The organism is Streptomyces sp. NPDC056169, assembly GCF_042268445.1.
GTDB lineage: Bacteria > Actinomycetota > Actinomycetes > Streptomycetales > Streptomycetaceae > Streptomyces.
The window spans coordinates 228,858-340,979 of the sequence record NZ_JBHJUO010000010.1 but is presented as its reverse complement, the minus strand read 5'-3'; the positions used below and the strand labels follow the sequence as shown (position 1 = coordinate 340,979).

The following is a 112,122-nucleotide window of genomic DNA, read 5'->3' as shown; positions in this document are numbered from 1 at the left end:
CTCGTGCAGGTCCAGGGCGTAGGCGGCGGTGACGTGATGGGCGAGGACCGCCTCGTGCGCGTGGACCGCGCCCTTGGGGGTGCCTGTCGTGCCGCTGGTGAAGTGCAGCAGTGCCGGCTCGGCAGCATCGGTCGGGCCCACCGTGTACGTGTCCGGCGCGGCGGCCGTGAGAGCGGGGAAGGAGAGGGTGTCCGGGGGCGGGTCGGCCCCGGGGTCGAGAAGCAGGACGTGCCGCAGGTGGGGAAGACGGGACCGTACCGGGGCCACCTCGCGTTCGTACAGCTCCCGGGTCGTGACCAGCGCCCGGGCGTTGCCCAGCCCCATGCGCAGTGCGACGGGTTCGGGCCCGAAGGCGCTGAACAGGGGACACACGACTAGGCCGGCCCGCAGCGTTCCGAGAACGGTGCTGTACAGCTCGAACCGGCGGCCCAGGAGGGTGAACACCCGCTCGCCGCGTTCCAGGCCGAGCGTCTCCAGAACGTGCGCGAAGCGGGAGCTCTCGGCTGCGAGCCCGGCGAAGCTGACCGTCCGGACGGATCCGTCGCGGGCGATGCAGCGCAACGCGACCTGCTCGCCGTGGCCCTCGCGCAGGTGCCGGTCGACCGCCTCGTACCCGATGTTCATGCCGCCGTCCGGCAGCCCGGCGAGCCGGGACCGCTCCCATCGCCAGGAGAAGACGGCCCGGGCGCTGTCGTAGTCGGGCATGACCGGTGCCACCCACAGGGCGTTCATCGCGGTGGCTCCACGTCGAGCGCGAGGTTGTCATAGGCGTACTCGATCGATTCGTGCAGGGCGACGACTCCGTCGACCGAACGGCAGAGCCGCACGATCACGCGGATGTCGGCCCGCTCGTCGACCCGGCCCGTCAGCCTGACGACTCCGTCGCCGACGCTCACACGGATCGTGTCGAGGGCCAGGCGCAGCGTGTCGGTCAGGACGTCGTGCTCGATCTCGTCACGGATCGCGGTGTCACTGCGCAGGAAGGGCCGCAGCAGGTCGCTGCGGCTGATGATCCCGACGAGTCGACCGGTCTCGTCGGTCACGGGCAGCCTCTTCACAGCCTTGCGCTGCATCGTCCGGGCCGTCTCGACGAGATTCCAGTTCGCCTGTGCCGTGACGGCCGGCGAGGTCATCAGCTGGGCGGCCGTCTCCGCATCGGGCATCCCTCGTTCCTGGGACAGCAGCCGGACACCCGCCCAACGGCCCTCCAGGTCGGGGAGCTCGGCGGTGGAACGCAGCAGGTCGGCCTCCGAGACCACACCGAGCAGGCGCCGGTCGGCGTCGACGACAGGGACCGCCGAGACGTCATGGTCGGCGAGGAGCCGGGCGATCTCCTTGAACGGGGTCTCTGGGGCTGCGGTGACCACATCGTGGGTCATCACCTCGACAACCGTGCGGTGCTGCATGACGGTACTCCTTCAGGGGACGCGGCCGCCCCAGTTCTCACTCTGCTGCGCGCAGCTCGCCCGGGGCAGTGCCGAATGGTCCCCTTCCGGGACTTTCGGCCCCTATGGCGGCCGGCCGGCCGGGACGCACAGTGGAGAAGGCGAGGGAGCCCGTCCCGGGAGGACCGCGGCCGGGCGCTCGTGCCGGGAGGCGAGAACCATGGCTGGAACCGGAGAACGGGACGGTCAGGAGAAGCCCCGCGCCGAGTTGTGGGCTCGCGTCGGCGACCGGCTGATCGTGGGCGGTGCCACGGTCGGGGACGAGGGGCGTGACGGTGAGATCGTCGGGCTCCACCATCCGGACGGCACTCCGCCCTTCGACGTCCGATGGTCGGACACGGGCAGGGTCACCGAGGTGTTCCCGGGCCCGGACGCGCGCGTCCAGCACCTTCCGCCGCACGGCACGACAGAGGCCGGACCCGGGAAGGCCGCTACGCGGTCGTGAACTCCCCGTCGCAGCCACCGCCTGGTCCGGGCGGTCCGCGCCCGGGACCGACCGGCCCTATCCGGTCACTTCCGCCCGGTGCGAGCGTGGCAGCAGGCCACCTCACGAACCGGAAAGGCGGTGGGCACGATGGAAGCGCCCCTGGTGGTAGGAGTAGACGGGTCCGACGCCAGTCTCACGGCCTTGGACTGGGCCGTCGACGAAGCGGTACGGCAGGCGCTTCCCCTGCACATCGTCCATGCCTCCCTGTGGGAACGGTACGAGGGGGTCGCGCCGGCCGGGACCACGGACCGACCCTCGGGCCAGGTCCTCGCCGAGAACATCGCCGGCGCCGCAGCCGAACGCGCCCGCCGTCGTGCACCCGACCTGCCGCTCACCACGGCCGTCCTCGCCGAGGACGCGTCCAGCGCCCTGCTCAGGGAGGGGCGGGAGGGCACGATCCTCGTCGTCGGGTCACGTGGGCGCGGCGAGCTCTCCGACCTTCTGCTCGGATCCGTCAGCCTCATCGTGGCCGCCCGAGCCCACTGTCCGGTCATCGTCGTCCGCGGGGACCGGCAGGCCCTGGAAGCGCGCCACGGGCGCGTCCTGCTCGGCGTCGGCGAGCAGGACGTGGACTCGCCGGCCGTGCGGTTCGCCTTCCGCGAGGCGGCCGTCCGGGACGCGGAACTCGACGTCGTCCGCACCTGGCGCCGGGAGGCCCATGGACCGGCCGACCACCTGCTGATGAGGCGCGCCGGGGCGGCCTACTTCACGGAAGGGGCTTCCGAACTGCTCGACAAGGCCCTTGAGGCCACTGCGTCCGAACATCCCCAGGTGCGCCTGCGCAGGAGCACGGTCGAGGGCCCCGCCCACAAGATACTGACCGAGCGCTCAGCCGCCGCCGACCTGCTGGTCGTCGGCTCCAGGCGCCGGGACGGGCTCGTCGGCCTGGAGCTCGGCAGGGTCGCCCACCGAGCCCTGCACCACGCCTCGTGTCCGGTCGCCGTCGTACCCCAGCGGCGCCCCGTGACCACGGAAGGAGACCAGTGATGAACATTCCTCGTGAGCCGCATTCCTCGCACGGTGAGCCGCATTCCTCGCACGCCGGCGACCTCGGCCGCCGCGTCGCATCGAGGCGCACCCGACTCGGCCTGTCCTGGGAGGACGTGGCCGAACGGGCCGGCTCCACGCCCGGCTTCATCGCCTACGTGGAGGAGCAGATGGCCACCCCCGGGATCGAGTTCCTGGTCCGGCTTGCGAACGCTCTGGAGACCACTGTCCAGGATCTCACCGGGTACACGGCGGACCTCGCGCCCGGAGGAGCCCGCGCCGGGTACCGGGCACGGATGGAGGACATCGGCGAGGCCGAGTGCTGGGAGCTGCTCGACGGCCACGGTGTCGGCAGGGTTGCCGTCGAAGGACGGGACGGGCTGATGGTGATTCCCGTGAACTACCAGGTCGTCGACGGGGACATCGTCTTCATGACCGCCGCGGACTCGACCCTCGCGCGCGCCTCGACGTCCGGCGTGGAGGTCGCGTTCGAGGAGGACCACCTGGACGAAGCCTTCAGCCAGGGCTGGAGCGTCCTCCTCGTCGGCCCGGCACGCACGGTGTCGGAGGAGACGGAAGTGCGGAGGATCAAGGACGCCGTCCATTCGGCGCCGTGGGCGGGGGACGGGCGGGACACCGTGGTGACCCTCTCACCGCGCCGAGTGACCGGACGGCGCATTCAGGTGCCCGGCGCGCCGTCGGGAACCGCTGACCCAGGGCTGTCCCGTGAGTGATCTGTGAGAGTGGTGCGCAGGCTCTCACGCCAAGGGGACGACGGCGACCGGCGCGGGACTGTGGTGGATCACGGCGTGGGCGACATGGCCCAGATGCGGGCCCAAGGGGACGTTCCGACTCCGGCGTCCCACGATGACGAGCTGCGCGGTCTGTGACGCCTCGACCAGCTGGTACGCGGGCGAGCCCACCACCGACTCGGCCTCCACTTCCACGCCCGCGAAACGCTTCCGCCACGGCTCCAGCAGGCCGTTCAGCCCCCCGAGGAGGTGGCTGCCCAGCTCCTCGCCGATCCCCGGGTCCACGGTGGCCGCGTAGCCGTACGAGGCGGGAAGCGTCCAGCTGTGGAGGAACCGCAGCGGCGTGCCCTTCCGGGCGGCTTCGGAGAAGGAGAACGCGAGCAGGGCTTCGCACGGGTGGTGGATGTCGACGCCCGCCACGATGCCCCCTTCGGGAGCTGCCCGGTCGTCCACCGCGCGTACGAGGACGACCGGCTGTCGGGCCGCGCCGACGACGGCGAGGGAGACCGAGCCGACGAGGAAGCCGCGGACGCCGCCGAGTCCGCGCGCACCCAGTACCGTCAGATCCGCCTTGTTCGCGGCGGCCGTCAGTTCCTCGGCTGCCCGGCCACGCGCGTACTCCGTGACGACCTCGAGGTCGGGATGGTTCTTCCGCGATCGGTCCGTCTGCTCTCGCATCAACCTCTCGGTCTGCTCGTCATGGGCGAGTGTGCGGGCGTACGCAACGGGTACGTCCGGCATGCTCGGCCATTCCTCCACGTGCACCAGTCTGAGGGGCACTTCGCGCAGTACCGCTTGCGTCGCGGCCCAACGGGCGGCGGCGAGGCTTTCCTCAGAGCCGTCCAGACCGACGGTGACCTGGGCTGTCATGGCGTGCCTCCCTCGTCGAGTCCTTTCTGACCCGTCCCGACTCCGGACCGGACAGGACATCTCACATTTCAGGTTGGTGCCCCGTCGCCTCCGGCAGCAGGGCCGGGCAGGCCTCGATCGGGGCCGAACGGCCCATCCCGAGGAGGCCCACCACGATGCCACTCTGGGAGATGTCGCCCCTCGGGACGCGCTCCCGAGCCTCGGGTGTACCCCGGAGGAGGAGCCATGACCAGCGAGACCCCCGCCCGACCGGAGCTTGGCAACGTCGTCGTGGGAGTCGACGGGTCCCCCTCCGGGCGCGCGGCCGTGTTCTGGGCCGCCGACGAGGCGGACCGACGGGGAAGGCCCCTGCATCTCGTCCATGCCGCGGACACCGACCGCCGGGCGATCTTCTCCAACGCCGAGACGATCCAGGCGGTACGTGAAACAGGTCGCGACCTGCTGAACGAGACCGCGAGCGCGGTCCGAGACCGCTTTCCGGACCTTGCCGTCACGAAGGAGCTGGGCCGCCAGGAGCCGGTCGCCGGTCTCCGGGCGGCCGCCGGCCACCGGGGCACGATCGTGGTGGGCAACCGGGGGCTCGGTGGCTTCTCCGCGCTCATGCTCGGATCCGTCGGTCTGGGCGTGGCGGCCCGCGCCGAGGTTCCCGTGATCGTGGTCCGTGGTGACGGTGACCGTCCCGCGTCGGGCTCGGTGACAGCAGCCGTGCACGGTGCTTCGGATCTGGGCTGGCTGCTTGTCGCGGCCGCCGAGGCCGACGCCCGCAAGGCGGCGTTGCGGCTGGTGAGCGTCTGGAACGTGCTCACCCACGTCGGCAGTGTCGCGACCATGCTGGACGATCTCGACGGGATCGCGCGACAACGCGTGCACGAGATCAAGTCGCTCGCCGATCTCGCGCATGAGTTCTATCCCCAGTTGATCGTCAGCCATCACGTCGAGACGGGCACGAGCACGCCCGGGATCCTGGTGGAGGCGAGTGCCCACACCGATCTGCTGGTGATGGGCAGAGAACACCGCGCCCTGGGCGTAGGCCCCTCCCTGGGCCGAGTCGCCCACGTCCTGCTCCACCACGCCCACTGCCCGGTGGAGATCGTTCCACCTGCCTTCGCCACCCGGGTCGAGGAGACGTGAACGACATACTGCTCGGTGTCGACCCCCGGGAGCAGTCGGTTCCCGCTCTCGTCTGGGCCGCCGACGAGGCCGAACGAAGAGGACTGGTGCTCAGGCTGGTCGTCGCCGTACCGCCTGCCCACGACGGGCTCCGGTACGACGCGCTCGCCCATCAGAGCGCCCTGCGCTTCCGCGCGGAGTCGGCGATCGCCGACGCGGAGGACCTCGTCCGGGAACTGCACGGCGGTCTGCGGATCGTGACGGAACGCGTGAACGGTGTGCCGGCGACCGTGTTGCTCGACATGGCGCAGCACGCCGCGCTCGTCGTCCTGGGCTCTCGCCGTCTCGGCAGGCCCGCCGAGATGTTCAGCGAGAGCTCCGTGGTCGTCCCCCTCACGGCACGGGCCGACTGTCCCGTCGTCGTGGTCCGCGCACCTGAGCACACCGCCGTGCACCCACCGACCCTCGTCGTGGGCGTGGACGGAAGCGAGTCCTCACAGGCCGCGGTCGCCTTCGCCGTCGAGGAGGCGAGCCTGCGCGAGGCACGGCTGCGGGCCGTCTGGGTCTGGCCCCGTTCCCTCCTCGCTCACGACGACGGCCAAGAGGGGCTGGCCGAGCGGTGTCGGTTCCTCGCCGAGTCGGTGGCGGGCTGGGCGGAGAAGTATCCGGACGTCGCCGTCTCCCAAGAGGTCCTGCGGGGACACCCGGTCGAACAACTTGCCCTGGCGTCCCAGGAATCCCTCTCTCTCGTGGTCGGTCGCCGAGGCCGTGGCGGCTACTCCGGCATGCGCTTGGGCTCGACCGTTCACGGCCTGCTGCACCGTGCCCCGTGTCCGGTGATCACCGTCCCCTTCCGCACCGCGAGCACCGGACCGGCGACCCGGCACGGGCCGACCGGTCCCGTTCCGGTACGACCGACCGGCCCGTACCCGTGACCCCGCTCGGCACGGCGTCGGCCGAGCGGGTGCCCAGGAACCACCAGCTGCCCACGGAAGGGCGATGGGGCGTCCCTGGCGCCCGGTTCACACCGTCAGGGTGTCGGCGCTCTTCCTCTGAACCCATGGGGAATCGGCTGGATCGTGAGCAGGGGGGCCGGAAAGGAGGACGCGGCCATGACGACCGCAAGAGAGATCATGCACTCCGGTGCGAGCTGTGTGCAGGAGAACGAGAACCTCATGGACGCCGCGCGCCGCATGAGCGAACTGGATGTCGGCGCGCTGCCCATCTGCGGGCCGGACGACCGGCTGCACGGCATCATCACCGATCGGGACATCGTGGTGAAGTGCCTCGCCAAGGGCAAGGACCCCCACCGGATGACGGCCGGGGACCTCGCCCAGGGCAAGCCGGTCACCGTGGACGCGGGAGCCGACAGCGAAGTGGTGCTCCGCACGATGCAGGACCACCGTGTCCGCCGCGTGCCCGTGATCGACGACCACCGCCTGGTCGGCATGATCAGTGAGGCGGACCTGGCGCGGCACCTGCCGGAGGAACGGGTGGGGCATTTCGTCGAGAAGGTCTGCTGCTGACAGCACTGGAGCCGTGGCGCCATGGGCCGGTCGGTCCAGGTGTGGCCCGTTCGGCCCCGTCGGACAGCCCCCTTGGACGCTGCGCCACGTGACCTCGCGGGCGGAGGATTGGGCTACGGAGTGAGACCGGCCCCGGTAACCCGGTCGACCGCCCGTCCGTACCGACTCGGGTCCACGGCGACCGCCCTGGGCCCCCGGGAACGAGGAGCAGAACAATGGCCGGAGGCAAGGTGGAACGCAGGCACAGCCTCTTCCCCGACTTCAACGACTGGTTCAACCGGGAGTTTCCGGGGCTGCCCGGGTGGCGACCCGCGACGGCTGCTCACTCCATTCCCGTGGAGGTGACCAGCGGTGACGGCGTGTACGTGCTGCGGGCCGAGCTGCCGGGGATGGACCCGGACGACGACATCGGCATCACCGTCGACGACAACCTCATCACGGTGAGTGCGGAGCACATCGAGAGCACGGAGGACAAGGAGCATTCGGAGTTCCGCTACGGATCGTTCCGCAGGACCGTGCGCCTCCCGGGCGCGATCCCCGCCGACGACGTCGAGGCGTCGTACGCGGACGGCATCCTCACCATCCGCATCCCGATGCCCGACGAGGAGACCACGTCCGTTCGGACCGTTCCGGTGAAGCGGGGCGACAAGCCGGCCGAGGGCGCGGAATCATGAACGCCAAGCGTGTCCTGGTCGCCTATGGCAGCAAGGCGGGCGCGACCGCCGGAATCGCCGAAGAGATCGGCCGGACGCTCCGGGACGACGGCTTCTACGCCGTCGTTCTTCCGGCCGACACCGTCACCGACGTCAGCGGCTACGACGGAGTCGTCCTCGGCGGAGCCCTCTACGCAGGCCACTGGACCGGCAAGGCGCGACGGTGCGCCCGGCGCAACGCCGAACAGCTCAGGCACCGGCCTCTCTGGCTGTTCAGCAGCGGTCCCGTCGACAGTTCCGCGGAGCAGCACGACATCCCGCCCGTACGAGGAGTCGCCCGACGGATGAAGAAGCTCGGTGCTCGCGAGCACATGACCTTCGGCGGCGCCGTGACCGCCGGGACGTCGGACCCGATCGCACGCGCGATGGTGCGCCGGGGCAAGGGCGGCGACTTCCGCAATCCGGAACGCATCCGGGCATGGGCCCACCACATCGGAACGGAACTCGACGACACCCACTGAATCGGGCCTCTGACAGATGGGCGAGCTCACCCCGACGGGAGGTTCGGCATGCTCCACCACGAGCCGTCGGGGAGCGGGACCACACCGCCCAGGAGACTCGCAAGGCGCGCCGCCCTGGTCGTCGTGCTGATGATCGCTCTGATCTGCGGTGCCGTGGCCGCCGGGAGCCTTTGGGTGGCCGGAGCCAAGGCCGACCGGGAACTCGCCGTCCACCGTCATCGGGTGACCGCGACGACCACCGGGCCGGCCAAGGAACCACCCGTCGCCACCCGGTACGGCTCCAAGGCGCAGGCCGTCGCGCCGGCTGTGTGGGAGCAGCCCGAGCACGTCCGTCGGTCCGGCACCATTCACGTCCCGCTACGGACACCCCAGGGGCGCGCCGTGACGATCTGGGTGGACGACGCAGGGGCCCCCGCCCGGCCCCCGGGCAGGACTGCGGACCGCGCTCTCACCTCGCTCTCGGGCGGTATGGGGGCGGCGGGTGTGGTCGGGGTGACGGGCGCCGCCGTGGTCTTCCTCGTAGGGCAGCGGACCCGAGGTCACCGGCTCGCGGCCTGGGAACGCGAGTGGGAGCAGGTGGAACCCGTATGGTCCGGCCGACTCCGCCGCGGCAGCGGTGCAGGGGACGACGATGACTGACCGTGCCGACAGCCGTGCCACCCCGGAGCGGACCGCCGCCTCCACCGAGGCGCCGCCCTTCGACCCCAGCGAACCGCTGCCCCGGCTGCGTCGAGAACTCGCCACGGGGCCGGATGGTCTCTCGGCCCGCGAGGCCGCCCGGCGCCTCGCCGTCCACGGACCGAACGAAGTACGGCGCAAGGTGCGCTCCTCCTTCGTGCGCGAGCTGGTCGGGCAGCTGATCCACCCCCTGGCCCTGCTGCTGTGGGCTGCCGCCGCCCTCGCCTTCGTCGCGGACCTGGCGGTCCTCGGTTGGGCGATCATCGCGGTCATCGCCGTCAACGCGGCTTTCGCCCTGCTCCAGGAGCGTCAGGCGGAGCGGGCGGTGGAGACACTCGCCCGCTATCTGCCCGAGCACGCCCTCGCCGTACGCGACGGGCAGCCCCGCGTCGTGGAGGCCCGTGACCTCGTACCGGGCGACCTGATCCTCCTGGACGAGGGCGACAAGGTCCCCGCCGACGCGCACGTCACCGAGGGTGGTGTCGAGGTCGACCTGTCGATGCTCACGGGCGAGTCCGTGCCGGTGGAACGGATCGCCTCGGCCGGGATCCTCGGCGCCCCGCTACTCGAGGAGCCGAACCTCGTCTTCAGCGGGACGACCTGTGTCGGGGGCCAGGCGCGTGCCATCGTGTTCGCCACCGGAAACCACACCGAACTCGGTCGGATCGCCGCCCTCAGCCAGCGGACCCGACGCGAGGCGAGCCCTCTGGAACGGCAGGTCAAGCGGGTCGCGTGGCTCATCGCCGGCGTCGCGACCGGCATGGGCGTCGTGTTTCTCGTCCTGGGGGTGGCGGTCGGGCTTCCGGTCACCGACTCCCTGACGTTCGCCATCGGGCTGCTCGTCGCCAACGTCCCGGAGGGACTCCTTCCGACCATCACACTGGCGCTGGCCGTCGGCGTCCGCGCCCTGGCCCGCCGGGGTGCCCTGGTCAAACGGCTCAGTGCCGTGGAGACCCTGGGTTCCACGAGCGTCATCTGCACGGACAAGACCGGCACACTCACCCGCAACAGCATGCGTCTCAGGACGCTGTGGACGGTCGACCACGGGTCGGAGCCGGGCCCCTGGGCGGAGGAGTTGGCGAGGGCGGGCGCCCTGTGCACCACGGTCACGCGAGAAGCCGACGGCGAACTGCACGGCGACCCCACCGAGGCCGCCCTGGTCGTCGGCGCCGCCGACCACGGGGCTCCGCTCGACCTGGGGCGGCGCGACGCGGGACGGCGGGCGCTGTTCCGCTTCGACCCGCGGCTGCGCCTGATGTCGGTCGTGCAGGGCGGGGAGAGGCGGGAGGGGGAGAAGCCGGACGGGGAGATGCAGGGCCCCACGCGGATCGTGGTCAAGGGTGCGCCCGAGGCGGTGCTGGACCGCCTCCTGCCCGGAACCGCGGCGGAATCGGCCCGCGTCGCGGCCGAGGACCTGGCCGGTGGCGGCATGCGGGTCCTGGCCGTCGCCGTACGCGACGTGCCGAGTGGCGCGGAGCTGCCGTCACGCCGTGAGGACGCGGAGTCGGGGTTGACCCTGCTCGGGCTCGTCGGGCTGTACGACCCGCCGCGCCCCGAGGTGGCGGAGGCCGTACGCCGCTGCCACGAGGCCGGGATCCGGGTACACGTCGTGACGGGCGACAACGGCGCCACCGCCGCGGCCGTCGCCCGGGAGGTCGGCATCGGAGTACCCCGCCTGCACGTGGTCGCGGCGTCGGAGTCACTGGGCGACGACGAACTGGACCGGCTCCTCGTGGAAGGCGACGACGAGATCGTCTTCGCCCGCTCCTCGCCGGAGACGAAGCTCAAGGTGGCCGACACCCTGCGGGAGCACGGCCGGATCGTCGCCATGACCGGTGACGGCGTCAACGACGCCCCCGCACTGCACCGCGCCCACATCGGGGTGGCCATGGGACGCTCCGGCACCGACGTGGCCCGAGAGGCCGCCACCATGGTGCTCACCGACGACGACTTCGCCACCATCGTGACCGCGGTCGAAGCCGGGCGCCGCGTCTACGACAACGTACGCAAGTTCATCGTCTACATCTTCGCCCACGCGACCCCGGAGATCGTGCCCTTCCTCGTCTTCGCGCTCTCCGCCGGCACGGTACCGCTCCCGCTCACCGTCCTCCAGATCCTCGCCATCGACCTCGGCACCGAGACCCTGCCCGCCCTCGCCCTGGGCCGGGAACGCTCCGAGCCCGGCATCATGCAGCGGCCCCCGCGACCGCGGCACCAGGGCGTGATCTCCCGCGACATGCTCATACGGAGCTGGGGGTACCTGGGCCTCATGTCTGCGGTGCTCGTCATGGCGGGCTACTTCTACGTGCTGTGGCGCGCGGGCTGGCAGCCGGGCGACCCCACGGGGACCGGCAGCCCCTTGCACCACGCCTACGTGACGGCCACCACGGCCACCTTCGCCGGCATCGTCACCTGCCAGGTCGGCACGGCGTTCGCGGCCCGCACCGATCACGCGGCGCTGCGCGACATCGGGGTGTTCTCGAATCCGCTGCTGCTCGCCGGCATCGCCTTCGAACTCGCGTTCACGGCCGCCCTGGTCTACGCGCCCCCGCTCCAGCACCTCTTCGGCACAGCCGCGCTGCCCTTGGACGTCGTCCTGCTCATCGCGACCTTCCCGGTCCTGGTGTGGGGCACGGACGAGCTGCGGCGCGCCAGGCGGCGCCGCCGTCGGCCGCCGTCCACCGTCCCTGGTTCGTGACCGCCCTGGTCGAGACGGAAGGGCGGGTAGGCCGCGATGAGCGCCAGCAGGGTGATCAGGCCGCTGCTCCACCATCCCGCGTGCACGCCGCTGGTGAAGAAGGCGATCACGAGGTACTGGGGGATGGCGAGCAGGGGCAGGAGCCGTCACCTTCGCCGACGAGAGCTCCGTGACGGGCCGGCCGTCGTACTCGACCAGCTTGTACGCCGCGTCCAGATACGTGCGCGGCGGCCCCGTGACCTGTACCGGAACGGCCGGACATGGCTATGTCCGCCCCTGGGCGGTGAGCTCGCATCGTACGTCCACCACGCCTTCGACGGCGCGGGCCAGGCGGGCTGCGAGCGGGATGAGCGCGCTGTCGCGGACCTGGCCGGACAGCGTCACGACTCCGGCGTCGACGCGGACGTCGACCCCGCGCTGAGAGAGCGGGAAAAGGTGCTCGACGACGTCGCGGCGCACCTCGGCGGCGAGATCCTCGTCGGGGCGGAGGAACACCTTGAGGAGGTCGGACCGGCTCACGATGCCCTGGATGACGCCGCTCGCGTCGACGACCGGCAGCCGCTTCACGCGATGGGCGGCCATGAGGCGGGCGGCCCTGGGCAGGGATGCCTCGGGAGCGACGGTGACCGGGGGCGAGGTCATCAGGTCCTCGGCCCGGCGATATCCGGCCTTGGCGGTGGCGTCGAGCCGTCGCATCTGTTCGACGAGGCCGAGGCGGTGGTCGTGGAACTCCTCCTTGAGGAGCAGGTCGGCCTCGGAGACCACCCCGACGACGCGGCCCTCGCCCTCGATGACCGGTACGGCCGTCACCTTCCACCGCTCCATGGCGGTGACGATCTCCTTGAAGTCCGCGCCGGGCTTGATGGCGACGACCTTCTTGGTCATCACGTCGGCGACGGTGAACGGCTGAGGTGACATCGCACTTTCCTTACCTGAGGGATCGGCGGGCGGGGGTTGTCGCGACGGCTGCGGTCCTGCCCAGGTAGGGCCGGGCAGGTCACAGCCCGGGGACCGTTGGGCCCGGGTCAGCGGACCAGGACGGCCTCCCCGGAGCGGGGTACGACGGCCGTCCAGCCCAGTTCGCGGTCGATGCGATCGCGCAGCGCCTCGGAAGCGGTCGGCTCGCCGTGGACGAGGTAGGTGGTGTGCGGGGGAGGAGCGTCGCGCAGCCAGTCCACGATCTGGCCCGCGTCGGCGTGGGCCGAGAAGTGGGGCACGTCGGCGACCTCGGCCCGTACGGGCACGTACTCGCCGAACATCTTGAGCGTCCGGACCCCGTCCACGAGGTCCCGGGCCCGGGTCCCCGCGGCGGCGAAGCCGACCACGACCACGGCGTTGCGCGGGTCGGGCAGCAGCCGGTGGAGGTGGTGCAGGACCCGGCCGCCGGTGGCCATGCCGGCCGAGGAGACGATCACTGCGGGCCCGTGCGTGCTGTTGATGTCGATGGACTCCTGCACCGTGCGCGCCGCGAGGAACGGTTCCGGGCTCAGCGCGCCCTCTCCCCGGGCGAGGATCTCGGGCCGCAGCTCGGCGGAGCGCTCGCGTACGGCGTCCTGGTAGACGTCCAGCGCGGCGAGGGCCATGGGGCTGTCCACGTACACGGGTACCGAGCGGGGCAGGACGCCCGTGTCGCGCAGGCGGCCCAGTTCGTGCAGGACGACCTCGGTCCGGTCGATCGCGAAGGCCGGGATGACGACGGTGCCGTTCCGTGCGAGGGCGCGTGCGATGACGGAGGCGAACTCCGACCGGGCGGACTCCTGGTCGTGGTGGCGGTCGCCGTAGGTGGACTCCATGAGGAGTACGTCGGCGCCCGAGAACGGCTCGGGCGGCAGCAGCAGCGGATGGCCTGGCCGGCCCAGGTCACCGGAGGTGGCCAGGGTGTGGCCGTCCTCCAGCGTGAGGCGGGCCCATGCCGAGCCGAGGATGTGTCCGCCGTGGTGGAGTGTGAGCCGGGTGCCGGCCATGATCTCCACGTCCTCGCCGACGGCCACGGTGTCGAAGAACGCGAGGGTCTTCTCGACGTCCGAGTCGTCGTAGAGCGGCTTGGCCGGGCGGTGCTTGGACCAGCCGTGTGCGTTGGCATGCCGGGCTGCCTCCATCTGGAGGCGGGCGCTGTCGCGCAGCACGATCCCGGCGAGCCGGGCGGTGTGGGCGCTGGTCAGGATCGGTCCCCGGAAGCCCTGCCGCACCAGGCGGGGCAGATAGCCGCAGTGGTCCAGGTGGGCATGGGTGACGACCACGGCGTCCACGTCCGCGGCGTCGCGGGCGAACCGCTCCCAGTTGCGGTGCCGCAGCTTCGCGAAACCCTGGAAGAGACCGCAGTCGAGGAGGATCCGCGCATGGTCGCTCTCGACCAGGAACTTGCTGCCGGTGACCGTCCCCACGCCACCCAGGAAACTGAGCAGGGCCGGCCGCGGGGGCGTGGGAGCGGGGTTCGGGGCTGCCTCGGACATGGCCGTCCCTCCTTCGGAACGTGTACCGGTCTCCACCCTCGCATCCTGAACCGGCCCGCCCCGAGAGTCCGTACGGGCACATCGGGGGGCCGACCGGCCCATGCGCCGCCCGGGTACCGGATGCAGCCTGGTGGACGAGGACCGCAGCGACGTGCGACAGGAAGTGGGTGGGCGCCATGAAGGCACTCGTCTTCCAGGGGCCGGGGCGTATCGCCTGGCAGAACATGCCCGACCCGGTCGTCGAGGATCCCGCCGACGCGGTCGTCCGCGTCGACGCCGTCACCATCTGCGGCACGGACCTGCACATCCTGAAGGGCGACGTCCCCGAGGTGACGCCCGGCCGGGTCCTCGGACACGAGGCGGTCGGCACGGTGGTGGAGACCGGAGGCGACGTCCGTACCGTACGGCCGGGCGACCGCGTCCTGGTCTCCTGCATCACGGCCTGCGGAAGGTGCCGGTTCTGCCGTGAGAGCCGCTACGGACAGTGCCGGGGCGGAGGCGGCTGGATCCTCGGCCACACCGTCGACGGCACCCAGGCCGAGTACGTCCGGGTGCCCTTCGCCGACTTGTCGGTCCACCCGCTACCGGACTCGATCGACGACTTCGACGCCGTCCTGCTTGCCGACATCTTCCCCACCGCCTACGAGGTCGGGGTCCTGAACGGCGCGGTGAGCCCCGCCGACACGGTGGTCGTGGTCGGTGCGGGCCCCATCGGCCTTGCCGCCGTCATCACGGCGGGCTTCTACAGTCCCGGCCGTATCGTCGCCGTCGACCTGGCCGAGTCGCGGCTGAGCGCCGCCCGCGCCCTCGGCGCGGACGCCACCGTGAACGCCGAGGAAGGCCCCGAGCAGCTCGTCGCGGATCTGACCGACGGCCTCGGCGCCGACGTCGTCATGGAGGCCGTCGGTGTCCCTGAGGCGTTCGAGATGTGCACGCGCATGGTCCGACCAGGTGGCAGGGTCGCGAACATCGGAGTCCACGGCAAGCCGGCGACCCTTCACCTCGAAGACCTGTGGATCAAGGACGTCACGATCACCACCGGCCTGGTGGACACCTCGTCCACCCCCATGCTGCTGCGCATGATGGCCGCGGGGCGGCTGCCGTCGGCAGCACTGCTCACCCACCGGTTCGAGCTGGGGGAGATGGAGGAGGCGTACGACGTCTTCGGCCGCGCGGCCGAGACAGGCGCCATCAAGGTCGCGCTGGGCGGCCCGCAGCACACGGTCGTGAGCGTCCCCGACACGTCGGCGGCCTGATGACCCGACACGTCGGCGGCCTGATGAACGGCCGAGGCCCGGGATCTCGGCCGCCGGAGAGTGTCGTCCTCGACACCGACGGCGTACTGCTCGACTCCGCCGTCGTGCACGCGGCGGCGTGGAAGATCGCCTTCGACGCCTGCCTCGACCGACTGGCGCCCGACAACGGGACACAGCCTCCCTTCGACGCGGACGCCGAGTACCGCCGACTCGTCGACGGAAGATCCCGGTACGACGGCGCCGCGGCCTTCCTCACCGCCCGCGGCCTCCACCTCCCCCCGGGAGAGCCCCACGACGTCCCCGGCCACGGCACGGTATGGGCCGTCGCGGCACACAAGGAACGGGCGTTCGTCGATCTGCTTCGTACGAAAGGTGTCATGGCCTTCGCCGACGTACGGCCCGCCCTCACGGATCTGCGCACGGCGGGCGTGCCGTGCGCAGCCGTCTCCGCCTCCCGGCACGCCCGGACACTGATCCGTGCCGCCGGGCTCGCCGGTCTCCTCACGGTGATCGTGGACGGCGAGGACGCCGCCGGGCTCGGCCTCGCCGGCAAGCCGGATCCCGCGCTTTTCCTGTGGGCGGCCGCTCTCCTGGGCAGTCGCGCCCAGGAGAGCGCAGTCGCCGAGGACGCAGTCGCCGGAGTCGCGGCGGCGCGTCGCGGCGGCTTCGGTCTCGTCGTCGGAATCGACCGCACCCCGCTGCGGAGCACCACCGCCCTCCTGCGGGAGCAGGGCGCCGACCTGGTTGTTCCCGATCTGGCCACGCTGGTCCGGAGCGTGTGGGGTGATCACGGGTGACCACCGGCTGGACATGGCGCTACGACCGGTACGACCCGGAACGCGAGCCGCTGGTCGAAGCCCTCTGCACCCTCGGCAACGGCCGGTTCGCCACCCGGGGCTCCGCGCCCGAGTGCCCCGCCGGGACCACGCACTACCCGGGCACCTACCTGGCCGGCTGCTACGACCGGCGCACCTCGGTCGTCGCGGGCGAACGGGTCGAGAACGAGGACCTTGTCAACCTTCCGAACTGGACGCTGCTGCGCTACCGCTGCCTCCCGGACGACGGTCCGCCGGGCGAGTGGCTCACCCCCGACGCCGACGAACTGCGCCACTACGAAGTGCACCTCGACCTGCGTGCGGGCGTTCTCACGCGACGTCTGTTCTTCGAGGACGCTCATGGGCGGGGCCTGCGCGTCAGCCACATCCGCCTCGTTCACATGGGAGATCCCGGACTGGCGGCCCAGTGCACCCTCTTCCGCGCCTACGGCTGGAGCGGCACCATCGAGGTGCGGTCCCTGCTCGACGGCGCCGTCACCAACGCCGGAGTCGAGCGGTACCGGCATCTCGAAGGGCGCCATCTCACCGACTTCCGGACCGGATTCGAGGCCGACGGCGTCGCCTGGATCTCTTGCCGTACGTTCGACCCGGGTATCCGGATCGCCATGGCCGTGCGCACGGTCACCCGCCCCGCGCGGTCCGCGCGGGAGGCGGCCACTTCGGTCGGCACCGAACAGACGTACCACCTGCCGGTCGTTCCCCGCCGCTCGGCGATGGTCGTGAAGACCCTGGCGCTGCACACATCAAGGGACTGGCCCGCCGCCGACCCGATCACGGCAGCTACTGACGTGATCGCTCGCACTCCGGCCTTCCCCCAGCTGCTCTCCGCCCACAGGGCGGCATGGCAGCGCGTCTGGGAGGAGGGCGAGCTGCATGTGCCCGGTGAGGCCGGCCGCATCCTGCGGCTGCACGTGTTCCACCTGTTGCAGACGCTGTCCCCGCACACGGCCGACCTCGACGTGGGCGTGCCTGCGCGCGGACTGCACGGTGAGGCTTACCGAGGACATGTCTTCTGGGACGAGCTCTTCGTCCTGCCCTACCTGAACCTCCACTTCCCCGAGGTGGCCCGGGCACTGCTCATGTACCGGCACAGGCGACTGCCGGCCGCTCGCGAGGCCGCCCGCCTCGCCGGTCATCAGGGGGCCATGTATCCCTGGCAGAGCGCGAGTTCGGGGCGGGAGGAGACTCAGGTCCTGCACCTCAACCCGCGCTCGGGGCGATGGCTGGCCGACCGATCCCGGCTCCAGCGCCATGTGGGGTCAGCCGTCGCGTACAACGTCTGGAAGTACGCACAGGCCACCGGCGACCGAGGATTCCTCCACTCGGCCGGGGCGGAGATCCTCCTCGAGGTAGCCCGCTACTGGTCCGGGGCCGCCACCTTCGACTCGGAGCTCGGCCGCTACCGTATCCGCGGGGTCGTGGGACCGGACGAGTTTCACGACGCCTATCCCGGTGCCACGACGCCGGGGATCGACGACAACGCCTACACCAACGCGACCGCCGCCTGGGTGCTCGCCCGCGGCCTCGACCTGCTCGGCGAACTGCCCGAGGCCCGACGCTCGGAGCTCTCGGAGCAACTGTCGCTGGACGACGATGAACTCGCTCGCTGGGAGAAAATTTCCCGCCGTCTGTACGTGCCCTTCCATCAGGGCGTGGTCAGCCAGTTCGAGGGGTACGGAGACCTGGCGGAACTCGACTGGGAGGCGTACCGGGCCCGGTACGGCGACATCCGCAGGCTCGACCGGATCCTGGAGGCAGAGGGCGACACGGTCAACCGCTACCAGGCGTCGAAGCAGGCCGACACCCTCATGCTGGGCTACCTCTTCCGGCCCGAGGAGCTGTACGGCCTGTTCGGGCGGCTCGGCTACGCGCTGGACGACGAGATGTGGCGTGCCACCGTCTCGTACCACCTGCGGCGCACCAGCCACGGCTCGACGCTGAGCAGTCTCGTCCACGGCTGGGTGCTGGCCCGGCAGAAGGGCGCCGACGCCTGGCGGTACTGCGAGGAGGCCCTGCTCGCCGATGTGGCCGACGTCCAGGGCGGAACGACCGGCGAGGGAATCCATCTCGGCGCGATGGCCGGCACGATCGACCTCGTCGAACGAGGGATCACCGGCCTGGAAACGGGACCGGAGGGGCTTCGAGTGGCTCCGGTGCCGCTGGCGGGGATCCCGCGGTGCACCTTCACCTTGTGCTGTGGCCGTCATCGGGGGGTGCGCCTGCGGATGCTTCCCGGGCGGCTGGCCGTCCGGGTCCCGGTCTCGACCGAGGGCCCGCTCGCCGTCGTGCTCCCCGGCGACCGGAGGGGCACTGTCGCACCCGGCCAGGAGCGTTGGTTCCGTCTGTGAGAGGCGGTTCAGTCGAAGGCGAGCACCTCGGCGACGGGCCGGCGCGGCGTGGCCCGCCCCTGGGGGCCGTAGCCCAGGCGGATGATCATGTGGACGAAGCCCGTCGTGGAAGCGGTCCGGGACTTGCCGGGGGGCGGGCGCCGGGATCGCTCTCGCGTGCGCCCCCGCCGGATTCGTCGCGGCCCGCGCCGTACGGAACGCCTTCCACCCGGGCGGCCCGACAGGAACGGGTGGTTCATCCGGACTACGGTGAAAGTGCGCGCTTCGGGTGTCGCCCGTGCGCTCGACGCAGCCGGAGGTTCGATGGGCCGGGAGGACACCAAGCCCGCAGGTACACGGCTGCCACGGCTGCGACTCGACGAGCTGCTCGACGAGGTCCAGGTGCGTATCGACGAGGTGCGTGGCACCAGGGACCGGCTCAACGGGCTCCTCGAAGCCGTCATGTCCGTGGGCCGCGGACTCGACCTGCCGCAGGTGCTGCGCGACATCGTGGAGTCCGCCGTCACTCTGGTGGACGCCGAGTACGGAGCCCTGGGCGTCATCGGTGACGACCTGAAGCTCTCCGAATTCCTCCCCATCGGCATCGACGACGAACTCCGTGAGCGGATCGGCGCTCTGCCGTCCGGACACGGCATCCTCGGCGAACTGATCCGCAACCCGAAGGCGCTGCGCCTCGCCGAGCTGTCCGAGCACCCGGCCTCGTACGGCTTCCCGGCCCATCATCCGCCGATGCACACGTTCCTGGGCGTCCCCATCCGGGTCCGCGACGAAGTGTTCGGCAACCTCTACCTCACGGAGAAGCGCGGAGGAGCCGACTTCGACGCCGAGGACGAGGCCGTCGTGACGACTCTGGCCGTGGCGGCCGGCATCGCCATCGAGAACGCCCGCCTCTACGAGGAGGGCCGCCTGCGCCAGCGCTGGCTGGCCGCCAGCTCCGACTTCACCAGTGCCCTCCTGTCCGGTGCGGAGGAGACCGAGGTCCTCGGCGGGATGCTGGAGCAGGCGGTGGACATCGCGGGCGCCGACATGGGGGTCTTCTACCTGGTCGGACCGGGCGGCGAACTGCGGGGCTCGTTGGCCAGCGGCGAGGGCGCCGAAACGCACCGGGGCGTCGTCCTCCCGAGCACCGAAGGAACCCTCGTCGAGGCCGCCCTCGCGCAGGACGGCCTGGTCACGGTCGCCGACGTCGAGAACGAACCGACCATCACGATGCAGACCGAACGGTGGAAGGGGTACGGACCGGCAGTGGCCGTCGCGGTCGGCACCAAGGAGCTGCTCAGAGGGGTACTGATCCTCGCGCGGTGTCACGGGCGGCCCGCCTTCACGACCGCCGAGGTCACCGCGCTTCCCGGGTTCGCGGGCCAGGCGGCACTGGCGCTCGAACTGGCCGACCGCCGTCGTGACGCCGAACAGGTGAGCCTTCTGGAGGACCGCGACCGGATCGCCCGAGACCTCCACGATCTGGCGATCCAGCGCTTGTTCGCCACGGGGATGACGCTGCAGAGTGCCCGGCGCTTCGTCGAGCACCCGGAGGCCTTGGACCGGCTGACCCGGGCCATCGACGACCTCGACGCCACCATCAAGATCATCCGATCGACCATCTTCGGCCTACGGGAACACGACACCCCGGGAACCGCCCCGAAATTGCGAAAGCGCCTGGTCAAGGCCGTGGGTTCGGCGGCGGCGACGCTCGGATTCACTCCGGCGCTGCGTATGGAGGGCCTGCTCGACACCGACGTACCGACGGAAGCGGCCGGGGAGGTGCTCGCCGTCCTCGGGGAGGCCCTCACCAATGTGGCACGGCACGCCCGGGCCCGAAAGGCGGAGGTGTCGGTCGTGGCCGACGACGGCGTGCTGGTGGTAACGGTGAGTGACGACGGTGTGGGCATGCCGCACGGCGGAAGCCGCAGCGGATTGCAGAACCTGTCCGAACGGGCCGAGCGGCTGGGCGGCACGCTTTCGGTCCACGCGAGAGCGGCGCCCGGCAGCGGCACGGTCCTCGAGTGGAGGATCCCACTCCCGACCGAGCTGAAATGAAGGCTTCTACGTCCCCTCGGCGTCGTGCTCGTGGACCTGTGCGGCGATGACGGCCGCTTGTACGCGGCGTTCCACGCCGAGTTTGCCGAGCAGCCGGGAGATGTGGTTCTTGACGGTCTTCTCCGACAGATAGAGCCGCTTGGCGATCTGCCGGTTGGTGAGTCCCTCGCCGATGAGGTCGAGTACGGACCGCTCCCTGGCGGACAGCACCGCGAGCCGCTCGTCCTCCGGCGGCTTCGCCGCCTCGGGTTCGCGCAGCGAGTGCATCAGCCGGGCGGTGGTGGCCGGATCGAGCATCGACTGCCCGGTGGCCACGGTCCGTACCGCCGCCACCAGATCCGACCCCTTGATCTGCTTCAGGACGTACCCGGCCGCCCCAGCCATGATCGCGTCGAGGAGGGCGTCCTCGTCGTCGAACGACGTCAGCATCAGGCACGCCACGTCAGGCATCCGAGACCGCAGCTCCCGGCACACGGAGATGCCGTCCCCATCGGGCAGCCGCACGTCGAGGACCGCCACGTCCGGGCGTAGGGCGGGGCCCCTGGACAGTGCCTGCTCCGCACTCGCCGCCTCGCCGACCACGTCCATGTCGGGCTCGTCGTCGATCAGGTCACGAAGGCCCCGGCGGACGACCTCGTGGTCGTCGACGAGGAAGACCCGCGTGGGTGTGGCGGCTGCCGGCAGATCGGACATGGCGACCCCTGCGGTCGGTGGGTTCGTATCCGCCCCCACAAGGATTGTCCGTCATGCGGCGTCTTCGTGGGCACCGAGATCCATCCGGACGCCGACGACGCCCTCCACCGCCCGCACGGCGCGGGCGAGCAGCGGAACCGGCGACCGTTCGACGAGCGCACCGTGAAGGGTGGCCACACCCTCCAGTACGGACACGTCAAGCCCTGCCGGGGCGGCCGACTCGCCGAGGACGGAACGGCGGATCTCCTCCTCGATCTCGCCGTCCGTACGGAGGAACACCTTGAGCAGGTCGCTCCGGCTGACGACCCCCTCCAGCATCCCGATGCCGTTCACCACCGGCAGCCGCTTCACCTTCCGGGTGGCCATGATGCGTGCCGCCTCGGCGAGCGTGGCGTCCGGGTGGACGGTGACGGCCGGACTCGACATGAGCTCCCCGGCCCGCAGGGCTCCGGCCTTGGCCGCCTCGTCGAATTCGCCCGGGCGGGGCTCGTCGAGCCGGAACTCCTCCTTCGGCAGGACATCCGCCTCCGACACGACTCCGACGACTCGTCCCTCTCCCTCAAGGACGGGGACGGCGCTCACCTTCCACTGGTCCAAGAGCGCGACGATTTCCTTGTAGGGCGCGTCACGGCCGATCGCAATGGCGGTGTGGGTCATGACGTCGCTGACGGTGTAGTGCGAGGCAGGCATGACGTTCTCCGGGAGGTGGACGAGAGGGTCTACAGGCCACTGCCGTGCGGGGCGTACAGATCGAGCAGTCGTACTCGGGCGGCGACGAGACGACGAGCGAGCGTCTGCCCGACGAAATGCCCGAGGGCGGAGCCGAGGGCAGGATCGGCGTCCATCATCATGCGCACGGTCAGTGCATCGAACTCGTACGCCCGCACACGCGTCATGGCCTCCGCGCCGAAGTGCCGGCGATACGGGGCGAACAGCCAAGACCATCCGAGCAGCTCACCCGCATTCACGGTGTCGATCACTGCCGGCTGGGTGCCAGGCACAGCGAAGTCCAAGGTGACCGTGCCCGTCCGAAGGATCCAGAAGCGCTGGGCGGGATCGCCCTCCTCGAACAGCCGGGTGCCTTCAGGGAGGTCCACCGGGCGGCCACATGCCATCAGCCGGGCATGTTGGTCGGCGGACAGAGCTGTCGTGAGCCGAGGGAAAGGGAGAGAGCTCATCGGGGACCTCCTCGTCGGTGTCCGCATCCAGTCTCTGCTTCACATCAGGCGGAGAGGGAGGGCCGGATGGCCCCCTCTTCGTACCCCTCGGTCGCCTCTCCCCCTGTCGGCCGGCCGTTCACATCACGGTTGGACCTCCTACGAGAGTGAGGGATGAGGGGAGCGGACGCTTCCGGACAACTGCGCTGAGCGGTGGGGTGGCCCTGGTCCTGGAGGGCGTATGAGCGTCGTCCGCTGGTCCGCCGTCATGGAAGGCCGCCGGAAGACCAAGGGGCTGGAGCCGTACGGGCGTATGGGCTCCTTGGTCTTCCGGCGGCCCGCCAGGGGACAGAGGGCACCGGCATGGACCGAGGGCGTCCGGTCGATGTGTGATCACGAAGATCGGTGGCGACCTTGTGGGGGCCGGTCAGGCGACCTGGAGGGCTGCTCCCCACGCCCTCGCGCGATCCCTTTCGCCCTCGCGCAGCGGCCCTTCGGTGTCCTCGATGACGAACCCTTCAGGTTCCGCGACGAGTTCATAGCCATGGCCGCGCAGCCGGCGCGCGATGCCGCCGGCGGCGGCGCCGGCCAGACGTATGTCCGCCCGGGTGTCGAAGGCCGCGGCAGCATGGGTACCGGTATGGGCCTTCGGGAGCGTGTCGTGGAACCAGTCGCGGACGCCGGGGCCTTCGGCGCCCTCCTCGGGGACGAAGGCACGCTCCTCCTTCGCGGCCTCCTTCTCCTCGGACTTCAGCCCCATCTTCCGGCTCATCCCGGTGGTCATGCCCCTCATATGGGTCGGCCCGCCGACGACCAGGAGGTCGGTGGGGCCGATGCGTTCGGGCAGCGCGTCGGCGACCGCCACGCACTCGACCTCGGCGTCCGGGTGCGCCTCCTTCACTCCCTCTCCGATCGCGTCAGCGATCTCGCGCGTGTTGCCGAACAGGCTCTCGTACACGATCACGGCACGCATCACGCCTCATCTCCTCAGGTGCTTCGTTCTCCGGCCTCAGCGGCCTTCTCGATCGACCGCAGCGCCCCGCGCAGCACGATGCCGACGCCCGGGGAGACCAGCGTCCAGTAGCGGCCGAACCGTGTGGTGGAATCCGGGTCGGTGCAGGCGGTGCGCGCCTCGTAGGTCAGGAGGGACTGCCGCGCACCGTAGGGGTGGACGACGAAGGCGGCCGCCATCTTCGCCCAGCCGGGCTCGTCGAAGCCCGCGTAGTCACCGGGTTCGACACGGCGCCACTCGATGGTGGGCTTCCACACCTTGCCGACCGCGCCGAAGACGATCTCGCGGCCCGCGCGCTCACCCAGGGGAACCCAGGGCTGGGCCTCGGGATCCCCCTGATCACCACCCGCGACGGTGTCGAACAGATCGGACACCCGCATCGAAGGCGGTGTGACCACGGGCCGACGGCGCATCCGGTCCGGCACTCCACGCGCCCACATGACCGCGTCGAACAGCGGCGAGTGGATGGACAGTATGTCCAGATCACGGGCTGCGCCGTACACGATGTCCGGCGCGGCGGCGATCACCGCGCACTCCAGGCGGGAGAACCGGAAATCAGGCAGAACCGCGTCGAGCAAGAGGGGCTCGGCGACGCTCAGGTCGGCATTCATGAGTACCTCCCGGAATCCGACACCACAAGTCTGATCCACAGGACACGCACCTCGCTGGGGTCGAACGGTCCCCACTTGCATCGCGATCGTCGCCGCCTCCTCCACGGCGGCGACATGGCCGTGCCTGGCCCGGCGAGGTGACGGCGCGCAGCACGCCGGGCCGGTTCGTCTTTCGTGGCGAGCTCCCGGTCGTCGGGGACTTCGGCGGCAGGGGAGTGCCGGATGCAGGTGAGACGTCAGGAACGCGTCAAGGTCTGCGTGCGCGTCGGCCCATTCCTCGCATGTCCAGAGGGAGACGCTGACGGTTCCGCCGGGATGGCTCGGCCCGTACAGGCCGTGCGAGCGGGGAGGCCACGCTGTGCTGATCCGGCTTCGCAGAGCGTGGCGGAGGTCGGCGCGCATTCTACGAGCAGAGCGGTCTGCTTCCCGCACCACCGCGCACCTCCGACGGCTACCGCGACTACGGCGGCCAGGCCGCCGCGTGGCTGGTCTTCATCCGCGACGCACAGGGAGCCGGCCTGACCCTGGCGGAGCTCCGCTCGATCCTCGCACTCCACCCTGACCTGCGGCCGCACCAAACTCGGGCACATTGATCAACATCCTCACGAGTACCTCCTGGTGAGCCGGCAGGCAAGCATTGTCGACGCGGGACCGCGGGCGCGCACCGGTGCGTCATCGGCCGTTCCGTGCACCGGTACGGCAGGCGGGTGCACCCGAACGGGCGAAGTCGTCTCGCCGATCGGTGGCCCCCGTCCCAGGCTGGAGGCCAGGGCGTGCCGGGAACGGCCGGCCTCGCCCGTGACGGAGAGGATGACCATGGCTGACTCGTCCAAGCCTGCCAGCGCCGCGACCGCGGCCGCCAACCGGGAGGCTCTCGCCCGGTACGCGATGGAGGACCGGCAGGACTTCGCCGACCGGGACCGTGGGTTCCTCGCTCCGCTGCCCGACAAGCTGTACGGCGGCGACGGCCGGGTGATCTTCGACGCGGCGCGGTTCGACTACATAGGCGACGACGTCCCCGCCCCCGACACGGTGAACCCGAGCCTGTGGCGGCAGTCGCAGCTGATCCGGAAGGGCGGCCTCTACAAGGTGGTCGACGGGGTCTTCCAGGTGCGCAACAACGACATCGCGAACCTCACCGTCATCGAGGGCGAGACGGGTCTCGTCGTCGTCGACTGCATGGCCTCCGTCGAGGCCGCCACCCAGGCCATGGGCATGATCCGGGAGCACGTCAGCGACAAGCCGGTCGCCGCCGTCGTCTACACCCACACCCACATCGACCACTACGGCGGTGTCAAGGGCGTGGTGAGCGTCGAGGACGTCGCCTCGGGCAAGGTGCCCATCATCGCGCCGGGCACCGTCGCCTCCTTCGACAAGCACGCCATCGGCGAGAACGTCATCGCGGGCAACGCCATGTCTCGGCGGGCGTCGTACGCCTTCAACAGCCTGCTCGACTTCGGTGAGACCGGTTGCGTCACCTGCGGCATCGGCATCTCCACCGTGCCCGGGGTCACCATCTCGTACATCTCGCCGACCGATCCGGTCACGAGGACCGGCGAGAAGCGCGAACTGGGCGGCCTGGAATTCGAGTTCCTCTACGCCCCGGACACCGAGGCGCCCGAGGAGATGCACATCTGGGTTCCTCAGCTCGGGGCGCTCACGTGCGCGGAGAACGCCAACCACTCCCTGCACAACATCCAGACGCTGCGCGGCGCGCGGACCCGGGACGCCCGCAACTTCGCCCGCTACCTCGACGAGACCCTGGAACGCTGGGGCGACGACGTGGAGGTCCACTACGGGCCGCACACCTGGCCGGTCTGGGGCAACGAGCCGGTCACCTCGTTCCTGGAGTCGCAGCGCGACACGTACAAGTACATCCACGACCAGGCGCTCCGGCTCGCCAACAAGGGATACACCCCGTTGGAGGCGGCCGAGGTGGTCGAGCTGCCCGAGGAGCTGGGCCGCAAGTGGTTCAACCGCGGCTACCACGGCACCCTCCACCACGACGTCCGCGCCGTGTTCACCAAGGAACTCGGCATGTGGGACGGCGACCCGGTCTCCCTCCACCCCCACCCCCCGGTCGAGTCGGCGCGCCGCCTCACCGAGCTGATCGGTCCCGAGCGGATCCTCGCCGAGGGGCGCCGCGCGTTCGACGCGGGCGACTACCGGTGGGCCGCCCAGATCCTGCACGCGCTGGTGTTCGCCGACCCGGAGAACACCGAGGCGAAGAACCTCCAGGCCGACGCCTACGAACAGATGGGCTACCAGGCCGAAGGGCCCCAGTGGCGGGGCATCTTCCTCACCGCGGCCAAGGAACTCCGCGAGGGCGTCCTGCCGGCGGCGTTCGCCTCGGCCAGCCCGGACTCGATCCTGGCCATGCCGATCGACATCCTCTTCGACTACGCCGCCGTCCACCTCATCGGCGACAAGGCCGCCACCGCCGACTTCCGCGTCGACTTCCGCTTCACGGACGCCGGGGCCGAGGAGACCTGGACGATGTGGGTCCGCCGAGGCGTCCTCAACGCCCGCCGCGGCCCCTCACCCGACACCCAGCTCACGGTGACCGGCCCCAAGGCGGCCCTCGTCGCCACACTCCTCAAGCCGGCGACCGCCCCGCAGTCGGCCGCGGCGGGAAAGATCACCCTGAACGGGGACGAGACCGTGCTCCAGACCCTCGCCGGGCTGCTCGACGACTTCGACCCCGACTTCGCCCTCGTCACTCCCTGATCCCGCCGCCGGACGCCCAATTCAAGGGCGCGGTGGGGGAGTCCCGCCAGGAGAGGAGTCACTAACGGCGGAGACACGGTCGCGATACGCGGCGGAAACCGGCCATCCCTAATTTCTGTCGTCCGACAGGTATTCACAGGAACTCGCCTCCGCGACAGGGGACCGCCATGACCGTCACCACCGATCCCACTCCGCCGGCACCGCCCTCGCCCGGCCCCGCGGTCGAGGGCACGCCGGTCGAGGGCGACGGCTCGCTCGCCGCGTTCGGCTACCCCCAGGAACTGCGGCGGCGGATGGGGCGGTACGCCTCCTTCGCCGCCGGGTTCTCCTTCATCTCCGTACTCACCACGGTCTTCCAGTTCTTCTCCCTCGGCTACTCCTTCGGGGGACCGCTCTTCTTCTGGACCTGGCCCGCCGTCCTCGCCGGCCAGCTCCTCGTCGCCGCCTGCTTCGCCGAACTCGCCGCCCGGATGCCCATCGCGGGAGCGATCTACCAGTGGGCGAGCCGGCTCGGCACGCCGGCCTTCGGCTGGTACGCGGGCTGGATCATGGTCGCCGGGCGGATCGTGGTCGTGGCCGCCGCCGCACTCGCCCTCCAGGTCGTCCTGCCCGCCGTCTGGCCGGGCTTCCAGATCGTCGGCGGGGACCCGTCACCCTCGACCACCAGCGGCGCCGCCAACGCCGCCGTCCTCGGCCTCGCCCTGCTCGGGCTCACCACGCTGCTCAACGTCCTGGACAACCGCGCGCTGTCGGCCGTCAACACGGTGGGCGTCACCGCCGAGATCGCCGGGGTCGCCCTGATCGTCACCCTCCTCGCCACCCACGCCGAGCGCGATCCCGGCATCACCCTGCACACCGATGGACAAGGTGGCCTGATCGCGGCGCTTCTGGTGGGCTCGTTCACCGCCGCGTACGTCCTCATCGGCTTCGAGAGCGCGAGCGAGATGAGCGAGGAGACCGTCAACCCCCGGCGTGTCGCCCCCCGGACGACGCTCGGCGCGCTCACCACGTCCGGCGTCTGCGGCGGGCTGCTGCTGCTCGGCGGGCTGCTCGCCGCGCCCAGCCTCACTGACGGGCGGTTGGCGACCGAGGGCCTGAGCTACGTGCTCACCAGCACCCTCGGCGACGACCTCGGCAGAGTCCTGCTCGCCGACGTGGCCCTGGCCATCTGCGCGGCGACCCTGGCGATCCAGACCTCGGCGACCCGCATGCTCTACTCCATGGCGCGCGACGGCGTCCTCCCGCGCTCGGCGCGGCTGGCCCGGGTGCCGGGGCGGACCGGGATGCCCGGCACGGCCGCGGTGGTGGTCGGCGTCGGCGCGGGGCTGCTGCTCCTGCTCAACCTCGCCTCGCCGCAGGCGTTCCTCGCCATCGGCACGACGTGCATCGCGATGGTGTACCTGGCGTACGCGATGGTCACCGGGCCGATGCTGGTCCGGCGGCTGAGGGGCGAGTGGCCCCCGGCCGCCGACGGCGACCGCGACGAGCTCGGCAGGCCGCTGTTCTCCCTCGGCCGCTGGGGAATGCCCGTCAACGTGCTCGCGGTCGGCTACGGCCTCTTCATGACGGTCAACCTCGCCTGGCCGCGCGCCGAGGTGTACGACCCGGAGGGCGGCCACTGGTACTTCCAGTGGTTCACCGTCCTGGTGGTCGGCGCCACCGTCGCGACGGGCGCCGCGTACCGCTGGTACCGCCGCCGCGGGGACGCCGGCCAGGGGGCGAAGGAGCCGAATACGTCGGAGGAGCCGAACGCGTCGGAGGCCTCGAAGGCCTCGGACGGGGGCTCACGCCTCCTGGTGTGACGCTTCGCCCGTCGCCGGGTCGGACATCGCCGCGAGGAGCCGCTGCCCCTCGCGGCGCAGCCGTGCCAGCGAGCGCTGCGGCACGCCCGCCACGCGGAGCGCCGCGTCGGCCGTCGCCGTCGCCAGGGCCCGCTCGTCGCGGGCGGGATCGGCACGCCGGATGAGGATCACGCTTTCGGTGAGGCCGAAGAGAAGGTCCGTACGGAGCGTCAGGTCCTCCGCGCCGAGCGCCGCCCCCGCCTCCGTGGCGGCCAGCAACTCCCCGTAAAACCGCCGGAGTTCGGAGCGGACCCGGTGGAAGGCCGCGAAGCGGTCCGTCCGCACCTCGGGCAGCAGGTAGAGCGCCCCCAGGTTGTGCGGTCCGCCGCACAGCAGCGCCGCGTCGGAGTGGCACAGGGCCCACAGCCGCGCCTCCGGCGCCGCCTCCGCGTCGGACACGAGCCCGCGCGCCACCTCCAGGGAGGGGCGGACGGTGCCTTCGAGGAGCTCCGCGAGGATCGCTTCCTTGCCGTCGAAGTAGTGGTAGAGCGACGCCTGCCGCAGCCCGGCGCGTTCCGCGATCGTGCGGGTGGACGTCGCGGTGTAGCCACGGGTGGTGAACAGCTCGGCCGCCACGGCCAGCACGTCGTCACGGGGCTCGAGGCCGCTCGCGGGACGCTCCTTGACCCGCGGTCGGCCGACTCTCCTGCTGGTGGGCGTGGTCACCCGGTGATCCTCGCACAGGGCCGGCGCCTCCCTCCGGGCCGAGCCCCCGGGTGAGTTTCCGGTAACCGACGCGCAACGCGCGGGCAATGGCGGCGAAGCGCCCGCTCCCTAATTTCTGTCGAGCGACAGAAATCCGAACCGACCGGAGGTTGAGCGATGGCGACACCGTCAGCGTCGACACCGTCAGCGACAGCGCCGACGCCCTCAGAGCCGGCGTCGACGACAGCGTCGACGCACGGCGCGCGCGACCACGCCCGCGCCCAGGAGGGCACGCGGGTCGACGCCATGCCCGTCCTGCCCGCGAGCAGTTGGCCCGCGCCTCCCGAGGGCGTGGACGCCGGGGACGTCGTGTGGGCCGAGACCGTGGCGGGCGGCAACTACACCCACAAGGTCCTCGCCAGGGGCACCGAGCTGCGGCTGACCGACCTCACGGGCGACGCCTGCGCGCAGCTCCTGCTCTTCGGCGCCGACCGCCCCTGGGAGCGGCTGAACGTGGCCGACACCGTCAAGGTGCTCTGGAACGCGTACCTCGGAGAGGGGCACCTGCTCCTGTCCGACCAGGGGAGGGTCCTCGCCTCCGTCACCCAGGACACCTCCGGCCGGCACGACGCCCTCACCGGCACCTCCACCCTCGCGCGCAACACCGAGCGGTACGGGGACGGGACCCCGCAGTCCGCCTCGCCGGCGGGTCGCGAGCTGTTCAAGCTCGCCGCCCTGAAGAACGGCCTCGCCCCGCGCGACCTCCCGCCGTCCGTCTCCTTCTTCCAGGGCGTACGGATCGACGACGACGGCACCACCCGGTTCACCGGCTCCGCGGGCGCCGGAACGACCGTCACCCTCCGCGCCGAACAGGACGTCACCGTCCTCCTCGTCAACGTCCCGCACCCCCTGGACCCGCGCCCCGAGTACCGCTGCGGGAACCTCGGCGTCCTCGCGTACCGGGCCGTCCCGACCGCCCCCGGCGACGCCCTGTGGAACGCCGGCCCCGAAGCGCGCCGCGCCTTCCTGAACACCGCCGACCACCTCACCGCCCGGGGGATCGCATGACCACCACCATCAGCCCGCCGGGCCGCGTCGTCTCCGACGACACGGTCCCCGCCCGCGCCGCCTGGTCCGCGGTCGTCCGCAAGGGCCAGTGGCTGACCGTCACCGACCTCCACGGCAACCAGGCCGCGGACTTCCTCCTCTACGACGCGCACGACACCTCCGTGCGCTACAGCGCCCCCGACACGATCCAGGCCCAGGGCGGCCTCTTCCTGACCACCGGCTCGGTGCTCCTGTCCAACGAGCACACCCCGCTGATGACCGTCGTCGAGGACACCTGCGGCCGGCACGACACCATCGGCGGCGCCTGCTCCAAGGAGTCCAACACCCTCCGCTACGGCCACCACACCTGGTCGCAGCACGCCTGCGTGGAGAACTTCCTCGCCGAGGGCGCCCGGCACGGCCTCGGCAAGCGCGACCTGGTCTCCAACATCAACTGGTTCATGAACGTCCCCGTCGAGCAGGACGGCACCCTCGGCATCGTCGACGGCCTCTCGGCCCCCGGGCTGCGCGTCGTGCTCCGCGCCGAGACCGACGTCCTCGCGCTGCTCTCCAACTGCCCGCAGATCAACAACCCCTGCAACGGCTTCGACCCGACGGCCGTACGGATGACGATCACCGAGCCCGACGGGCCCGACGACAGCGACGAGGACTGACCACGATGACGTTCGACACCCTGCTGGTCGCCAACCGCGGCGAGATCGCGGCACGCGTCATCCGCACCGCCCGGCAGCTCGGCCTGCGCACCGTCGCGGTGTACTCCGACGCGGACCGCGGCGCCGAGCACGTCCGGCTGGCCGACGAGGCCGTCCGCCTCGGCCCCGCGCCCGCCAAGGAGTCGTACCTCGACGCCGACCTGGTCCTGAAGGCCGCCAAGGACACCGGCGCCGGAGCCGTCCACCCCGGCTACGGATTCCTGTCCGAGGACGCCGACTTCGCGCGCCGCTGCGCCGACGCCGGCATCGTCTTCGTCGGCCCCACCCCCGAACAACTGGAGCTGTTCGGCGCCAAGCACACCGCGCGCGCCGCCGCCGAGGCGGCAGGGGTGCCGCTCGCGCCCGGCACCGGGCTCCTCCCCGATGTGGCCGCGGCCCTCGCGGCGGCCGAGGACATCGGCTATCCGGTGATGCTCAAGGCGACCGGCGGCGGGGGCGGCATCGGCATGCAGGCCTGCCACGGCGCGGCCGACCTCGCCGGCGCCTGGGAGCGGGTGCAGCGGGTGGCCGCGGCCTCCTTCTCCTCCGCCGGCGTCTTCCTGGAGCGGCTCGTGGAGCGGGCCCGCCACGTCGAGGTGCAGGTCTTCGGCGACGGGCAGGGCAAGGTCGTCACCTTCGGCGACCGGGACTGCTCGCTCCAGCGCCGCAACCAGAAGGTCCTGGAGGAGGCCCCGGCGCCCGGGCTTCCGGACCGGGTCCGCCGCGGACTCGCCGAGGCCGCCCGGGACCTGTGCGCCTCGGTGGACTACCGCTCCGCCGGCACGGTCGAGTTCGTGTACGACGCCGCCCGCGAGGAGGCGTACTTCCTGGAGGTCAACACCCGTCTCCAGGTCGAGCACCCGGTCACCGAGGAGATCCACGGCGTCGACCTGGTCGCGTGGATGCTGCGGCTCGCCCAGGGCGACACGGCCGTCGTCACCGAACCCCCGACGCCCGGGGGCCACGCCGTCGAGGCCCGCATCTACGCGGAGGACCCCACCCGCGACCACCGCCCGAGCGCGGGCCTCCTGACCCGCGTCACGTTCCCTCCGGGCGTCCGCGTGGACACCTGGGTGGAGACCGGCACCGAGGTCACCACCGCGTACGACCCGATGCTCGCGAAGGTCGTCGCGCACGGCGCCGACCGCGCCGAGGCACTCGACCGGCTCGACGCGGCGCTCGCCGCGACCCGTGTCGACGGCATCGAGACGAACCTCGGCCTGGTACGGGCCGCGCTCCGGGATCCCGCCGTGCGCGCCGCCACCCACTCGACCGCCTCGCTCGCCACGATCGTCGACCCCACCCCGCGCATCGAGGTCGTCGCGCCGGGCACCCTGACGACCGTGCAGGACTGGCCCGGCCGCACCGGCCACTGGCAGGTCGGCGTCCCGCCCGGCGGCCCGATGGACGACCTGTCCTTCCGGCTCGGCAACACCGCGCTCGGCAACGACGAAGGCGCCCCCGGCCTGGAGTGCACCCTCCAGGGTCCCTCCCTCCGGTTCACCCACCCGACCACGGTCTGCGTCACCGGCGCCCCCGCACACGTGACGATCGACGGCACCCCCGTACCGCAATGGGAGCCGGTCACCCTCGACGCCGGACGGACCCTCGCCGTCGGGGCCCCCGACGAGCACGGCCTGCGCACCTACGTGCTGTTCGCGGGCGGCCTCGACGTACCGGAGTTCCTGGGCAGCGCCGCCACCTTCACCCTCGGCCGGTTCGGCGGACACGGCGGCCGCGCCCTGCGCGCCGGTGACGTCCTGCACGGCGGCGAAGCCCGTACGGAGACCTCCGTCGTCCCCCTCGACGACCGTCCGGCCCTCGGCGGCACGTGGTGGATCGGCGCGGTCGAAGGCCCGCACGCCGCCCCCGAGTTCTTCACCGAGGACGACATCCGCGACTTCTACGCCGCGGACTGGAAGGTGCACTTCAACTCGGCGCGCACCGGTGTCCGCCTGGTCGGCCCCAAGCCGCGCTGGGCACGCGCGGACGGCGGCGAGGCGGGCCTCCACCCGTCCAACATCCACGACACGCCGTACTCCGTCGGCGCCGTCGACTACACCGGCGACATGCCCGTCCTCCTCGGCCCCGACGGGCCCTCCCTCGGCGGCTTCGTCTGCCCGGCGACGGTCGTCACCGGACAGCGCTGGAAGCTCGGCCAGCTCCGGCCCGGCGACACGGTCCGCTTCGTCCCGGTCACCACGGCGGCGGCGGGCGAGCTGCGGCGCAGGCCCGCCTCGGCCCCGCGGGCCGACCGCGAGGCCGTCGTCGACGGCGGAGTCCTCGCGCGACGGGAGGAGAGCGCGGGCCGCCCGGCGGTCACGTACCGCCGCAGCGGCGACGACAACCTCCTCGTCGAGTACGGACCCATGCAGCTCGACCTGGCGCTGCGCATGCGCGTCCACGCGCTCGCGGAGGCACTGGCCGCGCGCGCACTGCCCGGCGTCGTCGACCTGACCCCCGGCATCCGCTCGCTCCAGATCGCGACGAACCCCGACGTGCTGTCCCCGCCGGCGCTCCTCGACGTCGTGCTGCGCGTGGAGGAGGAGCTCCCCGCCACCGACGAGCTGGTGGTGCCCAGCCGTACCGTGCACCTCCCGCTGTCCTGGGACGATCCGGCGACCCGGGAGGCCATCGCCCGCTACACGGCCGGTGTGCGCGACGACGCCCCGTGGTGCCCCTCGAACATCGAGTTCATCCGCCGCGTCAACGGCCTCGACACCACCGACGACGTCCACCGCACCGTCTTCGACGCCGAGTACCTGGTCCTGGGCCTCGGCGACGTCTACCTCGGCGCGCCCGTCGCCACCCCGCTGGACCCGCGACACCGGCTGGTCACGACCAAGTACAACCCGGCGCGCACCTGGACCGCGGAGAACTCGGTCGGCATCGGCGGCGCGTACCTGTGCGTCTACGGCATGGAGGGGCCCGGCGGCTACCAGTTCGTCGGCCGCACCACGCAGGTGTGGTCGGGCTGGCAGCAGCGGGGCGCCTTCGCACCCGGCAGGCCCTGCCTGATGCGCTTCTTCGACCGGATCAGGTGGTACCCGGTCGGGGCCGACGAACTCCTGGAACTGCGCGCGGACATCATCTCCGGCCGCTTCGTGCCGAAGACCGAGGAAGGCACCTTCTCGCTCGCCGAGTACCGTGCCTTCCTCGACCGGAACGCCGCGTCCATCGCCGCGTTCCGGGCCCGGCAGAGCGCCGCGTTCGGCGCCGAGCGCGACGCCTGGGAGGCCGCCGGTGAGTTCGCCCGCGCCGAGGCCGCGGCCGTGGTCACGCCGCCCCCCTCCGACATCACGGTGCCGGAGGGCGGCCGTCTGGTCGAGGCCGAGTTCACCGCCTGCGTCTGGCAGGTCGACGTCGCGGTCGGAGACCGGGTGTCGGCGGGTCAGCAGCTCGTCGCGCTGGAGGCGATGAAGATGGAGGCGCCGGTACCGGCACCCGTCGACGGCATCGTCGCGGAGGTCCTGATCACACCGGGCAGCCAGGTCGAGGCGGGCACCGCGCTCGTCGTCCTCGCTCCCGTCGAGACCGCGGAGGCACCAGCATGATCACCGCAGTGGAGCGGGTACGGGCCGCGTACGCCCGCATCGCCCGGGTGGACCGGCCCGAGGTGTGGATCGACCTGCGCCCGCAGGTGGAGGCGGAGGCGGACGCCGCCGCGGTCGACGCGCGGACCGCCGCCGGCGAGCGGCTGCCGCTGGCCGGGACGGTGTTCGCGGTCAAGGGCAACATCGACGTGGCCGGGCTCCCGACCACGGCCGGCTGCCCTTCGTACGCCTACCGGCCGGAGGCCGACGCCCCGGCGGTGGCACGCCTGAAGGCGGCGGGGGTCGTGCTCCTCGGCACCACGAACCTCGACCAGTTCGCGACCGGCCTGGTCGGCACGCGCAGCCCGTACGGCGCGGTCCGCAACGCCGTCGACCCCACGTACGTCTCGGGCGGCTCCTCGTCCGGATCGGCGGTCTCGGTCGCCCTCGGCATCGCGGACCTCGCGCTCGGCACGGACACCGCCGGCTCGGGCCGGGTCCCGGCCGCCTTCAACGGCATCGTCGGGCTCAAGCCGACGATCGGTCTGGTCCCGACCGAGGGCGTCGTCCCGGCCTGCGCGTCGCTCGACTGCGTGACGGTCTTCGCCCGCACGCTCCCGGAGGCCGAGCGGGCGCTGTCCTTCATGGCGGCGCCGCCGGCGCGGGAACTCCCCGCCCTGGAGCAGCGCCGCCCGGGACCGTGGCGGATCGCCGTACCCGACACCGGGCAGCTGGGCGAGCTCGACAAGGGCTGGGCGGAGGCGTTCCGGTCGGCCGTGGCCCGGCTCGCCGACGCGGGCGCCGAGATCCTGCCCGTCGATCTGACGCCGTTCACCGAAGCGGCCACGATGCTGTACGAGGGGGCGTTCGTCGCCGAGCGCTACACCGCGGTGGGCGCGTTCGTCGACGCGGGCTCGGCGGACCTCGACCCCACGGTGGCCGGGATCGTCTCCCGCGCCCGGGACATCCCGGCCCACCGGCTGTACGCGGACCGGGCGAAGCTCGCCTCCCTGCGTGCCGCGGCGCTCGCCTCCCTGGGCGACGCGGACGCGCTGCTCCTGCCGACGACACCGGGCCACCCGACCCTCGCCGAGGTCGCGGCCGACCCGCTGGGCGCGAACGCCCGGCTCGGCCGGTTCACCAACGCGACCAACCTGTTCGACCTGGCGGCGGTCGCCGTCCCGGCCGGCGACGTGAACGGGCTGCCGTTCGGCGTCATGCTGATCGGCCCGGCGTTCACGGACGAGCGGCTCGCGCGCGTCGCCGGACTGCTCACCACGCCGCCGACGCGTCTCGCGGTGGTGGGCGCGCACCTGTCCGGACAGCCGCTCAACGGGCAGCTGCTCGCCCTCGGCGGCCGACTGACACGCACGACCACGACCGCACCCGCCTACCGGCTGTACGCCCTGGACACCGTCCCGCCCAAGCCGGGCCTCGTCCGGGTCCGCGAAGGCGGTGCCGCGATCGAGGCCGAGGTCTGGCGGCTTCCCGCCGAGGGCCTCGGGGCGCTCCTCGCGTCGCTGCCCCGCCCCATGGCGCTGGGCAGCGTGGAACTCGCGGACGGAACCTCCGTACCCGGCTTCCTCTGCGAACCCGAGGCCCTCGACGGCGCCCGCGAGATCACCTCGTACGGCGGCTGGCGCGCCGCCCTTCCGTCCGTCGAGGAGCAGACGCGTCAGCCGGAGTCACCCTCGGACCCCGTCCGCTGACTCCCCAGCAGTTCGGCGAGGCCGCGGCGGGTGGCGGCGATGACGACCCGGTCCTCCGGGCGCAGGACGTAGCCGGGGTGGAGGTCCCACAGGAGTTGGGGCTGTTCGCCTTCGTGGCGGGCCGAGGCGAGGTCGGGTCGTCGGGTGCCCGGGGAGGCGGTGTCGAGCGCGAGGACGCGCCACCCGCCCGGGCGGAACGCCTCGGTCACGGTGCGGCCTTCGAGCTGGGGGAGTCCCGCGACGGCGAGGGCGGCGAACACCAGGACCCGGCGTTCCACGGGGATCGCGCCCAGGATCTGGCGGCCCATCATGGCGCCGGCGAAGGCGGGCGCGGCGAGGTGGGTGACGCTGCGGCTGCGGGTGAGCGCCTCGGGGTGGGCGGTGCGTAGGGTGCGGTAGACGGCGGTGGCGAAGTCGTCGTCGTACAGGCGCAGGGCGACGCGCAGGTCGGGCTTGACCGTGCGGGCGTAGAGCGTGGCCTCCAGGTTGGTGGTGTCGGAGCTGGTGAGGGCGAGCAGGGCGTGCGCCCGGTGGACCTTCGCGGCCTCCAGGACGCCGTCCTCGGTGACGTCGCCGAGGACCACGGGGATGCCCAGGCCGCGGGCCAGGGGGATGCCGCGGGCGTCGGGGTCCTCCTCGACGCAGACGACGGGGATGTCGAGTTCCCGCAGCCGGGCCAGGACACGGGTGCCGATCTTGCCGAGTCCCAGCAGGACGACGTGGCCGGACAGGCCGCGGGGCGGACGGCGCAGCGCACCCGCGGCACGGAAGGTGCCGAGCGCCTCCAGCGCTCCGGCGACCAGGAGGGGAAGCAGGGCGAGGCCGACGAGCCCGGACAGGAGCTGGAGGATCTGATGGGTGACCGAGGCGTCGACCGCGGGGTCGTTGATCGAGAACAGGTCGAGCAGCGTGATGTACGCGGCGTGCACGGGGTCGGCGTCGGTGAGCAGGGTGGTGGTGAGCGTCAGGCCGAGCACGGAGGCGGCGATGCCGGCGAGTGCCCACCGCAGCCGGCTGGAGAAGAGCTCGCGAAGCGGGGCGCCCCGGCGGGCCGGGCGACGCGAGGACCGGGCGGGTCCGGCGTACCGGAGGGCCTCCAGGACGACGCTCCCGCGCCCGGTCGAGAGCGTCACGGCCCGGTCGTCGGGCAGGAGCAGGGGGCCCTGGGGGCCGCTGGCCTCCGAGCCCTCGGCGCCCGCCGGATCGGTGGTGGTGGACGACAGCAGCGCCAGCGTGCACAGGCCCGGGTCCGGGAGCTCGCCGCGTCCGGGCGGGGTGCGTTCGGCGGCGCGCAGGAGGACGCCGTCGGCCTGTACGACCTTGCTCGTCCCGGCGACGGCGGTGGCGGCGAGCGCGGGGGCCGCCGTGTCCGCGTCGGACAGCACGGTCGTGGAGGCGTCGAGGACGCTGCGATCGATGCCGGGGGAGTGCACGAGGGCGGCCTGGTCGAGCAGCTCCTCCAGATGCTGTCCCAGCTTCCGGTCGTACATGCGGACCACGAGCCGCAGCCCGGGGCTGAGCCGCCGGGCGGCGAGCGCGGCGCGCAGGTTCGTCTCGTCGTCCTCGTACAGCAGGGCGAGCGCGGCGGCCCGGTCCACCCCGGCCCGCGAGAGCGCCGCCTCGGTGGGTGCCGACGCCTCGACGTCCGGTTCCCCGGCCTGGTCGCCGGGAGCGACGAGGACGACCCGCTGGCGGTAGACGTCCCGTAACTCGGCGGCGAGCCGATGCGCGAGCCCGTCATCGCCACAGACCACCATGTGGCCGCCGGTCCGTCGGTCTCCCGTGTCCTGGTGCGATGGCGCGATCATGATTCCCCCCGGCCCCTCGCCCCGTTCCTGCGTCTCCCCTTGCCAGGGATGGTTCCAGGGAATCGCACGTCTGTGCACTGCCGGACTCCGGCAGTCCCTGCGTGCTTCTGGATGCCGTGCGCGTGACGGAGGCCCGGTGCTGGACAGTCGCTCCCGCCCGGCATAGCCTCCGATTCACTTATTCAATTTATTGAGTACACGAGGAGGGTGCATGCACCCGTTCCGCAAGGCCGTCGAGGACCGTGACCCGGACGCCCTGGACGCGCTGCTCGCCGAGGACGTCGTCTTCACCAGCCCGGTGGCCTTCGCGCCCTATGCGGGCCGGGCGATGACCGCCGCCATCCTCCGCGGCGTGCTGCGCGTCTTCGAGGACTTCGCGTACGTACGCGAGATCGGGAACCCCGACGGCCGCGACCACGCCCTCGTCTTCACCGCGACCGTCGACGGGAAGCAGATCCACGGCTGCGACTTCCTGCACGTCGACGAGGAGGGGAAGATCGACGACCTGACCGTCATGGTCCGCCCCCTCTCGGCGGCCCGGGCGCTCGCCGAGGCCATGGGCGCGCAGTTCGACCGGATCGCCCGCGAGGCCGCCGGCGGCTGAGGGGCAGGGGGGCGTTCCCTCAGACCGCTGCCGTCCTCGGCGTGCCGCGGAACGTGCGCCGGTAGGCGAGCGGGGTGACCCCGATCGCGGCGTGCAGGTGCTGCCGCAGCGACGTGCCGGTGGCGAAGCCGACCTGCCCGGCGATGTCGTCCACGGCCAGGTCGGTAGTCTCCAGGAGCTGCCGGGCGCGCGTCACCCGCTGCTGGATCAGCCACCGGCCGGGGCTCATGCCGACCTCCTCGTCGAACCGCCGGGCGAAGGTCCGCAGGCTCATCCGGGCGTGCCCGGCGAGCTCGCTCAGGGCGATCGGCTCGTGCAGCCGCTCCAGCGCCCACTGCCGGGTCGCCGAGGTGTCGTTCGCCGTCGCCTCGGGGACCGGCTGCTCGATGTACTGCGCCTGCCCGCCGTCCCGCCACGGCGGTGCGACGCACATCCGCGCCACCTGGTTGGCGACGGCGGCGCCGTGGTCCTTCCGTACGAGATGGAGGCAGACGTCCATCCCCGAGGCGGCGCCCGCCGAGGTCAGCACCGAGCCGTCGTCGACGAAGAGGACGTCGGGGTCGAGCGCCACCCCCGGGAACCACGAGCGGAAGGTCTCCACGAGCGCCCAGTGGGTCGTGGCGGGCCGCCCGTCGAGCATCCCGGCCGCGGCCAGCACGAACGCGCCCGTGCAGATGGACACCAGCCGGGCCCCCGGGGGTACGGCCGCGAGGGCCTCGGCGACCCCCGGCGGCGCCTCGCGGGTGAGGAGCGACAGGTCGAAGGGCGGCAGCACCACAGTGTCGGCCGTGCGCAGCACCTCCGGGCCGTGCGCGACGGTCACCGAGAAGTCGGCGTTCGTGCGGACCGGCAGGCCGTCCACCGAGCAGGTCACGACCTCGTAGAACTCGGGCGCGGCACCGAACACGCGGTTCGAGATCCCCAGCTCGAAGGGGTACACCCCGTCCAGGGCGAGGACGACGACGCGGTGGCGGTTCCCCGCGGCCGGCGTGAGGGACTCGGCGGTGTCGGCGGCGTTGGCAGAATCCTGTCGAAAGATGGCCATCGTGCCATGGTACGCCGCGGGGCGGACGGCGAGGCTGGTGGGCATGACGAATCACCGCACCATGCGCGCCATCAGCCAGGACGTCCACGGCACCCCCGAGGTGCTCCAGGAGGTGGTGGTCCCGCGGCCCGAGCCGGGCCTGAACCAGATCCTCGTCGCCGTCCGCGCGGCCGGCGTCAATCCCACCGACTGGAAGCACCGCTCCACGGGGCTGTTCCTCGACCGTCTGCCGCTCGTCCTCGGCTGGGACGTCTCCGGAGTCGTGGAGGCCGTCGGCTACGGCGTGACCGTGTTCAAGCCGGGCGACGAGGTCTTCGGGATGCTGCCCTACCCGAACGGTGTCGGCTCGCACGCCGAGTACGTGACGGGCCCCGCCCGCGCCTTCGCGCACAAGCCGGCCGACGTCGACCACGTCCAGGCCGGAGCCCTCCCGCTCGCCGCCCTCACCGCGTACCAGGCGATCGTCGACACCGCCCAGGTCGGCCCGGGACAGCGGGTCCTCGTCCACGCGGCCGCCGGCGGGGTCGGCCACCTCGCCGTCCAGATCGCCAAGTCCCGCGGCGCCTACGTCATCGGCACCGCGAGCGCCGCCAAGCACGACTTCGTCCGCTCCCTCGGCGCCGACGAGGTGATCGACTACCGCTCGGTCGACTTCGCCGAGGTCGTCGCCGACGTCGACATGGTCCTCGACACCGTCTCCGGTGACACCCGCGTCCGCTCCCTCGGCGTCCTGCGCCCCGGCGGCATCCTCGTCTCGCTCCTCCCGGGCACCGACCCGGACGAGCCGGCGAAGGCCGCGGCGCGGGGAGTGCGCGTGGAGACCCTCCTCGTGGAGGCCGACCACGCCGGCATGAACGCCGTCGCCGACCTCGCCGGGTCCGGCGCCCTGCGCGCCCACGTCGAGGCCGTCTTCCCGCTCGCCGAAGCTGCCAAGGCCCACGCCCTCGGCGAGACCGACCGCACCACGGGCAAGATCGTCCTGGTCGTGGAGGGTCGGTCCGACAGGGAGGCCGCCGGGGAGCCCGCCGGGATCTGAGCCACCCGTGGTGCCTACCCCCGCGACGCCGGAAGGGCCGGCCCGGCGCACAGTGCGCCGGGCCGGCCCTTCCGGTGAGCGGTGAGCGTCAGTCCGTGCCCATCTCCATCGCCGCGCGGTCCAGCATCTCGTCGTCGCCGGAGACCTCGCCGCGGGAGGCGATCGCCTCGGCGCCGCCCTCCGGCAGCTCCGTCAGGGTGCCGATCAGACCGGTCGCGGCCGCCTGGGCGGCACCGATGGCCGGGCTGCCCGTACCGATCAGGCCGAGCGTGGCGTACTGCTCCAGCTTGGCGCGGGAGTCGGCGATGTCGAGGTTCCGCATGGTGAGCTGACCGATCCGGTCCACCGGGCCGAACGCCGAGTCCTCGGTGCGCTCCATGGAGAGCTTGTCCGGGTGGTAGCTGAAGGCCGGGCCCGTCGTGTCGAGGATCGAGTAGTCCTCGCCGCGCCGCAGCCGCAGGGTCACCTCGCCGGTGACGGCCGCGCCGACCCAGCGCTGGAGCGACTCGCGGACCATCAGGGCCTGCGGGTCCAGCCAGCGGCCTTCGTACATGAGGCGGCCGAGGCGCCGGCCCTCGTTGTGGTACTGGGCGAGGGTGTCCTCGTTGTGGATCGCGTTGACGAGCCGCTCGTAGGCCGCGTGGAGCAGGGCCATGCCGGGCGCCTCGTAGATGCCGCGGCTCTTGGCCTCGATGATCCGGTTCTCGATCTGGTCCGACATGCCCATGCCGTGGCGGCCGCCGATGGCGTTGGCCTCCATCACCAGGTCGACGGCGGAGGAGAACTCCTTGCCGTTGATGGTCACGGGGCGGCCCTGGTCGAAGCCGATCGTGACGTCCTCGGTGGCGATCTCGACCGAGGGGTCCCAGAAGCGGACGCCCATGATGGGCTCCACCGTCTCGACGCCGGTGTTCAGGTGCTCCAGGGTCTTCGCCTCGTGCGTGGCGCCCCAGATGTTGGCGTCGGTGGAGTACGCCTTCTCCGTGCTGTCCCGGTAGGGGAGGTCGTGGGCGACGAGCCACTCCGACATCTCCTTGCGGCCGCCGAGCTCGGTCACGAAGTCCGCGTCGAGCCACGGCTTGTAGATCCGCAGGTGCGGGTTGGCCAGCAGGCCGTACCGGTAGAACCGCTCGATGTCGTTGCCCTTGAACGTCGAGCCGTCGCCCCAGATCTGGACGTCGTCCTCGAGCATGGCCCGGACCAGCAGGGTGCCGGTGACGGCGCGGCCGAGCGGCGTGGTGTTGAAGTAGGCGCGGCCGCCCGAGCGGATGTGGAACGCTCCGCAGGTGAGCGCGGCCAGGCCTTCCTCGACCAGCGCGGCGCGGCAGTCGACCAGGCGGGCGATCTCGGCGCCGTACGCCTTCGCACGGCCGGGCACCGAGGCGATGTCGGGCTCGTCGTACTGGCCGATGTCGGCGGTGTAGGTGCACGGGACGGCGCCCTTGTCGCGCATCCACGCGACCGCGACCGAGGTGTCGAGGCCGCCCGAGAAGGCGATGCCGACGCGCTCGCCGGCGGGAAGGGAGGTGAGGACCTTAGACATAGGAAGAGTATGCATCATCCTGCATGGTCATGCAACGTGGGTCCGTGCAGAGATCTCCACCGGGTGGGCTTACCCCTGGTACGGTCCCTCACCAGCCGAAGCTCCGCCCAGGAGAGCGCGTCGGCGTCCGGGACGGGGTGGAGAGAGTGCGGCGAACGAGCGGAGTGCTGACCGAGGAGCTCGCCGAGGCGATACGGGGGACCGCCGAGGACATCGCGGCGGTCCTGCGCACGCCACGGGGCGACGGTGCCGGGCAGCACGCCGGCCTGCCGGTTCCCCGCTCCACCTGGACGGTCGGCGAGGCCGCCGCCCACCTGGCCCAGGCGAACGCCCTCATGGCCGACCTCGCCGCCGGACACGAGCGCCCCTACGGCGACGGCACCCCCGGCAGCCTGGCCGAGGCCAACGAACGCGCCCTCGCCGGGTTCGCGGAGCGCGCCCCCGCCCCCCTCGCCGACATGATCGCGGCGCAGGCCGAGGCCTTCCTCGCCGCCGTCGAGCAGCGCGACCCGGCGGAGGTGCTCACCACCCCGCTCGGCACGATGAGCCCGGCCGTCCTCGGCTCGTACCTGCTGACCCACATGCTCGGCCACGGTTACGACCTGGCCCTCGCCCTGGGCCGCCCCCACATGCTCGACGCCCGGCGGGTCGTCCTCACCCTCCCCTTCATGCTCGCCGCGATGCCGAAGGTGGCCGACCCGGCCGCCGTCGCCGGTCTCACCGCGCGCTTCGCGGTACGGCTCCGGGGTGGCCCGGCGTTCGGCGTCACGATCACGGACGGCGCGGTCCGGGTCGACCACGAACCGCCGGCCCGCCCGGACTGCACGGTCCTCACCGAGCCCGTCGCCTTCCTCCTGCTCGCCCTGGGGCGGGTCGACCCGTGGCCCGTGATCGCCCGGGGCAAGGCGCTCGGCTGGGGCCGCAAGCCCTGGCTCGCGCCCCGCTTCCCCCGCCTCTTCCGCGCGCCCTGAGGCGCCGGGCGTCGCCCCGGCCCCCGCGCGCGGAGGCCCGGGCCGGTGGATGCTGGTAGTAGCCATGCGCGAGGAGGCAGACCATGACACGCACCCAGGAGTGGACGGTCGGCCTGGAACTGGTCGAGGAGAGCGGCAGGACGGACGCCGAGGCGCGGCTGACCACCGGCACCTCGACCATCACGGGCCACGGCACCGCCCGCTGCAACCCGTCGGACGTGGACGTCCCGGCGATCGGCGACGAGCTCGCCGCGAGCCGGGCGATGAAGGACCTGGCCGGCAAGCTCATGCGGGAGGCCAACCGGGAGATGGAGGCGGTGGGCGCGGGGACCGTACCCCGGCACACCGGTCCCGGATACGGCTGGCCGGAGGCGGTCTCCTGATCTCCCGCTCCTGATCTCCCTCTACCGGTCTCCCTCTCCTGACGGAGCCGCCACCCGCGCCCCGGGGGCTCCGCAGGAGGGCCGCGGGCGGCTTGGTGGTGGCCCCTACGAGCCGCTGTCCCTGTCCCCGTCCGCGTCCCCGTACACGAGCCGGTCCGCGACCTCGACGACTCCGTCCACGGTCTCGCACAGCCGGACGAGGATCGGCGCGACGTCGGGGTCCGCCAGGGTGCCGCTGAGCGTCACCACGCCCTCGTCGACGTCGATGTGCACGGCGGCGGGGGAGAGGCGCAGGATGCGGACGACGACGTCCTCGCGGATTTCCTCCTGGATCGACCGGTCCCGCCGCAGGAACAGCTGGAGGAGGTCGCTCCGGCTCAGGACGCCGATGAGCCGGCCGTCCGAGTCCACCACCGGCAGCCGCTTCACGCGGTGCCGCTCCATCAGCCGGGCCGCCTCGACCGCCGTCCAGGACGGACGGGCCGTCACGACCGGGCTCGACATCATGGCCTCGGCCGTGCTCGGGCCGTCCTTCGCGGTGTGCCGCCGCAGCAGGTCCGCCTCGGAGACGACGCCCACGGGCCGGTTGTCGTCGTCGACGACGGGGACCGCGGTGATGCCGTACTCGTCGAGGAGCCGCGCGATCTCCTTGAATGACGTCCCCCGCTGCACCGCGACCGCGGCCGGCGTCATCAGGTCCGCGACACTGCGGTTCCTCATCGTCCGTTCCGTCCCTTCTGTGTTCCGGACTCCATGATCCCGCACCGGGCGTAGTCCTGGCGTGAGGGGTCGGGGGGCGGGGGTTCGACGGGGGTTCGGCCGAGGTCTGCCGGGGGCTTGCGGGTATGTCATGTACATGGTTACTTCGGGTAAGTCGCGGTTCCGAGAAGGAAGAAGGACCCCCTCATGCCCTCCCCCCGCCCCCACCGTCGCCGCCGCTTCGGCGGCGCCCTCGCCCTGGCCCTCGCCCTCCTCGCGACGGCCGGCGCCACCGGAACGGCCGCCCCGGCCGCCCTGGCCGATCCGTCGATGCCGTCGGACGGTGCCTCCGGCGGGCTGCGCGAGGTGATGTTCGTCGGCAACAACTGGGACGGCACGGCCGACGTCATCGAGTCCCGGGGCGACCTCCGCCGCGTCGGGCGCGTGAACGTCGTCCCCGACCGCGAGGAGCGGCTGCGGGAGATCTACCTCAACCCCGTGAAGCTCGCCTTCTTCCTCGGCGTCCGCAGCGGGCCCGGGGAGGGGCACGACCAGCTCGTCGACGACATGTACGCGACCCCCGACGGCGCGTCCATGGTCGTCTCCCGGCCCAGCTTCGCCGACGTCGTCTCCCTCGACCTGCGCACCGGTCGGATCAACTGGCGCTTCCCCGTGGCCGGTTACCGCGCCGACCACATGGCCGTCTCGCCCGACGGCACCCGCGTCGCCGTCTCCGCCTCCACGGCGAACACCGTGCACGTCCTCGACATCGCCACCGGCCGTCAGCTCGGCTCGTTCGCGACCGGCGACAAGCCGCACGAGAACGTCTTCACCTCCGACGGCCTGCTGTGGAACATGTCGATCGGCGAGGTCACCACCGCCCTCGACGCGCCCTGGCTCGACTGGACCAAGGGCGACCGCCGGATCACCGTCGTCGACGCCCGCACCTTCGAGACCGTACGGGTGATCGACATGCGCACCCGCCTCGACGCCTTCGGGCGCGACGACCTCTCCGACGCCGTGCGGCCGCTCGTCTTCACCCCGGACGAGAAGAAGCTGTACTTCCAGGTCTCGTTCCTCAGCGGGTTCCTGGAGTACGACATCGCCACCGACCGGATCACCCGGGCCAAGTACCTCCCGGGCAGCCCGTCGACCGACCCCGACCGCACGAAGTGGGTCAACGACTCGCGCCATCACGGCCTTTCGATCAGCCCCGACGGAAGCAAGCTCTGTGTCGCCGGCACGATGGACGACTACGCCACCGTCGTCGACCGCGCGAGCCTCCAGCAGGGCCCGCTCGTCGAGGTGTCCAAGCCCTACTGGGCGACCGTCAGCGGCGACGGACGGTCCTGCGTCGTCTCCGAGAGCGGCGCCGACCGGGTGACGGCGATCGACTTCGCCACCGGCCGGAAGGTGGCCACCGTCGATGTCGGTGACCACCCCCAGCGTGTCCGGCTCGCCCGCGTGCCCGCCGACTGGACGGGCCCCGCGGGGAGTTGAGCCGAGGTACTGACGAACGTCAGGACCTGTGCACCGCGACCTCGTGGAGCGAGTAGCCCCACTGGGTCGCGCGCCGCACCCCCTGGATCCGTACGTACCGCGCGGACGTCGACGCGAACTCCGCGTTGTCGTAGCCGCCGTCACCGGCGTTCGTGCTCCATGCCGTCCGCCAGTCCGTGCCGTTCTCCGACACGTCGATGCGGTACTCCCGCGCGTAGGCGCGCTCCCAGTCCAGGGTGACCTTGCCCACCCGGTGCACGGACCCGAGGTCCAGCTGGAGCCACTGGCCGTCCGACCAGTCGCTGGCCCAGCGCGTGTCCACGTCGCCGTCGACGGCGCGGCCCGGCGCGTAGCTCGTGAACGGGTGCCACTCCGAGGAGCTCGCCGAAGTCGCCGCGCCCGTAGCGAGGTTGACGCCCGGCTCGTGCTTCTCGGTCGCCTTCCACGTCGTCAGGTACGACTCCGCGCCGCCGGACAGCTCGTCCACGACGCCCTGGCCGCCGCTGAGCCGGATCTGCTCGATCCAGTCCGGGACCATGCCGTTGTGCGCGGCGCCGTCGGTGTTGAGGTCCCAGGTCCGCTCGCCCGTGACCTGACGGTCGATCACCGCTCCGCCGTCGGCGCTGCGGAAGGGGTACTTCACGGCGTTCGGGGCGTCCGCGCCGACCGGACCCGGCCAGCCGCCGACACCGTTCATGTCCGTGCCGTAGCCGAGACCGACCCCGTACTTCTTACGGAGCTCCGCCTTCTGCCCCGCCTCGCCGATGAAGCCCTCCGCGCCGTGCATGTACTGGGCGACGAAGCCGCCGAGGCGGTAGAGCCGATCGGTCCAGTCCAGGTCCATCCAGCTGTGGGTGGACAGGACGCCCGGGTACTCCTCGGACTCCAGGATGTCGAGCGCCCGGCCGGCGGCCTTGACGCTCATGTGGTCGAGCTCCAGCATCATGCCGCGGTCGATCATGCCCCGCAGGGCGTGCTCGCCGAGTCGGCTGAGACCCCGGGTGTTGCACTTGGCGTCCGAGGCGTACGACGGCACGCTCACCCCGGCCGGCAGCTTCGAGGCCATCACCGGCGCGGCGGCCAGACCGATCGGGTTGTCGTGCTGCGGGCCCGCGCACCGCTCCGTGGCCCAGAAGGTGCCGGTGGACAGGAACTGGCCGATGTTGACGGCCGTGCCGATCGCGCCCTGGTCGAACCGCACGCCGCACAGCGCGTTGTCGAACTTGTGGCACAGGAACATGCTGCGCACGCCGAGGCCGTACAGCTCGTCGAGACCGCGGTCGATGTCGGCCTTGTCGCACTGGGCGACGTCGAGGATCTGCTTGCAGCCGAACGGTTCCGACGTCTCGACGCCGAGGACCACCGCGAGCTTGCCCTGCTCGACCACCGAGCGGGCCTGGGCGGAGCTGGTGACGATCCGGAACCAGCCCTTTCCGGGGCCTCCGTACATGCCGTCGACGTAGTCCTGGAGCTCGTACGTCTTCCTGGCCTGGAGGCGGATCGACTCCATCTCGTCACAGCCGCGGTCCCGGGGCAGGATCGAGCAGATCAGACCGTTCGTCACCAGGTCGTTGACGAGCACGCGCTGCCCGCCGCGCCAGGCGCGCTCGACCCAGGCGTAGTAGTTCTGCTGGTGCGTCAGGGAGTTGTGGGCGGGCCAGTCCTTGAACGTGGGCCAGCCGACCGGGTCGTGAGTGCCGTCCGCACCGCCGGTGATGTTCTCGAACAGCGCGCCCCTGCCGTCCGGGTAGTGCTCGGGACAGTCCTTGAGCGCGTCGGCGGCGCCCGCCGCGGAGAACGTCTGACCGCAGATGAGCCGGCCGCCGAAGCCCTCGTTGGACATGAGGTGGTTGTGCGCGTCGACGAAGCCGCGCACCTTCCCCTGGGCGTCGGTGCCGCTGAACGGCGCTCCGGTGACGTTGATCCCGGAGTCCGGGGCGGGCCGGGAGGTCGGCTCCCACCACGCGCCGGTCGCGGCTCCGGCGGCGGCCGCGGGGACCGGACCAGAGCCGAACAGGAGGGCGGCGAGGGCGAGGAACAGGGCGAAGAAGGCGGATCTGCCGCCGGTCCTTCGCGGTGAGGGTCGAGTCATGGTCGGCGAGGCCTCCGGTCGGATGGGGGTGTGCCGGGCGCCCCGAGAATCGCGGTGTCTCGCCAGTGAGTCAAGAGTCCGGGACAAACGACCTGTTGGCGAAGTGACCGACGAGTAGACCGACCGGTAGGCTGTCACCCCTCGATCAGCACCGCCAGCTGATCGGCCGTCATGTCCAGGTGCCCGTCCGCCACTTGCTCGTCCCCCAGCACCAGGAACTGGAGCGTGAGCCCGTCGATCGCCGCCGCCAGATACCGCGCGAGCACCTCCACCGGCACCCGCGGCTCCACACCGAGCACGGCCCGCACCTGGTCGAGCAGGGCCGCCGCAGACGCCACGTACTGCCCGTACTGGGCACGCGCCAGATGCTCGAACCCCGGCTCCCGCAGCGCGTACTGGGTGAGGTCGTACGTCAGCATGTGCTCACCGGGGTGCGCCGTGACGTGGTCCCAGTACGTCTGCAGCCCCGCCCGCACGGTCTCGCGGATCGTGGCCCTCGGCTCGACCGCCGACTTCACCCGGGCGACGTAGTTGCCGGTGATCGTCTCGATCGCGGCTTCGAGCAGCGCCTGCTTCGAGTCGAAGCAGTAGTGGAAGACGCTCAGCGAGACACCCGCCTCGGCGCAGATCGACCGCGTGGTCGTCCGCGCGACACCGTCCCTGGTCATCGCCCTGATCGCCGCCTCGACGAGCTGCGTACGTCGTTCGGCCGACGGCATCCGCGCCATGGTTCCTCCTCGCGTCCGGCGACAGGGTAGCCGGAGCCGTTCGGCCGGTACCGGTGGCCATAATGAGACGCCCCCCGTTCTCTCTCCCCCCCGAAGAGCGCACCTGTGATCGACAGCACCACCCCACTCCGCGAACCCCGGCAGGCCGAGATACGCGCCGAACGGCGACGGATCGTCGGCTCGGTCCACGCCCATCGCCGACTCCTCGCGGCGCGGCGACCGTTCGAGGTCGCCGACCAGCGGCGGCTCCACCGAGAGGCCAGGGAACGGGACCGCGCCGCGGCACGCCTGGGCAAGGCCCTGCACCGCATTCAGGAGAAGCGGGTCAGGAAGGAGCGGTCGCTCACGAGCGAGCTCGACGGCCTGGACGGGAAGCGGGCCGGCCGCGAACGGCGGGCGCTCGCCGTGCTGCGGCGCGAGTCGATCGAACGGTCGCTGCGCGGGACGTCCTTGAGCGCGAGCCAGGTGAACGGCATCGGCAGGGGTCTTGTCCGTGACCTCGCCGCGCAGGGGATCAGAACGGCCGCCGACTTCCGGCGCGTCAGCTGGGGCAAGGCGCCCAACGGCCGCGGCGGCGAGGTGCTGTACATCCACCGCACGGAGGGCCGCAAGGTCCACATCAACGGCATCGGGGAACACCGCGGCCGCCCGCTCATGGAGTGGCGGAAGGCGGCCGTCGCCCGGGCGGAGGCCCGTGCTCCGCACGAGCTGCCGGCGGACGAGCGGCACCGCATCGAGGAGATCATCGAGAACGAGCGGATCCGGCTCCAGGGAGAGCTGGCCGAGGTTCCCCGAACCGCAGAGGCCGCCGGAGCCGAAGCCGAACAGCTCCACGCGGAGCGCCTGGTGACGCTGTCCGCCGCCGAGACGACGTCCCAGGAAGAGGCCGAGCGGCGCAGGGCCGAGTTCGACGAGATGGCGGAGCGACTGCTCGTTCTGCAGGCGGAGCTGGCCGCCCATGTCGACCTCTACGGCGATCTGGGGCTGCGGGACCGCCGGGCGCGCTCCCGCGCCCTCCGCCCCGTACCGGCCGCGCCGCGACCGATTCCGGCCCCGCGCTCCCCGGAGTCGACGGTGTCCTCGGCAAAGGAAACGAAGGGGACGAGGGAAACGAAGGGGACGAGGGAGACGGAGGCAACGGAGGAGACGGAGGCAACGGGTCTCCCGGTCGCTCCGGTCGCTCCGTTCACTCCGGGTGTTCCGGGTGTTCCGGGCGTTGCGGGTGTGCGCGCGGGCCTCGGCTGGCTCGTGCCGGTGGCGCTCTTCGCCATGACCACGGTCCTGGGTGCGGGAGAGACCGACACCACCCCGCTGTGGTGGAGCGTCACGGCCCGGCTGGTGTCCCTCGCCGTGGCCGCGGACCTGCTGCGCCTCTGGATCCCGCGCAGGAACTGGCGGACGGCCGGGCCCATGCCCGCCGGGACCGGGCTCCTGGCCTCGGGCGCGTTCCTGGGGCTCGCCGCCGTGAGCATGTTCACCGACCCGCTGAACGCGACCGGCGGCGCCCCCTGGGCCCTGGCCGCGGTGTCGGCGGCCCTGCTCCTGGGAGGCGCCGTCCGTCGTGCCGGCGGGCAGGCAGTCGACTGACCGGGCGTCAGCCCCGGTCCAGGTCCAGGACCTCGCGGAGCGCCGCCACCGCGTGCGCGCGGTGCTCGTCGAGCCATCGCACGGCGGCGTCCTCGTCGCCGTGGAGCAGCGCCGAGAGCACGGCGCGGTGCTCGTGGACGGCCTGCTCGCGGTGCGGGGTCTCCGTGTAGTAGAGCGAGCGGTACGCGTCGGTGGAGTCCCACAGGGTCGCGATGAGACGGACGAGCCGCGGCATCCCCGACGCCTCGATCAGGGTGAAGTGGAAGCGCCGGTTCGCCGCCGCCATCCCCGGGACGTCGCCGTCCTCGGCCGCCCGCTCCACCTCGCGCTGGATGCCTTCGAGCGCGTCGACCGTGCCGTCCGGCATGCGCCGCACGGCCTTGCGCACCGCCTCCGTCTCCAGGAGCTCCCGGATGCGGTAGATCTCCTCCAGGTCGGCGAGCGAGAGCTCCGCGACGAAGTACCCCCGGTGTATGTGGTGCACGACCAGGCCCTCGGCCTCCAGGGCCTGGAGCGCCTCGCGGAGCGGCACGCGGCTCACGTCGAGCCGCGCCGCGAGCGCGTCCTGGCGGATCTGGTCGCCGGGCCGGAGCTCCCCGCTGGTGATGGCGCGCCGCAGTTCCTCCAGGACGAACTGCTGGGCGGTCTGCGGCCGCCGTCTCTGCACCGCGCTGCTCATCGCCTGTGACCTTCCGTTCCTCACGTCGCCCACCTGCGGCTTCCGCCGCCGGTGACGACCATCTTCCTATGGATCAGGGGGTGCGCGCGGGCCGTCCCAGCGCGGTGAGCAGCCCGTCGGTGTGCTCGCCCAGGCGCGGGGGAGCGCTGCGGTACGAGGGAGGGGTGGCGCCGAGCCGGATCGGGTTGACGACCTGACCGGGGCCGGCCGCCGATTCGGGGACCTGCGGGGCGAGCCCCAGCCGGTCGGCGAGGTCGAAGGCGGCGGCCAGGTCGTTGATGGGGCCGCAGGGCACCCCGGCGGCGGTGAGCTCCTCGAACCAGCTGTCGGCCGTACGCGTGCCGAGCGGCCCCGACAGCGTCGCCACCAGCTCCTCGCGGTGGGCGACCCGGGCCGTGTTGGTCGCGAAACGCGGGTCCTCCGCCAGCTCCCGCCGCCCGAGCCGCTCGCACAGCGTGCGGAACTGCCGGTCGGTGCCGACCGCGAGGACCAGCGGCCGGTCCTGGGCCTCGAAGACCTCGTACGGCGCGATGCTCGGGTGCCTGTTGCCCATCGCGCGCGGGACGACCCCCGCCCCGAGGTGGGCGGCGGCCTGGTTGGTGAGCGCGGAGAGGAGCGAGGTGAGCAGCGAGACCTCGACGTGCTGGCCCTCGCCGGTGCGCTCGCGGTGCCGGAGCGCGGCGAGGATCCCGAGGCCCGCGTGGAGGCCGGTGATGACGTCGACGAGGGCGACCCCCGTCTTGGTCCCCGGTCCTTCCGGTTCGCCCGTCACGCTCATCAGGCCGCCCATGGCCTGCACGAGCAGGTCGTAGCCCGGCAGCCGGGCCCCTTCGGCGGTGCCGAAGCCGGTCACCGAGCAGTAGACGAGCCCGGGATTGCCGGTGCGCACGTCCTCGTACCCGAGGCCCAGCTTCTCCATCGTGCCGGGCCGGAAGTTCTCCACCAGGACGTCCGCGCGGTCGACGATCGCGCGCGCCGTCGCCAGGTCTTCGGGGTCCGTCAGATCGAGGGCGACAGAGCGCTTGTTCCGGTTCACCCCGAGGAAGTACGTGGCCTCGCCGTCGGCGAACGGCGGCCCCCACGCGCGCGTGTCGTCCCCGGAGCCAGGCCGCTCGATCTTGATGACGTCCGCGCCCAGGTCGGCGAGGAGCATCGTCATGTACGGCCCCGCGAGCACCCGGCCGAAGTCGGCGACGACGATCCCGGTCAGGGCGCCGGCCGCGGACGTGTCCGGGGTGCCCTCTTGGTCTGCGCGCATTCCGCTTCTCCCTCGCCGGCGATGCCGGCCGTCGGATCCCGCCGGATGACCGAGACGGTACGGCTTCACGATCGGATTTTCCATACTGGATCCAATATCCGATAGGGCGCTAGGCTGCGGCTCGCCGAGATGCACAGCGCCCGTCGTCAGCTGTCAGCCGTCAGTTGCCCGTCACAGGAGGCCGTCCGTGAAGTCGCCGTCCACCCCCGTACACCCCTTCGACCTGCTCGCCGTCGACGGACTGCTCACCGACGAGGAGCGCGAGATCCGCCGGACCGTGCGCGCCGTCGCCGACCGCGAACTGCGGCCGCACGTCGCCGGCTGGTTCGAGAAGGGCGAGATCCCGGCCCGCGAGCTCGCCCGTACCCTCGGCGGCATCGGCGTGCTCGGCATGCACCTGGAGGGGTACGGCTGCGCCGGCACCAACTCCGTCGCGTACGGCCTCGCCTGCCTCGAGCTGGAGGCCGTCGACTCCGGATTGCGCTCCCTCGTCTCCGTCCAGGGCTCACTCGCCATGTACGCGATCTGGAAGTACGGCTCCGAGGAGCAGAAGCAGCGCTGGCTGCCGAAGATGGCCGCCGGCGAGTACATCGGCTGCTTCGGCCTCACCGAGCCCGACGCGGGCTCCGACCCCGGCGCCATGCGCACCCACGCCAAGCGCGACGGCTCCGACTGGATCCTCAACGGCACCAAGATGTGGATCACCAACGGCTCCGTGGCCGACGTCGCCGTCGTCTGGGCCCGGACCGAGGACGGCGTCCGCGGCTTCCTCGTCCCGGCCGGCACCCCCGGGTTCAGCGCCCCCGAGATCAAGATGAAGCTGTCCCTGCGGGCGAGCGTCACCAGCGAACTGGTCCTGGAGGACGTGCGCCTCCCGGCCGACGCCATGCTCCCCGAGGCCCGCGGCCTCTCCGGCCCGCTCGGCTGTCTCAACGAGGCCCGCTTCGGCATCGTCTTCGGCGCCCTCGGCGCCGCCCGCGACTGCCTGGAGACGGCCATCTCCTACGCCCGCGACCGGACCGTCTTCGCGCGCCCGCTCGCCTCCTACCAGCTGACCCAGCAGAAGCTCGCCGACATGGCCGTCGAGCTCGGCAAGGGCATGCTGCTCGCCCTCCACCTCGGCCGCCTCAAGGACGCGGGCGCGATCACCGCCGAGCAGATCAGCGTGGGCAAGCTGAACAACGTAAGGGAGGCGATCGCGATCGCCCGCGAGTGCCGCACGATCCTCGGCGCCAACGGCATCACGCTGGAGTACCCGGTGCTGCGCCACGCCAACAACCTGGAGTCGGTGCTCACCTACGAGGGCACGAGCGAGGTCCACTCCCTGGTCATCGGCAAGGCGCTCACCGGCGAGCAGGCCTTCCGCTGAGGCCTTCCGCCGAGGCCTTCGGGCGACCGGGCGGCGGCGGTGGTCAGGCTGCCGTCACCCGGGCGACGAAGGCGTCGAGGTTGGCCGTCGTCCGGGCGATCCGCTCGTCGACGGTGATCGACTCCTCGTGGCGCCCCGCGCGCAGCTTCGGCTGCCGCTTGCCCCGGATGTAGAGCGAGCAGGCGAGGTCGGCGCAGAGGTAGATGCCAACCGTGTTCCCCTCGCGGCCGCGGCTCCCCGCGAGGGGCGCCACGAGCAGGGTGACGCCCGAGGAGGCGTGCCCGGTCAGACAGACCTGGCACATGCTCGACTTCACGGCGCTGGTCCGGCCGGCGGCCGGGACCCGCAGGGTCACCCCGAGCGGCCCGTCCTCGCGGGGGACGACCAGGTGTGCGCGCAGCGGCGCGCCCGGGTCGATCCAGCCGAGGAAGTCCAGGTCCTTCCAGGGGAGTTCGGCGAAGTCGAGCGGCAGCTTGAGTCGTGCCGCCTCACCCTTCGTACAGTTCACGAAGGACGAGCGGATCTCTTTGTCGGTCAGTGGGTCCACTCGTTGGACCGTACACGGACCACCGGTCGCGGGCACCCGAATATGCGCCGGCCAAGGCCAGCCCAAGGCCAAGCCCACGCCCAAGGCCAAGCCCAAGCCCACGCCTCCGGCGGCCTCAGGCCACCCAGTCCGGCAGGGCCGGGTCGGTGAAACTCCCCGGAGCGCCGTCGAGGGCCGCCGCGAGCCGCTCGGCCACCGGCTCGTACACGTCCTCCGGCAGCGTGTAGGGGATCCGCAGCCGGTGCTCGTGCGTGCCCGGGTCCACCCCGAACCGGGCGCCGCCCTCCACCCGCACCCCGTGCCGCAGGGCGCGGGCCGCGACGGAGGAGGCCGCCGGGCGGCCCAGGTCGATCCACAGGCACATCCCGCCGGGCGGCACGGTCCAGCGCCACTCGGGCACGTGCCGGGCCAGCGCCGTCGTCAGCGCCTCCCGGCGCCGCCGCAGCTCCTCCAGGCGCCGCGGCAGGATCGTGTCGAGCCGGTCGAGGAGGGCGACCGCGACCAGCTGGTCCAGGACGGACCCCGACAGGTCGGCGGTGATCCGGACCCGGGCCAGCTCGGTCACGACCCGGGACGAGGTCCGCACCCAGCCGACCCGCAGCCCGCCCCAGCAGCTCTTGCTCAGCGAACCGACGGAGACGACCTGCTCGCCGTCGCCCCCGCCGGCCGCCGCCGCGAAGGGCAGCGGGGCGGGCACGTCCAGGGCGATGTCGGCGAGCGTCTCGTCCGCCACGAGCCACGTCCCGGTGATGCGCGCGGCCCGCGCCAGCTCCCGGCGCTGCTCCTGCGGCATCAGGTGCCCGGTCGGATTGTGGAAGTCGGGGATCAGATAGGCCAGCCGCGGCGCGGTCTGCCGCAGGGCGGCGTCGACGAGGCCGGTGTCCCAGCCGGTCTCGGTCACCGGCACGGGAGTGATGCGGAGCATGCGGCCGCGCATCGCGTCGAGGGCGTTCGTGTACGAGGGGTTCTCGGCGAGCACCCGGTCGCCCGGCCGGCCGAGCAGCGTCAGGACCAGTGACAGCGCCTGCTGCGCGCCCGTGGTGACGAGGATCTGCTCGGGCCGGGTCGGCAGGCCACGGGCGGTGTACCGCTCCGCGATCGCCGCGCGCAGCACGGGCAGCCCGTACGGGTGGTAGCCCTGCGAGCCGGCGTACCGGGGGAGTTCGGCGGCGGCCGACGCCAGCGCCGCGGTGAGCTCGTCCGGGGCCTGCGGCGCGGCCAGGGCGAGGTCGATGGTGGACCCGGCGTCGTCCTGGAAGGCGCCCAGCGGGGTCGGCGCCTGACCGTCCGGCAACGCGGTCCACGTGCCGGCGCCGCGGCGGCTGTGCGCGTAACCGCTCTCCCGCAGCAGGTCGTACGCCCCGGTCACGGTCGTCCGGCTCACCGCGAGCACCGTCGCGAGCTCGCGCTCGGCCGGCAGGCGCAGACGCAGCGCCACCCGCCCGTCGAGCAGGGCCTCGCGGACCGCCCGCGCGAGCTCCCGGTAGCCGAACCGGCCCTCGGCGGGCGGGGTGAGAAGCGACGCCAGCTGGCGGCCCGTCAGGGTCCGGTCCGCTGTGTGGACCACGCGGGCCACGGCCATGCCAATCACTCCTTATTGGCTCTGCTGTCCAGGCCAATAAGAGTACAGAGTTCTGTCCAGTGGCCTGGTGGCCATCACCCCACGGGAAAGGAGACGACCGATGTCCGGACACTTCACCGACCGCGACGAACGGATGTGGCAGCTGCGCGCCGAGGAGCGCAAGGTCCGGCCCCTGGCGATCGGAGCCTGGCTCCGTGGCCTGCGCGCGGCGATACGGGGTGACGCTTCGTGAGCGATGCGGGGGACGAGAGGGGCATGGCGGGCGAGGGGGCCGTGCGACGTGTCGTCGTCGGCGTAAGCGGCTCCCTCGCCTCGCTCGCGGCCCTGCGGTACGCGACGGCCCTCGCCCGCCGCGAGTCCGTACCGCTGCTCGCGGTGCTCGCCTGGCAGCCGCCGGAAGGCGAGGGGCTGTACGCCCGGAGGCCCGACCGGGACTGGGCGCGCCACTGGGGCGAGGACGCCCGGAACCGTCTGCGGAGTGCCTTCTCCGACGCCCTCGGGGCCACTCCCGCGGACCTCGCGGTGGAGCGGCGGATCGTCAGGGACGCCCCCGCCGCCGCCCTCCGCACGGCGGCCGACCGCCCCGGCGACCTCCTCGTCGTCGGCGCCACGCCGCGCCGGGGCCGCCTCGCGGGGCTGCGCCGCCGCCCGGTCCTGCGCGCGGTCCAGGGCCGTACGGCCTGCCCGGTGCTGACCGTGCCGGGGCCGGTGCTGCGCCCGGGGGAGGCCCGCGTCCTGCGCAGGAACGCGCGTACCTCCGTACCGGAAGGATCCGGGACGGAGGCACGCGCGGACGGGGACCGACGGGCCGAGGAGCCGGCCGAGGGGTCAGGCGACGGGCACGGCACCCGGACCGGGCGCCGGGACTGAGGGACCGGGGGAGAGCAGCGCCGCCGACTGGTCCGCCGACGTGGTCGCCGCCGACTCCGTGACCTCGCTGGCCGGCCCGGACTGCGGAGCGGGCGACTCGTCGGGCGGCGACGACTCCGGCGACGACTCCGGCGGCGACGAATCGGTCGACGGAGACTCGGGCGGCGACGACTCGGAGGACGGACTCGTCGAACCGGTCGGCGAGGACGTCGACTCCGACGGCGTCAGCGTCGAGGGGCACGGCGACGGCGTGACCCCGTCGCTGGGGGTCGGGGTCTCCGTGCCCGTCACCGTCACGCACGGCACCGGCGAGGACGACGACTCCGACGGGGACGTGGAGGCCGAGGTGGACGCCGACGTGGAGTGCGACGGCGGCGGAGGCGGCGGCGGCGGGGTGGGCTTGTCCTGCTTGCCGGTGTCGCCGTGCTGCCGCGCGAACCAGCCGTCGTCCTCGGAGTCGTACACGACGAAGACGTTCACGACCGTCACGGACGGGGCCACGACGACGACCTGGGACGAGTTGTACCCCTGCCACGGCGTGCCCGTCGTCCGCGGTGCCTTCTGCGCCACCGGGCCGGTCAGCGGATTGCCGCACGCGCAGCGGACCCGCGGCACGCCGTGGCCGTCGACCAGGACCGCGGTCCCGCTCTGGAGGACCGACTGGTACGTGGTCGCGGAGCCGCTTCGGAAGCCGTGGTTCGTCACCCGGGTGTCGACCCGGAGCTGAAGCGGGGTCAGCGAGCGGAGATAGCCCGGGACCTGGTTCGCCTCGATGCCCAGGACCGAGGCGAAGGCCGCGTTCTTCGCCGGCTCGGCGGAGAGGAAGCGCACCTGCTGCTCGACGTCGCAGCTCGCGACCGACTGCGTCCCGCCGTAGAGGCCGGGCGTCGAGCCCGACACCCGCGGCGTGGCGGCCGAGGCCGACGCGGTACGGGGTGGCAGGGAAGCCGGCGAGGCGGAACCGGTGCCGGTGCGGGCCGTCGACCGGGTGAACGGGTCGGGGCCGGTCGCCGCGGCGTTCTGGAGGAAGACCTCGCCGCCGCCGGATCCGCCCGTGTCGCTCTTGTCGTCGGGCTGGTTGGTCAGGACGACGGCCAGGGCCGCGCCCGCCACGAGCACGGCGGTGACCGACGCGACCTTCGGGACGGACCGCCACCACGGGCGGCCGCCGCCCTTGCCGGAGCCGCCGCCGGCCGGACCTCCACCGGACGCGTCGCCTCCGCCGGACGAGTCACCGCCGCCGGAGCCGCCGCCGGAGCCGCCGCCGGGACCGCCCCCGGAACTGTCTCCGGGACCGCCCCCGGAGCCGCCGCCCGAACCGCCGCCGTAGGCGCCGCCCGAGGGCGGTCCGGGCGGTGGCGGGGGACCGACGGAGCCCGGCCGGGCGCCCGGCCCCGAGAGGGGCCCGGAGGGCGGGCCTGACGGCGGGACCGACGGAGGGCCGGACGGAGGGCCTGACGGCGGGTGGGAAGTCACGTTGTTCCCTTTCTTCCGTTCCGCGCCCATTGTGTGCGCCGAACCGCGCCCACCCGCAAGCGGAGGAACGCCCGTCCACAAGCGGGCGACCGTCACCGGGTCTAGCGTGGACAGGGTGAGCAGTCGGCTCTCCACCTCAGCGAGCCCCGCGACCCCGACCGGGCTCTTCGTACGCGTCGGCGTCCAGGCCCTGGCAGCGGTGCTCGCCGGGTACGTCGCCATGGGCGTCGTCGCCGGGCTCGGCCTCTGGGCCGCGGGCGCGGCCGACCTGCCCGGCGGCTTCGTCGCCGTCCTCGCCGCGGTCGTCGTCATGGCCGCGGGAGGCAAGGTCGACCTCTCCGGCGACGCCGGCGCCCTCGCGGGAACCCAGGCCGACCTGACCGCGATGCCCCTCACCGTCACCCTGGTGGGCGCACTCGTCACCGGCTACTGCTTCCTCCGCCCCCTGCGCCACCACGCGGTCGCCGGCACGCGCGAACTCCTGCTCCGCGCCGCGACCACCGTCGTCCTCTGGCTGGTCGCCCTCGCGTGCCTCTCCGCCGTCGCCCGGCACGACTTCCCGCTCACGATCGGCGGAGACACCTCGGCGGACACCTCCCAGGACTCCCTCGCGGACCTCTTCGGCGAGCTCGTCGACGCGGTCAACCCCACCGTCGGCTTCCGTACCGACGTCGGCCCCACCCTCTTCTACGGCCTCCTGTGGATCCTCGGCGTCCTCGCCGTCGCCCTCCTGGTCTCCCGCAGGACCCCGCTCCCGCCCCGACTCGTCCGCTACCACGAGCCCGTCCGGCCCGCCGCCCACGCGATGCTCCTGCTCCTCCTCGCGTACGTGGCCGTGGGCCTGGTCATCGGCATCGTCGTCGCGGCGACCAAGGGCCATGTGGCGGAGACCCTCGCCGTCCTCCTGCTCGGCCTGCCCAACGTGTCCTGGCTCGCGCTCGGCGTGGGTATCGGCGGCTCGTGGGAGGGCAAGGCCGAGGGACCGTTCGGCCTCCCCATGCCGCAGGTCCTCGACGCCGTCCTCCGCGAGGGCAAGGGCACGGACCTGTCCACGGTCGACCTGTCCTCGCTCGCGGCCGAGGACGCGCGGGCCTGGTGGCTGCTCCCCGTCGCGGCCGTACTGGTGCTCGGCGCGGCCTTCGCGGCGGCGGTCCGCTCCCCGGCCAGGACACGGCTCTGGCAGCACTCCCTGCACCTCGGCATCGCCTTCGCCCTGACGATGCTGGTCGTCACCCCCCTCACCCTCGTCGAGGCCCGCTTCGGCCTCTCGATCCTCGGCATCGGCGACCTCGACGCCCTGGGCGGGCAGGTGGTGTTGCGCCCGAACGTCTGGCGGACGGTCGGCTTCGCCCTGCTCTGGGGCCTGGTCTTCGGATTCCTCGGCGGCCTCCTCGCCTCCCGCGTCCACCGCAAGGGCGAGGTCGAGCAGGAGAAGACCGGGCCCGTACAGCCGCCAGGGCCCGCACAGAATCCGTGACGTATCCGGCGTTGACCTCTCTCCCGGGCTCGTCGAGCGGGGCCACCGCTCGCAGGTGGTGCAGCTGCTGGCCCGCAAGCGGTAGCGTTCACAGCCACTCGTCGATGGCCGCGAACAGCGCCGTGGCCGCGTAACGAACGGAAACTAAAGCTCCCGGAAGGCCGGTCGTGCCCAGGCCGGTGGGGCCGGTGGCGGCCGCAGCGCCCGGTGGCGCGAGGTCCCCGTGACGGGTGCCGTGCCCGGGGCGGTCAGGGCCGACCTGAGTTCCGCGACGAACTCCAGGCACGTCCCGTAGCGCTCCTCGGGGGTCTTCGCCAGCGCCCTCGCGAAGACCGCGTCCGCCGCCTCCGGCAGCCCGGGGCGCACTTCGGAGAGTGGCGGCGGCGGATCGTACTGCTGCGCCCACAGCACCGCCCAGTCCGTGTCGCGCCGGAAGGGCGGCGCGCCGACCAGGGTCTCGAACACCACGCACGCCAGGCCGTAGACGTCGCACCGGCCGTCCACCGGCTTCCCCGAGATCTGCTCCGGTGCCACGTAGTCCAGCGTGCCGACGAACTCGCCCACCGTCGTGAACCCGGTCAGCGACAGGGACTTCTTCGTCAGCCCGAAGTCGGTGAGGTAGATGTGCTCGGGGTGGTCGTGGTCGGTGCCCTCGGCGACCAGGATGTTGCCGGGCTTCACGTCCCGGTGCACCAGGTCGTGCGCGTGCGCCGCGTCCAGGGCGGAGGCCACCTGTACGGCGATGCGCCCCGCCTTCTCCGGCGGCAGCGGCCCCTCGCGGTCGAGCAGCGCCGCCAGGTCCTGCCCCGCCACGTACTGCATCGCGATGTACAGGATCCCCTCCGTCTCACCGGCGGCGAAGACCGGCACGATGTGGGGGTGGTCGATCGAGGCGGCGACCCGCGACTCGTGCGCGAAGCGTTTGCGGAAGGTGTCGTTGCGCGCCAGCTCGGGCGCGAGGAGCTTCAGGGCCACCGTCCGGTCCAGCCGCAGGTCGAGCGCCCGGTACACGACGGCCATGCCTCCGCGGCCGATCTCGCTCTCCACGCGGTAGCCCGCGATCTCCTTGCCGAGGAGCCCGGAGGGCCGGCCCGCCGGCAGGTCCGTGTCCCGCTCGCCGCCCGCCATCAGTCCTCACCGTCCCCGCCCGGCGGCCGCTCCACGATCTGCGTCGGCGGCGGCCCGGCCACCACCGTCGGATCGACCTGCGGCACCACCTGCGTCGGTTCGTGTACGGGAGGCCCGGCCGGCGACCGGTCGCCCGCGGCGGCCCCGGCGGACACCGGGACCTGGTCCGGCCCGGGCTGCTGTGGCGCGTCCGGAAGCGACGCGTCCGGAGGCGGCTCGTCGGACACCGGGGCGCCGACGGCCGCCTGCGCGGCGGCCGACGGGGCCGCGGACGCCGCGTACGTGATCAGCCCGAGGCCGTCGCAGAACACCCAGCGCTCGTGCTCCGCGTCGTACAGCCACACCGACTCGCCGTCGACGACCATCCCCACCCGCAGGCCGCGGGTCCGCAGCCGGAAGGCCTCGCCGTCCAGCCGGCCCGCGCCCAGCTCCTCGGCCGCCCGCCGGTACCGCCCCAGCGCGTCCTCGGCGCGGGCGATCAGGGGCCGCGGATCGGCCGTCCTGGTGAGCGGCCGGCCCGCCGCCGGAGGATCGTCCGGCACCGCCACGAGCAGCCGCGCGTCCACCCAGGCCGACCAGCCGTTGGAGCACAGCACCCGCCCCCAGTCCCCGGCCCGCTCCGTCAGCCGCACCGGCAGGAACGCGTCGAGGGACGCCGTCGGCAGCCCCGGATCCGGGGTCTCCCAGGCGGCGAGACCCTCGCGCGGTACGACGTGGGTGGGCCGGAAGTCCGGCACGTAGTCGGTTACGGGAACGCTCACGGCCCTACCTCCGCATCACGACCGGCTCGTGGCGGCGCAGCAGCCGCGCGACGACGACACCGAGGGCGAGACAGATCACGACCAGCATGCCCATGTCGAACAGCCAGGCGTCCAGCGTGTGGCGCATCAGCGGGTCGTCGGTCTTGTCGGTCGGCGCGGTCTCCCCGATGTCGATCGTCGCGCCCATCGCGGCGAACGCCCAGCGCGAGGGCACCAGCCAGGCCAGCTGCGCCAGGACGGGCGTACCGCGCACCGTGAGCAGCGCGCCGCAGAAGACCACCTGCACGATGGCGAGGAGGACGAGCAGCGGCATCGTCACCTCCTCCTTGCGGACCACGGCCGACACGAGGAGGCCGAGCATCATCGCGGTGAAGGCGAGGAGCGCGACGGCGAGCGTGATCTCGACGAGCGGGGGCAGCAGGACGCCCTTGCCGCCGGGCACGTTCAGCGGGACGCCGATCAGGGCCACCAGGGTCAGGACCACGGCCTGCACGACCGTGATCACGCCGAGGACCACCACCTTGGAGGCGAGGTAGGCCGAGCGGGACAGGCCGACGGCTCTCTCGCGCCGGTAGATCGTGCGCTCCTTGACCAGCTCGCGCACGGCGTTCGCCGCACCCGTGAGGACCCCGCCCACACAGAGGATGAGCAGGACGTTCAGGGTCGATTCCGGGTTGAGCTCGCCCTCGGACAGGGCGCGGGCCATCGCGCCCATCACGAACGGCAGGGCGATCATGATCGCGAGGAACGTGCGGTCGGCGGAGAGGGCGGCGGCGTACCGGCGTACGAGCGTCCGCAGCTGGGAACCCCAGCTCTGCGCCTTCGGCGGCGGAGCCGGCTCCGGTACGGCCCGCACGGCCGCGCCGGAATCGCCGGGGCCGCCGGCGGCCCCGCCGCCCGCACCGCCCTCGCCGCCGGTGGGCAGGAAGGGGCGTGCCGTCGCGTCCACGACGTACCGGCGGTGGAAGCGGGAGGACCGGTACTGTCCGGCCCAGTCGCGGTCCCGGTCGTTCTCGAAGGCCTCGAAGGCCTCCGGCCACTGCGTGTAGCCGAAGAAGTCGAGGGTGTCGGCGGGCGGTCCGTAGTAGGCCACCCGGCCACCGGGGGCGAGGACGAGCAGCCGGTCGCAGACGTCGAGGCTGAGGACGCTGTGCGTGACGACCACGACCGTGCGCCCGTCGTCCGCGAGCCCGCGCAGCATGTGCATCACGGACCGGTCCATCCCCGGGTCGAGGCCGGAGGTCGGCTCGTCGAGGAAGAGCAGCGACGGCTTGGTGAGCAGTTCGAGGGCGACGCTCACCCGCTTGCGCTGGCCGCCGGAGAGACTGTGGATGGGCTGCTCGGCCCGCTCCACGAGACCGAGCTCGCGGATCACCTCGTCCACCCGGGCCCGGCGCTCGGCCGGCGCCGTGTCCTCGGGGAAACGCAGCTCGGCGGCGTATCCGAGGGCCCGCCGGACGGTGAGCTGGAGGTGCAGGATGTCGTCCTGCGGTACGAGCCCGATGCGCTGGCGCAGCTCGGCGTAGTCCCGGTACAGGTCACGGCCGTCGTAGAGCACGGTGCCGCGGTCGGCGGGGCGCTGGCCGGTCAGCGCGCCCAGGAGCGTCGACTTCCCGGCGCCGGACGGCCCGACGACCGCCAGCAGGCACTTCTGGCCCACCGGGAACGACACCGCGTCGAGGAGCGTCTTGCGGCCGTGGTCGACGGTGACGGCGAGCTCCTGGACGTCGAGGGAGATCTCGCCGGTGTCGGTGAACTCGACGAGCTGCCCGCCGATCAGGCAGAACGCGCAACGGCCGATGCCGACGATGTCCTCCGGCGTCACGCGCGCGTCGACGACCCGCCGGCCGTTGAGGAAGGTGCCGTTGTGGCTGCCGAGGTCGTGGATCCAGTACGTGCCGTCGGGCCGGGCCTGGAGTTCGGCGTGGCGCCGGGAGACGACGAGGTCGTCGACCACGACGTCGTTGTCGGGCGCGCGCCCGATCCGGATGCTGTGGACGGGCAGCGGCCGCACGGACGTCGGCTGCCGGAACGTGCCGGTGGCGGCGGGGTACGAGACGGAGGAGGGGCGGAGCGGCCCGGCGGGGACGGGGACAGGGGTGGGGGTGGAGGCGGGGGCGGGCGCCGGCGGCTCCGGGAGCGGGGCCGCGGGGGCGGCGGGCGACGGCGCGGCCGGCGGGGGCTCGGCAGCCGGGGGCCCCGGGACCGGCGGTGCGGGCGACGGGGTCGGCGGGGGCTCGGGGGTCGGCGGCGCCGGGGGAGGGGGCGCGGGCGTCGAGGGCGCGGAGACCGGCGGCGCGGGCGTCGGAGGGGTGGGCGCCGGGGGCATGGGGGCGGACGGCTCCGAGGCCGGCGGTGCGGGCGCCGGGGGTGCCGGTGGGTGGGCTCGGGGCGGTGTCGCGAGCACGGCGCGCGGGCCGTCTTCCGGATGCCCGAACCGTACGACCGTCCCGGCCCCGACCTCCCGCGCCCCCGCCACCCGCAACCCGTCCGCGAAGGTTCCGTTCGTGCTGCCCTCGTCCGTCAGGTCCCAGTGGCCGTCGACGGCGCGCAGCAGTGCGTGGTGCCAGGACGCCCGGGCGTCCGAGAGCACGACATCGCTGGTCGGGTCGCGCCCGATGCGATAGACGCGGCTCGGGTTCATGAGCGTCGCGTCCCCGTCGATCTCGAGGACCAGGGCGGGTGCGGCGGGCACGACGGGCCGCTGTCCCATGCGTGAATCCTATCCGCCGACGCCGAACCGTGCCCGGGATGAAGGCGCCGGTAGGGTGGGCGCTTCCGCTGCCGGACGCGGCGCCCGACGAAGGAGGCCCACCCGTGCCGAAAGGTGTCACCAGGCGACGGCCCCGCACGCGTGCGGCGCTTCTGCAGGCCGCCCTGGAGGCCTTCGCCGAGCACGGTTTCCACGCGACGACGATCGAGCGGATCTGCGAGCGCGCGGGCTACACGCGGGGCGCGTACTACTCGAACTTCGCCAGCAAGGAAGAGCTCTTCCTCGCCCTCTTCGACGAGCACGGCGACCGGACCGTGCGACGGCTCGCCGACGCGATCGACGCGCTGACCGCCGAGGAGTACACGCTGGCGCGGCTGGCCGAGGTCGCCTCCCGGATCGAACCGGACGAGCGGGACTGGTACCTGGTCACCACCGAGTTCACCCTGCACGCCATTCGCGACCGGCAGGCCGCCTGGGTGCTCGCCCGCCACGACGAGCGGCTGCGCGCCGAGATCGCGCGCGGCCTCACGCTCGTCCTGCGCCGGGCCGGACGCGAACTGACCGTCGACGCCGACCGGTTCGCCCGGCTCATCGTCGCCCTGCGCGAGGGCGGTCTCGCCCAGAGCTACGTCGAACCGGCCGCCCTGCCGCCCGGCAGCCTCGAACGCGAGTTCCTCGCACCGCTCCTGGAGGTCTCGACGCGCGAACTCCCCGCCTCCGAAGGTCAGTCGAACAGGTCGGGGTCGGACGCGGTGATCTGATCCCACAGGGGCCGCGCCTGGAACCAGCCCGCGAGGTGACCGCCGACCTGGCCGCGGGTGAGGAGTGCCGTCTCCCGGTCGATCAGCTGCGGAGTGCCGGCGGCCATGGCGAGGAGCTGCGCCTGGCAGGAGCGCTCCATGGTCACGAACCACCACACGGCCTCCGCGACCGAGTGACCGACCGTCAGGAGCCCGTGGTTCTTGAGGATGACGGCCTTGTGCTCGCCGAGGGCCTTCGCGACCCGCTCGCCCTCCTCGGTCTCGTTCACCACGCCCCGGTAGTCGTCGTAGATCCCGTGGTCCTCGAAGAAGGCGCACGCGTCCTGCGTGATCGGGTCCAGCGGGATGCCGAGACTGGAGAACGCCTTGCCGTGCAGGGAGTGCGAGTGCGCGGCGGCGACGGCGTCGGGCCGCGCGGCGTGCACGCGCGAGTGGATGACGAACGCGGCCCGGTTCACGGGCCTGCGCCCTTCGAGGACGGTCCCCTCGTGGTCCACGAGGATCAGGTCCGAGGCCTTGATCTGGTTGAAGCTCATGCCGAACGGGTTGACCCAGAAGGCGTTCGGATCGCCGGGATCGCGGACGGTGATGTGCCCGGCGACCCCCTCGGAGAAGCCGAACCTCCCGAAGATCCGGAACCCGGCGGCGAGCTGCTCCTTGCGGTACCGGCGCTCCTCCTCGACGGTGTCGAAGACGGGCGGCAACGGCAGGACGACTCCGTCGGGCAGCGGCCCGACGGCGGCGGCGAGTGCGGGCGGCACGGTGCTCATGGCGGCTCCTCGGTGATCGGGTGGGGCACGGCGCGCCAAAAGATACAGAGATGTATCCGATACGACAATGGATCGGATACGGACCCGCTCAGACGACCGGCGCGCCGAAGCGGGCCAGGTAGTGCCACACCTTCTTCACGTCCTGGGGGGCGTGGTCCCCGGAACCGGCCGCCTCCTGCACGATCCGCGGGTCCAGAACCCCGTCGACGGCGATCCGGGCGCCCAGCTCGACGTACTCCGGACCCCGGAACCCGGGGTGGCGGCGCAGCTCCTCGACGGACAGCCGGAACCCGCCGTGCCACTCGACGGCGCACGGCAGTCGCCGGGCCGCCGCCTCGACCTCCGTGCCCCGGTGGCTCGGGTCCAGGACCAGCGCCTCCACGTCGCGCCCGATCACGACGGGCCCGTGGATCTGCGCCTCGACGTAGTCGTCGAGCGGGTCCTTCCCGTCGGCCTGGGCGAGGGTGACGAGGCGCATCCGGGAGGCGACGCCGAAGTCCGTGGGCTCCAGGAAGCTGTCCGGATAGCAGAAGGACGCCCGCTCCACGGCGGACGCCGTCAGCCGCAGATGGGCGGAGCCGAAGCGGGGAGCGGCCCCGAAGGGGCGGCCGCGGAAGTCCAGGGCGCCGTAGACCGGCCGCAGGTGCGCGGGTGCCGCGTCGTACGCCCCGCCGAAGATCCGGCTCTCCCAGCGCCACCTGTCCCCGCCGGGCCGGGCGGTGAGGCCGCCGTTGCTCGTGCCGGTCACGAACTGGGAGCGGTAGACCCCGTCGCCGGCGAGCCGGTCGAGGAAGTGCGGGTGGAAGTTGAGCGTGACCCGCAGGGCCGGGTCGAGCGGATCGCCCGTGGAGCGGCCGGCGACATGGGCGAGCGCCCGGCGTGCGGGATCGTGGAGGGGCGGCATCGGGGCAGTCTGCCCGGGCGGCGGGGCTTGCGGCGAGGGGTTTGTGCTGGCTACGGTCGGGGTGGGGATGACAGAAAGCGCTTTCTGAAGGTCGAGGCAGGCCTCGGCATCCCCATCCCTCCGCCGAGCCCTGCTCCACCGAGCCTCACCCCCGGGAGTTCACCGCGTGCCCACCGCCGACGTGCTGATCTACACCCGCACCACCGGGTACCGCCACGACTCGATCCCCGACGGGGCCGCCGCCCTCGCCGGGATCGCCCGCGAGCAGGGGTGGGGAGCCGAGATCACCGAGGATCCGGAGGCCTTCACGCCCGAGCGGCTCGCCCGGTGCGCCGCCGTCGTGCTGCTGTCCACCACCGGCACCGTCCTGACACCCGAGGGGCGCGACGCCTTCGCCGCGTACCTCCGGGGCGGCGGCGCCCTCCTCGCCGTCCACGCCGCGGCCAACGCCGAACCGGACTGGCCCTTCTACGGCGAGCTCCTCGGCACCCGCTTCGACGGCCACCCGGAGATCCAGCCGGGCACCGTCCTCGTGGAGGACCCCGCCCATCCGGCGACGGCTCCGCTCCCGGCCCGCTGGGCCTGGACGGACGAGTGGTACAACTTCACGGCCAACCCGCGCGGGACGGGCGTACGGGTCCTGGCGCGGGCCGACGAGACCTCGTACAGCGGCGGCACCCTCGGCGAGGACCACCCGCTGGTGTGGTGCCGGGAGGTGGACCGGGGGCGCGTCTTCTTCACCGCGCTGGGGCATTCCTCGGAGGCGTACGACGACCCGGCCTTCCGCGCACACCTCACGGGCGCGCTGACCTGGCTGACCGCCTGACCGCCGGACTGCCTGAGCACCGGGCCGCCGGACTGCCTGACTGCCGGGGCGGCGGACTGCCTGACCGCCTGACCGCATGGCCTCCCCCTCCCACCCCCTCCCGGGTGCATCGGTCACCCCACCGCCCCGCCCCTGTTGCGCAGCCGCCTCCGGCGCGGGAGGTTGCCGGTGGGGGCCGATGGCAGGAGGAGAGACGTCATGGGCATCGCCACGGTGAACCCCGCGACGGGCGAGACGCTGCGGACCTACGAGGCCCACGGGCCCGAGGAGGTCGAGCGGCGCATCGCCGCCGCGCACGAGGCGTTCCGCCAGTACCGCACCACGTCCTTCGCCGAGCGCGCCCGCCTGATGCGGGCCGCCGCGACCCTCCTCGACGAGGACGGCGAGGACATCGCCCGGACCATGACGGTCGAGATGGGCAAGCCGATCGCCGCCGCCCGCGCCGAGGCCGCCAAGTGCGCGAAGGCCATGCGCTGGTACGCGAGCAACGCCGAGGCGCTGCTGGCCGACGAGCATCCGGCCGAGAGCGACGTCCAGGACTCCGGCGCCGACCTGGCCCGCGTCCACTACCGGCCCCTCGGCCCGGTCCTCGCCGTCATGCCGTGGAACTTCCCGCTCTGGCAGGTGATCCGCTTCGCCGCGCCCGCGCTCATGGCGGGCAACACCGGCCTCCTCAAGCACGCCTCGAACGTGCCGAGGACCGCCCTCTACCTCGGCGACCTGTTCCGTCGCGCCGGCTACCCGGACGGCTGCTTCCAGACGCTCCTCATCGGCGCCCGGGACGTCGAGGCCGTCCTCCGGGACCCCCGGGTCGTGGCCGCGACCCTCACCGGCAGCGAACCCGCCGGCCGGGCCGTCGCCGCCGTCGCGGGCGACGAGGTCAAGAAGACCGTTCTGGAGCTGGGCGGCAGCGACCCGTTCATCGTCATGCCGTCCGCCGACATCGTGCGGGCGGTGAAGACCGCCGTCACCGCGCGCGTGCAGAACAACGGCCAGTCCTGCATCGCCGCCAAGCGGTTCATCGTCCACCAGGACGTCTACGACGACTTCGCCGAACGCTTCGCCGCCGCCATGAACGCCCTCACCGTGGGCGATCCCCTCGACGAGGCCACCGACGTCGGCCCCCTCGCCACCGAGCAGGGCCGCACCGACCTGGAGGAGCTCGTCGACGACGCCGTGCACCGGGGCGCGGTCGTCCTGTGCGGCGGCGGCCGCCCGGAGGCCGAGGGGCTGCGGCGGGGCTGGTACTACCGGCCGACCGTGCTCACCGGGATCACGCCCGTGATGCGGATCCACCAGGAGGAGACGTTCGGTCCCGTCGCCACCGTCTACCCGGTGCGGGACATCGAGGAGGCGGTGACCGTCGCCAACGACTCCCCGTTCGGGCTCAGTTCGAACGTCTGGACCCGCAAGGAGGAGGACGTCGCCTTCTTCGTCCGCGACCTGGAGGCCGGGGGCGTCTTCGTCAACGGCATGACGGCCTCGCACCCCGCCCTCCCCTTCGGCGGCATCAAGCGCTCCGGCTACGGCCGCGAACTCTCCGGCCACGGCATCCGCGAGTTCTGCAACGCGACCACGGTCTGGCAGCGCGCCTGACCGCGTGACGCGGCGCGGGCCGCGACGCCCGTGTGCGAGAGCCCGTCCCAACGCCGCGGATGCCCCGCGCCGGATCGTGCCGCTATGCGAGCAGCACCGCGTTCCAGGCTGCCCAGATCAGGGTCAGTGGGAGGAAGACGGGGAGGAAGACCCCGCCGACGATCCGGAAGGGCGGCTTGCCGTGGCCCTTCCATCGGTAGAACATCGCGGCCGTTCCGAAGAACACGGCGACCAGGACGGAGGCGATGGGGGAGACGGCGAAGGCCACTGCGTCGCCTCCATTGCGGATGAACATGCTGCAGCCGAATACGACGATGCCAAGTCCGATCACGAGGAAGCAGCTCCCCGTGATCAGACGCCCTGCACGCGCCATCGGGGACACCGGCGCCACGGTTTCGGTCGATGCGGAGGGAACGGATTCGGTCGATGCAGCGGGCACGGTCGATGGCCGGGGCGCGCGCGGCGGCATGGGCGTCGATGCGGTGATCGTGGGGGCACCGGCGCGCAGGATGCCCAGGGTGCTGTCAACGGTCGGACGCTCTTCGGGGTTCTTCGCGAGGAGGGCGGTGATGAGGGAGGCGAGGACGGGGTCGGCGCGCTGCATCGGCGGGGGCTCGTGGAGGGCGACCGCGGCCATGGTGGCCGTGGAGGTCTCGCGTCGGAACGGGGAGATGCCCTCGACCGCCTCGTAGAGGGTCGCCCCCAGCGAGAACAGGTCGCCGGCGGCCTGGTCCTGGGTGCCCTGGAGGCGTTCGGGTGCCATGTACTCGGCGGAGCCGATGACGCCTCCGGTGACGGTGAGTCTGGTGTCGGTCTCGTGGACGGCGATACCGAAGTCGGTGAGCAGTACCTGGCCGTCGTCAGTGAGCATCACGTTGGCCGGTTTGAGGTCGCGGTGCACGATTCCGGCGGCGTGGGCGGCCTTCAGCGCCTTGAGCAGCGCGGCCGCGACGTCGGCCGCGCGCGGGGCGGGCAGCGGCCCGTCCACACGCAGACACTCTTCCAGGGACCGCCCCTCGACCAGGCGCATCACAATCCAGGGAGTACCGTCCTCAACGACCACGTCATGGACGGCGACGACGTGCGGATGATCGCGCAACTTGGCGGCGTTGCGGGCTTCACGCGCGGCCCGCACCACCCGCTCATGATGCGCGGCACCGGAAGTGGCGGCGGCCTGCTGCGGCAGCCGCACCTCTTTGACGGCCACGTCGACGTCCAACATTTCGTCGTACGCCCTCCACACCCGACCGAACCCGCCTGAGCCGAGTTCTCCGACAAGTCGGTACCGTCCGCCGACGACCCGCTCCGGCCCCTCCTGAGATCCCAACGCCCCACCTCTCAGCGAGTTCACCACCCCGGACGGTTCCGACCGGAGCGTACGTGTCGCGTATCAGGCTTTCACAGGCGCGGGTGCTCGACGAGTCCTTTGGGCCCCGAGGGGGACGTCAGGCCCGTGTCCAGGCCAACAGCCGCTCCGCAGGCCAGGTGTTGATCACCCGGTCCTCCGGTACGCCGCACTCCTCGGCCCGTGCGCAGCCGAGGATCTGCCACTCCAGCTGGCCCGGTGCGTGTGCGTCCGTGTCGATCGCGAAGTACGCCCCCGCCTCCACCGCGATCCGCAGCAGCGCGCGCGGCGGATCGAGGCGCTCCGGGCGGCTGTTGATCTCGACCGCCGTCCCGGCCTCGACGCATGCCGCGAAGACCCGTTCCGCGTCGAACTCCGAAGCGGGGCGCAGTCGTCCGCCCGCCACGAGTCGTCCCGTGCAGTGCCCGAGCACGTCCACGAGCGGGTCGCGGACGGCCCGTTCGAGCCGGCGGGTCATCGTGCGCGCGTCCATCCGCAGCTTCGAGTGCACCGACGCGACCACCACGTCGAGCCGTTCGAGCAGCTCCGGTTCCTGGTCGAGTGAGCCGTCCTCCAGGATGTCGCACTCGATTCCGGTGAGGAGCCGGAAGGGCTCCCATTCCTCGTTCAGCCGCGCCACCACGTCCAGTTGCTCCCGCAGCCGCTCGGGCGACAGGCCCCGCGCGACCGTCAGCCGCGGCGAGTGATCCGTGAGGACCGCCCACGCGTGGCCGAGCCCCGCCGCCGCACGGCCCATGGACTCGATCGTCGCGCCGCCGTCGGACCAGTCGGAGTGGAGGTGGCAGTCGCCGCGCAGGGCCGCCCGCAGCGCCTCACCCGCGCCGTCCGCGGGAGCCGAGGTGCGCAGGCCCTCCTCCAGCTCCGCCTCCAGACCCGCCAGGTACTCCGGCACCCGGCCCTCCAGCGCCTCGCGCACGACCGCCGCCGTCTTGGGCCCCAGCCCCTTCACGGACTCCAGGGTGCCCGCCGCCGCGCGCCGGGCCGCCTCGCCCTCCGGCAGGGCGTCGACGGCCGCGGAGGCCGTGCGGAAGGCCCGCGCCCGGTATCCCGGCGCCTGGGCGCGCTCCAGCAGGAACGCGATCCGGTTCAGGGCGGCCACGGGGTCCACGGCGTGCTCCTCACCCACCGCCCGGAGCGGTGGGCGCCGCCACCGGAGCCGGCTCGATCTCGCACCAGACCGCCTTGCCCTCGCCGCGCGGCTCGACCCCCCACCGGGACGCGAGCGCGTCGAGCAGGAGCAGGCCCCGCCCCGAGGTTGCCGCCTCGCCGGGGGTGCGCCGCCGGGGCCAGGCGCTCGACCGGTCCTGCACCGAGAGCCGTACCCGCCGCACCGGCTCGGGCAGCACCTCCAGGGTCAGCACCGCGCCGCCCTCGGTGTGCAGCAGGACGTTGACGAGCAGCTCGCCGGTCAACAACTCGGCGTCGTCGGCCAGCTCCGGCAGACCCCAGTCGCGCAGCGCCTGCGTCACCGCCGCCCGCGCGTCCGAGAGCCCCTGCGGATCGGCCTGGTGGATGTACTGGTGGATCCGCGGCGCCCGGGGCGTGCCCGGGTCCGGGCTCCGCCGCAGCACGAGCAGCGCCACGTCGTCGCCGGAGCCCCACCGCTCCCACAGCCGCTCCGAGAGGTGGTCGGCGAGCGCCTCCGCCTGCGGCGGGCCGCTGGCGATCGCCTCGGACAGCGCGTCGAGACCCGTATCGATGTCGGAGCCGGGCTGCTCCACGAGCCCGTCGGTGCAGAGTACGAGCGTCTCCCCGGGCACCAGGTCGAGCCGTGTCTCCGGGAACTCCTCGTCGCCGAACACGGTCGCGAGGCCCAGCGGCAGCCCGCCCCGCAGGTTGGGCTGGCCGACCCGCCCGTCGGTGTGCCGGATCAGCGGTCCGAGATGCCCGGCCCGTACGGCACGCAGGGTGCCGCTCGCCAGGTCCACCTGCGCGTAGGTGCAGGTCGCGAAGCGGTTGGTGTCCAGTTCGGCGAGGAAACGCGACGCCCGGGCGAGCACCGTCGACGGGGCGTGGCCCTCGCCCGCGTAGGCCCGCAGCGCGATCCGCAGCTGGCCCATGATGGCGGCCGCGTGCGTGTCGTGCCCCTGCACGTCGCCGACGACGATCCCGACCCGGCCCCGGGGCAGCGGGATCACGTCGTACCAGTCGCCGCCGACCTGCCGTCCGCTCCAGGCCGCGTGGTAGCGCACGGCGATCTCGCCACCGGTGATCGCCGGGATCCGGCGCGGCAGCATCGTCGCCTGGAGCCCCGTCGCGAGCTCCCGCTCCTCGTCGAAGAGGATGGCCCGCTGGAGCGACTGGGCGACGATCGCCGCGAGACCGAGCGCGAGGTTCCGCTCGTCGGCGTTGAAGGACGACCGGCCCCGGTAGAACAGCGCCATGCCGCCCAGCGAGCGGGCCTGCGCCACCAGGGGCAGGTAGCAGGCGGACCGGAACTCCAGACGCGAGAGGTACGGAGCGAGCTCGGGGAAGTCCCGGCCCAGCGACTGGAACGAGGAGACGAAGCGCGGCCGGCCGCTCAGCACCGCCTCGGCCAGCGGCAGCCCCCGGTCGAGCCGCCGGGTGCGGAAGTCGTTCAGCGCGTCGAGGGACTCGCCGCTGAGCGCGATCACGTTCAGCGAACCGTTCTCGACGAGCCCGAGCGCCAGCCCCTCCGCACCGAGCCGGGCGAGCCCGCCGGGCCCCGTCAGGGCGGCCGTCACGTCGTCCACGGTCACCGCGCGCGACAGCGCGTTCGTGGTCCGCTCGACGATGCTGGTCTGCACCTCGCGCCGCTTCTCCAGCTCCTGCACGAAAGCGGAGTGCGTGACCTCGGCGGTCGTGTCCCGCACGACCCCGACGATCCGCTGGGCGCGGCCGTTCGGCTTGCGCAGGATTCGTGCCTGTACGTGCGTCCAGTGGGGTGCACCCTCGTCCTGCGGGATCGGGAAGTGCGCGGTGTACGACACCGAGCCGCTCTTCACCGCCGCCCGCACGATGTCCTCGAGCCGGGTCCGCTCCTCGGGCGCCAGTCGCGCGACAAGGGTCGCCGGGCGCCCGTCGTAGGTGTCCGGGGCCAGCCCGAAGACGAGCAGCCCGGACTCGTCGACATCGATCGTGCCCGTGTCGAGATCCCAGTCGAAGCTGCCGGTCCGGTTCATGGCGAGCCGCTCGGCGGGCCCGATCTCGCCATTGCGCGTACGGCGGTCGTCATCGGTCATCCTCCCCATTGTCGAACCCGCACCCCGCGGACGCCATGGCGGTGACACGGCGTGGCGAAAGTTCGCCTCGACGGCCGGGCGTTCCGGCCCCCGCCACCGGCGGGGCAGAATGGGCCGGTGCAGCCGCCCTACCGTGTTCTCGGTCCTTGCCAGGCGCTCCGTACCGACGACGGTACGGAGGCCGCGCTGAGCGGTGCCAGGCTCCGGGCCCTGCTCACCGCACTCGCCGCCGGTGCTGCCGGTGCCGGGGGAGCCGGAGGACCCGGGGGACCTGGTGGATCCGGTGGCGCCGGGGGAGTCGGGCGGTCGGTGAGCGCCGACGCGCTGATCGCCCAGGTGTGGGCCGACGACGACCCGGCCGCCGGCCAGGACCGGACGGCCGCGCTCCAGGCCCTCGTGGGCCGCCTGCGCCGGACCCTCGGCCACGAGGCGATCGCCTCCGCGCCCGGCGGCGGCTACCGGCTGGCCGCCGACCCTGACGCCGTCGACCTGCACCGTTTCGAACGGCTCGCCGCCGAGGGCTCGGCCGCCCTCTCCGCAGGGGACGCCGTACGGGCCGCCGCCCTCCTCGACGAGGCCCTCGGCCTGTGGCGCGGGCCCGCCCTCGCGGACCTCCCCGGCCGGGACACCGACCCCCTCGTCGTACGGCTCGACCAGCGGCACACCCGAGCGCGCCGCGACCGGTTCGCCGCCGACCTGGCCCTGGGGCGGGCCGCGGACGTCCTCGCGCCGCTCGCCGCCCTCGCCGCCGGACACCCGCTCGACGAGCCCGTCCAGGCCCTGCGGATCCGCGCCCTGCGGGCCGCCGGGCGCTCCGCCGAGGCCCTCGCGGCGTACGAGGAGGTCCGCGCGGACCTCGCCGACCGGCTGGGCACGGACCCTGGCCCCGAACTGCGCGCCCTGCACGCCGAACTCCTCGGCACGCCCAGGCCCGCACCGGGTCGTGCGGCGGACCGGAGCGGGCGCCCGCCGGCCCGGCTGACCTCCTTCATCGGCCGGGACGGTGAACTGGGCGCGCTCGCCGCCGGGTGGGCCGACCGGCGGCTCGTCACCCTCACCGGACCCGGCGGCGTCGGCAAGACCCGGCTCGCCCTGGAGGCGGCCGAGACCTTCGAGGGCGGAGCGGTCCACGTCGCCGAACTCGCCTCCGTACGGGAGGAGTCGTCGGTCGCCGCCGCCGTCCTCAGCGCGCTGGGGGCCCGCGAGACCCAGCTCTGGAACGGTCCGGCCGTCGCCGAAGCGGCGGCCGGACCGAGGGGCTCGCTCGCCCACCTCGTCGAGTACTGCGCCGGACGGCGCATGCTCCTCGTCCTCGACAACTGCGAGCACGTGATCGGCGCGGCGGCGGAGCTCGCGCAGACGCTCCTCACGCGGTGCCCCGGCGTGACCGTCCTGGCGACGAGCCGGGAGCCGTTGGGGGTGCCGGGGGAGGTGCTGAGTCCGTTGGGGCCGTTGCCGGTGGAGATGGCGTTGCGGCTGCTCGGCGAGCGGGGTGCGGCGGCGCGGCCGGGGTTCCGGGTCGGGGACGACGCGGGGGCGGCGGAGGAGGTGTGCCGTCGGCTCGACGGGCTGCCGTTGGCGATCGAGCTGGCGGCGGCGCGGCTGCGGATGCTGTCGGTGCGGCAGATCGCGGACCGACTCGACGATCGTTTCCGGTTGTTGACGTCGGGGGCGCGGACCGTGCTGCCGCGTCAGCAGACCTTGCGGGCGGTCGTGGACTGGTCGTGGGAGTTGCTCGACGGGGCGGAGCGGGCGGTGCTGCGGCGGCTCGCGGTGTTCACGGGCGGGTGCGATCTGGCGGCGGCGGAGACGGTCTGCGCCGAAGCGCCGGAGGCCGACGCCCTGGAGGCCCTGGAGGCCCGGGACGTACTGGATGCCCCTGACGTACTGAACGTACTGGACGTCCTCGGCGCTCTTGTCGACAAGTCGCTCGTCGTGGCGGCGCCGGGTCCCGATGACGACGGGATGCGGTTCCGGCTGCTTGAGACGGTGGCGGAGTACGCGGGGGAGCGGCTGGACGAGGCCGGGGAGCGGGCGGCGACCGAGCGGCGGCACCTCGTGCACTACCGCGAGCTGGCCCGCCGTACCGACCCGCGGCTCCGCGGCTCCGGGCAGGTCGCCGCCATCACCGTCCTGGAGCGCGAACACGGCAACCTCCGGACCGCGCTCCGGACCGCCGTGGCCCTCGGCGACGAGCAGGAGGCGCTCTGCCTCGTCCACTCCCTGAGCTGGTTCTGGCAGCTGCGGAACCACCAGACGGACTCCCGGACATGGGCGGCGGCGGCCGCGCGGCTCGGCCCCGACCCGTTCCAGGAGCCCGTCCGCCCCGCCGAACCGTTCGACGGCCGCTGCGTCGACGTCCCGCCGCCGTGGACCGGCGAGCGTCTCTGGGAGGCCCGCCGCGGAGGACGCCTGTACGCGCTCGCGACCGAGGGCGGCGAGGGCGCCACCGTCCTCGAACGCCCCGAGACCCGCGCCCGGCTCACCGCCCTCGTCGCCGCGTACCGCCCGGGTCTCCCGCAGACCTGCCGCCAGCCGGGGACGATGTGGTTCTTCGCCCGGCTGATGACGGGCGAGCTGACCGGCCTCGACGAGACCCTGGCGCTGACCGTCGAGGCCTGCCGCGCCCACGGGACCGGCTGGGACCTCGGCTTCGCCCTCCTCATGCGGGGCAAGCTCCTCGGCCACGGCCCCGCGGACGCCGACGAGGCACTCGCCCTCTTCGAGGCCGCCGAGGACGCCTGGGGCATCGCGGAGTCCCTCTCGGCGCGGGGCGAGGCGTACGAGCGCGCCGGGCGGCTCACCGAGGCCGCCGCCGACTTCGAGCGGGCCACCCACGCCGCCGCGTTCGTGGGCGCCCGCTCCCAGGTGCCGCTCGTCACGGCGCGCCTGGCCGCCGTACGCCTCCGGCTCCGCCCGGAAGGGGACGAGGCGGCCGAACGGCTCCTGGCCGAAGCGGCCGACGCGGCGGGCGAGTGGGGAGCCGAGGCCGCCGGCACCGGTCGGCTGCTGCTCGCGCAGCACTACGCCCACACCGGTCGTACGGGCCTGGCCCGCGCGCAGCTCACCCGGCTGGAGGGCGAGTTCGGCGAGAACACCCCGGCGCTCTTCTGGGGCCTCGTCGGAGGGACGTGGGCGTGGCTCGACTGCCTGGACGGCGCCCACGACCGGGCCCTGGAGCGCCTGGCCCGCGCCGTCGCCGACCTGGAGACCCTCGCCCACCTGGTCGCGCCCTACCTCGTCGTCGCCCAGTTCGCGACGGCCGCCTGGGCCCGGGGCGGTCGGGGTGGACGAGGCGACTCGGGCGACTCGGACGGCTCAGACGGCTCGGACGGCCAGGGCGACGCCGAGATCGGCGCCGCGCTCCTCGGTGCGTACGACACCCACATCAGCCCCGTGACCGGCGGCGGCTTCCGCCCGTTCACCCCGCAGACGGAGGCCTCGATCCGCACCCGCGCAGAGGAGACCCTCCGCGCGCACCTCTCCCCGGCGACGTACACCCGTCACTACGAGACGGGCACGAAGCTCTCCCTCACCGCCGCCGTGACCCTGGTCCGCCACCCGGAGAAGACCCCGGATGCCTGACCGCTGTCCGTACCGCGTGACGTCCCGACGGGGGACCTGGTCCTGATCCCGGCAGGACGGGCCTCCGCTCAGCCCGTCGCGAGGCGCTCCCGGGCCTCGGTGAGGTCCTCGGGGGTCGGGGCGTCGTCCTGGGACAGGCGGCGGCGCCAGTAGCCGGTGAAGTGGACCGCGCGGCGGTCCACGCCGCGCTCCTCCACCAGGTGCCGACGCAGGCCGCGTACCGCCGAGGCCTCGCCCGCGAGCCAGCCGGAGGGACTGCCCGGCGGCAGCGTCCCGGCGCGGACGGCGTCGGCGGGCGGCGCGTCGTGGGGCAGCAGCCGCACGGTGAGGTCCCCGGCCGTCGTCAGGGGCTGTACGTCGGCCGGGTCGTCGACCTGGACGTACGCGAGGGCCCGCCGCCCCGCCGGGAGCGCGGCGACGACCGTGGCGAGGGCGGGCACCGCGCAGGCGTCGGCGTACAGGAGCGTCCAGTCGCCCGCGCCCGGATCGAAGGGCACCGCGAAGGCGGCGGACGGCCCGAACACGCCCAGCGGATCACCGGGCCGCGCGCGCCGCGCCCACCGGGTCGCCGGACCCTCGCCGTCCTCCGCGCCGGCCGCCCCGGCGCCCCCGCCGTGCAGGTGGAAGTCGATGTCGACGGTCTCCGCCACCGGGTCGTGCGCTCGGACGGTGTAGCTCCGCATCCAGGGCCGCTCCGCCTCCGGGAGCGCCGCGTAGGCCGCGTACCACCGCATCACGTCACCGTCCGCTCCGACGGCGGGCAGTACCGGCTCCGTGCCGGGCGTCCGGGGGAAGAACAGCTTCACCTGCTGGTCGGGCCCGGCGAGCGTGAACCCGACCAGCGACGGGCCGCCGAGGGTGACGCGGAGCGTACGCGGGGTGACCGGGCGGGTGGCGGTCACGCGCAGGCGCCGCAGGGGGAAGGGGAAGGCCGGGGGCTGGGACATCGCTGACTCCTCGGGGGGTCGGGTGGGCTCGGCCCACCCTCCCGGGGCGCGTCGACACGCCGCCGACACCCCGCCGACACGGGAGGACGTGTCCTGCGGCCCCGCACAGCACCCCGGACACCGCCCCGTGCCACCGTCCCGGATGCGCTCCGGTCGGCAGGACACGAGAATGGCGAGTGCCGGAAGAACACGTAGGAGGCGGCATGAACGCTGAGCCCGACAAGACGTCCGTGGGGGATCTCCCGACGCCCGACCGGTTGCTCCACGCCGGTTCGGAGGGCGAGTTCACGGCGGAGGACCTGGTCCTGGCATCCGGCCGTGACGTGAATCCGAAGAGCATCGCCTGGGCCGAACGCCGTATGGCGGAGAAGGGGCGCGCGTCCATGGACGAGCTCCTGCCCTAGGCCTCCTTTCCAGCTCCTTTCCAGCTCCTGCCCCGTCGGCCCCGGATCGGCTCGCCCGAACCGGGGCCGCGGCCTTCCACATTTGTGAAACACGTTCTACCGTGGCCGCCGTCGCACGAGCGCGCCGCCACGGGAGGCCCCCATGCACCTCGAGTACACGCCCGCCCAGAACAGCCTGCGCGCCGAGCTGCGTGCGTACTTCGCCGAGCTCGTCCCGGACGACTTCCACTCCCGGTACGCGGACCCCGCCGCGCAGAAGCGCTTCTACCGGGAGACCGTGCGCAGGCTCGGCACGGACGGCTGGCTCGGTGTCGGCTGGCCCGCCGAGTACGGCGGGCGCGGACTCTCCCCGATGGAGCAGTTCATCTTCTTCGACGAGGCAGCCCAGGCCGGCGTGCCCCTGCCGCTGATGGCCCTGAACACCGTCGGGCCGACGATCATGCGGTACGGCACCGACGAGCAGAAGGCGTACTTCCTGCCCCGGATCCTCTCCGGCGAGATCGACTTCGCCATCGGCTACAGCGAGCCCGACGCGGGCACCGACCTGGCCGCCCTCAAGACCCGTGCGGTCCGGGAGGGCGACGAGACCACCGGCCACTACACCGTCAACGGCCAGAAGATCTGGACCACCAACGGCGACACCGCCGACTGGGTCTGGCTCGCCGTCCGCACCGACGTCGACGCCCCGCCCCACAAGGGCATCACCATGCTCCTCGTGCCGACGAGCGACCCCGGCTACTCCTGCACGATCATCAACACCCTCGCCTCGCACGACACGACCGCCAGCTACTACGACAACGTCCGGGTCCCTGCCTCGCGGCGCGTCGGCGAGGAGAACAAGGGCTGGCGCCTCATCACCAACCAGCTCAACCACGAGCGGGTGACGCTCGCCGCCCACGGGACGATGGCGATCCGCGCCCTCCACGACGTCCAGCGCTGGGCCGCCGACACGAAACTCACCGACGGCCGCCGCGTCCTGGACCTCCCGTGGGTCCGCCGCACCCTCGCCCGCACCCACGCCCGGCTGGACGCGATGAAGCTCCTCAACTGGCAGATGGTGAACGCCGTCCAGCACGGCACCCTCACCCCCCAGGACGCCTCCGCCGTCAAGGTCTACGGCTCCGAGGCCCGCCGCGACGCCTACGCGGCCCTGATGGAGGTCGTCGGCTCCGCGGGCGCCCTCAAGGAGGGCTCGGCGGGCACCGTCCTCCACGGCGAACTGGAACGCGGCTACCGCTCCGCCGTCATCTTCACCTTCGGCGGCGGCAACAACGAGATCCAGCGCGAGATCATCTCCTGGATCGGCCTCGGCATGCCCCGCGTCCGCCGCTGAGCGTGTGTGACGAAGACGGGTAGTCGGCACAAAAGAGGTCGCATGTACGGGTCCGGTGGAGCCGCTGACACCCCGGTCATGCTCCTGGGCCCGCCGTCTCGCCTACCTCGCGACGGCGGGCCCGGGTCCCAGCGGCCACGGGCTACGGAGCGAACACGTGCTCAGACCGCCGCCGGGGAAGGCTCGCAGGCGTTCGCCAGGTCGATACGGACCGTCCGGTCGCAGAGCCGTTCCACCTGTGCGGGGTCGTGAGAGACGAGCAGGACCGTCCGGTTGCCCCGCAGGGCCGCCACGGACTCCTCGACCGTGTCGCGGCTCCGCTCGTCCAGGGCGCTTGTCGGCTCGTCCAGCAGGAGGGCCGCCGGTTCGAGGGCCAAGGCCCGGGCCAGGCAGAGCCGTTGGCGCTGGCCGTTGGACAGCGTCTGGGCCGGGGTGTCCAGCCGGTCGGAGACCTCGCTCCACAGGCCGGCCTCGCGCAGTGCCTGCTCGACGCGGTCGTGCAGCTCCGTCCTGGACGCCCGCACCAGGTGACGGAGGCCGAACAGGGCGTTGTCCAGGATGCTGCCGCCGAAGACGACCGGGGTCTGGGGAACCAGGACGACCGTGCTGCGCAGGCCGGCGTCGCCCTTGCCGTACCGGACGGGACGGCCGAGGACCTCCACCTCGCCCTGACGGCGGAGCCCGTGGGGCAGCAGGTCGACCAGGGCGCGCAGCACGGTGGACTTGCCGGCGCCCGACGGACCGCACAGGCCGGTGGTGGATCCGGCGGCCAGTTCGAACGTCACCGGTCCGACCAGGCGCTTCGTGCCGTCGAGGATCTGCAGGTCACGGACCGCGATGACAGTCCTGTCGACCCTGTTGTCCATGGTCGTGGCACCGGTTGTCACATCGTCCATCGTCGTGCTCCTTCGAAGCGGTTGCGCAGGAAGACCGCCAGGCTGAGCAGGCCCGCGGTGATCAGGACCAGGACGAGGGCGCTGCCCCACGCCTGGGCGATCGCCTCGGGGGCGCCCGAGTCCTGCGACAGGGTGAAGATGTGCGTGGGCAGGGCCTGGACCGGAGCGTTGACGATGCCGGTCGGGAGGGCGGGAGCCCCGAAGAACACCGTGGCGGTGAAGATCAGGGGGGCCGTCTCGCCCGCCGCGCGGGCCAGGCCGAGCAGCAGGCCGGTGAGCGTGGCCGGCCAGGTGTACGGGACGACCACGGAGCGGACGTACTGGGAGCTGGTGAGGCCCAGTGCGAACGCCGCCTCGGTGATCTCCGCCGGCATGCTCCGGATCCGGCCCGCGGTGGTGAGGGCGACCACCGGCACCACCACGGGCACCAGGACCACGGCGCCGGCCAGCCAGGAGCGGCCCCAGCCCATGGTCGTACAGAAGAGGACGTACCCCGCGAGGCCCAGCAGGATGGTGGGCGTCCCGCCGACCGCCACGGTCAGCGTCTCCAGGACGCGGGCGGTCTTCGCGGAGGCACGCGTGCCGATCACGATGCCCGCTCCGTAGCCGAGCGGCAGCGCGATCAGCGCCGTGGTCGCGAGGAGCAGGAGCGTACCGACGATCTGATCGCGTATGCCGCCGCCCGCCGCGCCTTCGGAGGGCGAGAACCAGAAGACCGGATTGAGTGCCGCACCGCCGCGGGCCAGCAGGATGCCGAGCATGCCGACGAGCAGGGCCCCCGGCAGCAGCAGTGCCCCGAGCCGGACGACGGTGGTGAGCCGGTCCTTCGGAGTGCGCAGCCACGCGGAGGACCGACGGGCACGAGGGGCGCGCGCGGCCCGTCCCGTGGAGCCGCGGGTGCCCCACACGGTGGCGACGGCGACCAGGGCCAGCAGGATGATGCCGAGACCGCACAGCGCCGCGAAGTACGGGCCGGAGGTGCCCGCGAGCATCGGCTCGGGGCCGGCCAGCTTGGTGGTGAGCGTCTGACCGGGGCGCACGAGGGAGGAGAAGACGTCCCCCAACGATTCCGGCAGGCGTCCGTCGGCACGGCCGATGACCATGAAGACCGCGATGGCCTCACCCAGTGCGCGGGCCAGGCCGAGGAGGACCCCGGCGCGCATGCCCGACCGGGCCTGGGGCAGGACGGCGGAGCGGACGACCTCGCGGCGGGTCAGGCCGAGGGAGTACGCGGCCTCCCGGTACCGGCCGGGTACGGCGGCCAGCGCGTCCACGCTGACCGCCACGATCGTCGGCATGATCATCACGGCGAGGACGATGCCGGCGGCGAGGAGGCTGTCGCCGCCCGGCACGTCACCGAGGTCCGCCACGAACGGCCGGATCACCATGATGCCGATCAGGCCGTAGACGATGGAGGGGACCGCTGCCAGGAGTTCGATGCTCAGGCGCAGCGGCTTGGCGAGGCGGGGCGGCAGGTACTCGGACAAGGCGACGGCCGCCGCCCAGCCGACCGGGACGGCGAGCACCAGCGCCAGGACGCACACGACCGCGGAGCCGTAGATCATGGCCAGGCCGCCGAAGGCGAGGTTCCCCGGACTCCAGGTGGACGAGGTGAACAGGGCCGCCCAGTCGACGGTTCCGCTCGCGATGCCCGTGACGAGGTAGCCGAGCAGGACCGCGAGGGTGAGCAGCACGGACAGGATGCCGCTGTACGCCCATCCCCAGACCCATCTCGCCCGGCTGCCGCGGCCGCTCCCGGAGGAGGGCCGCGACACGGCGGGTCCGGGCGCCTGGATGGGGCGCTCCAGAGTGAGCCCCATCGTCAGAGGCCCATCTGCTCGCGCGTGAGGTAGCCGTGCTCGGGCAGCAGCTTCTGGCCCTCGGGCGAGAGGATGTAGTCGATGTACTGCTTGACGGTGCCCTTCGGCTTGCCGTTGGTGATCATGTACAGCGGACGGGTCATCGGGTACTTGCCGGACGACACGTTCGCCAGGGTGGGAGCGACGCCCTCCAGAGGCACCGCGACCAGGTCGGGGTGACCCTCGATGAAGCCGGTCGACAGCGGGGCGATGGAACCGCGGGTGGACTTCAGCTTGTTGCGGGTCTCCAGGTTGCCACCGACGATGGCGTAGTTCGCGGACTTGGGCGGGGCCGGCGGCTCGCCCTTGCCGTAGATGAACTTGTCGAGCACCTCACGGGTGCCGCGACCGGGCTCCTTGTCGTACACGAAGACCTGGAGGTCGGGACCGCCGACCTCCTTCCAGTTGGTGATCTTCCCCTCGAACAGGCCCGCCACCTGCGTCTTGGACAGGCCCTTGACCCCGCCGTCGGCCACTTCCTTGGTGATGATGACGCCGACGGCGTCCGCGCCGATCTGTGTGGTGACGAAGTCCGTGTCGGGGTACGCCTTGTGGTCCTTGTCGGACAAGGGCTTGGAGCTGAGGGCGATGTTGATCTGGCCGGTGCCGAGCTGGGAGATCCCGCCGGCGGAGCCGCCCTGAGTGGCGACGGTGATGTTCAGGCCCTTGCCCTTCAGCGCCTCGGCGGCGTCGGAGGCCACCGGGGCGACGGTGGTGGAGCCGCTGGCCTGGATGGCGTCCGAGCCGGCCTTCGCGGAGCCGGCGCAGCCGGTCAGGGCGGCGGCGAGGAGGAGGGCGGCGGAGGCGGCAGAGGCGCCTTGGCGGACACGCCGTCCGGTGAGGTGCGGTGCTCTACTGCGGATTTCAGCGGACATGAAAGACATGGCGGTGCCTTTGCGGTGATGGAAGGGGTGGGATTCGGGGAACGCCGGCGGCGAATCGCCGCGGCCGGGGCCCCGTTTGTGGCATGCAGGTCTGCGGTCGGGACGTGGAAGGGGTGCGGCCGTGACCGCCGGTGGCCCCTGCCGCGTGGACGAGGTGGGCGGACCCCGGGCGAGCCTGCGGGTGCTCCGGGAGGGCGGCGCGACGGACACTGGGCGTGCGGATGATGACTACTCGCGGCGTGCAGCCGATGCCCTTGCGATCCTTGTCGCGTTCCCCGTTGAACTGGGCCTGAAGCATCAAGGCATCGGTGTCCGTCCACCCGCTGACCCCGGGTGCGGACCGCGATGCCGTGGGCGAACGTTACCGCCTCCGAGTCCCCCTGGCGACACCTTGATTGACGGAAATCATCGATGATCGGCGATTGAATTTGAGTCATGCGCCGGGGTGGTGAGTGCGCGGCCTGGGGTCGGCCACGAAATCCGAAGCCGTACGGGTCGCCTGTCGGCATCTTCGCCCTGGACGGCTTCAAGCTGTGTGAACAAACGGATTCAAGCTGATGACCTCACTTCGCAACCAGCCACAGAGGAGGGCGAATCGGGGCAGCGGCACTCTGCGGCGACGGGGGTCGAAGAGACGGTCTTTCAGTCATTCATCGATCTATTGACATACATCGCTCAACGCTGGCAGGGTTCCGGCCGTCGGTCGACAGCGTCGTTACCGACCTGGGCCCTGACCCGGCCCCCTCTCGATCCGTCACGCTCCTTGATCACTCCCTGGGGGGAAGTGTGAGTAGTGCCCGTGTTCTGGTTGCCTCCGCGTTCGAGGCGGAGCTCCAGCCCTTGACGTCAGCGTGTGCGGCTGCCGCCCTGCAGCACCACGGCGCCGACGTCGTCGGCTGGGACGCGCACCTGCTTCCCGACGCCATTCCGGAAGGCCCCTTCGACCTCACGCTCGTCTCGGTCCAGCAGTTCGAGGGTCTCGAGCGGGGAATCGCCCTGGCGCGGAGGGTCTCGGAGGCGTACGGCACCACGGTCGTGACCTTCGGCCAGTACGCGCAGATGAACCACCGGGAGTTCCTCGAGGTCGCCGACGGCATCATCATGGAGGAGCCCGAGCTCATCAGCGAGGAGCTGGCTCAGCTCGCCGCCGGCACCCTCGCGCTCGACGCGGTGCCCGCCCTGATGACCCGCACGGGCATGCGGCCCAAGCCCCCGCGCCGGCGCATCTCGGTCACCAAGCCCGCCCGGGACCTGTTCCCCTCCCTCGTGCACTACCCGGCGCACCACTCGCCGTTCGGCCTGATGGGCAACATCGAGGCGTCTCGCGGCTGCCACCACAAGTGCACCTACTGCTCCGTCTACGGCGCCTACGACGGCGGTGTCGCCGCGTACGACGCCGACAGCGTCCTGGCCGACGCGTTGCAGCTGGCGGAGGAGGGCGTCCGGCACTTCTGCTTCATCGACGCCGAGTTCTTCAACTCCCGCACCATCGGCATCGGTGTGGTCGAGCGACTCGTCGAGGCCATCGGCCCGATCACGTTCGAGTTCACCACCCGCGTCGACCACGTCCTCGACTACACCAAGGAACTGGAGAAGCTCGTCTCGCTCGGGCTGCGCCGCGTCACCTGCGCACTCGAGTTCCCCTCCAACCGCATCCTGCGCATCTTCGACAAGCACATCGACGTCGACCACATGCGCGAGGCGGTCGACGAGGCCGAGCGGATCGGCTTCGAGCTCTACCCGACATTCATCCCCTTCACTCCGTGGATCGAGTACGAGGAGCTCCTCGGCTTCGAGGACTGGCTGGTCGAGACGGGCCTCGCCCGCGTCACCGACCCCACCGCCCTGCAGACCCGACTGCTGCTGTTCAAGGGCTCCCCGCTGCTCTCCTCGCCCTGGATGGAGGACATCGCCACTGTCGACCGCGGCTTCTGGGTGGAGTGGACCCACCCCGACAAGCGCGTCGAGGAGCTCTGGCAGGAGCGCCGCACCGACGCCGAGGACGCAGGCAAGATCCGCTGCTGCGTGAAGTGCTGACCCACCCGCTCACAAGAAAAGGACACTGACATGGGTGGATCACCCCGCGTCGTCATCTCCACCGGCCAGGCCCTCCCGGACATGGACTGGACCGGCGAGCTCGCCGGTCTCACCGACTCGTGGCCGTACCTCGGACCCACCTGGCTCCGCGCCACGGAGAAGGTGCTCCCCGACGTCCAGCCCTGGCACACCCTCGCCCACCGCGCCCGCGGTGAGCTGGCCCTCCTCCCCGGCTACATCCTCACCACCCCGCCGGTCGTCGACCACGAGCCGCGCACCTACCTGGGATGGCAGGCGCCCTCCGGTGAAGAGGTGTGCTGCGGCGCCGAGACCGACGCCGCGCGCAGCGCCGAAGTCGACGCCCTGGGAACCGAACCCTTCTTCCCGACGCTCCTGCTCGGCTCCCCGCTGGGCTACCGCACCGAGGTCGCCTACAACTTCTGGACCCCCACCCTGATGGGGTCCGTCATCGACAAGCTCGTGCCCGCCGCCTTCGAGGCCGGCATCCGCTGCATCGTCGCCCCCTGGATTCCCAGCCGTCGTGGCAACGACGCCCTCGTCGACGCGCTCGACGCCGCCGGCGCGTCCAGCACCTTCTGGGGCTACGAGGACTTCATGAGCCTCGACGCGCCGAACTGGGAAGGACACCTCGCCGCCCTGCCGCTGAAGAAGCGCCAGCGCATCAAGGGCGACGTCCGCCGCGCCGAAGCCGCCGGCGTGACGATCGAGCGCGTCGACGGCACCGACATCCGCCCCTACGTCGCCCGCATCGCCGAACTCACCTGTCTCAACCGGGAGAAGAACGGCGCAGGCGAGGAGCCCGAGCACATCGTCGGCATCCTCTCCGCGCTCATCGACGAGGGCGCGGACGTCCGCGCCTACCTCGGCTACAAGGACGGCGCGCTGGTCGCCACCTGCGTCACCATCCGCAAGAACCACCGCCTCTTCCCGAAGTGGGCCGGCTTCGACTACGCCGCGATCGGCGAGCGCAGCGGCATCTACTTCGCCCTCGTCCTCGACGCGCCCGTCCGCGACGCCTACTCCGAGGGCCTGCGCACCGTCGAGTTCGGCGCCGGCGCCCACCAGGCGAAGGCCCTGCGAGGCTGCACCCCGCGTGAAGTCACCACCTCGATCCTGCTGTCCGACCCGGCGCTGCGTCCGCAGGCGAACGCCTGGCTCGACGCCTTCGGGAACAGCAGGCGCGTCGCGTTCGGCGCCGCCTCCGCCCCGGCCCAGCCCGCGAACCTGCCCCTCCTGGGCGGCTCCGGCGACAGCGGCTGCTGCGGCTGACCCCGCCCGACTCCACGACAAGGACGAGAAGGACCACATGATCACCTTCATCCCCCTGACCGGATTCCTCGGGGCGGGCAAGACCACGACCATGACCGCCGCCGCGCTCGCGCTCCAGGAGCAGGGCCGCAAGGTCGCCGTCATCACCAACGACCAGGGCGTCGAACTGGTCGACACCAAGCTGGTGCGCAGCAAGCTCGACAGCGTCGCCGAGGTCACCGGCGGCTGTTTCTGCTGCAAGTTCGAGGACCTCGTCGAGGCCATCGTCGCGCTCGTCGCCTCCGACAGCGTCGACACCGTGATCGCCGAGGCCGTCGGCAGCTGCACGGACCTCCAGGCCACCGTCGTACGTCCGCTGCGTCAGTACTACGGCGACGACATGGTCGTCGCCCCGCTGACCACCGTGGTCGATCCGCTGCGGCACCTGGCGTTCGCCCGCGCCGCCGAGCGGGGCGAGCCCGAGTCGGACCTGTCGTACCTCTTCCGCCAGCAGGTCACCGAGGCCGACGTCATCGCCGTGAACAAGCTGGACACCATCAAGGCGGACCGTGCGGAGGAACTCCTCGCCTCGCTCCGTACGAGCAACCCGAAGGCGACCGTCGTCGGTTACTCGGCCACCACGGGCGCTCACCTGGAGACGCTCCTCGACGCGTGGCAGGCGCCGGCGACGAACGAGGACGTCGTCCTCGACATCGACTACGACCGGTACGCGGCCGCCGAGGCCCAGCTCGCCTGGATGAACCAGGAGCTCGACCTCACCGCCGCCGGGGACGGTTTCGACGCGACCGCCTGGGCCCGCACCGTCCTTCAGGAGCTGTCCGCCTGGGCCGCGGAGCACGACGCCGTGATCGGCCACGCCAAGATCACCGTGGAGACGGCCGACGGCGACTTCGCCAAGCTCAGCCTCACCGAGTCCGGCGCGCAGCCCACCCTCGACCGCGCCGCCGAGGCCGGCGCGCCGACCGGCCGGGCCGTGGTCAACGCCCGGGTCGCCTGCGAGCCCGACGCCCTGGACGCGGCCGTGACGGAGGCCGTCAAGGCCGCCGACCTGGCCACCGCCGTCACCTCCTCGGCGACCACCCCGGTGTCGTTCAAGCCCTCCTACCCGCGCCCCGTGCACCGCCTCGCCCCCGCCGGCGCCTGACCGAGAAGGACCACCTGTCATGAGCGACACCACCACCGCCGGCAGCCTGCAGGAAGAGGTCCGGGAGTACTACCGGGCCAAGGCCGCCGAAGCCGAGACGAGCGGCGCCTGCTGCTCGCCCGACCCGCAGACCTTCGGCCCCGCCGCGTACGACGAGATCGGCCCCGGCACCGCCCCGGACACCGCCCTCCTCGCCAGCCTCGGCTGCGGCAACCCGAGCGCCGTCGCCGAACTGCGCGAGGGCGAGACGGTCCTGGACCTCGGCTCCGGCGGCGGCCTGGACGTCATCCTCAGCGCCCGGCGCGTCGGCCCCGACGGCCGCGTCTTCGGCCTGGACTTTCTGGAGGAGATGCTCGCCCTCGCCGCCCGCAACGTCGAGGATGCCGAGATCGACAACGTCGTCCTCCTCAAGGGCACGATCGAGTCCATCCCGCTGCCCGCCGACACCATCGACGTGATCATCTCCAACTGCGTGATCAACCTGTCGCTGAACAAGCCCGCCGTCTTCGCCGAGATGGCCCGCGTTCTCACCCCCGGCGGCCGACTCGGCATCAGCGACGTCGTCGCCGAGGACCGGCTCAGCCCCGAGGAGCGAGCGGAACGCGGCGGACACAGCCAGTGCATCGCCGGCGCCCTCTCGGTCGCCGAGTACAAGGAACTCCTCGACGCGGTCGGCCTGAAGGACGCGGAGGTCGTCTTCACCCAGGAGGCGGCCGACGGCCTCCACGCCGCGATCATCCGCGCCCACAAGCCCGTCGACAGCACCGCCGGCGCGCAGGAGTGCGCGCCCGGCGGCACCTGCTGCTGACCACGTCGTCACATCCGGGCCGTGGCCGGAGCCGAAGCTCCGGCCACGGATACCTGGCTACGTCTTGCACCGTCGTGCTCGACTGCGTGCCGATTCCGGCGCGCGCAATGCTCCTGATCGCACGGCCGGTCCGCCGCTCGCCGCGGCCGGCGCGGCGGCGGTGATCCTCGTGGTCCGCTAAGGATTCCCATGTCCGATACGTCACTCGACCGGGAGACCGTCGAGGAGTACGCCCGCTGGTTCCGAGCCCTGGCCGACCCGACGCGCATCCGCATCATGCGGTTCCTGAGCGGTCGGCCGGGGACCGTGCCGGTGGGTGAGATCGTCGCTCATCTTGGACTCAACCAGTCGACCGTCTCGCACCACCTGAAGATCCTCCATACCGTCCGCTTCCTGACCAGACGCCGTGCCGGTGCCAGCATCCGGTACGCCATCAACCCCCGCTGCATCGCCGAGTTCCCCAGCGCCGCCGACATCCTCATCGGCGCCCCCGCCCACTCCTGTCAGGAACCGGGATCCAGCTGAAGCCCCTTCGGCTGCGGCCGTGCGGCACTCGTCGGGAGTGCGGCGGCCTTGTGCAGGTCGCAGGTCGCAGTCGCAGGTTCGAGCAATGAGCAAGCAGATCAGCCGGCAAGGAGACTCCTTGCCGGCTCATCGTGCTCGCTCGCGGCCGTGGAACAGAGGGAAGACCGGCCGGAGTACGACTCCCGAGGCCGACCGGAGCAGAGGGGCCAGCTCCTGCCCGTCAGGTCCGCCAACGTGACGGGCAGGAGCTGGTGTTCATGGGGAGGGTCGACGGCGTGGGCCTCGGTGTGGCCTCAGGCTGTGACGGCCACGCTCACCGCGGCCTTGCTCCTGTCGGCAAGGGCGGCGAGGTATCGCTCCGCGTCGAGCGCGGCCTGACAGCCGGAGCCCGCCGCGGTGATGGCCTGGCGGTAGGTGTGGTCGACGACGTCCCCGGCCGCGAAGACTCCTGGCAGGTTCGTGCGCGTGGAGGGCGCCTCCACCCGGATGTAGCCCTCGTCGTCGAGGTCGACCTGGCCGGTGAAGAGTTCGGTGCGCGGGTCGTGGCCGATGGCGATGAACAGGCCGGTGGCGTCGAGGTCGCGGGTCTTGCCGGTGAAGGTGTCGCGCAGGACGACGCCGGCGAGCATGCCGTTCTCGGACTTGATCTCCGCGATCTCGCTGTCGAAGGCGAAGGAGATCTTGTCGTCGGCGAAGGCGCGGTTCTGCATGACCTGGGAAGCGCGCAGGGCCGAGCGCCGGTGCACGACGGTCACGGAGCGGGCGAAGCGAGTGAGGAAGGTGGCTTCCTCCATGGCGGTGTCTCCGCCGCCGACCACGACGATGTCCCGGTCGAGGAAGAAGAAGCCGTCGCAGGTGGCGCACCATGAGACGCCGCGGCCCGAGAGCTCGTCCTCGTTCGGCAGGCCGAGCTTGCGGTAGCCGGAGCCGGTCGCGATGATCACGGCCTTGGCGCGGTGGACCGTTCCCTCGCTGTCGGTGACTTCCTTGATGTCTCCGGTCAGGTCGACGGAAACGATGTCGTCGTCGATCATCTCGGCGCCGAATCGTTCGGCCTGGGCCCGCATGTCGTCCATGAGGTCGGGGCCGTCGATGCCGGTGGGGAAGCCGGGGAAGTTCTCGACCTCGGTTGTCGTGGTCAGGGAGCCGCCGACGAAGATCGAGCTGCCGAAGAGCAGCGGCTTGAGCTGGGCGCGGGCGGTGTAGAGGGCGGCGGTGTATCCGGCGGGGCCGGAGCCTATGACGATGACCTCACGGACGTCGTCACCGGTGGTCGCGGTCGGGTCGGTCACTGCGGTCACGCCTCCCGCTTCGCGTCGATGTCGGCGATGAGGCCCTCGATCAGGCCCTTGATCTCGTCGCGGATCGGACGGACGGCCGCGACACCCTGGCCGGCCGGGTCCTCCAGGGCCCAGTCGAGGTACGTCTTGCCGGGGAAGACCGGGCAGGCGTCGCCGCAGCCCATCGTGATGACGTAGTCGGACGCCTGGACGGCCTCCGTGGTCAGCACCTTCGGCTTCTGGTCGGAGATGTCGACACCGACCTCCCGCATCGCCTCGACCGCGGCCGGGTTCACCTGGTCGCCCGGAATCGAACCGGCGGAGCGGACCTCGACGCGATCGCCGGCCAGGTGGTTCAGGAATCCGGCGGCCATCTGGGAGCGGCCCGCGTTGTGGACGCAGACGAAGAGCACGGAGGCGAGCGGAGCGGTGGTCATCGGTTCTTCCTTGCCGGCAAGAGGTCAGCCCCGGCTGGTATCAGCAGCGAGTGATGTGACAGTATCAGCACATGATGACGTCAGTCGATACTGATCTGATCCGGGTTCTGGCCGATCCCCTCAGGCTCCAGATCGTGACCCTGCTCGCCCGCGAGACCCTCTGCACCACCCACCTCGTCGAGGAGACGGGTGCCAAGCAGACCAACCTCTCCAACCACCTGCGCGTGCTGCGTGAGGCCGGTGTGGTGGAGACCGAGCCCTGCGGTCGCTTCACGTACTACCGCCTGAAGCCGGACGTCATCGCCCAGCTCGCCGCTCAGTTCGCCGACCTGGCCGAGTCCGCCCGTACCGCTGCCGAGAACAAGAGGGCCTGTCCGTGACCCGCACCCAGGCGCCCACTCCGGCGGCGGATTCCCCGGTCGTCGCGAAGCTGTCGACGCTCGACCGCTTCCTCGCCGTCTGGATCCTGCTGGCCATGGGCCTCGGCCTCGGGCTCGGACGGCTCATCCCCGGCCTGGACGACGCGCTGGCCAAGGTCGAGATCGGCGGCATCTCGCTGCCCATCGCCGTCGGCCTGCTGATCATGATGTACCCGGTCCTCGCCAAGGTCCGGTACGACAAGCTCGACGCCGTCACCGGCGACCGGAAGCTCATGGTCTCGTCGCTCGTCGTCAACTGGATCATCGGTCCGGCGCTCATGTTCGCCCTCGCCTGGATCTTCCTGCCGGACCTGCCCGAGTACCGCACCGGCCTGATCATCGTCGGCCTGGCCCGCTGTATCGCCATGGTGATCATCTGGAACGACCTGGCGTGCGGCGACCGTGAGGCCGCCGCGGTCCTCGTCGCCCTGAACTCCGTCTTCCAGGTCCTCGCGTTCGGCCTCCTGGGCTGGTTCTACCTCGACCTGCTGCCCGGCTGGCTGGGCCTCGGCGAGGGCGGGACGCTCGACATCTCGATGTGGAAGATCGCCCTGAACGTCGTCATCTTCCTCGGCATCCCCCTGGTCGCCGGCTTCCTCACCCGCCGGATCGGCGAGAAGCGGATGGGCCGGGAGTCGTACGAGACGAAGTTCCTGCCGAGGATCGGGCCGTGGGCGCTCTACGGGCTGCTCTTCACGATCGTCATCCTGTTCGCCCTGCAAGGGAAGACCATCACCTCGCAGCCGCTGGACGTCGCACGGATCGCCCTCCCGCTCCTCGTCTACTTCGCGGTGATGTGGTTCGGCACCTTCGTCCTCGGCAAGGCCATCGGTCTCACCTACGACCGCACCGCGACGCTCGCCTTCACCGCCGCCGGCAACAACTTCGAACTCGCCATCGCCGTCGCCATCGCCACCTTCGGCGTCACCTCCGGCCAGGCACTCTCCGGCGTCGTCGGCCCCCTCATCGAGGTCCCGGTCCTGGTCGCGCTCGTGTACGTCTCGCTGGCCTGGCGCAAGAAGTTCGCCCCTGCCCAGCGCTAGTCCCGCCACGCCACTCCTCGGTGCCTCGCCCCTCCGATCGGGCGAGGCGCCGTCGTACGAAGGGAAGCCGGAGAGATGAGCAGCTCACTCGACGTCGTCGTCATCGGCGGTGGCCAGGCGGGACTCGCCGCCGGGTACCACCTGCGCCGCCTCGGCGGCCTCGACTTCGCCGTCCTGGACGCTCAGCCCACACCGGGCGGAGCCTGGCAGCACACCTGGGACTCGCTCCACCTCTTCTCCCCGGCCCCGTACTCCTCCCTGCCCGGCCGCCCGATGCCGCTGCGGCAGGGGAAGACGTACCCCGACGCCGCCCACGTCGTCGGCTACCTGACCGACTACGAGCAGCGATACGAGCTCCCCGTCCACCGGCCCGTGCGCGTTCAGGCGGTCCGCCGCGACGGCGAGCGCCTTCGCGTCGAGACCGACTCCGGCACCTGGCGCGCCCGCGCCGTCGTCAGCGCCACCGGAACGTGGTCGCGGCCGTTCCTGCCCGCCGTCCCCGGCCGCGACGCGTTCCAGGGGCGACAGCTCCACACCGTCGAGTACCGCACCCCCGGCGAGTTCGCCGGAATGCGGGTCATCGTCGTCGGAGGCGGGAATTCCGGAGCGCAGGTCGCCGCCGATCTCGCGTACGGCGCCGACCTCACCTGGGTCACGCAGCGACCCGCGCGGTTCCTCGCCGACGACATCGACGGCCGTGCCCTCTTCGACCACGCCACCGCCCGCCGCCGTGCCCTCGACGAAGGCCGTACCGACGGCGGGGGAGTCGCTTCGCTCGGTGACATCGTCGCCGTACCGCCTGTACGCGAAGCCCGCGATGCGGGCCTCCTCAAGGCGCAACCGATGTTCACACGGGTGACGGGGACCGGTGTCGAGTGGGCCGACGGTACGCGGGCCGAGGCCGACGCGATCATCTGGTGCACCGGCTTCCGTCCTGCGCTCGCCCACCTCGCCCCGCTCGGGCTCCGCGGTCCTCGCGGACACATCTCCACCCGGGGAACAGAGGCTGTCGGAGAGCCCCGACTTCATCTGCTCGGGTACGGCGACTGGACCGGCCCCGCCTCGGCCACCCTTGTCGGCGTCGGCCGTCCCGCCCGCGAAGCCACGCGGGCCGTCGCGGCCCTTCTGCGATGAGGCCGCGCGGGTGAACGGTTGGTGAATGCCTGACGGATATCGACCCTCGGATTCGCCGTGCGATCTTGTCGGCTCGTATGGTGTCCGGATGGCAATTCCGTTGGCGGGCATACCGATCGAGGACCTGAGCGCGGAGCACTGTGTGCCGTGCTTCCCGGGGCTGCTGATCGACCGCGACGAAGTCGAGATGCTGACGGCCCAGTTGAAGGCGATGGCCGACCAGACCCGCCTCCAGATCGTCCACCTCATCGACCAGTCGCCGGCCGGAGAACTCTGCGTCTGCGACCTGACCAAGTCGCTCGACCTGGCCCAGCCCACGGTGAGCCGCCACCTGAAGATCCTCACCACGGCCGGGCTGCTGCGCCGCGAACAGCGAGGAACCTGGGCCTGGTTCTCGATCCGCTGGGACGCTCTTCAGGGGCTCAGGAAGCATGCCTTCCCCCGAGGCATCGACTGCTCGCCGTTCTGACCGCACTGCTTCAGCGAGCCGGCGCCGCGTCCATCTCCACGATGAGATTCTCGACCAGGCTCCTGACGGCGTCGCGGATGGGGCGCACCGCCTCCACCCCCTGCCCGGCCGGGTCGTCGAGCTTCCAGTCGAGGTAGCGCTTGCCGGGGAAGACCTCGCAGGTGTCCCCGCAGCCCATCGTGACGCACACGTCCGACTCGCCGACGGCTTCTGTGGTGAGGATCTTGGGGACCTCCGCGGACATGTCGATGCCGACTTCGCGCATCGCTTCGACCGCCGCCGGATTCACCGCCGAGGCCGGGGCGGAGCCCGCCGAACGGACCTCGATCCGGTCGCCGGCCAAGTGGCGAAGCCATGCGGCGGCCATCTGGGACCGGCCGGCGTTGTGAATGCAGACGAACAGGACAGAGGGCATCCGGGACACCTACGACTCCTCAAATGGGTTGCTATGCAAGGGCGTTCAGAATTCTGGTGGTTGACACCGGTTGTGCTCGGTGTGTCACGATCGGGCCATGCTGACGTCGGTGAACGCGGAACTGCTGAGGGCCCTGGCGGACCCTCTGCGGCTTCGCATCGTGTGCCTGCTTGCCCGTGAGTCGCTGTGTACGACTCATCTCGTCGAGGAGACGGGCGCGCGGCAGACGAACCTGTCGAACCATCTCCGGGTTCTCCGGGAAGCGGGTGTCGTGGAGACCGAGCCCTGCGGGCGTTTCACCTACTACCGGCTGCGCCCCGAGGCGCTGGCCGATCTGGCCACGTTCTTCGGTGGTCTGGCCGACGGGACGCACCGAGCCTCTGTGGCCCGGCGGCCTTGCGGTTGAAGTCCGGCCGCTTCTTCTTCGGAGCGCCCGCGCCGTCTCGACGTCCACGCGCCCGTGACTCCGCGGGCTGCGGATCGCGATCCGTGCGCGAAGGTTACTCCCTCCCCGCCGCTCTGGCGAGCTCCCATGCAGGTGGCTTGATCACACCGGCGACCACGCTGGGCAGGTTGAACCCGGAGTCATCCCCACGGCTGAATCATCGATGATTGCCGATCGGCATTTGCCCGGCCGGTTTTCGCAAGCATCAGCAGAGGTGGGCGAATCGGGGCAGTCGCGCCGCGTGGCGGTGACGTCCGGGAAAGGGGCGACTCTTCAGCCATTCATCGATCTATTGACATACATCGCTTAACGCTGGCATGGTTCCGGCCGTCGGCCGACAGTGCCGTCGCCGACCCGGGCTCTGCCCCGCTCCGTCGGCCGGGCCTCGGCCCCGACCACACGTCGACACAAAGGTTTCCACCATGGCCGCCACGCCCCACCCGCACTCGTCTACCACCGAGGCACCGGTCCTGCTCCTCATGGGCAGCGGCGACCGCCGCTACCGGGAGTACATCGTGGCGGCCGTCTCACGCCATTTCCGCCTGTGGCTCCTCGACGCCCACGAGCCGAGCTGGCAACTGCCGTACGTGGAGGGGACCTCACTCCTCGACACCAAGGACCTCGACGAACTCCTCGCCGAGGCGCAGAAGGTCATGCAACAGCTTCCCGTCGCAGGGGTCTTCACCTATGACGAGTCCCTCGTGCACGCCGCCGCCCGCCTCGCCGAAGCCCTCGGCCTGCCCGGAAGCGCGCCCGACGCCGTGCTCGCCTGCCGCGACAAGGCGGCGACTCGGGCACGGCTGACGGCTGCCGACGTGCCGCAGCCGGCCTGCACCCCGGTCTCCACGGCGGCCGAGGCGCGCCGGGCGGCCGACGCGACCGGCTACCCCGTGGTGGTCAAGGCCCGTGGACTCGCCGGCAGCCTCGGTGTCGTCCGGGCCGACCACGGCGACGCCGTCGAAGCGGCCTTCGAAGCGGCCAGCTCCGCCAATTGGCCCGGAGTACCCCGCTACGAGGCCGACGTCCTGGTCGAGGAGTACCTCACCGGACCCGAGATCAGCATCGACGCGGTCGTCGTCGACGGTGTGTGCACCCCGATGATCGTGGCGCGCAAGCAGGTCGGCATGGACCCGTACTTCGAGGAGACCGGCCACACCGTCGACGCCGCTGACCCCCTCCTCCAGGACTCCGAACTCCTGGACCAACTGCACCGCATCCACAAGGCGCTCGGCTTTGAACACGGCGCCACGCACACCGAGTTCAAGCTCACTCCCAAGGGACCCCGCCTCGTCGAGATCAACGCGCGTCTCGGCGGCGACTTCATCCCCCTCATCGGGATGCTCGCCACGGGCACCGATCCCGCCGTCGCCGCCGCCCACGTAGCGGCCGGGCTCACCCCCGACACCGCGCCGAAGGCACAGAGGACCGCAGCCATCAGGTTCCTCTACCCGGAGGCCGACTGCGAGGCGGTCGAAGTGACCGTCCGCACCGACCTCTTCGGGCCCACCGTGCACGACGCGGTCGCGACGGCCGGCGCCGGCACCCGGCTGGCCCTCCCGCCCAGGGCGTACATGAACCGGTACGGCTACGTCATCGCCGTCGGCGAGGACCACGAGCAGGTGACCGCCGACGTGGAGGCCGCGCCCACCCTGGTCGAACTGCGGTCGCGTCCCCTGACGGACTGACCGACTGACCGGCCACCCTTCAGGCCCCCCAAGGAGCCGCCGCCCGTGAGCAAGACCTCCGACCAGCCGTCACTGCGCTGGGACGACCACTCGATCGTCACTCTCGACCAGCGCGCGCTGCCCCACGAGCGGCGGCTCCTGCGCCTGGACACCGTGGACGACGTCATCACCGCCATCACGACACTCGCGGTACGGGGCGCGCCCTCCATCGGTCTCGCGGGCGCCCTGGGCGTCGCGCTCTCGGCGTACGCCCACTGCTCGCCGGGCAGCACCGGCGACGGTCAGGAGACCGTGCGCGCCGACGCACAGCGGCTCGCCGCCGCCCGCCCGACGGCCGTCAACCTGGCCTGGGCCGTCGACCGGGCAGTCGGGAGGCTCGCCGACGGCCCGGACGCGGTCCTGGCCGAAGCCACCGCCATGATCGACGAGGACCGGGCGGTCAACCGGCAGATGGTCGCGCATGCGGTCCGGGCCGTACTGGACCGCTGCCCGCAGCGGTCCCTGCGACTCCTGACCCACTGCAACACCGGCCGGCTCGCTACAGCGGCCGTGGGCACCGCCCTCGGCACGATCCTCGCCCTCGCGGAGGCCGGCAAGGTCACCGAGGTCCTCGTCGACGAGACCCGTCCACTCCTGCAGGGCGCCCGGCTGACGGCCTGGGAACTGGCCGAGGCCGGCGTGCCGCATCGCGTATGCGTCGACAGCGCGGCCGCCGCGGCCATGAGCCGGGGGCTCGTCGACTGCGTCCTGGTCGGAGCCGACCGCATCACCGCGGGCGGGGACGTCGCCAACAAGATCGGCACCTACGGGCTGGCGATCGCCGCCGCCCACCACGGCATCCCGTTCATCGTCGTCGCCCCCGAATCGTCGTGGGACAGGTCCCTCGCCGACGGGCGGGACATCGTCATCGAGGAACGCGCCGCCGACGAGGTCACCTCCTACGGCGGAGTCCGCACCACACCGCGCGGTACACGCGCGTACAACCCCGCCTTCGACGTCACCCCGGCCTCCCTCATCACCGCGATCGTCTCCGAGCACGGTGTCCACCACGCATCCGAGGTGAGCGCATGAGCTACGCGCCGTCCACCGCCGCCGGCAAGCAGACCGCCCAGCAGCTGGCCGACATCTCCCGGACCCTGTACGAGCGCGGATGGATGCCGGGCACGTCCGGCAACGTCTCCATGCGACTGCCCGACGATCCCGACAGGGCGCTGATCACGGCGAGCGGCCGGGACAAGGGCGAATTGACCGCCCTGGACGTGGTGGAGGTCGACGCCCGCACCGGCCAGGCGTCCCTTCCCGGCCAGGCCCGCCCCTCGGCGGAGACCTCCATCCACGCGGCGGTCTACCGCGTCACCGGAGCCCGCGCCGTCATCCATGTCCACTCCCCGTACGCCACCGTCGTCGCCCACCGCGCCGCTGCCGTGGACGCCGTCTCCTCGGTACGAGTGGATCGCTTCGAGCTGCTCAAGGGCCTGGGGCTGAAGGACCCGACCTTCACGGACCTGCCGGTGTTCCCCAACTGGCCCCGGGTCGACCGGATCGCCGACGACGTCGCCGCCCACCTCGCGGTCGACCGGGAAGGCCCGCCCGGGCTGCTCCTGGCCGATCACGGCATCACCACATGGGGCGACTCGCTGGCCCAGGCGAGGAACCGGCTCGAATGCCTCGAGTCGCTCTGCCAACTGCTCGTGCTCTCCCACGCCGAGCCGCATGTCTCCCGTGCCGCGACGGCACCCGACCACAGGACCGCGCCATGACACTGCTCCAGATCATGCCGGAAGACGCGCCGGACACTGTCCTGCTCCGGACCCGCGACGAGGAGACCATCGCACGAGCCCTGCGCGAGAGGTCGGTCTCCCTCACCCGCTGGCCGCTGCGCACCCAGGTGACTCCGCGGACGTCGTCCGACGAGCTGCTCGACGCCTACCGCCACGAGGTCGACGAGCTCTGCGTCCGCCAAGGACTGAAGCTCGTCGATGTCGCCCGCCTCCACCCCGAGGAGGGCGCGGAATGGCAGGAGCGGGCGGCGAAGGCGCGGTCGACGTTCCTCGACGAGCACCGGCATGCCGAGGACGAGGTCCGGTTCTTCGCTCACGGCACCGGCTGCTTCTACCTGCACCTGGACGACCGCGTGTACGCCGTGGTGTGCGAGGCCGGTGACCTGCTGGCCGTCCCGGCCGGCACCCGGCACTGGTTCGACATGGGACCCGTACCGGACTTCTGCGCCGTCCGGTTCTTCGAGAAGGAGGACGGCTGGGTGGGCGACTTCACCCAGGAGTCCATCGCCGAAGGCTTCCCCCGCCTCGACGTGCTCCTGCGGGAAGGCTGATGCCGGGCAGCCGACAGGCCCGTGTTCCCGAGAACGGGCCGCGGGCCGTCGTCCTCGACATCGAGGGAACCACCGGCTCCCTCAGCCACGTCCGTGACGTCCTCTTCCCCTACGCGCGTGAGCGGCTCGCTCCCTGGCTCGCCGCTCACCGCGGCACCGCACCCTGGCGTCAGATCCTCGACGCGGTCACCGCCCACACCGGGGAGGCCCAGGACGAGGCGAGTGCTCTGGCGCTCCTGGAGCAGTGGGCCGACGCCGATGTGAAGGCGGCGCCGCTGAAGACGCTGCAGGGACGGATCTGGTCCGGGGGCTACGCGGCGGGCGAGTTGTACGGCCACGTGTACCCGGACGTACCGCCCGCACTGGAGCACTGGAAGACACAGGGCACAGGCCGCTTCATCTACTCCTCGGGCTCCGTGGCAGCCCAGCGGGACTGGTTCGGCCACACCGCCCACGGCGACCTGCGCCCGCTGCTCGACGGCTACTTCGACCTGATGACGGCCGGCCCCAAGGCGGACGCCGACTCCTACCGTGCGATCGCGGCGGACCTGGGGCACGCACCCGCCGACCTGCTGTTCGTCAGCGACGTCGGTGCCGAGCTCGACGCCGCGGCCGAAGCCGGCTGGCAGACGGTGGCCGTGCGCCGTCCCGACGACGAACGCGCGGCCGTGCCGGGTCACGAGGCCGTCGCCTCCCTCACCCCACTCGTTTCCCGACCCGGCCCGAGCCGATCGACGGCGCAGGTCGACACGCACACGCAGGAGGACCCAAGCGATGAGTGATCCGTCCGACACGGCGCCGAAGGCCGACATCGCGGTCATCGGCGGCAGCGGCTTCTACGAACTCCTGGAGTCGGTACAGCGCGTCGAGGTCACCACCCCGTACGGCGCGCCCTCCGACGCGGTGTCCGTCGGCACCGTCGGCGACCGCAGAGTCGCCTTCCTGCCCCGGCACGGCAGCCACCACGAACTCCCCCCGCACCGCATCAACTACCGCGCCAACATGTGGGCCCTGCGCTCGCTGGGCGTACGGCAGGTCCTCGCGCCCTGCGCCGTCGGCTCGCTGCGCCGCTCCCTCGGCCCTGGCAGCGTCGTCCTTCCCGACCAGCTCGTCGACCGGACCACGGGCCGTGTCCAGACGTACTTCGACCACGGCGCGGCGCACGTCTCCTTCGCCGACCCGTACTGCGCCGCCGGGCGATCGGCCGTTCTCAAGGCCGCGGGTGAGGCCGGAGCCGACGTCCACGACGGCGGCGTGATGGTGGTCGTCGAGGGGCCCCGGTTCTCCACCCGGGCGGAGTCCCAGTGGTACGCGTCGGCCGGCTGGTCGCTGATCAACATGACCGGACACCCGGAAGCCGTCCTCGCGCGCGAACTCGCCCTCTGCTACACCTCCGTCGCGCTCGTCACCGACTACGACGCCGGCGTGGAGCGAGGGGAAGGCGTCTCCCAGGACGAGGTCTTCCGGGTCTTCGGCGCGAACGTGGAGCGCCTGAAGGACCTGGTCCTGCAGACGGTCTCCGTCCTGGACCGCGAGAGGCGTTGCGGATGCGCAGCGGCGCTCGACGGCATCGATCTGCCCTTCGAACTCCCCTGACACCGTGGTCGGCGCGGGCACGATCCGCACCGGCCACGAACCTGCGGCCCCGTGCCGGTCACCACGGTGACCGGCATCGTCATTCCACGACAGGGCTACGGCGCTCCACCAGCAGGACGTCGCGCCAGACTCCGTGATGGCGAGCCACGCGTTCCCGACGACCGAGGACACGGAACCCCGTGGACTCGTGCAGGGCGAGGCTCGCGCTGTTCTCGGGAAAGATGCCGGCCTGGATCGTCCAGATCCCCGCCTTCTCCGTAGAGACGATCAACGCCTCCAGGAGCGTGCGCCCCACGCCGGTTCCGCGTGCCGTGGGACAGACGTACACGGAGTGCTCGACGACCCCCGCGTACGCGGGCCGGGTCGAGACGCGCGACACCGCTGTCCAGCCGACCACCTGCCCCCGCCGACCCAGTGCCACGAGCCGGTGTGCCGCGAGCTTGGCGGTGTCGAACGCGCTCCACGGCGGCGCGGTGGTCTCGAACGTGGCGTTGCCCTCGTCGATGCCTTGCTGGTAGATCGCCATGACGGCCGGCGCGTGGTCGTCGGTCATCGGGACCAGCGTGACGTCCGGGCGCGGGGGTGTGGTCATGCGTGCTCCTTGCCTCGGTGCGTTCCCGTGGACGGGGTACGCACGGCGTTTCGTCAGCGGGTACGGCGACGCTCCTGCGGCGTCGGGGGTCGCCGCAGGAGCGTGGGTGGGGGGTGAGGAGGAGTACCGGGTCAGAGCAGGGGCAGCGTGACGAGGCCGATGCCCACGCTGCCGAGGAGGCCCACGCCGAGGTAGAAGACGAAGACCTTCGTCTTGACGACGCTCTTGACGGCCACCATGGCCGGGATCGTCGTGATGGCACCACCGAGGAGGAAGGTGACGCCCGCCGCCGCGACCATGCCCTGGTCCAGGAGGCCCTCGACGACCGGGATGGCACCGACGCCGTTGAGGTAGAGCGGGACGCTGATGAGTCCGGCGACGAGGACGGAGAGGACGCCGTCCGTGCCGAGGATGCCCGAGACGACGTCGGTGGGCACGTAGCGGACGATCAGGGCTTCGAGGACGATGGCCAGGAGCAGCCACTTGCCCAGGATCAGCGAGTCGCTGACGATCTCCTTCAGGATCTCGCCGGCGCGGAGGTTCTTGATGTCGCGCCGCACGAGTACGCGCCACGGGGTGCCGTCGTCGTCGGCGTCGTTCCGCGCGGCGGTGGAGCAGCCACCGGCCGCGGGCGCGGGCTCGGCCTCCTGGACGGGACCGCCGCATCCGCCGGCAGAGCTGCCGCCGCTACCGGAGCCGCTGCCGCCTCCGACGGTCACGGTCTCGGGCACGGTCGCCTTCACGGCCGAACAGGCGGTCTCGGGCACGGCCACCGTCTCCTGCGAGCAGCTCTTCGCAGGTGCCTTCTCCTCCGTGGAGTCGAGCAGCGGATCGGCGAATCGTCCGCGCCGTTCGAGCGCCAGGACGATGAGACCCGCGCCGAAGCTCAGTACCAGGGCGCCGATCAGGCGGGCGGTGGCGATGGGGAGACCCAGCTGGGCGGCGGAGAGCGCGTAGATCTCCGGGTCCATGGAGGGGGAGGCGATCCAGAACGACATCACCGCCGAGAGCGGGACGCCGGCTATCAGGAAGCGGCGGATCAACGGGATCACGGTGAAGGAGCAGAAGGGGCTGAACGCTCCGATGGCCGTGACGATGGCGATGCCGAGAATGCCCCTGCGCCCGTGGGCGAAGCTGCGGCGCGCGACCACGTCGATCGACAGACGCTGTACGGCGATCCCCAGGACGATGGCGACCAGGAACCACGGGAGATAGTGCAGCACCTCGAACAGGATGAACAGGCCAAGGGCCCGCAATTCGTCCACAGGTGAACCTCTCTGAGACGGTGACACATGAGGGGAGCGGCGCCGTGAAGGTACGTACGGGGGACGTGGCGAGCCGCGTGGGGAGGCTCGATCGGCATCCCCTTTATCGAATATCGATGATAGACGATTAAAGAGATGCCCGGCAATGGGGATCCGGTGTCCCTCGTCGCGCCTCAGGGGCCCGTCCCGCACTTTCGGTGACTGTGGCCGGGAAGTGGAGCTTGTTCCCAGGTCGCACCGAGGTGGCCGCCTTCCATGTGGTGTCTACACAGTCGCTCGTGGCAGCGGTTTCGGGCGTACATGAGGCGCCGACGGGCCTCCGCCGGCTCTCCGCACGCTCCCTCTACGCGGAACGAACCTTGCCGTCGCGGGTGGTCATCGAATAACATCGATGGATCATGAGCGGTACGATGAATGCCCAGCTGATCGACCGAAGCACGGCCGAGTCCTATGCGATCTGGTTCAAGGCCCTCTCCGATCCCACCCGCGTGCAGATCCTCAATCTCCTCGCGTTGGCGACCGGGCCGATGAGTGTCGGAGAGATCGTGGACCGGATGGGCGTCGGCCAGTCGACGGTGTCCCACCACCTGAAGCTCCTCGCCGACGTGCGGTTCGTCCTGCGCGAGCGCCAGGGGACGTCGATGCTCTACTCCATCAACGTCGCCTGCGTGGCCTGCTTCCCCAGTGCTGCCGACGCCGTCATGGGCCGCCCCGCGGCCTCGGCGTGAGGACCGGCCCCTTGACCAAGTCGACCCCGCACATATCCGGTGCGGCCGCCACTGCCTGCTGCCCACCCATCGTGACCGCCGCGCTGTCCGAAGGGGACGCCGAGATCATGGCGGCGATGTTCAAGGCGCTGGCCGACCCTGTCCGACTCCGCCTCCTGTCCAGAGTGGCCTCGCACCCCAACGGTGAGGCATGCGTCTGCGACATAGCCGACGTGGGCGTCTCCCAGCCCACGGTCAGCCACCATCTGAAGAAGCTCCGGGAAGCGGGCCTGCTCACCTCCGAGCGGCGTGGCACCTGGGTGTACTACCGTCCGGCGCCCGGCGTCCTGGCCTCGCTGGGCGCGTTCCTCGCCGACACGGAGAAGGCCGGCAAGGAAGAGATCTCTCTGGCGGCCCAGGTCTCCTGACGTTCGGCGTCGCCGCCCCTGAACTCGGGGCGGCGGCGCCGTCTTCTGCCGTGCCGGGACTGCCTGCCTGCATGCGTACGTCCCTGCTCGACTGCGTCAGTCGATGTGCGGGCTGCGACGCTCCACGAGGACGGTGTCGCGCCAGACTCCGTGGTGACGGCCGACGCGCTCACGCGTGCCGATGACCCGGAAGCCCGCACGGTCGTGGACGGCGAGGCTGGCGGAGTTCTCAGGGAAGATGCCGGACTGAATGGTCCAGATCCCCGCCGCCTCTGTGGAGTCGATGAGCGCCTTCAGCAGCACCGAGGCGACGCCACGTCCCCGCGCGCCGGGGTGCACGTACACGGAGTGCTCGACGACACCGGCGTACGCGCACCGGTCGGAGACCTTCGTGGCCGCCACCCATCCGAGCACCCGGCCGTCCTCGCCGAGCGCGGCGAATCGGTGCTCGGGCAGCTTGGCCGCGTCGAACTGCTCCCAGGTCGGGGCGGCGGTCTCGAAGGTGGCGTTGCCCTCGTCGATGCCGGCCTGATAGATCGCGACGACCTCGTCGGCGTGGTCGGCCGCGAGGGGGACGACGGTGATGGTGCGGATGGCTGATCCGGTCATGGGGCGGAGTCTCCCAGACGGAGGTGTGGGCCCGGCGTCGAGGCAGGCGGGGGAGGAGAGGGGGGAGGGGGCGAATGCCGAGTGGACACGCGGTGTCCTTCCCCGGGGTTCCGGGCGGTGCGCATGCGCACCGCCCGGATTTACCAGGTGCCGGCTGGGCTGATGGCGGCCGCCCTGGTGGGCACCCGATCAGCCCTCCAGTCCGTGGAGACCCCAGACGTGGAGGACGTCACGGGTCTGGGACAGCGTCGACCAGACACCGCTTCCCAGCGCGGTCGGCTCGCAGAAGACCGGCGAGGGGTAGTCGATCGGCACGAAACCGTGCGTTCCCGTGGTGTCGACCAGCCAGTGCCGGCCCTGCCCCCACTCCTCGTCGCTCTCGGTCGTCGAGACGACAAGGGTCGTCTCGTCGAGGAAGCCGCCGGCCCAGTCCCAGCAGACGTGCAGCTCGTCGGCGTCGGCGTCAGCGTCAGCGTCGGCGTCCTCGTCGGCGTCGGTGGGAGCGTCAGGGTGTCGGGGAATTGCCGCTTCGGCGTTCCAGTCCAGGGCCTCGACGACGGCGCCGCGAGAGTCTCGCACGGCGAGGGAGTCCTGGTCGTGGGAGACGGGCATGAGCCGGTCGCCCGAGGGGCTGAGACCCAGCAGGCACAGATCGCCCTCCAGGCAATCCACGGTCAGTTCCTTCCCGTCCCATCGGCCCCATCGCAGGGGTGCGCCGTCCTGCCCTTCGCCGATGCTCAGCCCCATTTGACGAGGATCGGTCGGGTGCGGGAGGTGAAAGCTGCCGGCCGCAGCGGCTTCGGCGTCGGCCCGCGCGAGGACGCGACCGTTCTCGGCGTCGATGACCAGCCACTCGTCGGCCGTGTCCGGGTTCAACTCGCCCTCGGGCAACGGGCCGCGCACGTGCGCCCAGACGAGCCTGCCGTCTGCCGAGAAACCGACCGAGCCGCTCTCGGGGTACCGATGGTCCTGCCGGTCCGCGTACGCGTCGTACGACTCGTGCATCTCCCGGCATGCGCCGTACCAGCATCCGTGGCGGACCTCCCAACGCGTCGCACCCGACGGATCCACCGCGCGCACGGCGTGGACCCCGGCGAAGACGGCCAGGCTCGCGTCCGGCGCGACTTCCCACGTTCCGCGACTACGAGGCCAGGGCGCCGGGAAGCGGACGCCCGCCCCGGCGCGTACGACGAAGGCGTCGTCCAGGGGCTGGGCCACGATCTCGTCGTCGCTCCGCTGAACGAGCATCCTGCGCCCGGGCAGCCCCGTGATCTCCGGCGGACCGGCGTGTGACGAGGGCATGAGAGCGGGGACGGTGGCACGGAGCCGAGCACGAGCAGACACGCGAATCTCCCAGGGCAGTCGAACTCGGGGAAGAGTACGACGCGCCTCGGACAACGGCCGCGAAGTGTGTAATTCGCTTACGGGCGACGCCGTTCGACCGAGCCCGTGACGCCCCGGCGACCGTGAGAGCGGGTCAGGTCGAGGCTGCCTTGGTGAGGAGGGCACCCATGGCCGCGAGGACGGTGGGCTCGACGCGGTAATAGACCCAGGTGCCGCGCCGTTCCGAGGAGAGCAGCCCGGCTTCCTTCAGCTTCTTCAGGTGGTGGGAGACCGTGGGCTGGGAGACGCCCACGTCGGAGATGTCGCAGACGCATGCCTCGCCGCCCTCGTGCGAGGCGACGGAGGAGAAGAGCCGCAGCCGGACCGGATCGCCCAGCGCTTTGAACATGACGGCGGTCCGCTCGGCCTCCTCGGCGGTCAGCGGCCGCTCGTTCAGCGGCGGACAGCAGGGCGCTATCTCGGGCTCCAGCACCGGGAGCACCTTCACATTCGACATATATCTATGTTGACACATGTCGAACCAAGCGCCCAGGCGCCCTCAGGCAAGGGTGGAGGTCGGCTCGATTGGTTTCGATGACTGTCTATGTTGACGTTCGTCGAAGCAGGTGTGATGCTGAGGGGGCAGGAGATCGACGAACGTCGAAGTAACAAAGGGGAACCGTCGTGAACGCCACCGCCACCGCGATCAACCAGCTGCCCGTCGTGGTCATCGGGGCCGGACCCACAGGTCTGGCTGCCGCCGCCCACCTCGTCGACCGGGGCCTTGAGCCGCTGGTCCTGGAAGCCGGCCCGGCCGCCGGTGCGGCCGTCCGGGAGTGGTCCCACGTCCGGCTCTTCTCCGCCTGGGGCGAGGTCATCGATCCCGTCGCCGAGAAGCTCCTGGCCCCGACCGGCTGGGTGAAGCCCGACGCGGGCACGTACCCCACCGGCGGCGACTGGGCGGCGGACTACCTGCAACCGCTCGCGGACGTCTTCGGCGACAGGATCAGGCTCGGCGCCCGGGTCACCGGCGTCTCCCGTACCGGCCGTGACCGCGTCGTCGACGCCGACCGCGAGCAGCAGCCCTTCGCCGTCCACATCCGGCACGGCGACGGGCGCGAGGAGCGCATCCTCGCCCGGGCCGTGATCGACGCCTCCGGTACGTGGTCCACCCCGAGCCCGGCCGGCGCCGACGGCCTCCCGGCCCTCGGCGAGCGCGCGGCGGCAGACCGTGTCTCGTACCGCGTCCCCGACCTCAAGGATCCTGCCGTGCGAGCCCGTTACGCGGGCAAGCGCACCGCCGTCATCGGCTCCGGTGCCTCGGCCTTCACCGCGCTCGCCTCGCTCGCCGGCCTCGCCACGTCCGAAGACGGAAGCGGTACACGAGCCGCCTGGATCCTGCGCCGGAGCATCTCGGGCGCCACCTTCGGCGGGGGGAGCGCCGACCAGCTCCCCGCCCGTGGCGCCCTCGGTCTCGCGGCGAAGGCCGCCGTCGACGAGGGGTACGCGGACGCTGTCACCGGCTTCCGTACGGACGCGATCGACCGCGACGGCGGGCGCCTGGTCCTGGTCGCCGAGGACGGCCGCCGGCTCGACCCGGTCGACGAGGTCATCGTCCTGACCGGCTTCCGTCCTGACCTGACCTTCCTCGACGAACTGCGCCTGGGTCTCGACGACCGGCTCCAGGCCCCCGTCGAACTGGCGCCGCTCATCGACCCGAACCAGCACTCCTGCGGCACGGTCTACCCGCACGGAGTGAACGAACTGTCCCACCCCGAACCGGGGGTGTATCTGGTGGGCATGAAGTCCTACGGCCGCGCCCCGTCCTTCCTCGCGCTCACCGGCTACGAGCAGGTCCGCTCGGTCGTCGCCGCCATCGCCGGCGACCGCGAGTCCGCCGAGCGCGTCGAGCTCGTCCTCCCCGAGACCGGAGTCTGCGGCGGCGCCGGCCTCTTCGACCAGCCCGCCGACACCACGACCGACGGCGACGGGTGCTGCGCGACCCCGACGGCGCTCCAGATCGGCGTCGGCGCCCCGGCCGCCTCCGGCGGCTGCTGACACTGCCCCATCCAACCCATCCAACCCATCCAGCCCGTCCACCCACCCGCAGCCGGAGGAAGACGATGTCCCGCGTACAGCTCGCCCTACGCGTTCCCGACCTGGCGGCATCCGTCGCCTTCTACACGAAGCTCTTCGGCACCGAGCCGGCCAAGCTTCGTGAGGGCTACGCCAACTTCGCCATCGCGGAACCGCCGCTCAAGCTCGTCCTCATCGAAGGCGCCGAGAACGAGGACACCCGCATGGACCACCTCGGCGTGGAGGTCGACACCACCGAGGCGGTCCACGCCGCCACCGCTCGCCTGGGCGAGGCAGGTCTCCCGACGACGGAGGAGAACGACACCACCTGTTGTCACGCCCTCCAGGACAAGGTGTGGGTCCACGGCCCCGGCCGCGAACCGTGGGAGGTGTACGTCGTCAAGGCAGACGCCGACACCCTGACCAAGCAGCAGGACAGCACCTGCTGCGCCGGCACACCGGCCACGGTCGACAACGAGGCGCGTGAACCGGTCGCCTCCGGCGGATGCTGCTGATCCCTCGATGACCGAACTTCACACCCGCGGAGCCGCGACCGGAGCGGGGGACCGGTCGCGGCCCCGCGCCGTCCTGCCCGCGCTCTGTGCCACTCAGATCACCAGCTGGGGCATCGTCTACTACGCCTTCCCGGTCCTGAACCCGCAGATCACCGCCGACAGCGGATGGTCCACCGGCGCCACGACGGCCGCGTTCTCGTCCGCTCTGGTCGTCTCCGGCCTCGCCGGAATCCGGGTCGGCCGGATCATCGACCGCCGTGGCCCACGCACGGTCATGACGGCAGGCTCCGTGGCCGGGGTCCTGAGTCTGGTGATCGTGGCCCTGGCACCGAATCTGCCGGTGTTCTTCGCCGGGTGGCTGTTGGGCGGGTTCGCCATGGCCACCACCTTCTACCAGCCCGCGTTCGCCGCACTCACCCGCTGGTGGGCCCCTGATCACGTCCGGGCCCTCACGATCGTCACCCTTGCCGGCGGCCTCGCCTCCACCGTCTTCGCCCCGCTCACCGCCGCCCTGGCCACCCAACTGTCGTGGCGCGAGACCTATCTGGTGCTGGCGGCGATCCTCGCCGCCGTCACGATCCCGGCCCACGCGATCACCCTCAATGCCCCCTGGCCCCCGGCACCACCCTCCCCGGCCGGTACGGACGCGAGCCCCGGCGCCGTGGCCCGAAGCCGACCGTTCCTCCTGCTCGCAGCCGCGTTCACGCTCTCGGCCTTCGCGATGTACGCCGTCGTCGTCACTCTCGTCCCGCTCCTGCTCGAACGCGGCTACACCACATCCCAAGCGGCCTGGGCTCTCGGCCTCGGCGGCGCAGGCCAGACCCTCGGCCGCACGCTCTACGCCCCGCTCGCCCGCCACACCGGCACGACAGTCCGCACCACGACGCTCATTGCACTCGGTGCCCTGACGACCGCGGCGCTCGCCGTCACGCCGGGCCCGTACGGCCTCGTGATCGCGGTGTCGATCGCGGCCGGCATGGTCCGCGGCAACCTCACCCTTCTCCAGGCGACCGCGATCACCGACCGCTGGGGCACACGGCACTACGGCAGACTCTCCGCGATCCTCAGCGCCCCAGCCATGACGGCCTCAGCTCTCGCGCCCTTTACCGCAGCCACCCTTGCCTCGATTCTGGGAGGCCACCCGGAGTTGTTCGGAGTGCTTGCCGGCCTCGCGGCGGTGTCTGCCTTCGTGGCCACGGCTACATCCGTACGCGGCAAGAGCTAGGGGGTACGGGGCTCGGAACGGCGGCCTGTGGATCGGACGGCGGGTGGGGCTGCGCCAGGACTGCCGGGCACCGGCAATGTGCAGGGGGCCTGGCTGCACGTCAGGGACCTGTCAGCGTCACGTACGGAATGCGTAGGGTCCGAGGCGGAGCGCCGGGAAGCCTGGTCGGCTAACAAGGGACACCGCGATGAGCAACGACGAGCCCGTCTTCAAGAAGAGCAAGTGGGGCACCAATCGCTACGTCTACAACGCCAACAACCCGATCGGTCTCGTCCTGATCATCGCCACCAGCGCCTTCGTCATCGTCATGCTCGTCCTCATGGAGAACCGGGCGGGCCCCTTCGCGCCGACCCCCACTCCCACCTGGAGCCCTCCGCCGTCGCAGGACCCGTGGCCGTTCCCTTCGGGCGCGCCCTGACCCGCACAGCCGCTTCTACGACCGGATCGACCAGCGCTTCCGGCTTCCCGCGACCGACGTCCCGTCGTCTTTCTGCGTGGTCAGGCGCGGCGGGGCAGTCGATCGCTTGACGTCGCGGGGGTGCGGTGCCGTCGCCCGCGGCCTGCCGCGTGTCCCGTTCCCGTGTCAACTCCGCAGATGCGAAGCGCCGTTCAGGTCGAGGATCGTGCCTGAGGACCATTCGGCGGCGGGGGAGGCGAGCCACAGGACCGCCGCCGCGATCTCCTCCGCCGAGCCCACCCGGCCGAAGGGGCTCTGGGCCCGGATCGCCTCGCCCTCCGGGCCTTCCACGCGTGGCGCCACCCGCTCCGTCGCGAAGAAGCCGGGGGCGACCGAGGCGACGGCGATTCCGTGCGGCGCGAGCGAGACCGCGAGGGACTGGCCCAGGGCGTGTACGGCGGCCTTCGTCGCCCCGTACGCCGGATGGTCCGGCTCGCCCCGGAACGCGCCCCGGGAGCCGATGTTCACGATGCGGCCGCCCCCGCCCTGGTCGATCATCCGCCGCGCCGCGAGATGGCTCAGGTTGGCCGTGGCGAGCAGGTTCACGGCCACGTGCCGCTGCCACACCGCCACCCACTCCTCGTACGGGGTCTCCGCCAGGGGGTGGCGGATGTTCACCGCCGCGTTGTTCACCAGTACGTCGATCCCGCCGAGTGCCTCCGCCGCCGCGTCCACCACGGCCGCCGCCCCCGACGGGTCCGCGAGGTCCCCGCCGACCAGGGTGTGGCCGCTGCCGGCCAGGGAGGCGAGAGTCGTACGGGCCTCCTCCCCGCGCGTACCGAAGTGAACGGCCACGCGGTCGCCGTTGGCCGCGAACGCCCGGGCCACCGCGCGGCCGAGTCCCCGTGACGCTCCGCTGACGAACACGCGACGACCGGATGCGGCTACGTTCATGGAGGTGCCCTTCGTGACGGACGGCGACGGTCTTCCGTGCCCAGTCTCCGTGATCGGGTCGGCTCCCCGATCGCCGCCCTCGTGTTTCCGGCTCCGTTTGCGGGCGACCCGACATCGGGTTTGGGTGTGAGACGAGGACCATCCCCCTTGCGCGTCTGGAGCTCGGCATGTCGATGGCGTTCGGTTCACCCTTCGGTTCCTCCGAGGACCCGTTCAGCGACCTGCTGAGCCGGTTCTTCGGGATGTCGCCCGCATCGTCGCCCCCGGCCGTGCAGCGCGTACCGATCGGGCGGCTGCTGACGGAGTCGTCGCGCGAGCTCCTCAACCTGGCCGCGCGCAAGGCCGCCGAGGACGGCACATCCGACCTCGACACGGAGCACCTGCTGTGGGCGACCACCCAGGTGGACCCCTCGCGGCGGCTCCTCGCCCAGGCAGGCGTGGACACCGAGGCGCTCGCGGCGGACATCGACGAGGTCCTTCCCCAGGAGTCCGCGGAACCGTCCGCCGAGCCCGGCCTCACCCCCGCCGCCAAGCGCACCCTCGCCCTCGCCCACGCGACGTCACAGGCGTCCGGGGTCTCGTACATCGGCCCCGAGCACATCCTCGGCGCGCTCCTCAACGACGCCGACTCGGGCGCCGGCCGGTTCCTGCGCGCGGAGGACGTCGACGTACGGAAGGTGCGCGGCCTCACAGACCGGGCGGTCCGCGCCGACGGCGCTCCCGGATCCGGTGCCGGCGCCGGTGCCGGCAGGCAGGGCGCGGCGGGCACGAAGGCACAGCAGCCGGCCACGACCCTCGACGAGTTCGGCCGGGACCTTACCGAGGAGGCGAAGGCGGGCAGGCTCGACCCCGTCGTCGGCCGGGCCGAGGAGATCGAGCAGACCGTCGAGATCCTCTCCCGCCGATCCAAGAACAACCCCGTGCTCATCGGCGAGCCCGGCGTCGGCAAGACCGCCATCGTCGAGGGACTCGCTCAGCGGATCGTCGCGGGCGAGGTGCCCGACACCCTCAAGGACAAGCGGGTCGTCTCCCTCGACATGTCGGGCATGGTCGCGGGCGCGCAGTACCGCGGCCAGTTCGAGGAGCGGCTGAAGAAGGTCATCGAGGAGGTCCAGGAGGCGAGCGGCGAGATCATCCTCTTCATCGACGAACTCCACACGGTCGTCGGCGCCGGCGCCTCGGGCGAGAGCTCCATGGACGCGGGCAACATGCTCAAGCCCGCCCTCGCCCGAGGCGAGCTCCACGTCGTCGGCGCGACGACCATCGACGAGTACCGCAAGCACGTCGAGAAGGACGCCGCGCTCGAACGCCGCTTCCAGCCCGTCCTCATCCCCGAGCCCACGGTCGAGGAGACCGTACAGATCCTCGAAGGGCTCCGGGACGCGTACGAGGCCCACCACCAGGTCCGCTTCGCCGACGGCGCCCTGACGGCGGCCG

At 72.2% G+C, this 112,122-nt stretch carries 102 protein-coding genes and 1 pseudogene (2 of these 103 running past the window's edge); 60 read left to right on the top strand and 43 right to left on the bottom strand.

Features of this window, described 5'->3' with window-relative positions:
• Together acsA and ACFC0G_RS18815 are read right to left on the bottom strand one after the other, a co-directional pair.
• Window positions 1–732 carry the start of an acetate--CoA ligase gene (gene acsA, locus ACFC0G_RS18820; protein WP_376404494.1) on the bottom strand. It extends 1,071 nt beyond the left edge of the window, so only the first 732 of its 1,803 coding nucleotides appear in the window; its start codon is at window positions 730–732; its stop codon lies beyond the left edge, outside the window.
• The gene (locus tag ACFC0G_RS18815; protein WP_376404492.1) at window positions 729–1,406 is read right to left on the bottom strand and encodes a CBS domain-containing protein; all 678 of its coding nucleotides are present in this window, start codon (window positions 1,404–1,406) and stop codon (window positions 729–731) included. Before ACFC0G_RS18815 ends, acsA begins: the two co-directional genes overlap by 4 nt.
• 199 nt (window positions 1,407–1,605) lie before the next feature.
• On the opposite strand from ACFC0G_RS18815, the gene ACFC0G_RS18810 reads away from it, so the two are divergent.
• The 3 genes from ACFC0G_RS18810 (at window position 1,606) to ACFC0G_RS18800 (ending at window position 3,653) form a co-directional block, all read left to right on the top strand.
• Window positions 1,606–1,890 carry a DUF1918 domain-containing protein gene (locus tag ACFC0G_RS18810; protein WP_376404490.1) on the top strand — a complete coding sequence of 95 codons (285 nt, stop codon included), beginning with the start codon at window positions 1,606–1,608 and terminating at the stop codon, window positions 1,888–1,890.
• Between the two features lie 129 nt (window positions 1,891–2,019).
• Window positions 2,020–2,919, top strand: coding sequence for a universal stress protein (locus tag ACFC0G_RS18805; protein ID WP_376404488.1), 900 nt, complete (start codon window positions 2,020–2,022; stop codon window positions 2,917–2,919).
• On the top strand, window positions 2,919–3,653 hold the full coding sequence (locus tag ACFC0G_RS18800; protein WP_376404486.1) for a helix-turn-helix domain-containing protein: 735 nt from the start codon (window positions 2,919–2,921) through the stop codon (window positions 3,651–3,653). The genes ACFC0G_RS18805 and ACFC0G_RS18800 overlap by 1 nt, the downstream gene beginning before the upstream one ends.
• Before the next feature lie 24 nt (window positions 3,654–3,677).
• Here ACFC0G_RS18800 and ACFC0G_RS18795 read toward each other — a convergent pair whose 3' ends face one another.
• The gene (locus tag ACFC0G_RS18795) at window positions 3,678–4,541 is read right to left on the bottom strand and encodes a universal stress protein (RefSeq protein ID WP_376404484.1); all 864 of its coding nucleotides are present in this window, start codon (window positions 4,539–4,541) and stop codon (window positions 3,678–3,680) included.
• Between the two features lie 225 nt (window positions 4,542–4,766).
• On the opposite strand from ACFC0G_RS18795, the gene ACFC0G_RS18790 reads away from it, so the two are divergent.
• The 7 genes from ACFC0G_RS18790 (at window position 4,767) to ACFC0G_RS18760 (ending at window position 11,727) form a co-directional block, all read left to right on the top strand.
• Entirely contained in the window at window positions 4,767–5,672 is a 906-nt protein-coding gene (locus ACFC0G_RS18790) for a universal stress protein (protein WP_376404482.1), read from the top strand.
• A complete protein-coding gene (locus ACFC0G_RS18785) occupies window positions 5,669–6,586 on the top strand; it encodes a universal stress protein (protein WP_376404480.1) in 918 nt (305 codons plus the stop codon). The genes ACFC0G_RS18790 and ACFC0G_RS18785 overlap by 4 nt, the downstream gene beginning before the upstream one ends.
• A gap of 177 nt (window positions 6,587–6,763) precedes the next feature.
• Window positions 6,764–7,177 (top strand): CBS domain-containing protein, encoded by a 414-nt coding sequence (locus ACFC0G_RS18780; protein ID WP_376404478.1) that lies wholly within the window; start codon window positions 6,764–6,766, stop codon window positions 7,175–7,177.
• A 215-nt stretch (window positions 7,178–7,392) separates the two neighbouring features.
• Window positions 7,393–7,851 (top strand): Hsp20/alpha crystallin family protein, encoded by a 459-nt coding sequence (locus ACFC0G_RS18775; RefSeq protein ID WP_376404476.1) that lies wholly within the window; start codon window positions 7,393–7,395, stop codon window positions 7,849–7,851.
• The gene (locus tag ACFC0G_RS18770) at window positions 7,848–8,351 is read left to right on the top strand and encodes a flavodoxin domain-containing protein (RefSeq protein WP_376404474.1); all 504 of its coding nucleotides are present in this window, start codon (window positions 7,848–7,850) and stop codon (window positions 8,349–8,351) included. The genes ACFC0G_RS18775 and ACFC0G_RS18770 overlap by 4 nt, the downstream gene beginning before the upstream one ends.
• A gap of 48 nt (window positions 8,352–8,399) precedes the next feature.
• Window positions 8,400–8,990, top strand: coding sequence for a hypothetical protein (locus tag ACFC0G_RS18765; RefSeq protein ID WP_376404472.1), 591 nt, complete (start codon window positions 8,400–8,402; stop codon window positions 8,988–8,990).
• Entirely contained in the window at window positions 8,983–11,727 is a 2,745-nt protein-coding gene (locus ACFC0G_RS18760) for a cation-translocating P-type ATPase (protein WP_376404470.1), read from the top strand. Before ACFC0G_RS18765 ends, ACFC0G_RS18760 begins: the two co-directional genes overlap by 8 nt.
• A gap of 264 nt (window positions 11,728–11,991) precedes the next feature.
• Here the strand turns inward: ACFC0G_RS18760 and ACFC0G_RS18755 are convergent, their stop codons facing one another.
• A complete protein-coding gene (locus ACFC0G_RS18755) occupies window positions 11,992–12,645 on the bottom strand; it encodes a CBS domain-containing protein (RefSeq protein WP_376404468.1) in 654 nt (217 codons plus the stop codon).
• A gap of 107 nt (window positions 12,646–12,752) precedes the next feature.
• On the bottom strand, window positions 12,753–14,180 hold the full coding sequence (locus ACFC0G_RS18750) for an MBL fold metallo-hydrolase RNA specificity domain-containing protein (protein ID WP_376404466.1): 1,428 nt from the start codon (window positions 14,178–14,180) through the stop codon (window positions 12,753–12,755).
• Window positions 14,181–14,356: 176 nt separating this feature from the next.
• Between ACFC0G_RS18750 and ACFC0G_RS18745 the strand changes: the two genes are divergently transcribed.
• The 4 genes from ACFC0G_RS18745 (at window position 14,357) to ACFC0G_RS18730 (ending at window position 20,657) form a co-directional block, all read left to right on the top strand.
• On the top strand, window positions 14,357–15,436 hold the full coding sequence (locus tag ACFC0G_RS18745; protein ID WP_376404465.1) for a zinc-dependent alcohol dehydrogenase family protein: 1,080 nt from the start codon (window positions 14,357–14,359) through the stop codon (window positions 15,434–15,436).
• A complete protein-coding gene (locus ACFC0G_RS18740; protein WP_376404463.1) occupies window positions 15,436–16,233 on the top strand; it encodes an HAD family hydrolase in 798 nt (265 codons plus the stop codon). Before ACFC0G_RS18745 ends, ACFC0G_RS18740 begins: the two co-directional genes overlap by 1 nt.
• A complete protein-coding gene (locus ACFC0G_RS18735) occupies window positions 16,230–18,620 on the top strand; it encodes a glycoside hydrolase family 65 protein (protein ID WP_376404461.1) in 2,391 nt (796 codons plus the stop codon). Before ACFC0G_RS18740 ends, ACFC0G_RS18735 begins: the two co-directional genes overlap by 4 nt.
• 303 nt (window positions 18,621–18,923) lie before the next feature.
• Window positions 18,924–20,657: a GAF domain-containing protein gene (locus tag ACFC0G_RS18730; protein WP_376404459.1), complete on the top strand. Its 1,734-nt coding sequence runs from the start codon at window positions 18,924–18,926 to the stop codon at window positions 20,655–20,657.
• 6 nt (window positions 20,658–20,663) lie between these two features.
• Here ACFC0G_RS18730 and ACFC0G_RS18725 read toward each other — a convergent pair whose 3' ends face one another.
• The 5 genes from ACFC0G_RS18725 to ACFC0G_RS18705 form a co-directional block, all read right to left on the bottom strand.
• Complete coding sequence (locus tag ACFC0G_RS18725) at window positions 20,664–21,350, bottom strand: response regulator (RefSeq protein WP_376404457.1); 687 nt, start codon at window positions 21,348–21,350, stop codon at window positions 20,664–20,666.
• A gap of 51 nt (window positions 21,351–21,401) precedes the next feature.
• A complete protein-coding gene (locus ACFC0G_RS18720; protein WP_376404455.1) occupies window positions 21,402–22,040 on the bottom strand; it encodes a CBS domain-containing protein in 639 nt (212 codons plus the stop codon).
• Between the two features lie 29 nt (window positions 22,041–22,069).
• Window positions 22,070–22,528, bottom strand: coding sequence for a Crp/Fnr family transcriptional regulator (locus ACFC0G_RS18715; RefSeq protein WP_376404453.1), 459 nt, complete (start codon window positions 22,526–22,528; stop codon window positions 22,070–22,072).
• 406 nt (window positions 22,529–22,934) lie between these two features.
• Window positions 22,935–23,480, bottom strand: coding sequence for a flavodoxin domain-containing protein (locus ACFC0G_RS18710; protein WP_376404545.1), 546 nt, complete (start codon window positions 23,478–23,480; stop codon window positions 22,935–22,937).
• Window positions 23,481–23,494: 14 nt separating this feature from the next.
• Window positions 23,495–24,130, bottom strand: coding sequence for a hypothetical protein (locus ACFC0G_RS18705; RefSeq protein ID WP_376404451.1), 636 nt, complete (start codon window positions 24,128–24,130; stop codon window positions 23,495–23,497).
• A 413-nt stretch (window positions 24,131–24,543) separates the two neighbouring features.
• Here ACFC0G_RS18705 and ACFC0G_RS18700 point away from each other — a divergent pair.
• From ACFC0G_RS18700 to ACFC0G_RS18690, 3 genes and pseudogenes are all read left to right on the top strand, one after another.
• A pseudogene (locus tag ACFC0G_RS18700) lies at window positions 24,544–24,723 on the top strand (MerR family transcriptional regulator); the annotation flags it as partial.
• A 223-nt stretch (window positions 24,724–24,946) separates the two neighbouring features.
• Window positions 24,947–26,857, top strand: a complete 1,911-nt coding sequence (locus ACFC0G_RS18695) for an alkyl/aryl-sulfatase (RefSeq protein WP_376404449.1) — start codon at window positions 24,947–24,949, stop codon at window positions 26,855–26,857.
• Window positions 26,858–27,024: 167 nt separating this feature from the next.
• A complete protein-coding gene (locus ACFC0G_RS18690) occupies window positions 27,025–28,659 on the top strand; it encodes an amino acid permease (RefSeq protein WP_376404447.1) in 1,635 nt (544 codons plus the stop codon).
• Here ACFC0G_RS18690 and ACFC0G_RS18685 read toward each other — a convergent pair.
• Window positions 28,642–29,364 (bottom strand): TetR/AcrR family transcriptional regulator, encoded by a 723-nt coding sequence (locus tag ACFC0G_RS18685; protein ID WP_376404445.1) that lies wholly within the window; start codon window positions 29,362–29,364, stop codon window positions 28,642–28,644. The genes ACFC0G_RS18690 and ACFC0G_RS18685 overlap by 18 nt on opposite strands.
• A gap of 156 nt (window positions 29,365–29,520) precedes the next feature.
• Between ACFC0G_RS18685 and ACFC0G_RS18680 the strand changes: the two genes are divergently transcribed.
• Genes ACFC0G_RS18680 through atzF form a run of 4 tightly spaced genes read left to right on the top strand, consistent with a single transcriptional unit; the run spans window position 29,521 to window position 36,345 of the window.
• Window positions 29,521–30,411 (top strand): urea amidolyase associated protein UAAP1, encoded by an 891-nt coding sequence (locus ACFC0G_RS18680; protein ID WP_376404443.1) that lies wholly within the window; start codon window positions 29,521–29,523, stop codon window positions 30,409–30,411.
• A complete protein-coding gene (locus ACFC0G_RS18675; RefSeq protein ID WP_376404441.1) occupies window positions 30,408–31,064 on the top strand; it encodes an urea amidolyase associated protein UAAP2 in 657 nt (218 codons plus the stop codon). The genes ACFC0G_RS18680 and ACFC0G_RS18675 overlap by 4 nt, the downstream gene beginning before the upstream one ends.
• Before the next feature lie 5 nt (window positions 31,065–31,069).
• On the top strand, window positions 31,070–34,657 hold the full coding sequence (gene uca, locus ACFC0G_RS18670; protein ID WP_376404439.1) for an urea carboxylase: 3,588 nt from the start codon (window positions 31,070–31,072) through the stop codon (window positions 34,655–34,657).
• Window positions 34,654–36,345, top strand: a complete 1,692-nt coding sequence (atzF, locus tag ACFC0G_RS18665) for an allophanate hydrolase (protein ID WP_376404437.1) — start codon at window positions 34,654–34,656, stop codon at window positions 36,343–36,345. The genes uca and atzF overlap by 4 nt, the downstream gene beginning before the upstream one ends.
• On the opposite strand, the gene ACFC0G_RS18660 is transcribed toward atzF, so the two are convergent.
• The gene (locus ACFC0G_RS18660) at window positions 36,312–38,102 is read right to left on the bottom strand and encodes a potassium channel family protein (protein WP_376404543.1); all 1,791 of its coding nucleotides are present in this window, start codon (window positions 38,100–38,102) and stop codon (window positions 36,312–36,314) included. The genes atzF and ACFC0G_RS18660 overlap by 34 nt on opposite strands.
• 262 nt (window positions 38,103–38,364) lie before the next feature.
• Here ACFC0G_RS18660 and ACFC0G_RS18655 point away from each other — a divergent pair, with 262 nt between their 5' ends.
• Window positions 38,365–38,757: a nuclear transport factor 2 family protein gene (locus tag ACFC0G_RS18655; protein WP_376404435.1), complete on the top strand. Its 393-nt coding sequence runs from the start codon at window positions 38,365–38,367 to the stop codon at window positions 38,755–38,757.
• Between the two features lie 19 nt (window positions 38,758–38,776).
• On the opposite strand, the gene ACFC0G_RS18650 is transcribed toward ACFC0G_RS18655, so the two are convergent.
• On the bottom strand, window positions 38,777–39,802 hold the full coding sequence (locus ACFC0G_RS18650; RefSeq protein WP_376404433.1) for a GlxA family transcriptional regulator: 1,026 nt from the start codon (window positions 39,800–39,802) through the stop codon (window positions 38,777–38,779).
• A gap of 61 nt (window positions 39,803–39,863) precedes the next feature.
• Here ACFC0G_RS18650 and ACFC0G_RS18645 point away from each other — a divergent pair, with 61 nt between their 5' ends.
• The gene (locus ACFC0G_RS18645) at window positions 39,864–40,838 is read left to right on the top strand and encodes an NADP-dependent oxidoreductase (protein WP_376404541.1); all 975 of its coding nucleotides are present in this window, start codon (window positions 39,864–39,866) and stop codon (window positions 40,836–40,838) included.
• An 88-nt stretch (window positions 40,839–40,926) separates the two neighbouring features.
• Here the strand turns inward: ACFC0G_RS18645 and argG are convergent, their stop codons facing one another.
• Window positions 40,927–42,381, bottom strand: a complete 1,455-nt coding sequence (gene argG, locus ACFC0G_RS18640) for an argininosuccinate synthase (protein WP_376404431.1) — start codon at window positions 42,379–42,381, stop codon at window positions 40,927–40,929.
• A gap of 146 nt (window positions 42,382–42,527) precedes the next feature.
• On the opposite strand from argG, the gene ACFC0G_RS18635 reads away from it, so the two are divergent.
• Window positions 42,528–43,352: a maleylpyruvate isomerase family mycothiol-dependent enzyme gene (locus ACFC0G_RS18635; RefSeq protein ID WP_376404429.1), complete on the top strand. Its 825-nt coding sequence runs from the start codon at window positions 42,528–42,530 to the stop codon at window positions 43,350–43,352.
• An 83-nt stretch (window positions 43,353–43,435) separates the two neighbouring features.
• Window positions 43,436–43,735, top strand: a complete 300-nt coding sequence (locus ACFC0G_RS18630) for a DUF1876 domain-containing protein (protein ID WP_376404427.1) — start codon at window positions 43,436–43,438, stop codon at window positions 43,733–43,735.
• Window positions 43,736–43,840: 105 nt separating this feature from the next.
• Here the strand turns inward: ACFC0G_RS18630 and ACFC0G_RS18625 are convergent, their stop codons facing one another.
• The gene (locus ACFC0G_RS18625) at window positions 43,841–44,455 is read right to left on the bottom strand and encodes a CBS domain-containing protein (protein WP_376404425.1); all 615 of its coding nucleotides are present in this window, start codon (window positions 44,453–44,455) and stop codon (window positions 43,841–43,843) included.
• Between the two features lie 186 nt (window positions 44,456–44,641).
• Here ACFC0G_RS18625 and ACFC0G_RS18620 point away from each other — a divergent pair, with 186 nt between their 5' ends.
• Window positions 44,642–45,934, top strand: coding sequence for a YncE family protein (locus tag ACFC0G_RS18620; RefSeq protein WP_376404423.1), 1,293 nt, complete (start codon window positions 44,642–44,644; stop codon window positions 45,932–45,934).
• Window positions 45,935–45,953: 19 nt separating this feature from the next.
• On the opposite strand, the gene ACFC0G_RS18615 is transcribed toward ACFC0G_RS18620, so the two are convergent.
• Window positions 45,954–48,026, bottom strand: coding sequence for a discoidin domain-containing protein (locus tag ACFC0G_RS18615; RefSeq protein ID WP_376404421.1), 2,073 nt, complete (start codon window positions 48,024–48,026; stop codon window positions 45,954–45,956).
• Between the two features lie 134 nt (window positions 48,027–48,160).
• Window positions 48,161–48,754, bottom strand: coding sequence for a TetR/AcrR family transcriptional regulator (locus ACFC0G_RS18610; RefSeq protein ID WP_376404419.1), 594 nt, complete (start codon window positions 48,752–48,754; stop codon window positions 48,161–48,163).
• Window positions 48,755–48,859: 105 nt separating this feature from the next.
• Here ACFC0G_RS18610 and ACFC0G_RS18605 point away from each other — a divergent pair, with 105 nt between their 5' ends.
• Window positions 48,860–50,341 carry a hypothetical protein gene (locus tag ACFC0G_RS18605; RefSeq protein ID WP_376404417.1) on the top strand — a complete coding sequence of 494 codons (1,482 nt, stop codon included), beginning with the start codon at window positions 48,860–48,862 and terminating at the stop codon, window positions 50,339–50,341.
• 7 nt (window positions 50,342–50,348) lie between these two features.
• Here ACFC0G_RS18605 and ACFC0G_RS18600 read toward each other — a convergent pair whose 3' ends face one another.
• Window positions 50,349–51,020, bottom strand: coding sequence for a GntR family transcriptional regulator (locus ACFC0G_RS18600; RefSeq protein WP_376404415.1), 672 nt, complete (start codon window positions 51,018–51,020; stop codon window positions 50,349–50,351).
• A gap of 73 nt (window positions 51,021–51,093) precedes the next feature.
• A complete protein-coding gene (locus ACFC0G_RS18595; RefSeq protein WP_376404413.1) occupies window positions 51,094–52,278 on the bottom strand; it encodes a CaiB/BaiF CoA transferase family protein in 1,185 nt (394 codons plus the stop codon).
• Window positions 52,279–52,465: 187 nt separating this feature from the next.
• On the opposite strand from ACFC0G_RS18595, the gene ACFC0G_RS18590 reads away from it, so the two are divergent.
• On the top strand, window positions 52,466–53,647 hold the full coding sequence (locus ACFC0G_RS18590) for an acyl-CoA dehydrogenase family protein (protein WP_376404411.1): 1,182 nt from the start codon (window positions 52,466–52,468) through the stop codon (window positions 53,645–53,647).
• Window positions 53,648–53,690: 43 nt separating this feature from the next.
• Here ACFC0G_RS18590 and ACFC0G_RS18585 read toward each other — a convergent pair whose 3' ends face one another.
• On the bottom strand, window positions 53,691–54,194 hold the full coding sequence (locus tag ACFC0G_RS18585; RefSeq protein WP_376404409.1) for an FBP domain-containing protein: 504 nt from the start codon (window positions 54,192–54,194) through the stop codon (window positions 53,691–53,693).
• A 115-nt stretch (window positions 54,195–54,309) separates the two neighbouring features.
• Complete coding sequence (locus tag ACFC0G_RS18580) at window positions 54,310–55,776, bottom strand: PLP-dependent aminotransferase family protein (protein ID WP_376404407.1); 1,467 nt, start codon at window positions 55,774–55,776, stop codon at window positions 54,310–54,312.
• Window positions 55,777–55,876: 100 nt separating this feature from the next.
• Here ACFC0G_RS18580 and ACFC0G_RS18575 point away from each other — a divergent pair, with 100 nt between their 5' ends.
• Together ACFC0G_RS18575 and ACFC0G_RS18570 are read left to right on the top strand one after the other, a co-directional pair.
• On the top strand, window positions 55,877–56,008 hold the full coding sequence (locus tag ACFC0G_RS18575) for a hypothetical protein (RefSeq protein ID WP_376404405.1): 132 nt from the start codon (window positions 55,877–55,879) through the stop codon (window positions 56,006–56,008).
• Window positions 56,005–56,646: a universal stress protein gene (locus ACFC0G_RS18570; protein WP_376404403.1), complete on the top strand. Its 642-nt coding sequence runs from the start codon at window positions 56,005–56,007 to the stop codon at window positions 56,644–56,646. Before ACFC0G_RS18575 ends, ACFC0G_RS18570 begins: the two co-directional genes overlap by 4 nt.
• On the opposite strand, the gene ACFC0G_RS18565 is transcribed toward ACFC0G_RS18570, so the two are convergent.
• Window positions 56,605–58,122, bottom strand: coding sequence for a DUF6777 domain-containing protein (locus ACFC0G_RS18565; RefSeq protein ID WP_376404401.1), 1,518 nt, complete (start codon window positions 58,120–58,122; stop codon window positions 56,605–56,607). The genes ACFC0G_RS18570 and ACFC0G_RS18565 overlap by 42 nt on opposite strands.
• Window positions 58,123–58,228: 106 nt before the next feature.
• On the opposite strand from ACFC0G_RS18565, the gene ACFC0G_RS18560 reads away from it, so the two are divergent.
• Window positions 58,229–59,599: a streptophobe family protein gene (locus ACFC0G_RS18560; RefSeq protein ID WP_376404399.1), complete on the top strand. Its 1,371-nt coding sequence runs from the start codon at window positions 58,229–58,231 to the stop codon at window positions 59,597–59,599.
• Window positions 59,600–59,743: 144 nt separating this feature from the next.
• Here the strand turns inward: ACFC0G_RS18560 and ACFC0G_RS18555 are convergent, their stop codons facing one another.
• The 3 genes from ACFC0G_RS18555 to ACFC0G_RS18545 are packed head-to-tail and all read right to left on the bottom strand — an operon-like array spanning window position 59,744 to window position 64,201.
• Entirely contained in the window at window positions 59,744–60,727 is a 984-nt protein-coding gene (locus tag ACFC0G_RS18555) for a serine/threonine-protein kinase (protein ID WP_376404397.1), read from the bottom strand.
• Entirely contained in the window at window positions 60,727–61,488 is a 762-nt protein-coding gene (locus tag ACFC0G_RS18550) for a hypothetical protein (RefSeq protein ID WP_376404395.1), read from the bottom strand. The genes ACFC0G_RS18555 and ACFC0G_RS18550 overlap by 1 nt, the downstream gene beginning before the upstream one ends.
• A 4-nt stretch (window positions 61,489–61,492) precedes the next feature.
• Entirely contained in the window at window positions 61,493–64,201 is a 2,709-nt protein-coding gene (locus tag ACFC0G_RS18545; protein WP_376404393.1) for an FHA domain-containing protein, read from the bottom strand.
• A 104-nt stretch (window positions 64,202–64,305) separates the two neighbouring features.
• Here ACFC0G_RS18545 and ACFC0G_RS18540 point away from each other — a divergent pair, with 104 nt between their 5' ends.
• The gene (locus ACFC0G_RS18540; RefSeq protein ID WP_376404391.1) at window positions 64,306–64,962 is read left to right on the top strand and encodes a TetR/AcrR family transcriptional regulator; all 657 of its coding nucleotides are present in this window, start codon (window positions 64,306–64,308) and stop codon (window positions 64,960–64,962) included.
• Here the strand turns inward: ACFC0G_RS18540 and ACFC0G_RS18535 are convergent.
• Complete coding sequence (locus ACFC0G_RS18535; RefSeq protein ID WP_376404389.1) at window positions 64,926–65,732, bottom strand: class II aldolase/adducin family protein; 807 nt, start codon at window positions 65,730–65,732, stop codon at window positions 64,926–64,928. The genes ACFC0G_RS18540 and ACFC0G_RS18535 overlap by 37 nt on opposite strands.
• Window positions 65,733–65,820: 88 nt before the next feature.
• Complete coding sequence (locus ACFC0G_RS18530) at window positions 65,821–66,636, bottom strand: DUF3626 domain-containing protein (RefSeq protein WP_376404387.1); 816 nt, start codon at window positions 66,634–66,636, stop codon at window positions 65,821–65,823.
• A gap of 166 nt (window positions 66,637–66,802) precedes the next feature.
• Here ACFC0G_RS18530 and ACFC0G_RS18525 point away from each other — a divergent pair, with 166 nt between their 5' ends.
• Entirely contained in the window at window positions 66,803–67,462 is a 660-nt protein-coding gene (locus tag ACFC0G_RS18525; RefSeq protein WP_376404384.1) for a ThuA domain-containing protein, read from the top strand.
• 198 nt (window positions 67,463–67,660) lie between these two features.
• Window positions 67,661–69,058, top strand: coding sequence for an NADP-dependent succinic semialdehyde dehydrogenase (locus ACFC0G_RS18520; protein ID WP_376404382.1), 1,398 nt, complete (start codon window positions 67,661–67,663; stop codon window positions 69,056–69,058).
• Between the two features lie 82 nt (window positions 69,059–69,140).
• On the opposite strand, the gene ACFC0G_RS18515 is transcribed toward ACFC0G_RS18520, so the two are convergent.
• The 3 genes from ACFC0G_RS18515 to ACFC0G_RS18505 all read right to left on the bottom strand — a co-directional run bounded on the left by ACFC0G_RS18515 (window position 69,141) and on the right by ACFC0G_RS18505 (window position 73,627).
• The gene (locus ACFC0G_RS18515) at window positions 69,141–70,409 is read right to left on the bottom strand and encodes a protein kinase (RefSeq protein ID WP_376404380.1); all 1,269 of its coding nucleotides are present in this window, start codon (window positions 70,407–70,409) and stop codon (window positions 69,141–69,143) included.
• Window positions 70,410–70,503: 94 nt separating this feature from the next.
• Window positions 70,504–71,532 carry a PHP domain-containing protein gene (locus ACFC0G_RS18510; RefSeq protein WP_376404378.1) on the bottom strand — a complete coding sequence of 343 codons (1,029 nt, stop codon included), beginning with the start codon at window positions 71,530–71,532 and terminating at the stop codon, window positions 70,504–70,506.
• A gap of 10 nt (window positions 71,533–71,542) precedes the next feature.
• Window positions 71,543–73,627 (bottom strand): SpoIIE family protein phosphatase, encoded by a 2,085-nt coding sequence (locus ACFC0G_RS18505; RefSeq protein WP_376404376.1) that lies wholly within the window; start codon window positions 73,625–73,627, stop codon window positions 71,543–71,545.
• 117 nt (window positions 73,628–73,744) lie between these two features.
• On the opposite strand from ACFC0G_RS18505, the gene ACFC0G_RS18500 reads away from it, so the two are divergent.
• Window positions 73,745–77,212, top strand: coding sequence for a BTAD domain-containing putative transcriptional regulator (locus ACFC0G_RS18500; protein ID WP_376404374.1), 3,468 nt, complete (start codon window positions 73,745–73,747; stop codon window positions 77,210–77,212).
• Window positions 77,213–77,280: 68 nt separating this feature from the next.
• Here ACFC0G_RS18500 and ACFC0G_RS18495 read toward each other — a convergent pair whose 3' ends face one another.
• Window positions 77,281–78,159 carry a siderophore-interacting protein gene (locus ACFC0G_RS18495; protein ID WP_376404372.1) on the bottom strand — a complete coding sequence of 293 codons (879 nt, stop codon included), beginning with the start codon at window positions 78,157–78,159 and terminating at the stop codon, window positions 77,281–77,283.
• Between the two features lie 203 nt (window positions 78,160–78,362).
• On the opposite strand from ACFC0G_RS18495, the gene ACFC0G_RS18490 reads away from it, so the two are divergent.
• Window positions 78,363–78,563, top strand: a complete 201-nt coding sequence (locus tag ACFC0G_RS18490) for a hypothetical protein (protein ID WP_376404370.1) — start codon at window positions 78,363–78,365, stop codon at window positions 78,561–78,563.
• Window positions 78,564–78,705: 142 nt separating this feature from the next.
• Window positions 78,706–79,896 (top strand): acyl-CoA dehydrogenase family protein, encoded by a 1,191-nt coding sequence (locus ACFC0G_RS18485; RefSeq protein ID WP_376404368.1) that lies wholly within the window; start codon window positions 78,706–78,708, stop codon window positions 79,894–79,896.
• Window positions 79,897–80,057: 161 nt separating this feature from the next.
• On the opposite strand, the gene ACFC0G_RS18480 is transcribed toward ACFC0G_RS18485, so the two are convergent.
• From ACFC0G_RS18480 to ACFC0G_RS18470, 3 genes are read right to left on the bottom strand one after another with little or no spacing between them, the layout of a single operon-like run.
• Window positions 80,058–80,792, bottom strand: a complete 735-nt coding sequence (locus ACFC0G_RS18480; protein ID WP_376404366.1) for an ATP-binding cassette domain-containing protein — start codon at window positions 80,790–80,792, stop codon at window positions 80,058–80,060.
• On the bottom strand, window positions 80,780–82,612 hold the full coding sequence (gene pstC, locus ACFC0G_RS18475) for a phosphate ABC transporter permease subunit PstC (protein ID WP_376404364.1): 1,833 nt from the start codon (window positions 82,610–82,612) through the stop codon (window positions 80,780–80,782). Before pstC ends, ACFC0G_RS18480 begins: the two co-directional genes overlap by 13 nt.
• 2 nt (window positions 82,613–82,614) lie before the next feature.
• A complete protein-coding gene (locus ACFC0G_RS18470) occupies window positions 82,615–83,526 on the bottom strand; it encodes a phosphate ABC transporter substrate-binding protein (protein ID WP_376404362.1) in 912 nt (303 codons plus the stop codon).
• 795 nt (window positions 83,527–84,321) lie between these two features.
• Here ACFC0G_RS18470 and ACFC0G_RS18465 point away from each other — a divergent pair.
• The 5 genes from ACFC0G_RS18465 (at window position 84,322) to ACFC0G_RS18445 (ending at window position 89,339) form a co-directional block, all read left to right on the top strand.
• Window positions 84,322–85,572 (top strand): RCCLKC-tail radical SAM protein, encoded by a 1,251-nt coding sequence (locus ACFC0G_RS18465; protein ID WP_376404360.1) that lies wholly within the window; start codon window positions 84,322–84,324, stop codon window positions 85,570–85,572.
• Window positions 85,573–85,602: 30 nt separating this feature from the next.
• Window positions 85,603–86,862 carry a GNAT family N-acetyltransferase gene (locus tag ACFC0G_RS18460; protein WP_376404358.1) on the top strand — a complete coding sequence of 420 codons (1,260 nt, stop codon included), beginning with the start codon at window positions 85,603–85,605 and terminating at the stop codon, window positions 86,860–86,862.
• A 37-nt stretch (window positions 86,863–86,899) separates the two neighbouring features.
• Window positions 86,900–88,006, top strand: a complete 1,107-nt coding sequence (locus tag ACFC0G_RS18455; protein WP_376404356.1) for a GTP-binding protein — start codon at window positions 86,900–86,902, stop codon at window positions 88,004–88,006.
• Window positions 88,007–88,025: 19 nt separating this feature from the next.
• A complete protein-coding gene (locus ACFC0G_RS18450) occupies window positions 88,026–88,814 on the top strand; it encodes a methyltransferase domain-containing protein (protein ID WP_376404354.1) in 789 nt (262 codons plus the stop codon).
• 189 nt (window positions 88,815–89,003) lie between these two features.
• Window positions 89,004–89,339 carry an ArsR/SmtB family transcription factor gene (locus tag ACFC0G_RS18445; RefSeq protein WP_376404352.1) on the top strand — a complete coding sequence of 112 codons (336 nt, stop codon included), beginning with the start codon at window positions 89,004–89,006 and terminating at the stop codon, window positions 89,337–89,339.
• Window positions 89,340–89,632: 293 nt separating this feature from the next.
• Here ACFC0G_RS18445 and trxB read toward each other — a convergent pair whose 3' ends face one another.
• Complete coding sequence (trxB, locus tag ACFC0G_RS18440; protein WP_376404539.1) at window positions 89,633–90,631, bottom strand: thioredoxin-disulfide reductase; 999 nt, start codon at window positions 90,629–90,631, stop codon at window positions 89,633–89,635.
• A 5-nt stretch (window positions 90,632–90,636) separates the two neighbouring features.
• On the bottom strand, window positions 90,637–91,056 hold the full coding sequence (locus tag ACFC0G_RS18435; RefSeq protein WP_376404350.1) for an arsenate reductase ArsC: 420 nt from the start codon (window positions 91,054–91,056) through the stop codon (window positions 90,637–90,639).
• A 71-nt stretch (window positions 91,057–91,127) separates the two neighbouring features.
• On the opposite strand from ACFC0G_RS18435, the gene ACFC0G_RS18430 reads away from it, so the two are divergent.
• The 4 genes from ACFC0G_RS18430 (at window position 91,128) to ACFC0G_RS18415 (ending at window position 94,121) form a co-directional block, all read left to right on the top strand.
• Window positions 91,128–91,436 (top strand): metalloregulator ArsR/SmtB family transcription factor, encoded by a 309-nt coding sequence (locus tag ACFC0G_RS18430; protein WP_319312215.1) that lies wholly within the window; start codon window positions 91,128–91,130, stop codon window positions 91,434–91,436.
• Window positions 91,433–92,518 (top strand): ACR3 family arsenite efflux transporter, encoded by a 1,086-nt coding sequence (gene arsB, locus ACFC0G_RS18425; RefSeq protein WP_376404348.1) that lies wholly within the window; start codon window positions 91,433–91,435, stop codon window positions 92,516–92,518. Before ACFC0G_RS18430 ends, arsB begins: the two co-directional genes overlap by 4 nt.
• A 75-nt stretch (window positions 92,519–92,593) precedes the next feature.
• A complete protein-coding gene (locus ACFC0G_RS18420; RefSeq protein WP_376404345.1) occupies window positions 92,594–93,652 on the top strand; it encodes an ArsO family NAD(P)H-dependent flavin-containing monooxygenase in 1,059 nt (352 codons plus the stop codon).
• A gap of 88 nt (window positions 93,653–93,740) precedes the next feature.
• Window positions 93,741–94,121 carry an ArsR/SmtB family transcription factor gene (locus tag ACFC0G_RS18415; protein WP_376404343.1) on the top strand — a complete coding sequence of 127 codons (381 nt, stop codon included), beginning with the start codon at window positions 93,741–93,743 and terminating at the stop codon, window positions 94,119–94,121.
• Window positions 94,122–94,131: 10 nt separating this feature from the next.
• Here ACFC0G_RS18415 and ACFC0G_RS18410 read toward each other — a convergent pair whose 3' ends face one another.
• Window positions 94,132–94,545, bottom strand: coding sequence for an arsenate reductase ArsC (locus ACFC0G_RS18410; RefSeq protein WP_376404341.1), 414 nt, complete (start codon window positions 94,543–94,545; stop codon window positions 94,132–94,134).
• An 88-nt stretch (window positions 94,546–94,633) separates the two neighbouring features.
• Between ACFC0G_RS18410 and ACFC0G_RS18405 the strand changes: the two genes are divergently transcribed.
• The 7 genes from ACFC0G_RS18405 to ACFC0G_RS18375 all read left to right on the top strand — a co-directional run bounded on the left by ACFC0G_RS18405 (window position 94,634) and on the right by ACFC0G_RS18375 (window position 100,594).
• Complete coding sequence (locus ACFC0G_RS18405; RefSeq protein WP_376404339.1) at window positions 94,634–94,942, top strand: ArsR/SmtB family transcription factor; 309 nt, start codon at window positions 94,634–94,636, stop codon at window positions 94,940–94,942.
• Between the two features lie 461 nt (window positions 94,943–95,403).
• Window positions 95,404–96,666, top strand: a complete 1,263-nt coding sequence (locus ACFC0G_RS18400; protein ID WP_376404337.1) for an ATP-grasp domain-containing protein — start codon at window positions 95,404–95,406, stop codon at window positions 96,664–96,666.
• A 45-nt stretch (window positions 96,667–96,711) separates the two neighbouring features.
• The gene (gene mtnA / locus ACFC0G_RS18395; RefSeq protein WP_376404335.1) at window positions 96,712–97,737 is read left to right on the top strand and encodes an S-methyl-5-thioribose-1-phosphate isomerase; all 1,026 of its coding nucleotides are present in this window, start codon (window positions 96,712–96,714) and stop codon (window positions 97,735–97,737) included.
• Window positions 97,734–98,426 (top strand): methylthioribulose 1-phosphate dehydratase, encoded by a 693-nt coding sequence (gene mtnB / locus ACFC0G_RS18390; RefSeq protein WP_376404333.1) that lies wholly within the window; start codon window positions 97,734–97,736, stop codon window positions 98,424–98,426. The genes mtnA and mtnB overlap by 4 nt, the downstream gene beginning before the upstream one ends.
• Entirely contained in the window at window positions 98,423–98,998 is a 576-nt protein-coding gene (locus ACFC0G_RS18385; RefSeq protein ID WP_376404331.1) for an acireductone dioxygenase, read from the top strand. Before mtnB ends, ACFC0G_RS18385 begins: the two co-directional genes overlap by 4 nt.
• Complete coding sequence (gene mtnC, locus ACFC0G_RS18380; RefSeq protein ID WP_376404329.1) at window positions 98,998–99,780, top strand: acireductone synthase; 783 nt, start codon at window positions 98,998–99,000, stop codon at window positions 99,778–99,780. Before ACFC0G_RS18385 ends, mtnC begins: the two co-directional genes overlap by 1 nt.
• Window positions 99,773–100,594, top strand: a complete 822-nt coding sequence (locus tag ACFC0G_RS18375; RefSeq protein WP_376404327.1) for an S-methyl-5'-thioadenosine phosphorylase — start codon at window positions 99,773–99,775, stop codon at window positions 100,592–100,594. The genes mtnC and ACFC0G_RS18375 overlap by 8 nt, the downstream gene beginning before the upstream one ends.
• A 79-nt stretch (window positions 100,595–100,673) precedes the next feature.
• On the opposite strand, the gene ACFC0G_RS18370 is transcribed toward ACFC0G_RS18375, so the two are convergent.
• Entirely contained in the window at window positions 100,674–101,186 is a 513-nt protein-coding gene (locus ACFC0G_RS18370) for a GNAT family N-acetyltransferase (protein WP_376404325.1), read from the bottom strand.
• Between the two features lie 131 nt (window positions 101,187–101,317).
• Complete coding sequence (locus ACFC0G_RS18365; protein ID WP_376404323.1) at window positions 101,318–102,451, bottom strand: permease; 1,134 nt, start codon at window positions 102,449–102,451, stop codon at window positions 101,318–101,320.
• A gap of 398 nt (window positions 102,452–102,849) precedes the next feature.
• Here ACFC0G_RS18365 and ACFC0G_RS18360 point away from each other — a divergent pair, with 398 nt between their 5' ends.
• Together ACFC0G_RS18360 and ACFC0G_RS18355 are read left to right on the top strand one after the other, a co-directional pair.
• Complete coding sequence (locus ACFC0G_RS18360; protein WP_376404321.1) at window positions 102,850–103,179, top strand: ArsR/SmtB family transcription factor; 330 nt, start codon at window positions 102,850–102,852, stop codon at window positions 103,177–103,179.
• 11 nt (window positions 103,180–103,190) lie between these two features.
• Entirely contained in the window at window positions 103,191–103,586 is a 396-nt protein-coding gene (locus tag ACFC0G_RS18355) for an ArsR/SmtB family transcription factor (protein ID WP_376404319.1), read from the top strand.
• 96 nt (window positions 103,587–103,682) lie between these two features.
• Here the strand turns inward: ACFC0G_RS18355 and ACFC0G_RS18350 are convergent, their stop codons facing one another.
• The 3 genes from ACFC0G_RS18350 to ACFC0G_RS18340 form a co-directional block, all read right to left on the bottom strand.
• Window positions 103,683–104,195 carry a GNAT family N-acetyltransferase gene (locus ACFC0G_RS18350; protein ID WP_376404317.1) on the bottom strand — a complete coding sequence of 171 codons (513 nt, stop codon included), beginning with the start codon at window positions 104,193–104,195 and terminating at the stop codon, window positions 103,683–103,685.
• Window positions 104,196–104,384: 189 nt separating this feature from the next.
• Entirely contained in the window at window positions 104,385–105,539 is a 1,155-nt protein-coding gene (locus ACFC0G_RS18345; protein ID WP_376404315.1) for a hypothetical protein, read from the bottom strand.
• Window positions 105,540–105,672: 133 nt separating this feature from the next.
• Window positions 105,673–106,035 (bottom strand): ArsR/SmtB family transcription factor, encoded by a 363-nt coding sequence (locus ACFC0G_RS18340; protein ID WP_376404313.1) that lies wholly within the window; start codon window positions 106,033–106,035, stop codon window positions 105,673–105,675.
• A 167-nt stretch (window positions 106,036–106,202) separates the two neighbouring features.
• On the opposite strand from ACFC0G_RS18340, the gene ACFC0G_RS18335 reads away from it, so the two are divergent.
• The 4 genes from ACFC0G_RS18335 (at window position 106,203) to ACFC0G_RS18320 (ending at window position 109,752) form a co-directional block, all read left to right on the top strand.
• On the top strand, window positions 106,203–107,576 hold the full coding sequence (locus ACFC0G_RS18335) for an NAD(P)-binding domain-containing protein (protein ID WP_376404311.1): 1,374 nt from the start codon (window positions 106,203–106,205) through the stop codon (window positions 107,574–107,576).
• Between the two features lie 65 nt (window positions 107,577–107,641).
• Complete coding sequence (locus tag ACFC0G_RS18330) at window positions 107,642–108,109, top strand: ArsI/CadI family heavy metal resistance metalloenzyme (protein ID WP_376404309.1); 468 nt, start codon at window positions 107,642–107,644, stop codon at window positions 108,107–108,109.
• Window positions 108,110–108,116: 7 nt separating this feature from the next.
• Entirely contained in the window at window positions 108,117–109,334 is a 1,218-nt protein-coding gene (locus ACFC0G_RS18325) for an MFS transporter (RefSeq protein ID WP_376404307.1), read from the top strand.
• Between the two features lie 187 nt (window positions 109,335–109,521).
• Window positions 109,522–109,752 carry a hypothetical protein gene (locus ACFC0G_RS18320; protein WP_376404305.1) on the top strand — a complete coding sequence of 77 codons (231 nt, stop codon included), beginning with the start codon at window positions 109,522–109,524 and terminating at the stop codon, window positions 109,750–109,752.
• Window positions 109,753–109,917: 165 nt separating this feature from the next.
• Here the strand turns inward: ACFC0G_RS18320 and ACFC0G_RS18315 are convergent, their stop codons facing one another.
• The gene (locus tag ACFC0G_RS18315; protein WP_376404303.1) at window positions 109,918–110,685 is read right to left on the bottom strand and encodes an SDR family NAD(P)-dependent oxidoreductase; all 768 of its coding nucleotides are present in this window, start codon (window positions 110,683–110,685) and stop codon (window positions 109,918–109,920) included.
• A 167-nt stretch (window positions 110,686–110,852) separates the two neighbouring features.
• Between ACFC0G_RS18315 and ACFC0G_RS18310 the strand changes: the two genes are divergently transcribed.
• Window positions 110,853–112,122 carry the start of an ATP-dependent Clp protease ATP-binding subunit gene (locus ACFC0G_RS18310; RefSeq protein ID WP_376404301.1) on the top strand. Its footprint extends 1,280 nt past the window's final position, so the window shows 1,270 of its 2,550 coding nt (coding positions 1–1,270); it begins with the start codon at window positions 110,853–110,855; its stop codon lies beyond the right edge, outside the window.

Bases quoted from the DNA above. Each gene is read 5' to 3' on its own strand.
- ACFC0G_RS18545 (WP_376404393.1), bottom strand. From the start codon at position 64,201: ATGGGACAGCGGCCCGTCGTGCCCGCCGCACCCGCCCTGGTCCTCGAG.
- ACFC0G_RS18800 (WP_376404486.1), top strand. From the start codon at position 2,919: ATGAACATTCCTCGTGAGCCGCATTCCTCGCACGGTGAGCCGCATTCC.
- ACFC0G_RS18805 (WP_376404488.1), top strand. From the start codon at position 2,020: ATGGAAGCGCCCCTGGTGGTAGGAGTAGACGGGTCCGACGCCAGTCTC.
- ACFC0G_RS18750 (WP_376404466.1), bottom strand. From the start codon at position 14,180: ATGTCCGAGGCAGCCCCGAACCCCGCTCCCACGCCCCCGCGGCCGGCC.
- ACFC0G_RS18790 (WP_376404482.1), top strand. From the start codon at position 4,767: ATGACCAGCGAGACCCCCGCCCGACCGGAGCTTGGCAACGTCGTCGTG.
- ACFC0G_RS18430 (WP_319312215.1), top strand. From the start codon at position 91,128: ATGATGACGTCAGTCGATACTGATCTGATCCGGGTTCTGGCCGATCCC.
- ACFC0G_RS18725 (WP_376404457.1), bottom strand. From the start codon at position 21,350: ATGTCCGATCTGCCGGCAGCCGCCACACCCACGCGGGTCTTCCTCGTC.
- ACFC0G_RS18600 (WP_376404415.1), bottom strand. From the start codon at position 51,020: ATGAGCAGCGCGGTGCAGAGACGGCGGCCGCAGACCGCCCAGCAGTTC.
- ACFC0G_RS18710 (WP_376404545.1), bottom strand. From the start codon at position 23,480: ATGCGTGCCGTGATCGTGTACGAGAGCCTGTTCGGCAACACGCGCGAG.
- ACFC0G_RS18810 (WP_376404490.1), top strand. From the start codon at position 1,606: ATGGCTGGAACCGGAGAACGGGACGGTCAGGAGAAGCCCCGCGCCGAG.
- ACFC0G_RS18650 (WP_376404433.1), bottom strand. From the start codon at position 39,802: ATGGCCATCTTTCGACAGGATTCTGCCAACGCCGCCGACACCGCCGAG.
- ACFC0G_RS18775 (WP_376404476.1), top strand. From the start codon at position 7,393: ATGGCCGGAGGCAAGGTGGAACGCAGGCACAGCCTCTTCCCCGACTTC.
- ACFC0G_RS18385 (WP_376404331.1), top strand. From the start codon at position 98,423: ATGACACTGCTCCAGATCATGCCGGAAGACGCGCCGGACACTGTCCTG.
- ACFC0G_RS18760 (WP_376404470.1), top strand. From the start codon at position 8,983: ATGACTGACCGTGCCGACAGCCGTGCCACCCCGGAGCGGACCGCCGCC.
- atzF (WP_376404437.1), top strand. From the start codon at position 34,654: ATGATCACCGCAGTGGAGCGGGTACGGGCCGCGTACGCCCGCATCGCC.
- ACFC0G_RS18655 (WP_376404435.1), top strand. From the start codon at position 38,365: ATGCACCCGTTCCGCAAGGCCGTCGAGGACCGTGACCCGGACGCCCTG.
- ACFC0G_RS18680 (WP_376404443.1), top strand. From the start codon at position 29,521: ATGGCGACACCGTCAGCGTCGACACCGTCAGCGACAGCGCCGACGCCC.
- ACFC0G_RS18470 (WP_376404362.1), bottom strand. From the start codon at position 83,526: ATGTCCGCTGAAATCCGCAGTAGAGCACCGCACCTCACCGGACGGCGT.
- ACFC0G_RS18705 (WP_376404451.1), bottom strand. From the start codon at position 24,130: ATGAATGCCGACCTGAGCGTCGCCGAGCCCCTCTTGCTCGACGCGGTT.
- ACFC0G_RS18445 (WP_376404352.1), top strand. From the start codon at position 89,004: ATGTCCGATACGTCACTCGACCGGGAGACCGTCGAGGAGTACGCCCGC.
- ACFC0G_RS18480 (WP_376404366.1), bottom strand. From the start codon at position 80,792: ATGGACGATGTGACAACCGGTGCCACGACCATGGACAACAGGGTCGAC.
- ACFC0G_RS18450 (WP_376404354.1), top strand. From the start codon at position 88,026: ATGAGCGACACCACCACCGCCGGCAGCCTGCAGGAAGAGGTCCGGGAG.
- ACFC0G_RS18530 (WP_376404387.1), bottom strand. From the start codon at position 66,636: ATGCCGCCCCTCCACGATCCCGCACGCCGGGCGCTCGCCCATGTCGCC.
- pstC (WP_376404364.1), bottom strand. From the start codon at position 82,612: ATGGGGCTCACTCTGGAGCGCCCCATCCAGGCGCCCGGACCCGCCGTG.
- ACFC0G_RS18495 (WP_376404372.1), bottom strand. From the start codon at position 78,159: ATGTCCCAGCCCCCGGCCTTCCCCTTCCCCCTGCGGCGCCTGCGCGTG.
- ACFC0G_RS18620 (WP_376404423.1), top strand. From the start codon at position 44,642: ATGCCCTCCCCCCGCCCCCACCGTCGCCGCCGCTTCGGCGGCGCCCTC.
- ACFC0G_RS18695 (WP_376404449.1), top strand. From the start codon at position 24,947: ATGGCTGACTCGTCCAAGCCTGCCAGCGCCGCGACCGCGGCCGCCAAC.
- ACFC0G_RS18555 (WP_376404397.1), bottom strand. From the start codon at position 60,727: ATGGCGGGCGGCGAGCGGGACACGGACCTGCCGGCGGGCCGGCCCTCC.
- ACFC0G_RS18320 (WP_376404305.1), top strand. From the start codon at position 109,522: ATGAGCAACGACGAGCCCGTCTTCAAGAAGAGCAAGTGGGGCACCAAT.
- mtnB (WP_376404333.1), top strand. From the start codon at position 97,734: ATGAGCTACGCGCCGTCCACCGCCGCCGGCAAGCAGACCGCCCAGCAG.
- ACFC0G_RS18715 (WP_376404453.1), bottom strand. From the start codon at position 22,528: ATGAGCTCTCTCCCTTTCCCTCGGCTCACGACAGCTCTGTCCGCCGAC.
- ACFC0G_RS18740 (WP_376404463.1), top strand. From the start codon at position 15,436: ATGACCCGACACGTCGGCGGCCTGATGAACGGCCGAGGCCCGGGATCT.
- ACFC0G_RS18485 (WP_376404368.1), top strand. From the start codon at position 78,706: ATGCACCTCGAGTACACGCCCGCCCAGAACAGCCTGCGCGCCGAGCTG.
- ACFC0G_RS18630 (WP_376404427.1), top strand. From the start codon at position 43,436: ATGACACGCACCCAGGAGTGGACGGTCGGCCTGGAACTGGTCGAGGAG.
- ACFC0G_RS18340 (WP_376404313.1), bottom strand. From the start codon at position 106,035: ATGTCGAATGTGAAGGTGCTCCCGGTGCTGGAGCCCGAGATAGCGCCC.
- ACFC0G_RS18490 (WP_376404370.1), top strand. From the start codon at position 78,363: ATGAACGCTGAGCCCGACAAGACGTCCGTGGGGGATCTCCCGACGCCC.
- ACFC0G_RS18580 (WP_376404407.1), bottom strand. From the start codon at position 55,776: ATGGCCGTGGCCCGCGTGGTCCACACAGCGGACCGGACCCTGACGGGC.
- ACFC0G_RS18435 (WP_376404350.1), bottom strand. From the start codon at position 91,056: ATGACCACCGCTCCGCTCGCCTCCGTGCTCTTCGTCTGCGTCCACAAC.
- ACFC0G_RS18350 (WP_376404317.1), bottom strand. From the start codon at position 104,195: ATGACCGGATCAGCCATCCGCACCATCACCGTCGTCCCCCTCGCGGCC.
- mtnC (WP_376404329.1), top strand. From the start codon at position 98,998: ATGCCGGGCAGCCGACAGGCCCGTGTTCCCGAGAACGGGCCGCGGGCC.
- ACFC0G_RS18765 (WP_376404472.1), top strand. From the start codon at position 8,400: ATGCTCCACCACGAGCCGTCGGGGAGCGGGACCACACCGCCCAGGAGA.
- ACFC0G_RS18505 (WP_376404376.1), bottom strand. From the start codon at position 73,627: ATGACCGATGACGACCGCCGTACGCGCAATGGCGAGATCGGGCCCGCC.
- ACFC0G_RS18575 (WP_376404405.1), top strand. From the start codon at position 55,877: ATGTCCGGACACTTCACCGACCGCGACGAACGGATGTGGCAGCTGCGC.
- ACFC0G_RS18660 (WP_376404543.1), bottom strand. From the start codon at position 38,102: ATGGTGGTCTGTGGCGATGACGGGCTCGCGCATCGGCTCGCCGCCGAG.
- ACFC0G_RS18405 (WP_376404339.1), top strand. From the start codon at position 94,634: ATGCTGACGTCGGTGAACGCGGAACTGCTGAGGGCCCTGGCGGACCCT.
- ACFC0G_RS18675 (WP_376404441.1), top strand. From the start codon at position 30,408: ATGACCACCACCATCAGCCCGCCGGGCCGCGTCGTCTCCGACGACACG.
- ACFC0G_RS18780 (WP_376404478.1), top strand. From the start codon at position 6,764: ATGACGACCGCAAGAGAGATCATGCACTCCGGTGCGAGCTGTGTGCAG.
- ACFC0G_RS18535 (WP_376404389.1), bottom strand. From the start codon at position 65,732: ATGAGCACCGTGCCGCCCGCACTCGCCGCCGCCGTCGGGCCGCTGCCC.
- ACFC0G_RS18595 (WP_376404413.1), bottom strand. From the start codon at position 52,278: ATGCGCGCAGACCAAGAGGGCACCCCGGACACGTCCGCGGCCGGCGCC.
- ACFC0G_RS18815 (WP_376404492.1), bottom strand. From the start codon at position 1,406: ATGCAGCACCGCACGGTTGTCGAGGTGATGACCCACGATGTGGTCACC.
- argG (WP_376404431.1), bottom strand. From the start codon at position 42,381: ATGTCTAAGGTCCTCACCTCCCTTCCCGCCGGCGAGCGCGTCGGCATC.
- ACFC0G_RS18400 (WP_376404337.1), top strand. From the start codon at position 95,404: ATGGCCGCCACGCCCCACCCGCACTCGTCTACCACCGAGGCACCGGTC.
- ACFC0G_RS18610 (WP_376404419.1), bottom strand. From the start codon at position 48,754: ATGGCGCGGATGCCGTCGGCCGAACGACGTACGCAGCTCGTCGAGGCG.
- ACFC0G_RS18420 (WP_376404345.1), top strand. From the start codon at position 92,594: ATGAGCAGCTCACTCGACGTCGTCGTCATCGGCGGTGGCCAGGCGGGA.
- ACFC0G_RS18455 (WP_376404356.1), top strand. From the start codon at position 86,900: ATGATCACCTTCATCCCCCTGACCGGATTCCTCGGGGCGGGCAAGACC.
- ACFC0G_RS18325 (WP_376404307.1), top strand. From the start codon at position 108,117: ATGACCGAACTTCACACCCGCGGAGCCGCGACCGGAGCGGGGGACCGG.
- ACFC0G_RS18755 (WP_376404468.1), bottom strand. From the start codon at position 12,645: ATGTCACCTCAGCCGTTCACCGTCGCCGACGTGATGACCAAGAAGGTC.
- ACFC0G_RS18730 (WP_376404459.1), top strand. From the start codon at position 18,924: ATGGGCCGGGAGGACACCAAGCCCGCAGGTACACGGCTGCCACGGCTG.
- ACFC0G_RS18625 (WP_376404425.1), bottom strand. From the start codon at position 44,455: ATGAGGAACCGCAGTGTCGCGGACCTGATGACGCCGGCCGCGGTCGCG.
- ACFC0G_RS18720 (WP_376404455.1), bottom strand. From the start codon at position 22,040: ATGCCTGCCTCGCACTACACCGTCAGCGACGTCATGACCCACACCGCC.
- ACFC0G_RS18615 (WP_376404421.1), bottom strand. From the start codon at position 48,026: ATGACTCGACCCTCACCGCGAAGGACCGGCGGCAGATCCGCCTTCTTC.
- ACFC0G_RS18375 (WP_376404327.1), top strand. From the start codon at position 99,773: ATGAGTGATCCGTCCGACACGGCGCCGAAGGCCGACATCGCGGTCATC.
- ACFC0G_RS18745 (WP_376404465.1), top strand. From the start codon at position 14,357: ATGAAGGCACTCGTCTTCCAGGGGCCGGGGCGTATCGCCTGGCAGAAC.
- ACFC0G_RS18460 (WP_376404358.1), top strand. From the start codon at position 85,603: ATGGGTGGATCACCCCGCGTCGTCATCTCCACCGGCCAGGCCCTCCCG.
- ACFC0G_RS18415 (WP_376404343.1), top strand. From the start codon at position 93,741: ATGGCAATTCCGTTGGCGGGCATACCGATCGAGGACCTGAGCGCGGAG.
- ACFC0G_RS18690 (WP_376404447.1), top strand. From the start codon at position 27,025: ATGACCGTCACCACCGATCCCACTCCGCCGGCACCGCCCTCGCCCGGC.
- ACFC0G_RS18360 (WP_376404321.1), top strand. From the start codon at position 102,850: ATGAGCGGTACGATGAATGCCCAGCTGATCGACCGAAGCACGGCCGAG.
- ACFC0G_RS18370 (WP_376404325.1), bottom strand. From the start codon at position 101,186: ATGACCACACCCCCGCGCCCGGACGTCACGCTGGTCCCGATGACCGAC.
- ACFC0G_RS18770 (WP_376404474.1), top strand. From the start codon at position 7,848: ATGAACGCCAAGCGTGTCCTGGTCGCCTATGGCAGCAAGGCGGGCGCG.
- ACFC0G_RS18315 (WP_376404303.1), bottom strand. From the start codon at position 110,685: ATGAACGTAGCCGCATCCGGTCGTCGCGTGTTCGTCAGCGGAGCGTCA.
- ACFC0G_RS18330 (WP_376404309.1), top strand. From the start codon at position 107,642: ATGTCCCGCGTACAGCTCGCCCTACGCGTTCCCGACCTGGCGGCATCC.
- ACFC0G_RS18520 (WP_376404382.1), top strand. From the start codon at position 67,661: ATGGGCATCGCCACGGTGAACCCCGCGACGGGCGAGACGCTGCGGACC.
- ACFC0G_RS18795 (WP_376404484.1), bottom strand. From the start codon at position 4,541: ATGACAGCCCAGGTCACCGTCGGTCTGGACGGCTCTGAGGAAAGCCTC.
- uca (WP_376404439.1), top strand. From the start codon at position 31,070: ATGACGTTCGACACCCTGCTGGTCGCCAACCGCGGCGAGATCGCGGCA.
- ACFC0G_RS18645 (WP_376404541.1), top strand. From the start codon at position 39,864: ATGCGCGCCATCAGCCAGGACGTCCACGGCACCCCCGAGGTGCTCCAG.